Below are 114811 nucleotides of genomic sequence, written 5' to 3'. Positions count from 1 at the left end.
CATCGAGCGCCTGGGCCGCCGCCCCGGCGACCGCCACGCCATGGCCGTAGTCCGTGCGGGGCAACGGCTTTCGGGTCTCTGACCCCACACAGTGGACGGTCGAACCAGGGCAAAAAGCAAACCCCCCGAGTGATCTCGAGGGGTTTAGCCCGATGTAGCCCCGATGGGATTCGAACCCACGCTACCGCCTTGAGAGGGCGGCGTCCTAGGCCGCTAGACGACGGGGCCAGGACTTCCACGATGTCGCGATGACAACGGAGCGGAACTCTACCAGATCCAACTCCGACGCCGCCTCGGCATCGTTGCTGGGGTACCAGGACTCGAACCTAGACTAACTGAACCAGAATCAGTTGGGCTGCCAATTACCCCATACCCCAATGGCGCTTGAAGCGCCGAGTGAGAACTTTACCGGAGGGGTGGTCGGCTACCAAATCCGCCACCCCCCGGTTGGACATCACTCGATGGCTGTGACCGGGTTGACCAGGTCACCGATGCCCTCGATCCGCACCGAGACGGTCTCGCCGGCCAGAATCGGGCTGACCCCGGCGGGCGTGCCGGTCAGGATCACGTCGCCCGGGCCGAGCGTCATCACGTGCGAGACGTAGGACACGATCGTCGGGATGTCGAAGACCATGTCGCGGGTGTTGCCGAGCTGCCGCACCTCGAGCTCCTCCGGCGGGCGGCCGACCTCGCAGCGCACCTCGAGGTTGCTGACATCGAGGTCGGTGACGATCCACGGGCCGATCGGGCAGAAGGTGTCGAAGCCCTTGGCCCGGGTCCACTGCCCGTCGCTGCGCTGGAGATCCCGAGCGGTCACGTCGTTGGCGGCGGTGTAGCCGAAGATGGCCCGCTCGGCGCCGGCCCGGTCGACCCGACGGGCGCCCTGTAGGCCGATCACGACGGCCAACTCGGCCTCGTGCTCCACCTGCTTGGACTGGATCGGCAGCTCGATCGCGTCGCCCGGCCCGATCACCGACGACGGCGGCTTGAGGAACAGCAGCGGCTCCTTGGGCACCTCATTGCCCAGCTCGGACGCGTGCTCGACGTAGTTGCGGCCGACCGCGATGATTTTGCGGGGCAGCATCGGCGGCAGCAGCCGCACGTCGGCCAGCGCCCAGCGCCGGTTGGTGAACTTGATCTCGCCGAAGGGCAGGCCCTCGATTTCGGCGACGGTCAACGCGTCAGCCCCGGCGCCGGTCTCACCCTCGACGACGCCGAACGACTGCCCGTTGGAATGGGCGAACAAAGCGATACGCACGCCCCAAATCTAGCCGTCGCACAGCCTGTCCCCCGATCGGGCGGTCACGTTGACATGCTGAGTTGGAGGACGGAGGTCTGCGGTGACCGTCGACGAGGCGCCCAACGTGGCCCGCATGTGGGATTACCACCAGGGCGGCGACCGTGCCAGCCCGGCCGATCGGCGGCTGGCCGACGCGGTCACGACCGCGTGCCCCGAGCTTCCCGAGGCCGCCCGGGCCAACCGGGCCTTTCTCGGCCGGGTGCTGCAACACCTGGTGGCCCGCGGCATCCGGCAGTTCCTCGACCTGGGCGCCGGCCTGCCGACCGCCCGCAACACCCACCAGATGGTCTGCGGCAGCCGGGTGGTCTACGTCGACACCGACCCGATGGCCGTGCTGCACAACCGGATCGGCGTCATCGGCAACCCAGACGTGACCGTCGTGCAGGCCGACCTGCGCGACCCGGAGTTGGTGTTGCGCCACCGGGATGTGCGGCACTACATCGACTTCGCCCGGCCGGTCGCAGTGCTGGCGCTGGCGGTCTACCACTTCGTGCCCGACGCCGAAGAGCCGGCCAGTGGCACGGCATCGATCTACGACCACGTCGCCCCGGGCAGTTATCTGGCGATCAGCCACGGCAGCGCCGACGACTCACCCGACCGGGTGGGCCGGGTCGCCGACCTCTACGCCGCCGCCGGCATTCCGCTGCGCCCGCGCAGCCGGTCCGAGATCGCCGCGCTGTTCGACCGCTTCGCGCTGGTCGGCCCCGGGCTGGTGGCGGCGCGCCGATGGGAGCCATCGGCACCGCCGCCGGCGACGCCACGACCGGCCGGTTGGTACGCCGGATTGGGGCGGAAAACCGGGCCATAGACCTTGCTCGGTTTCCGCACCCACGGGCATCCGGCCGGGCCAGGATCTGGGCATGACAGACAAAACCATGCGCTACTCCGACCAGGAGCGCGACACCCTGCGCAACGCGGCGATGGGCGCGATGATGCTCGTCTCGAAGTCCGATCCGGGGATCATGGGCACGATCAAGGAGATGTTCGCGGGCTCGAAGGCCCTCAAGAGCGCGTCTCCCGACATGCAGGAGATCTTCAAGGGCAGTGGGGGCATGCCGAAGATGCCCAAGGGCAGCTCGGCCGACATGGAAAGCGGCGTCATGTCGATGCTCCAGCAGTCGCAGCAGATCCTGTCGAAGAACCCGCAGGACCTGCAGAACTTCCGCAACACCATCATGAGCGCCTGCGACCAGGTCGCGAAGGCTCAGGGTGGGGTCAGTGACAACGAGATGTCCATGATCAACAAGATCCGTTCCTCGCTGGGCGCCTGAGGCCCCGCCAGCGGTGGCGCCCGCACCTTCACGGAGGGCGTGGCGCCACCGCTGGCTACCCTCGTGGGGTGACGGTTCTCGCGCTCGATGCCTGGCGGGCCCGCCGGCTCGCGCACGAGCGGCGGGTCGACGGCTGGGTCGAGCCGCACCTGCGGCGGCGCCGGGCCGGCGAGCGCCACCCGGTCGAAGACTTCCTGTTCACCTACTACTCCCACCGGCCCGCCCAGCTACGCCGCTGGCACCCGGGCGCCGGGGTGGTCCTGGCCGGGGCCTCGGTGCAGGAGCTGGGGCGCGACTACCGCGCCGAGCCCGCCGGCGTCACCGTCGACGCCGAGGTCGTCCGCGGCCACCGGGCCACCTCGATCGACTGGATCCGCACCCTGCTGACCCGCACCGCCGGCCGCCCGGCCCAGCTCGGCTGCTTCGGCATGCACGAGTGGGCGATGGTCTACCGGCAGACCCAGGACGAGGTACGGCACGACGCCTGGCCGCTGCGGCTCTCCCCGGCCCAGACCGCGGCCGTGGTCGAGGAGCGCGGGGTGCGCTGCAGCCACTTCGACGCCTACCGGTTCTTCACCGCGCCGGCCCGCCCGCTCAACGTGCTCACCCCGACCCGGGAGCGGCAGCACGAGCTCGAGCAGCCCGGCTGCCTGCACGCCAACATGGATCTCTACAAGTGGGCCTACAAGCTCTCTCCGCTGGTGCCCAGCGAGCTCGTGGCCGACTGCTTCGCGCTGGCCCGCGACATCCGCACGCTCGACATGCGGGCCAGCCCCTACGACCTCGAGGCGCTCGGCTATCCACCGGTGCGGATCGAAACCGCGCCCGGGCGGGCCGAATACGCGGCGGCCCAGCGCGACTTCGCCGACCGGGCCGCACCTTTGCGCGAGCGCCTGCTGGCGTCGATCTAGGCCCGCTTCTTCTGGTAGTGGCGGCGGGCCCGGGCCCGGTTGCCACACATCCGGCTGTCGCACCACTGTCTACTGTGGTTGCGGCTCTCGTCGACGAACACCCAGCCGCAGGATTCGCCCGGGCACTGCTTGAGCGGTGGCACGTCGGGTGAGCCGAGCACCGCGACCGCGTCGGCGGCCGCCTCCCAGGCCGGCACGTCGAGCCCGGTCCAGCCGGGGCGGTAGCCGCGCCCGCTGCCCACGCCGACCCGCAGTTGCCGCATCCCGGCCCGGAAGGCGCGGTCGAGCACGGCCAGGTCGGCGCCGTCGGGCTCGCCGCCGGCCGCGACCGCGGAGAACAGCCGGAACAGCGCCTCGCGGAGGGCCAGCGTGCGGTCGAGGGCGCCCCGGGCCGCGGTCGGGTCGCCGGCGGCCTCGGCCTCCAGGGCGGCCAGCGCGGCGTCGTCGATGCCACCGGCGTCGCAGAGATAGCCGGCCAGCGACGGGTAGTCGGTGATCCGCTCGATCGGCTCGGCGGAGCGTCGCCACAGCACGCTGTTGACCAGGGCCAGCGACAGCCGGCCGCCGAGGGCATGCGCGACGGGACGGGCCGGCCGGAGTTCGACGCTCAACACTCTAATGAGTCTAAGGCCCTTGACGCGTTAAACGCGCGAGCCCTACCGTCTCTAACATGTATTCGACATCACGCTCGTTAGGAGGACCATGCGCCCGCTTCGCACCCTGTCCGCCACCGGGCTCATCGCGGCGGCTCTACTGACGGGATCGGCGGCGCTGGCAGCGCCGTTGGGTAGCCCTGCCGTGCCGGCCTCATCGGCCGGCACCGACCCGTTCGCCTACAAACGCGGGCCGGTCACCATCACCCAGCACAGCGTGGAAAATCGCGACGGCGTGCTGGTCCGCGACATCACCTATGCCGGCCGCGACGGCGACCCGGTGCGCGCCTACCTGGTCGAGCCGGCCCGCAAGGGCCACTACCCCGCGGTCCTCTACCTGCACTGGTTCGAGCCGCCCAACCCGACCAGCAGCCGCCTGGAGTTCCTCGACGAGGCGGTGGCCCGGGCCCGGCAGGGTGCCGTGGCACTGCTGCCCGACCTCACCTTCCCGTGGTCGATCGACGTGGTCGGCGATCAGCGCGACGTCGCCAACGTGGTGGCCCAGACGGTCCGGCTGCGCCGCGGGCTCGACCTGCTCACCGCCCGCGCCGGCGTTTCCCGGGCCGCGGTGGTCGGCCACGACTACGGCGGCATGTATGGCCTGCTGCTCGCCTCCGTTGACCAGAACCGGGTCAGCGCCGCGGTGGCGATGAACGTCGACGCCACCTTCAGCAACTGGTTCGCGACGTTCTTCCTCGGCCTCTCCGGCGACGCCACGATCGCCTACGAGAAGCTCTTCGAGCGGGTCGACCCGATCCACTTCGTCGCCGACCGGCGCGGGGTGCCGCTGCTCTTCCAGTTCGCGGAGCCCGACTTCTTCGTGCCCGACTCGACCCGCCGCGCGCTCGTCTCGCTCGCGTCGGAGCCCAAGGACTACCACCTCTACCCCGACGCCGGCCACGAACTCAACGCGGCCGCCCGCGCCGACCGCGAGGCCTGGCTCACCGCGCACCTGCGGTAGGTCCTAGCCGCCGCCGGCGATGATCCGGTCGGCCGCCTGGGAGGCCTGCTCGATCGGGATCGCGAAGCCGATCCCGATCGAGCCGCCGCCCTCCAGCGACGCGATCGCCGTGTTGACGCCGACCACCTCGCCGCGGGCGTTGACCAGCGGCCCACCGGAGTTGCCCGGGTTGATCGACGCGTCCGTCTGGATCGCGGTCTGGCGCCGGCCCTTCGGCAGTTGCACCTCACGGTCGAGCGCGCTGACGATGCCGGCGGTCACCGTGCCGGAGAGCCCGAGCGGGGTGCCGACGGCGAGCACCGGCTCGCCGACCCGGGTGGTGCCGGCCTTGGCGAGCGGCAGCGGACGCAGGCCGGTCGTCGACGGCACCTTGAGCACGGCGATGTCGCGGTCGGGGTCGCGACCGACCAATGTGGCCGGTATCCGCTGCCCCTTGGGCGTCTCCAGATACACCGCGCGCGGTTCGCCGCTGCCCAGCGTGTGGTCGTTGGTGATGACGTTCTGGTTGGTGTCGATCGCGAAACCGGAGCCGGTCGACGCGCTGCCGTCGGCGTTGCGCACCTCGACCGAGACCACGCCCTGAAGCGTGTTGCCGGCGGCCGCGATCAGATCGGCCGAGCTGCCCCCGCCGGCCGCAGCGCTCGCCGACGGGGACGGCTGCACGCCCGCCCGGGTCTGCTGCCGGGCCACGTAGCCACCGGCCAGACCACCGGAAATGGCGGCGACCACGACCACCGCGGCGGCGGCCAGCGCGGCCCGGCGCCAGCCGGCGGTGGAGAACGTGCGGCGCTTGCGGCCCGTCGGTGGCCGCCCGTCGGCGCCGATCAGGTCGAGGTCCGGGGAGACGTACTCGGGACCGCGCGGCTCGCCGAGACCCGGTGGCATCGTCGGTGTGGTCGTCATCGCCTCGTCCCCCTTCTCACGGGATCCTGGAGAACCAGAACATCGACGCGAGTGCGGCGGCCACCGCGATGAGCAGAGCCAGGCCGATGAAGCGCGCCGAGACATCCGCGCGTTCCTTGACGTAGCCGACGGAGCTGCCGATGTCGGCGTACACCGCTTGGAGTTCCTCTTTGGAGTCGGCCTCGTGGTAGCCGCCGTTGGTCTTCTCGGCGACCCCGCGCAGCGTCTCGCCGTCGACCGGCACCGACATCGCGACCCCGCCGCGCCGGGCGATCTCCCCGGCCGTGGTGCCGAACGAGATCGTGTCGACCGGAACGTTCATCGTGTTGGCCTCGCCGGCCGCCTCGTCGGGATCCCGGCCGGACGTGTTTGCGCCGTCGGAGAGCAGCACGATGCGGGCCGGCGGCGGGTCCTTGTCGGCCCGCGGGTCGACGCTGCGGATCGCGGCCAGCGAGGTGGTGATCGCCTCGCCGATCGCCGTGCCGCCCAGCCCCGCGGTCGTCTCCGAGAGCCGGTCGACGCCGGCCTTGAGCACGTCGCGGTCGGTGCCGGGCGGCACCACGACCGTGGCGTTGCCGGCGAACGCGACCAGGCCGACGTTGAAGTGGTCGGGCAACTGGTCGGCGAAGTCCCGGGCGGCCTCCTTCGCCGCCCGCAGGCGGTCCGGGCGCACGTCGGTGGCGAGCATTGAGGCCGAGACGTCGACCGCGATGATCACGGTCGCCCGTTCCTTCGGCACCCGCACCTCGTCGGTCGGCCGGGCGAAGCCGACCACCAGCAGGGCGAGCATCGCCAGGAACAGCGCGGCCGGCACGTGCCGGCGCCAGGCCGGCCGGTTCGGCGCGACCTTGTCGAGCAGGCGCAGGTTGGTGAACCGCACCGCGTAGCGGCTGCGTCGCCGCTGCATCAGCACGTAGGCGATCGCCACCAGCGCGACGCCGATCAGCAGCCAGAGCCGGCCCGGGTTGAGGAAGGCGACGTTCGGCGTCCCGTTCACCCCGCTCCTCCCATGGGTCGCCGCCGGGCCGGTGCCGCGGAGGCTCGCCGGCGCTGGTGCAGCACGTAGCGCACGATGTCGGCGACCCAGTCCCGATCCGTCCGCAGTGGAAGGTGGCTGGCGCCCGACCGGCGCAGGGCGTCGCCCACCGCTTCACGTTGTTGGCGGGCCGCGTCCGCGTACCGTTCCCGCAGCTTCCGGTTTCCGGTCGAGACCTCGCGCCGCCGGCCGGTCTCCGGGTCGACGAAGGTGATCAGGCCGACGTCCGGCAGTTCCAGCTCGCGCGGGTCGGTCACCTCGACAGCGAGCACCTGGTGCCGGGCCGCCAGCCGCTTGAGCGGCCGCTCCCAGCTCGGTTCCCGATCTTCGCCGGTGTCGTCGAGGAAGTCGGAGACGATCACGGCCAGTCCCCTATGGACGGCCGACCGCTGCAATCCCTCGATGGCGGTGGCGAGGTCGGCGCCCTCCTCGCTCTCCCCGTCGCGATCGGCGCCGAGCAGCTCGTGCAGCAGCGCCTGGAGGTGCACCCGGCCGGTGCGCGGTGGCACCCTGCGGATGCCGTCCTGGCGCAACACATGCGCGCCGAGCCGGTTGCCGGCGCCCGCGGTGAGGAAACCGACGGCGGCGACCGCGGCCACCGCCAGCTCGCGCTTCTCCACCTCGGCGGTGCCGAAGTCCATGCTCGCCGACCCGTCGACCAGCACCCAGGTGGTCAGCTCCCGGTCGGCGTCGACCTCGCGGACGTGCGGCACGTTGGTGCGGGCGGTGACCGCCCAGTCCATCCAGCGCACCTCGTCCTCGCCCGGCCGGTATTCGCGGGAGCCGGAGAACTCGGACCCGGGGCCGGGCAGCAGGCCGAGATACTGGCCCTGGAGCATGCCGTCGAGGCGCCGGGTGACCATCAGCTCCAGCCGGCGCAGGCGTTCCTCCGGCGCCAACTGCCGGACGGTCACCTCGGGCGCCCGCCGGCTCATGCCGCCGCCAGTCCCCGAAGCTCTTCGTCCGGCTCCGCCGCCAGGTGGGGCGGTGGGACCACGTCGACGAGCTTCTCGACGACGGACTCGGCGGACACCCCGTCGGCGACCGCGTCGAAGGAGAGCACCAGCCGGTGTGCGATCACCTCGGTGGCCAGTTCCCGGACGTCGTCGGGCACCACGTAGTCGCGGCCGCGCAGCACGGCCAGCCCGCGCGCGGCGGCGACCAGGCCGAGGGTGGCCCGCGGGCTGGCGCCGTAGGCGAGCTGCTTGGCCACCTCCACCAGTCCGAACCGGCCCGGCTCGCGGGTGGCCAGCACCAGGCGGACGACGTACTCGGCGATCGCGTGATGCACGAAGACCTTGCGGTTGAGCTCCTGCAACTCGCGCAATCGGGCCGGGTCCAGCACCTGCCTGGGCTTGGGCCGGTCGCCGCTCATCCGGTAGAGGATGCCCAGCTCCTCCTCGTCGGTCGGGTAGCCGACCACGACCCGCATCAGGAATCGGTCCCGCTGGGCCTCGGGGAGGTGGTAAACGCCCTCGGACTCGATCGGGTTCTGGGTGGCGAGCACGAGGAACGGCTCGGGCACCGGCCAGGACTTGCCGCCGATCGAGACCTGGCGCTCGGCCATCGCCTCCAGCAACGCCGACTGCACCTTGGCCGGCGCCCGGTTGATCTCGTCGGCGAGCACCAGGTTGGCCATCACCGGCCCGAGCTCGACATCGAACGACTCGGTCGACGAGCGGTAGATCCGGGTCCCGACGATGTCGGACGGCACGAGGTCGGGGGTGAACTGGATCCGGGCGAAGCTGCCGCCGACGGTCTCGGCGAGGGTCTGTGCGGCGAGCGTCTTGGCCACGCCGGGCACGCCCTCCAGCAGGCAGTGTCCGTTGGCGAGCAGGGCGACGACCAGCCGTTCGACCAGCTTGTCCTGCCCGACGATCACCCGTTTGACCTCGAAGAGCACTTCCTCGAGGGCCGCACCGGTGCGCCTCGCGGCGGCCGGATCCGAGCCCGCCGCGTAAGCCTCGTCGGGCGTTTCCTCCGCGAAGTCGAACTCGGACGGTGGCGGCAAACTGGGCGTCATGATGTCGAGCGTCCCGGTTGGTCACGGGATTGGGGGCTATTTAGCCCAATTTGTGGCGACTATTCTTATGATCATCTAGGTTCGCGCAGGTCAGCGACGAACAGCGGTAGATCACGAAGCCGGTCGGCGGCCGTCCGGTCGAGCTCGTCGAGCGGAAACGGCCCCGGATCGTCCTGGCCGAGGGTCGCCCGCATCCGCCAGACGAGGCGGCTGAGCATCAGGCCCGCGCGCCGGGCGTATCGGTCCGCCGGGGGCGGCAGCCGCCCGCCGTGGGCCACGTAGGCGGCCAGGGCCCGATCCGTGCCTGGACCATGACCACCACCGAAGGCGTACGCGGCATGCGCGGCGACCAGGCCGGCGCTGTCGGGGCCAGCACCGTCCCAGTCGACGATCACCGGCCCGGCGGGGGTGACCAGCACGTTCCACGGCTCCAGGTCACGGTGGGTGAGCACGTAGTCGGGCGTGCCGGCGAACGCCCCGGCCACCCAGGCGGTCGCCGCCGCCACGTCGGCCAACCGCTCCCCCAGCACTCCCGCCCACGGCCGCTCCTGGGTTGTTGCCTCCGCGTGCCACCGGGCCCAGTCCGCGGGCTCGAAGATGCCGTAGACGACCGGCTCGGCCGTCGCCAGCGGGCGCAGCGTGTGGAGCCGGGCGAGCGTGGCGCCGAGCCAGTCGGCCAGGTCGTCGCCGGCCCGGACCGGTCGGCCCTCGATCCACTCGGAGACCCGGACGAGGATGCCGCCGGGCAGCTCGGCGGCGCACCCGAACGCGGGATGCGACGGCCGGACCGGACGGGGCGCGGGGATGCCGGCGGCGATCGCGTCCTGTTCGAACGCCATCCCGGCCGCGAACTCGGTCTCGCGGCCATCCGGCACGTGCTTGACGATGAACCGGCCACCATCGGCGGTGGTCAGCCGCCAGGTCCGGCTGCTGGAGTGCACGTGCGGCGCCAGCGTCGCCCCGCGCTCCGGGAGGCCGAACGCCGCGCAGACGGCGCGGGCGTCGATGGACATCGGGCGACGATACGTCGGGTGGATCTCCGCCGGAAGCCCACCAATCCTTCACACGGCCTGGTTAGCGTTCTTCTCATGCGGACGGCGCGCCAACAGACCAGCGACGTCGCGCCCGACCAGCGGGGGCGGTCGGTCGCGGCGGCGGTGGCCTGTTGGCTCGCCGTCGCGCCGGGGGTGGCCTGGACGGCGATCCGGCTCGGCGGCTGGGAACGCGGCCCGCTGGTGCAACTGATCGCGTATACGCCCTACACGGCTGGCCTGACGGTGGTGCCGTTGATCGGCGCCCTGGCCCTGCGGCGCTGGCGCGCGGCGGCGGTCGCGGCGCTGTCGCTGGCGGCGCTGGCCGGCGTGGTGCTGCCGCGGGCGTTGCCGGCCGGGGCGGCCGACACGGGCGGGCCGCGGCTGCGGGTGCTGACCGCCAACGTCAAGCACGGCGAGGCCGACCCGGCCGCGCTGGTGCGGCTGGTCCGCGAGCACCACATCGACGTGCTCGCGGTGCAGGAGCTCAACACCGTCGTCATCGCGGGGCTCGACGCGGCCGGCATCGGCACGTTGCTGCCGCACCGGATCGTCAACGACCCGACGATCTACGTCAACGGTGGGCTCTACTCCCGGGTGCCGCTCACCGGCGCCGGGATCCACCAGGACAGGTCGGGATTCACCCAGGCGTACGCGACGGTCACGCTGCCCGGCGCCGCCCCGCTGGTGGTCGAGTCGGTGCACTCGTGCGCACCGCTGACCGTCGCCGACGTGCCGTGCTGGTTCGCCGGTTTGCGCGGCCAGTCACCGGCCACACCAGACGGTCCAATCAGGCTGTTGATGGGCGACTTCAACGCCACAGTGGACCACCAGCCGATGCGGGCCTTGCTGGACACGGGATATGACGACGCGGCAATCAAGACCGGGCACGGCCTGAAGGGCACCTGGCGCCCGATCGACCGTAGTTTCAAGCTGCCGCCGATCGCGATCGATCACATCCTGATCGATCCTCGGGTGGCGGTGCGCGAGTTCGCGGTGTGGCCGCTGCCGGGCAGCGACCACAGCGCCGTCTTCGCCGAAGTGTCGTTGCCGCCTAGCTGACGGCGGGCTCCCGGTCGAGGCCGTAGGTGAGCGCGTCGACGAGGGCGTGCCAGCTCGCCTCGACCACGTTCTCGTGCACACCCACGGTGGTGAAGTCGCGGCCGCGGCCGTCGTTGGTCTCGACCAGCACGCGGGTGACCGCGCCGGAGCCGTGTGAGCCCTCCAGGATGCGCACCTTGTAGTCGGCCAGCACGAAGGAGGTCAGCTCCGGGTAGTGCTTCGAGAGCGCCAGCCGCAGGGCCTCGTCGAGCGCGTTGATCGGGCCGTTTCCTTCGGCGGTCGCGATCACCCGCTCGCCGCGCACGCGGACCTTGGCGGTCGCCTCGGAGACCACCGCGCCGTCTTCGCGGTGCTCGACCAGCACCCGGTAGGACTCGAGGGCGAACGGGCGGGTGACCTCGCCGAGCTCGCCGCGGACCAGCAACTCGAAGCTCGCGTCGGCCGCCTCGAACGACCAGCCGCCGGCCTCGAGGTCCTTGACCCGCTGGGTGACCCGGGAAAGTTCGGCGGGATGGCCGGCCAGGTCGATACCGAGCTCGCGGCTCTTGAGCTCGATGCTGGCCCGGCCGGCCATCTCGGTGACCAGGATCCGCATGTCGTTGCCGACAACCGAGGGCTCGACGTGGTTGTAGAGCAGGGGATCCACTTTGATCGCGCTCGCGTGCAGACCCGCCTTGTGAGCGAATGCCGCAGCTCCCACGTACGCCTGATGGGTGTCGGGTGCGATGTTGGCGATCTCGGCGATCGAGTGCGAGACCCGCATCGCCTGTTCGAGGCAGCCGTCCGGTAGGACGGGCAGACCCAGCTTGAGCTGAAGATTGGCGACCACGGCGAAGAGGTCGGCGTTGCCGGGGCGCTCGCCGTAGCCGTTGGCGGTGCACTGGAAGTGCTCGACGCCGGCCTCGACCGCGGCGACCGTGTTGGCGACCGCGCACGAGGTGTCGTTCTGGCAGTGGATGCCGAGCCGGTTGGCGTCGATGCCGAGCCGGCCGGTCAGATCGGTGATCGCCGCGGTGATCCGCGACGGAAGCATGCCGCCGTTGGTGTCGCACATCACCACGACCTCGGCGCCGGCCTCCAACGCCGCCTGCACAACGGAAGCGGTGTAGGCCGGGTCGTGGCGGAAGCCGTCGAAGAAGTGCTCGCAGTCGAGGAAGACGCGGCGGTCGTTGGCGACGAAGTGGGCGACCGTGTCGCGCACCATCGCGAGGTTTTCCGCGCCGGTGGTGCGCAGGGCCCGCTCGACGTGGCGGATGTCAGACTTCGCGACCAGGCAGACGGCCGGCGTCTCGGCGTCGAGCAGCGCGCGCACCTGCGGGTCTTCGTTGACCGCGACGCCGGCCTTGCGGGTGGCGCCGAACGCGACGAGCTGCGCGTGCTTGAGGTCGAGCTCCTTGCGCGCGCGTTTGAAGAACTCGGTGTCCTTGGGCATCGCGCCGGGCCAGCCGCCCTCGATGAAACCCACGCCGAACTCGTCGAGCAGGCGGGCGACGCCCAGCTTGTCGACCACCGAATAGCTGATCCCCTCGCGCTGTGCCCCGTCGCGCAGCGTGGTGTCGTACACCTGGTAGGGCATGATCCTGTCGTCCTTTCGAGGGAGCGATGGGGCGTTGCGCCGCAACAAAAAGACCCCCCGCGAAATGCGGGAGGTCTGCGCGCTCGGCGGTGTCGGTTGCCGGCGCGCTAGCTGCCAATAATGAGGGTGGCGAGGTGCGTCACGCTCCGTACTTTGCCACGGCCTGGCCGTGACGCCAACTCCCTGACCACATGTCGGGATCACCCGTTGGGGGGTTTCGTACCCCTTGCGGCGGGTAGGAAGTTCACGACCGAGTACGACAGTCGATACGAGGAGTGAAGGTTCCTATGGACCGGCCCGACCCTCAGACGACACCGTTCGACCCGTGGTCGTTCCGCGACGAGGCCAGCGTGATCGGCTCGGAACTGGTCGGCTACAAGGTGGAGGCGACCGACGGCGGCATCGGCAAAATCGATGCGGCCAACTACGACGTCGACGCCAGCCACCTGGTGGTCGACACCGGGGCATGGATCTTCGGCAAGAAGGTCATGCTGCCCGCCGGCGTCGTCAACCAGGTCGACCACGACGGCAAGAAGGTGCATGTCGACCGGAGCAAGGACGAGATCAAACACGCTCCGGAGTACGACGCCGACGTGCACACCGATCCGGCCTACCGGGACAAGCTCGGCGGCTACTACGGCGAGATGTACGACCCCGCCCGGCCGCGCTTGTAGTTCGGTCAATCCCGGCGCCCGCCATTCACCTGGCGGGCGCCGGTCTGTGTCCACAGTAGATGGTCAGTCGTGCGATACCGTACCGTCCATGGAACGGTCTTACGCCCTGGACGGCACCTTCAACTTTCGCGACATCGGTGGCTATGCCGGACTCGACGGCCGCACGGTGCGCTGGCGCCGGGTGTTCCGGTCCGACTCGCCCCACCGGGTCTCGGCCGCCGAACTGCCCGCGCTGGGCGTGCGGACCGTGATCGACCTGCGCCGCCCGCGCGAGGTAGCCCGCGACGGCCGGGTGCTCGACTACCCCGGCTTGGACTACCGGCACATCCACCCGGAACACCCGGAGTGGGGCTTGGCGGCGCCGGGCGAGTCGCTGGAGCGATTCATCGCCGACCGCTACCGGGAGCTGGCGTCGCTGGGCACCGAGGGCATCGGCGCGGCGTTGAAGGTGATCGCCGACCCGTCTTCGGCGCCGGTGGTCGTGCACTGCGTGGCCGGCAAGGACCGCACGGGTGTGGTGTGCGCGCTGACCCTGTCGCTGGTGGGCGTCAGCGACGACGACGTGGCGGCCGACTATGCCCTGAGCACGGCGGCGTCGGAGCGTTTCTCGGCGTGGCTGCGGGCGTCGCTCCCGTCGGCCGAGGTGCCGCCGGCGCCGTTCATGTCCTCCCCCGCGGCGGCGATGCACCTGTTCCTCGAGGAGTTGCGCGCGGAGCACGGCTCGATCGAGGGCTACGCCAAGCACGCGGGCCTGACCGAGGCCGACCTGGCCGCGCTGCGGTCGCACCTGCTGACACCGGAGGCCGGGGCCGAGCGCTAGGCGCTCTCCCCGGTCGGCGTCACTACTTGATGGGTTCGAGGCAGAGCACGTCGCCGTTGTGGCCCTCACCGGACCAGACCCAGGCCTCGACGGTCGGGTGGTCGGAGCAACCGGTGTAGTTCTCGCCCGCGGCGTCGTCGCGGACGTTCTCCACCTCGTCGAGCACCGTCCACTCGGCGGAGGCGTCGTCGCAGTCGACGACCTTCATGTCGTCGGAACTCTGCCCGATCAGACAGTCGCCGGTGCCGGCGATGCTCGGGTCGCCGGTGGCGACGGACCAGATCGTCCCGATCACGATCAACACGATCAGCGCGACCGCCGCACCGAGAAGCCTGCGAAGCACCATCTTCTTGTTGCTGGGCTCGGCCGGCTCGACCATCACCGACCCACCCGCCGGAAACGCACCGGCCGGCGGCGCGGTGAAGGGCGGCGGGCTAAACGCGGGCGACGGCGCCCCAGCCGCCGGGGTGAACGCAGGAGACGGCGCTCCAGCCGGCAGATTGAACGCGGGGGGCGGAGTGGGCGCTCCAGCCGGCGGGGTGAACGCGGCCGACGGCGACGGCGACGGCGCCTCAGCCGGCGGGTTAAGCGCAGAAGACGGCGCAGGCGCCCCAGCCGGCGGGGTGAACGCGGCCGACGGCGACGGCGCCCCAGCCTGCGGGTTGAACGCAGGAGACGGCGCAGGCGCCCCAGCCGGCGGGGTGACCGCGACCGGTGGCGTGGGTGCGCCAGCCGGTGGCTGCGGCGCGGGCGGGTTCGTGGACTGGTCGGACACGTGGTTCCTCTCGGTGAAAACTCCGGTCGGAACCCTAGATCATCAATGCCTCGCCCGTTGCCCCTGTTCTTGGCCAGTCAGCGCCCATCCACCACCCGAACGCCGGGGGCGCACCTGCCGGCTGTCGCCGCGCGGTCCCTGACCTTGGCCGGCTCCGGCTGGCGGTCGCCCGACGCCTCTTCGCACGCTTTGCTCTGCACCCCTGTAGGAAGCACCTGAATCGTTAGGCGCTTCCTACAGGGGTGCAGAGCAAAGGCGCGTTGGCAGGGCGGCCATCGGTCGACGGCTCGCTACGTGACGATCGGCGACGACCTCCAGCGAAACCCTGGCCGACCGCTGCCCGCAAGCGGGACGCGGCAGTGCCGACCACTTCGGACGGTCCATAAAGGCAAACCCGACCGGCACTGCCCGGGTACTCCGGACCAAGCGGATCAGCCGTCGGCTACTGGGTGTTCTCCGGCGGCGGGCTGCTGTCCGCCGACTGGCTCCGCGAGCTGTCGGGCCGCAGCCGCTTCGCCGCCGTCGCGGTCGCGGCGATCAGCCCGCCGCCGCCGCTTACGGGCAGTAAGCAACCCCGGGGCGGTAAAGCGACGCCACCGCCGGAATCCAGAGAAGCCGGCGCAGAGTTGGGTTTGGTTGCGGCGCGACCAAACGCGGAGGCCGGATTCCGGCGGGAGCGACGGTCGCGCCCCCGACGGACCCGGGACATCTATTTGTTGATCTGTCCTTAGAGGACTTTGTGAACCCAGCCGTAGGGGTCGGCGGTGCGGCCGCGCTGGATGTCGACGAGTTGCTTGCGCAACCCCATCGTCACCTCGCCGAAGCCGCCGTCACCCAGTTTGAACGCGCCGCCCTCGAAGCGGACCTCGCCGATCGGGGTGATGACCGCCGCCGTGCCGCAGGCGAAGGTTTCGCGGATGCGGCCGCTTTCGGCGTCGCGCTGCCACTCGTCGAACGCCACCGGGCGCTCGATTACGGCCCGGCCGGCGTCGGTGGCCAAGCGCATCACGGCCTCGCGGGTGATGCCCGGCAGGATCGTGCCCAGCGGCGGCGTGACCAGTGTGCCGTCGTCGTAGACGAAGAAGATGTTCATGCCGCCGAGTTCGTCTATCCAGCGCTGCTCGACCGCGTCGAGGAAGACGACCTGGTCGCAGCCGTTGGCCGCGGCCTGCTGCTGCGGGAGCAACGAAGCCGCGTAGTTGCCGCCGCACTTCGCGGCGCCGGTGCCGCCGGGCGCGGCCCTCGTGTAGTCGGGGCTGACCCACACGTTGACCGGCTTGATCCCATTCTTGAAATAGGAGCCGACCGGCGACGCGATCACCACGTAGAGGTATTCCATCGCCGGGCGGACGCCCAGGAAGACCTCGTTGGCGAACATGAACGGGCGCAGGTAGAGGCTGTCTTCGCCGTTGGTGGGGATCCAGTCACGGTCGATGTCGATCAGGCGGCGCAGCGAGTCGACGAACGCGCCCTCGGGCAGGTGGGGCATCGCCAGCCGGGTGGCCGACGTGGAGAACCGCTCGGCGTTGGCCTCCGGGCGGAACATGGTCACCGTGCCGTCGGCGTTGCGGTAGGCCTTGAGGCCCTCGAAGATCTCCTGGGCGTAGTGCAGGACCGCGCTCGCCGGGTCCATCTGGATCGGGGCGCGGGCCTCGACCCGGGCCTCGTACCAGCCCTTTCCTTCGGCGTAACGGGCGGTCACCATGTGGTCCGTGAATACCCGCCCGAATCCGGGGTCGACCATGAGCGCGGCGCGCTCGGCGGCATCTACCGGCCGAGGATTCGGGCGAATCTCGAAGTCGAGCTTGTCACCACCGCTCATGGCGATTGGACCTCCAGGTAAGCCGGCGGACAGGGCCGGCAACGCTCAGTAAGGGCTGCGAAGAAACTTACCCCGAACGGTCGTTCAAGGGGGAGAGGGAGCCCCGGCTAAACCGCTCAGCCGATCGCGGCCGCGGCGAGCCGGTCGCCGATCTCGGCGGTGCGCAGCGGCGTGCCGGAGTTGCGCCCGGCCAGCTCAGCGGCGACCGCCTCGGCTACTCGGTGTGCGGCGTCGGCGTGCCCGAGGTGGTCGAGCAGCAGTGAGACCGAGAGCACGGCGGCGGCCGGGTCGGCCACGCCCTTGCCGGCGATGTCGGGTGCGGAGCCGTGCACCGGCTCGAACATCGACGGGTGTGCCCGCTCTGGGTTGATGCACCCGCTGGCGGCCATGCCGATGCCACCGGTCACGGCGGCGGCGATGTCGGTGAGGATGTCACCGAAGAGGTTGTCGGTGACGATGACGTCGTAGCGCTGCGGCTGGGTCACGAGGAACATCGCGGCGGCGTCGACGTGCTGGTATTCGGTCGCCACGTCGGGGTGCTCGGCGGCGACGGCCTCGAAGGTGCGGGCCCACAACGAGCCGGCGTGGGTGAGCACGTTGGTCTTGTGGACGAGGGTGACCTTGCGCCGGGGGCGCCGCGAGGCGCGCGCGAACGCGTCGCGGATCACCCGCTCGACGCCGTGCCGGGTGTTGAGGCTCTCCTCGGTGGCGATCTCGGCGGGGGTGCCCCGGTGGAGGCCGCCGCCGGCGCCGGCGTAGAGACCCTCGGTGCCCTCGCGCACGACGATCATGTCGATCTCGCCGGGCTTGACCCCGGCCAGCGGGCTGACCACGCCCGGGAAGAGCCGCGAGGGGCGCAGGTTGACGTATTGGTCGAAGGCGAAGCGGAGCTTGAGCAGCAGGCCGCGCTCGAGCACGCCCGGCGGCACGGTCGGGTCGCCGACGGCGCCGAGCAGGATCGCGTCGTGGCCGCGCAGCTCGTCGAGCACCGAGTCGGGCAGCACCTCACCGGTGCGGTGGTAGCGCGCCGCGCCAAGGTCGTATTCGGTCGCCTCGACACCCGGGAGCACCGCGTCGAGCACCTTGCGCGCCTGGTCGATCACCTCGGGACCGATGCCGTCGCCGGCCACCACCGCGATCCGCGCCACAGACACGTCAAAGCTCCTTCGCCAACGAAACGGTCTAACAAACGTTAAGGCATCGTCCCGACAACCGGTATGCCGCTCCCACTATGCGGAATCGGGCAGAATGCCCCAGGAAACTCTCAGCTGGCGCTCATGCCCCCGTCACCCGCAAATCCTAGGTTTATCGCAGTCACAGCCGGAAGGGGGCCCGATGCGCCCAGACCTACGCCTCGGCGGCGGCCCGGCCAGCACGCTCGCCCACCCCGCCGCCGCCAACGGTGGCCTGGTCGCACACCACACCGTGCAGACGTCCACGGCCGGTTTCACACTGACCCTGGTCAGCCCGGAGTGGATGAGCCGCCGCACGCTCGCCGCCACCATCGCCGACGCGGTCGCCGAGTTGCGGGCGGTCGACTTCGCCTACAGCCCGATCCGCGAGTCCAGCCTGGTCGCCCGCCTGCGCCGCGGCGAGGTCGCGCCCGATGCCTACGCACCGCTGGCCGACCTGGTCGCCCGCTGCGACGCCATGCGCGCCGCCACCGACGGCTGGTTCGACGCCTGGTCGGCACCGGGCGGCTTCGACCCCAGCGCGCTGGTGAAGGGCTGGGCGATGGAACGGGCGGCGGCTCGGGTGCGGGCCGCGGGCATCACCGACTACGCCGTCGCCAGTGGCGGCGACCTCACCGTGCGCGGCAACGCACCCCACGGCGGTCCCTGGCGGATCGCGGTCCATCACCCATACGAGGCGCGCCGCAAGCCGGTTTTGCTCGAGTTGACGGCCGGCGCCATCGGCACGTCGGGTGTCACCGGGCGCCGCGGGCACGTCGTCGACCCGCACCGCGCGTCGGCGGTCGAGGAGCTGCGCGCAGCGACGGTGATGGGCCCCGACCTGGCGGTGGCCGACGCCTACGCCACGGCGCTCTACGCGGCCGGTGAAGCCGGCCTGGCCTGGTTCCCCACTCCTGAGGGCTACACCGGCACCATCCTGCTCGGCGCGCTGGCCAGCCACCGCTGAACGCGGCCCCATCGTGCAATCAGCTCCCCGCCGCCTCGGCAATGGCGACGGGGAGCTGATCAACGATCGTGTGCGCTGGCTTGCGCACCACCGAGGGTGGTTACGAGTTCGACGACAGTCTGATCACCCGAAGATCAGCCGAAAACCTCACTGCGTAACCGCTCGACCACGCTATCGATTCGACGCAAGGGGACGCAAGGGTCAGTATGCGCCGCGTGTCGCGGATGGGGCAGTCGTCATCTCGCGTTAGCTGGATGGCAAGGTATGCCCGTGAGTTTCGATCTGGTGGTCTGGGCGATGGACCCGGACGCCTCGGCAGACGACGTGGGCGCAGCGTTCGAGCTGTGCCGGCAGGGCGAGCACGTGGATGGCGCCCCGCATCGGAAGATCGCCGAGTTTTACGCCGCGATGACGGCGGTGTACCCGGACCGGGACACGAACGGTTCGCCGTGGGCGGTCACGCCCCTGCATGTGGCGACCGACCACGTCGAGATGAAACTCGACGAGGAGTGCCCGGACGAGGTGCTGTTGACGGTCGAGGAGCTCGCCGGCAAGCACGGGCTGATGCTGTTCGACCCACAGGGCGGCACGGTCTACCCGCCGGGAGCTATGTCCTCCTGACCGAGCGACATAACGACATAGCGGAACGGGACGGGCGGCACAGTGGCCACCCGTCCCGTTTTCGTGCGTTGGTGTTACTCGGTGCGCAGGTCGACCGCGCTGGCGGCGCCCGCGCCGATCGCCGTCTGGGCCGAAGCCAGCAGTTCGGCGTCGACCGACGAGTCGACGGTCAGCGTCATCAGCGCCTCGCCGCCGGCCTCGCGGCGGGCGACCTGCATGGCGGCGATGTTGACACCGTGCTCGCCGAGGATCGAGCCGATCGCGCCGACCACGCCGGGACGGTCGGCGTAGCGGAAGAACAGCAGGATGCCGTCGGCGGCCAGCTCGAGCGCGAAACCGTCCACTTCGGTCAGCTTCGCGACCTCGCGAGTGCCCGAGATGGTGACCGTGCCGGAGACGCTGACCGAACGGCCGTCGGGCAGCGCGCCGCGAACGGTGACCAGCGTCGGCTGCTCCGCGGTGTCGGGCAGGGTGACCAGGTTGACCTCGACGCCGCGGTCGGCCGCGATGTGCGGCGCGTTGACGTAGGTGACCTGCTCCTCGACCACCGACGCGAACAGGCCCTTGGTGGCGGCCAGCTTGAGCACCGACACCTCGTTGGTCAGGATCTCGCCGCTGACCTCGACGGTCACGCTGGCGGCGACACCACCGGCGACCGCGGTGAACGCGCGGCCGAGCTTCTCGGCTAGCGGCAGCAGCGGACGGACGTCTTCGGCGACGATGCCGCCGGCCTGCACGTTGACCGCGTCGGGCACGAACTCGCCCTGGAGGGCCAGCTTGACCGAACGGGCGACGGCGAGGCCGGCCTTGTCCTGCGCTTCGGCGGTGGAGGCGCCCAGGTGCGGCGTGGCGACGACGTTGTCGAACGCGAAGAGCGGCGACGAGGTGCACGGCTCCTTGCTGTAGACGTCGATGCCGGCGCCGCCGACCCGGCCCTCGGCGATCGCGTCGGCGAGCGCCTGCTCGTCGATCAGCCCGCCGCGCGCGGCGTTGACGATGCGGACGCCGGGCTTGACCAGCGCCAGTTCCTTCTCACCGATCAGGCCGACGGTCTCCGGCGTCTTCGGCAGGTGGATGGAGATGAAGTCGCTCTCCCGCAGCAACTCCTCCAGACCCACCAGGCGTACGCCGAGCTGAGCGGCCCGGGCCGGCTGCACGTAGGGGTCGTAGGCGATCAGTCGCGTGCCGAACGCGGCGATCCGCTGCGCGAACAGCACGCCGATGCGGCCGAGTCCCACCACGCCGACGGTCTTCCCCTGGACCTCGACGCCGGTGTACTTGGACCGCTTCCACTCCCCCGCCTTGAGCGCGGAACTCGCGCTCGCCGTGTTGCGCGCGACCGCGAGCAGCAGGGCGACCGCCTGCTCCGCCGCGGAGACGATGTTCGACGTCGGCGCGTTGACCACCATGACGCCGCGCGCGGTGGCGGCCGGCACCTCGACGTTGTCGAGGCCGACGCCCGCGCGAGCGACCACCTTGAGCCGCGGCGCGGCCGCGATCGCTTCGGCGTCGATCTGGGTGGCACTGCGGACGATCACCGCGTCGGCCTCGGCGAGCGCGGGCAGCAACGCCTCGCGGTCGGAGCCGTCGACGTGACGGACATCGAAGTCGTGCGCGAGCACGTCGATCGCGGCGGGGGCCAGTTCTTCGGCGATAAGAACTACGGGAGTCATAGGTCCTCGTAAATTAGGGAAAGGGCGCCGGCAGCGGCTGCCTACCGTTGAAATGGTAGGCGCCGGGCCGGCGCCCCATGTTGTCCCTAGGGCGTGTTTGCCCTCACAACGGGAGCTATCACGCTGTTAGGGCGTGTCGGTCGTCACGCCGTTTCGGTGATCGGACGGTCCACCCAGCTCATCATTCCGCGCAGCTTGCGCCCGGTCTCCTCGATCGGGTGAGCCGCACCTTCCTGACGCCACTTGGTGAAGTTGGGGCGCCCGTTGTCGTCTTCGGCGATCCACTCACGAGCGAACTCGCCGGACTGGATCTCGCCGAGGATGCGGCGCATCTCGTCTTTCACGCGGGCGTCGATGACGCGCGGGCCGCGGGAGTAGTCACCGTATTCGGCGGTGTCCGAGACGCTGTAACGCATCCGGGCGATGCCGCCCTCGTACATCAGGTCGACGATGAGCTTGAGTTCGTGGAGGCACTCGAAGTAGGCGATCTCCGGGGCGTAGCCGGCCTCGGTGAGCACCTCGAAACCGGTCTGCACCAACGCCGACGCGCCTCCACAGAGGACAGCCTGCTCGCCGAAGAGGTCGGTCTCGGTCTCTTCCTTGAAGGTGGTCTTGATGCCGCCGGCACGAAGACCGCCGATCGCCTTCGCGTACGACAGAGCGAGCGCGAGCGCGGTGCCCGTGGCGTCCTGCTCGACCGCGACCAGCACCGGCACGCCCTTGCCGTCGACGTATTGCCGGCGCACCAGGTGGCCCGGGCCCTTCGGCGCGACCATGGCGACGTCCACGTTGGCCGGTGGGGTGATGAACCCGTAGCGGATGTTGAGGCCGTGGCCGAAGAACAGTGCCTTGCCCTCGGTGAGGTTGGGCTCGATGGCCTCGGCGTAGAGCTTGCGCTGGGCGGTGTCGGGGGCGAGCACCATGATGACGTCGGCCTCGGCGGACGCCACCTCCGGCGTCTCCACCCGCAGGCCCTGCTCCTGCGCCTTCTCCCGGCTCTTCGACTCGGCCGGCAGGCCGATCACGACGTCGACGCCGGAATCGCGCAGCGACAGCGCGTGCGCGTGCCCCTGGCTGCCGTAGCCCAGGACGGCGACCTTCTTGCCCTGGATGATCGACAGATCGGCGTTGTCGTCGTAGAAAACCTCAGCGGTCATGACTTCCCTCTCGCGTGTGGTGCTGTCGGTCAGGCGGCGCGGAGCGCCGGCCCGGTCGTGATGGAACGTGATCCGCGCCCGATCGCGACCATCCCGGACTGGACCATCTCCTTGATCCCGAACGGTTCGAGGTCGCGCAGGAGCGCGTCCAGCTTGTCTGCGGTGCCGGTCGCCTCGATGGTCAACGTGTCAGACGCCACGTCGATGACGCGGGCCCGGAACAGGTTGACGGTTTCGAGCACCTGGGAGCGGACCGCGCGGTCGGCGCGCACCTTCACCAGGACGAGTTCGCGCTGCACGGACTGCACCGGGTCGAGCTCGACGATCTTGAGGACGTTGACCAGCTTGTTGAGCTGCTTGGTGACCTGCTCCAGCGGCGACTCGTCGGCGTTGACGACGATCGTGATGCGGGAGATCTCGGCGTGCTCGGTCTCGCCGACCGCGAGCGAGTCGATGTTGAAGCCGCGCCGGGAGAACAGCCCCGACACCCGGGCCAGGACACCGGGCTTGTTTTCCACCAGCACTGACAGTGTGTGCTTGGACATCACAACTCATCCTCGTCGAAGGCCGGGCGGACGCCACGGGCGAACATGATCTCGTCGTTGCTGGTGCCGGCGGCCACCATCGGCCACACCATGGCGTCTTTGCCGACCACGAAGTCGATGATCACGGGGGCGTCGTTGATCGCCATCGCGGCCTCGATCGTCTTGTCGACGTCTTCCTTGGTCTCGCAGCGCAGCCCGATGCAGCCGAGCGCCTCGGCCAGCTTCACGAAGTCGGGGATGCGGTGCTTGTGTGTGCCCAGGTCGGTGTTGGAGTAGCGCTCGCCGTAGAACAGCGTCTGCCACTGGCGCACCATGCCGAGGTTGCCGTTGTTGATCACGGCGACCTTGATCGGGATGCGCTCCAGGGCGCAGGTGGCCAACTCCTGGTTGGTCATCTGGAAGCAGCCGTCACCGTCGATCGCCCAGACCGCCGTGTCGGGCATGCCGACCTTGGCGCCCATCGCGGCCGGGACCGCGTAGCCCATCGTGCCGGCGCCGCCGGAGTTGAGCCAGGTGTAGGGCTTCTCGTATTTGATGAACTGCGACGCCCACATCTGGTGCTGGCCGACGCCCGCGCAGTAGATCGCGTCGGATCCGACGAGCTTGCCGATCCGCTCGATCACGTATTGCGGTGCGAGCGTGCCGTCGGTCGGCTCCTCGTAACCCGGCCCGTAGCGCGTGCGCAGGTCGTCGAGTTGGGCCCACCACGCGGTGCGGTCACCGGTGCGGCCGGCGGCCTGCTCGGTGGCGATGGCACCGAGCAGCTCCTCGATCACATACTTGGCGTCGCCCACGATCGGGACGTCGGCGGCGCGGTTCTTGCCGATCTCGGCCGGGTCGATGTCGGCGTGCACGATCGCGGCGTCGGGCGCGAACGAGTCGAGCTTGCCGGTCACCCGGTCGTCGAACCGGGCGCCGAGCGCGATCAGCAGGTCAGACTTCTGCAGCGCGTAGACCGCGGCGACCGTGCCGTGCATCCCGGGCATGCCCAGGTGCTGCGGGTGTGAGTCGGGGAACGCGCCGCGCGCCATCAGCGTGGTGACCACCGGGATGCCGGTCTGCTCGGCCAGCTTGAGCAGCCCCTCGGTGGCGCCGGCCTTGAGCACGCCGCCGCCGACGTAGAGCACCGGGCGCTTGGCGCCGCTCATCAGGCGCGCCGCCTCGCGGATCTGCTTGCCGTGCGGGTGCAGCGTCGGCCGGTAGCCGGGCAGGTCGAGGGTCGGCGGCCAACTGAACGTGGTCATCGCCTGGAGCACGTCCTTGGGCACGTCGACCAGGACCGGGCCGGGCCGGCCGGTGCTCGCGAGGTGGAACGCCTCGGCCAGGATCTGCGGGATCTCCTCGGGGGTCTGCACGAGGTAGTTGTGCTTGGTGATCGGCAGCGTGATGCCCTGGATGTCGGCTTCCTGGAAGGCATCGGTGCCGATGGCCGGCCGGGCGACCTGGCCGGTGATCGCCACGATGGCGACCGAGTCCATGTAGGCGTCGGCGATCGGGGTGACCAGGTTGGTCGCGCCCGGGCCCGAGGTCGCGATGCAGACGCCGACCTTGCCGGTGGCCTGCGCATACCCGGTCGCGGCGTGTCCCGCGCCCTGCTCGTGGCGGACCAGGATGTGGCGGACCGACGAGTCGTAGATCGGGTCGTAGAGCGGGAGGATCGCTCCGCCCGGGATCCCGAATGCCACCTCGACACCGAGCGACTCGAGCGACTTCACGAGCGACTGCGCGCCGGTGACCTTGACCGGGGCGGGCTGCTGGGCCGGCACGGGACGCTCGGCCGGCGGCTGCGGGCGCTCGGCGTGGCTGCCGTGGCTGGCCTGCGCGGCGATCGTGGCCGGCGTGGCATGGATCCGGTGGGCGATGGTCTCGGGAGTGGGTCTCGTCATGGCGGATGCCTTCGCTCGGTTCTGCGCTCGTGTGGTGTTGACGATCTAGTTGCGGCGACCGCGGTGATCCGGGTCACGTGCGTCTGGGCACAAAAATGGCCCTCGTGCAAATGCACGGGGCCAGCGCACTCTCTGGGGTGAGAGTGCGCTCAGATAAGTACTCGAGACGACCAGCGTGGCGACATGGACCTAACTTTGGCGTATCTCGCGGGATGAGTCAACTGATCCCACATCCTGGGCCGGGGGTGTCGCGACGGCCCGCTGAGCTGGCGGAGCGAGCTCCCCGCATGCGGGGCGATCAGCCAACTTTTCGCCGACCGTACTCGAACGGGTGGTTCTGTCGCGTCGCGCACCGGGCGACGTCGCGGCGTCGAGCATGGCTTCGAGGTGTTCGGCCGGGACGCCCCAGCCGAAGAGCTGGCCCTGCCCGAAACGGCAGCCGGCGTCGAGCACGGCGGACAGCTCGTTTTGGTTGGTGACGCCCTCGGCGATCACCTCTAGCCCGAGCCGGTGGCCCAGCCGGACCACGATGTCGACCAGCGGGCCGCCCTTCGGGCGGGTCGGCTTCGTGTTGCCCAGCGGATCGAGGCCACCGGCGAGCGTGATCAGCGGCGGGAGGGCCCGGTCGCCGCCCGGCTCGGCCTCGGCGACCAGGCTGTGGTCGATCTTGAGGATGTCGATCGGCAGCCGGCGGAGCTGGCCGAGCGATGAGTAGCCGGTGCCGAAGTCGTCGAGCGCGATGCGGACGCCGATCGCGCGCAGCGCCCGCAGCCGCTTGATCAGCTCGTCGAGGTCGGTGGCGACGGCGTGCTCGGTGACCTCGAGCACCAGCCGCTGCGGCGGCACCCGGTGTGCGCGCAGCGCCTCGGCGACCTGGTCGACATATTCCGGCGCGTGCAGCTCGCGCGGCGAGACGTTGACGCTGACCCAGACATCGTGCCCGTCGGCCAACCAGCGGGAGAGCTGGTGGCAGGCCTGGTGAAGGACCCAGGCGCCGAGCTTGGCGATCATGCCGCACTCTTCGGCGATCGGGATGAACTCGTCGGGGCGGATCGCGCCCAGGTCGGGGTGGTGCCAGCGGAGCAGCGCCTCGGCGCCGACCGGCTGCACCGACGGCATGATCACCACGGGCTGGAACGCGAGGTGCAGCTCGCCCCGCTCGATCGCGCCGCGCATCTCGTGCTCGAGGGTGGTGCGGCGGCGCAGGAGCTGGTCGTAGGAGGCGTGGTAGCGCTCGACCCGGTTCTTGCCGCGCTGCTTGGCGTAGCGCAGCGCCAGGTCGGCGTGCTGGAGCAGGGTGGACTCGTCGGACGCCGTCTCGCCACCGGCGACACCGATGCTGACGCTCAGGAACACCCGGCCGGACTTCTGCTCGTAGGGCTTGTTGAGCACCCGGAGCAGTCGCTCGGCCGCGCCCTGGGCCTCGTGCGGTTTGGCCCACATCAGCACCGCGAACTCGTCGCCACCGAGCCGGGCCGCCACGTCGCCGGGGCGCAGGTTCATCCGCAGCCGCTGGCCGACCTCGACCAGCACGTCGTCGCCGACGTCGTGGCCGCGCATGTCGTTGACGTTCTTGAAGCCGTCGAGGTCGAGGCCGAGCAGCACGCACGGCTTGCCTGGCTCGACCTCTTCGGCGAGCGCGCGGAGCAGGCCGCGGCGGTTGGCCAGGCCGGTCAGCGGGTCGGTGTGTGCCAGCTCCTTGAAGTGCGCCTCGCCGTCTTGCAGCCGGATCGCGTAGTTGCGCACGTCGCGCAGCGCGACAAACTGGCGGGCCACCAGGGCGAACCCCTCGAGGCTGCCGAGCGCGATGCCCATCGCGGTGAACTGGCCGCCGATCATCACGTGCACCATCCCGGAGATGGCCATCGCGAGCATCGGGACGAACGCGTAGGAGGTGCCGCGGCGGATCACGTCGAGCTCGGCGATCGCCTCGGTGTCGACGCCGCGGCCGGCGAACGCGACGACCATCAGCGCGATCGGCATCACCACGCCGCTCAGCGTGGCCAGGCCGGGGCCGGCCTGGCAGAGCCCGGCGGTGAGCCCGACGCCGCAGGCGGCCACGGAGATCGCGCCGCAGCCCATAAGCAGCAGGCGCAGCCGGGAACCGGCGCCGCGCATCGTGACGATCACGACGATGCCGACCGCGAGGGCGGCGGCCGCGGCGGAGACGTAGAGGCCGACGCACGGGCGCGGTGTCGCCGGGCCGAAGATCTGCGTCGGCGGCGACACGAGGACCCAGCCGACGAACCAGAGCGCGAACGCGATCACCAACGCGTCGAGCAGGTGCCGGCCGGCGATCCGCCGGGTGCCGGCGGCCCAGGGCAGCCGGAGCAGGCCGGCGCACATCACCCCGGCACCGATCGCGGCGCCGATGCCGATGCCGATCGCGAAGTTGGTGCGGGCCTCCTGGTGGTGGCCCCACTGTTCGGCGAACGTGAGGACGCCGACCAGCGCGATCGCCGTGGTCAGTGCGGCGAGCGCGCTGCCGATCGCGAGCATGAGGTGGGCCTGGCGGGCGGCGCCGACGCGGGCCCGCGCGGAGGAAACCAACAGAACCGTGACGACCGCAGCCGCCAAGGTGCCTGCGGCGGCTGCAAGGGCCGCACCGGTCCCGAAGTGCACACATCAACTGTGCCGGATGCAAACGACGCATGGGGGACTCTATGTGCGACGCACACCCGACTCGCGTCTACGGCGCATTCCGGCATATGACGCAATTCACCCCGTCAACTGTCCCGTCTGGTGGACGTATGACGTACCTGACGCGCGCTTGCCGGGTTGCGCGGTGCGAGACTTGACAACATGCCTGAGCTGCGCTCCAGAACCTCGACACACGGACGGACGATGGCCGGCGCCCGGGCCCTCTGGCGGGCCACCGGGATGACCGACGATGACTTCGGCAAGCCGATCGTGGCCATTGCCAACAGCTTCACGCAGTTCGTACCCGGGCATGTGCACCTACGCAACATGGGCGCGCTGGTCGCCGACTCGATCGCCGAGGCCGGCGGCGTCGGCCGCGAGTTCAACACGATCGCGGTCGACGACGGCATCGCGATGGGCCACGGCGGCATGCTCTACTCGCTGCCCAGCCGCGAGCTGATCGCCGACGCCGTCGAATACATGGTCAACGCGCACTGCGCCGACGCGCTGGTCTGCATCTCCAACTGCGACAAGATCACGCCGGGCATGCTGATCGCCGCGCTGCGGCTCAACATCCCCACCGTGTTCGTCTCCGGCGGGCCGATGGAGGCCGGCAAGACCATCGCGGTCGACGGTGTCGTGGGCAACAAGCTCGACCTGATCGACGCGATGATCGCCGCGTCCAACGACGAGGTGAGCGACGCCGAGCTCGGTGAGATCGAGCGGTCGGCCTGCCCGACCTGCGGCTCGTGCTCCGGCATGTTCACCGCCAACTCGATGAACTGTCTGACCGAGGCGATCGGCCTGTCGCTGCCCGGCAACGGCTCGACGCTGGCCACCCACGCGGCCCGCCGCAAGCTGTTCACCGACGCCGGCCGCACGGTCGTCGACCTGGCCAAGCGCTACTACGACGGCGACGACACCTCGGTGCTGCCGCGCAACGTCGCCAGCCGGCCGGCCTTCGAGAACGCGGTCGCGCTCGACGTCGCGATGGGCGGCTCCACCAACACGGTGCTGCACCTGCTCGCCGCCGCGCGGGAGGCCGAGCTCGACTTCACGGTCACCGACATCGACGCGATCTCGCGCCGGGTGCCCTGCCTGTCGAAGGTGGCGCCCAACACGCCGAAATACCACATGGAAGACGTGCACCGCGCCGGCGGCATCCCGGCGATCCTGGGCGAGCTGGCCCGCGGCGGCGCGCTCAACACCGGGGTGCACTCGGTGCACTCCCCCGACCTGGCGTCGTGGCTGGCCGAGTGGGACATCCGCGGCGGCTCCCCGTCGGAGGCGGCGCTCGAGCTCTTCCACGCTGCGCCCGGCGGCGTGCGCACCACCGAGCCGTTCTCGACCGAGAACCGGTGGTCCACGTTGGACACCGACGCCGCCGACGGCTGCATCCGCGACGTCGCACACGCGTACACCGCGGATGGTGGTCTGGCGATCCTGCACGGCAACCTCGCGCCTGAAGGCTCGGTCGTCAAGACCGCCGGCGTCGACGAGGAACTGTGGCGCTTCAGCGGCCCCGCGAAGGTGTTCGAGTCGCAGGAGGCCGCGGTTGACGGCATCCTGGCCAAGGAGATCCAACCGGGCGACGTCGTCGTCATCCGCTACGAGGGACCGCGCGGCGGGCCGGGCATGCAGGAGATGCTCTACCCGACCTCGTTCCTCAAGGGCCGCGGGCTCGGCAAGCTGTGCGCGCTGATCACCGACGGCCGCTTCTCCGGCGGCACGTCCGGCCTGTCGATCGGGCACGTCTCCCCCGAGGCGGCCGGCGGCGGCTTGATCGCCCTGGTCGAAGACGGCGACGAGATCGTCATCGACATCCCGGCCCGGTCGTTGACCCTCAACGTGCCCGACGACGTGCTCGACGCGCGCCGGGTCGCGCAGGAGAAGCGCGACAAGCCCTACACGCCGGTCGACCGGCAGCGCACGGTGTCGGCGGCGCTACGGGCCTACGCCTCGATGGCCACCTCGGCCAGTGACGGCGCCTACCGCAAGGTTCCGGAGTAACACCTTGCCCGGCGGTCGCCCCACCGGCGGCCGCCGGCTCGGTTAGCATTTGCGGGTACTCGCGACTGGCGCAGCGAGGTGGAACTGACCACCGGGGAGCTCCCAACGACGCACCGCGCGCCTGGGTGTGGCGTTTTCGACGCCTCTGGAGACCACCGTGCACGTGCCACCGATTCCACACCTGACCGCGTCAGACCCCGATCTCGCCGCGCTGATCGAGGCCGAGGCCACCCGCCAGCACGACAAGCTGCGAATGATCGCTTCTGAGAACTACGTCTCCGAAGCGGTGCTCGAGGCCAGTTCCACGGTGCTGACCAACAAATACAGCGAGGGCTACGCGGGCAAGCGTTACTACGAGGGCCAGCAGCTCATCGACCCCATCGAGACGCTGGCCATCGACCGGGCCAAGAGCCTGTTCGGTGTCGACCACGCCAACGTCCAGCCCTACTCGGGCTCGCCCGCCAACCTCGCCGTCTACCTGGCGTTCCTTTCGCCGGGCGACACGGTGATGGGCATGTCGCTGCCGATGGGCGGCCACCTGACCCACGGCTGGTCGGTGTCGGCGACCGGCAAGTGGTTCAACCCGGTCCGCTACGACGTCGACCGCACGTCCGGCCGGATCGATCTCGACCAGGTCCGCGACCTGGCCCGCGCCGAACGTCCGAAGGTGATCTTCTGCGGCGGCACCGCCGTACCCCGGACCATTGATTTCCCGGGTTTCGCCACCATCGCCCGCGAGGTCGGCGCGATCCTGGTCGCCGACATCGCACACATCGCCGGCCTGATCGCGGGCGGCGCACACCCGTCGCCGGTCGGCCACGCCGACGTGATCACCACAACCACACACAAGACCCTCCGCGGCCCGCGCGGCGCCATGATCATGACGACCGCCGAGCACGCGACGGCGATCGACAAGGCCGTCTTCCCGGGTCTGCAGGGCGGCCCTCACAACCACACGACGGCGGCGATCGCGGTCGCGCTGAAGGAAGCTTCCACGGCCGATTTCCGTCGCTACGCGCACCAGGTGGTCGCCAACGCTTCGGCGCTCGCGACGGCCCTGACCGGGCACGGCTTCACGCTGATCTCCGGCGGCACCGACAACCACCTGATCCTGGCCGACCTGACCAGCAAGGGCATCGCGGGCAAGCCGGCGGCGCAGGCACTCGACCGGGCGGGCATCGAACTCAACTACAACACGGTGCCGTTCGACACCCGCAAGCCCTTCGACCCGTCCGGCATCCGGCTGGGCACGTCGGCGCTGACCACGCGCGGGCTCACCGAGGAGCACATGCCGCAGGTGGCCGCGTGGATGGACGAGACGGTCACGGCCGCCCTAAAGGACGACGAGGCGACCATCGACCGCATCGCCGGCGAGGTGCGTGGTCTGCTTTCCGCCTTCCCGATGCCGGGGTATCGGGCGGCCTGACGCGTGACGGGGCTGGGCGGCTTCGCTGTCGCCCAACCTCCTTTTTGGAGCGGATGGCTCGGGTTCGCGGTGGGCACGACCGTCGCTCCCGCCAGACAACGCTGCGCTTCGCTCCGCTGCCAGGCTCGTCGCCGCTCGCTCTCACCGCAACGGCCGGCGGATCAGCGACCCGCCGGAGTCCCGGACGGCGATGACAGCGGTTCGGCGGTTTCCGTTGGTGGCGCGGGGATGTCGGCCGGCGGCGTTGACGTGCCCGTTGGCGTCGGGGTCGGGGTCGGGGTCGGCAGGGTCGGTGTCGGCGTCGGGTTGACCGGCGGGCGGGCGATCACGGTGCGGTTGAGGGTCACCTGGGCCTGGCCGGTGCCGCCGAGCTGGATGTCGTCGTAGGCCTGCAAGGTCTTGGCGTCGTCGAAGTAGAGGACCGACATCTGCAGCGGCGTGGGCTGCTCGCCCTCCAGGCCGCGCAGCCCCGCGCCGCCGGTCGAGCCCTCGACCAAAACCCGGCTCGGGTTCTTGATGGTCGGGCCGGGTGGCAGCATCCGCACCTCGCGGTGATGGATGTGGCCGGCGAGGATCGTCGGGCAGACGCCGTTGAGCGCGGGCGCCGACTCCGGGTCGTGCACCAGGCAGACGTCGGCCGGCTTCCCGCTCGCCTTGACGGTGGCGGCGAGTTGGGCGCCGGCGTCGTACACCTGCTCGATGACCTGCTTCGAACGCCCGGAGCCGGCCGGTGACGTTTCCTTGTCGGGGGTGAAACGCGGATCGCCGATGCCAGCGATGCGCAGGCCCGCGACCTCGGTGACCCGGTTCTCGAGGACGACCGCGCCGCGCTGCCGGCCGACCGCGGCCGCCGTCTTCGCCGAGTCGTGGTTGCCGCGGATGTAGACGTAGGGGACGCCGAGCAGCGAGATCGAGCCGACGTAGGTCGCTTCCGGCTCGGAGCCCCAGTCGGTGATGTCGCCGGTGTCGATCACCGCGTCGATGTCGAACTGCTCGACCACGGTGCGGATGGTCGGCCAGGCCGACGGGTTGAGGTGCAGGTCGGAGACGTGCAGGATGCGGATGCCGCCGTCGGTCTGCCCGTAGATCGGCAGCCGGTTGACCGTCGTGTAGATCCGGCTGACGTTGGCGACGATCGTCTTCAACTGCTCGGCGTATTTGCCGTAGTCCTGCGCGATCCGCCGCGCGTCACCGACGATGGCGGGCGCGTTGACCAGCAGGCCCTCGTAGCGCGGCTGCTCGATCGAATCAGGTCGCAGGGTGCCGGCCGCGAGCCCGAAGGTGCCGGCCGTGACCACCAGCGCGACGCCGCCGCACCAGGCCGCCCGCCGGGTGTTGCGGAAGACCAGCAGACCGAGCACGACCGCACCGAGTACGGCGACCGAGACGGTGCGGAAGCCGAGCCGCAGGATGCCGTTTTCCAGGTCGTCGACCACGCTCTGGCTGGCCCGGGTGATGCCGTTGGGATCGGTGATCAGCGCCTGGGTGCGGTTTTGGTCGAGGGCGCCGAGCCGCACGGTGAACCGCAGCGGACCGTCGTGGCTGTCGATGTGCAGGGCGCCCAGCGGCGGCACGACGACCTCGGTCTCACCGCTGGTGGCCGGGCGCAGCGAGAGGTCGGCCTGGAACGGGCCGATGTCGGTCTGCGCGCGGGCGCCGAGGAGCACGCCGATAACCAGGCCGACCAGCGCGACCGCCAGGATCGAGAGCAGCACGCCGCCGCGCCGGGTCGGCCGGGACTTCGCGGCCCGCTTGAGCGCCGCCCAGACCCGGACCCGTCGCGCCGGCTTCCCGTCGCCCTCCTCAGTCACGTCTTCCATCATTCCCCGCTGCCGGCACGGTCAACTCTTTCCCGCGCCGCCGCCGGAGAACACGAGGCGCAGGATGCGGTCGTCGTCGGGCTTGGGGTCGCCCCGCCCGTCTTTGTTGGAGGTGCTGACCCAGAGCGACCCGTCCGGCGCGGCGACGGCGGCCCGGAGCCGGCCGTATTCGCCCTGCAACAGCGGGCGTGGTGCGCCGAGGATCGTGCCGGAGTCGGTCAGCTCCATCGCCCACAGCCGCTGGCCCTTGAGGCAGGCCGCGACCAGGATCCGCTCGATCACGGCCGCGCCGGAGCAGCTCGACTCGCTGGTCGGCCAGGTCACCAGCGGGTCGACGAACTTGCCCTTGTTGGCGCCCTCGGCCTTGCCCTCGACGGTCGGCCAGCCATAGTTTTTGCCCGGCTGGATCAGATTGATCTCGTCAAAGGTGCTCTGCCCGAACTCGGTGGCCCAGAGCCGCTTCCCCGAATCCCAGGCGATGCCCTGCACGTTGCGGTGCCCCATCGACCAGACCAGCGAGTTGGGGAACGGGTTACCCGGCGCCGGCTTGCCGTCGGCCGTCATCCGCAGGATCTTGCCGCCGAGGCTCGCCTTGTCCTGCGACCGCCCGCGATCGGAGGCGTCGCCGGTGGTCACGTAGAGGAAGCCGTCGGGCCCGAACGCGAGCCGCCCGCCGTTGTGGATGCCGGACAGCGGAATGCCGGTCACGATCGGCTTCGGCTGGCTGCCCAGGGTCATCTTGGCGACCCGGTTGTCGTCAGCCGTCGAGTAATAGATGAAGACGGTTTTGTCGGTCTCGTATTTCGGTGAGACCGCGATGCCGAGCAGCCCACTCTCACCCTGGGCGTCGACCCCGTCGAGCGTCTGCGCGGTGGTCACCTTGAGCCCGTTGGTGTCGGACTCGGGACCAACCTTGAGGATCCGCGCGGTGTCGCGCTCGGTGACCAGTGCGCCACCATCGGGCAGGAACGCGATGCCCCACGGCACCTCGAGCCCCTTGGCGACGACGGAGACGGCGACCGACTGGTCGAGGCCGTCGTCGTTGGACGCCGACGGATCGGCGGAGGGCGTCGGCAGGTTGGGCGGCTCCCCCGCGGCGTCGGGATCGGGCGGCCCGAAGGCGCACCCGGAAGCCGCGAGCAGCAGGGCGGCCACGGCGGCGACGGCGAAGCCACGGCGGCGGGACGAGGGATGGCCGGTCACCCGGCACAGCCTAGCGGGGCTCCCTGACAAGACGGTGTGCATGCATCAACGGAGCCCCACCACGACCGCGCGGTTCCGGGATCAGCTCTCGACGATCGGTTCGGACACGATCCAGAGATGGCCGTAGGGGTCGGCGAACCGACCGTCCTTCATGCCGTAGCCGTGGTCGGAGACCGGGAAGACGACACTCGCGCCGGCGTCGACCAGGGCCTTGGCGGCGAGGTCGGCGTCGGTGACGCCGAGATGCATGATGACCGGGGTGCCGCCCAGCGAGGTCGGCGCGCGGTCGCCGCCGTCTTCGTCTTTGAGGTGGATCCGCGAACTGCCGATGGTGAGCTCGGTGTGGACGATGCGGCCGTCGTCGTCGGTGTAGCGCTTGCCTTCGCTCGCGCCGAGGGCACGCTGGTAGAACGCGACGGCGGCGGCACCGTCGGCGACGACGAGGCGGGGAATCAACTCGGTGACAAACTCCATTGCCCTATCGTCGCCCCTGGTCGGACGGGTCAGATAGGAAAAATCAACCTTCCTTCTGTCTCGACGATCTGCTGATGCGGTCACTGCGTGAAGGCACGGCACTCTGGGCGCGACCAGACCTGGCCGGGCCCGCAACCGGAGTCCGGGGAGCGACCAAGGCCCGCAGACGACCCGGGCTCAAGTCGACGCGATGACCCGGCGGCGACACCCAGCGCCAGACCCAACCCATCTGGGGTGGCCGATCTGTCAAGAGAAAGATCGACTTAGCAGATTTCGCGCCCCAGATGGCATTGGGCCACGTCTTGCCGATCATCGCGGCCCCCGCCAGTGCCAGCCGCCGCATTGCGGCGTCGCACACACCCGGCATCTCAGTGGGCGACGAGCCGCCACGGCCCGGCGCGGCTCACGACGATCAACACGAAACGGCCTGGACCCAACCCGGCGCGACCCACCCCCGGACTGCGGGGCTGCCCCCCCGGGCGGACGGATCCTCCGTGGCCAACAGGACCGCGGCCTTGTCCGCCCAGACACCGCGGCCTTGTCCGTGCAGGGGCCGACCCCCTACGCGGCCAACCCCCAGACGCGGCGGCCCACCGCGCAGGGAGGCTGGCGGTCATCGCGCGGCGATGGTCGAGGAGCGGCGCATTGATCAAGATCGTGCGTGGGTGTGACGCGGGCGCTTCGTGGGTGGGAGCGGTTCGCGCCGGTCAGCGGGTGGACGGGCTTGCCTGAGCCATTGGCGAGGAGGACGGTCATGGGCGAGAGTATGCGCGCGACCACCGACAGAAAGGGCTCGAAGGGAAGGTGCGAGGATGGCCGACATGAACCGGGTACGTTTCCGTCCGCATCAGTCGATCTTGATTGCCGCGTTCATCGCCTTTGTCGGTGTGCTGCCGATCGCTTTCGGGCCGAGTTTGCCGTCCGACACCGTCTCGGCTGACGACGGTTCGCCGGTGCGGTGGCTGTTCGTACCCCTGTTGCTTATCCCGATTGCGGTTTTTGTCTGGGTTCTTCGGTCTGGCACCGACGCCGACGCCTCCGGGGTGCGCGTGCGCGGGCTGCTCGCCAGCAAGCGGATCCCCTGGTCAGAGATTCGCGAGCTGGCCACCGACAAGCGCGGTCGGGCGGTCGCGCTGCTGCGTGACGGCTACGCGGTCAACCTGGCCTCCGTGCGGCAAGACGACGTGAGCCGGCTGGTCGCGGCCAGCGGCAACCCCATCGTCTGGCACAAGAACACAGCCGAGGATCAGTAGCCGCCGACGACCTCGTTGACCAGCGGCTCGCCGGCCACGAAGCGCCGGAGTTGCTCGCCGATCAGCTGGTAGGCGCGCGGGTGCAGGCCCCGCACCGACCCGGCCACGTGCGGCGTGATCAACACGTTCGGCAGGTCCCAGAGCGGATGGTCGGCCGGGAGCGGCTCGGGTTCGGTCACGTCGACCGCCGCACCGATCCGGCCCGACGACGCCGCCTCGACCAGGGCCGCCGTGTCGGCGACTGGGCCGCGGGCCGCGTTGACCAGCAGCGCGCCGTCTTTCATCGATGCCAGGAACTCGGCCGAGATCAGGCCGCGGGTCTCGTCGGTCAGTGGCACGATCACCACGACCACGTCGGCCTCGGGCAGCAGGGCCGGGAGGTCGGCGACCGGGTGTACGCCAGCGCGGGCCGTGCGTGCCACCGACGTGACCGAGACCTCGAACGGGGCCAGCCGGGTCTTGATCGCCGCACCGATCGAACCGGCGCCGACGATCAGGACGTGCTTGCCGGCCAGCTCGTCGGTCGGTGCGAAACGCGAGTAGGACCAGTCGTGTTGGGCCTGGGCGCGCGCGAAGCCCGGGAACTCGCGCAGGTAGGACAGGATCGCGGTGAGCACCCACTCCGCGGTCGACGAGTCGTGCACCCCGCGGGCGTCGTGCAGCGTGACGCCGGGCGCCAGATGGCCGAACCACGCATCGGCGCCGGCGCTCAGCAACTGGACCACCCGCAGCGCCGGCATCTTGGCGGCCACCTGCACCGAGTCGGCCTGCGCCAGGAACGGCGGCACCCAGAACACCACGTCGGCCGGGTCGGACGGGAGGCGGTCGGGGCGTTCGGCGATCTCCAGCGTCACCGTCGCCGGCACCTCGCCGAGCAAAGCGCGGCCGTTCTCGTGGGGAATCCAGACCTTCACGGCGCTCACGCTACCGTCACTCGGGCAGTGGGAGATCGACGCGGGTGGCCGGCTGGATGAGGTCGTAGCCCGACACCACCGACGCCGTGTAGGCGAGCTGATGGGTGTCGAGATAGTCGCGCACCGCCGCGCTCTCCGCGGACCCGGTCGGCAGCGCGAACGTGCGGGTCGGCCCCGCCGCGACGGCATCGCGATAGGGCCGGTAGCGGTCGAAGCCCGGCGTCAGGTCGGCGGCGATCACCGCGCAGCGCACCCGTTCCGCCGAGATGTAGGCGACGTAGTCGCAAGTCCAGTATTCGGAGTAGACCAGGGTCACGCCGCGCCGGTCGAGTTCGGCGAGCAGTCCCACCTGCCGGTCGTCGACCGACTTGATATGCGGCAGTTCGTGCACCACGTAGCCGGTCGCCAGCAGTGCCGCCGCGCAGACGACCGCCAGCCCGGCCGCGCCGAACCAGCGGGATACCCGGCCCCGCAACAGGGTCCACAGTGGCCAGAGCACGGCCGGCGTCGAGATCAACAGGCAGTGCAGGTAACGGCCGCTCTCGATGGGGGTGTTGCCGGCGGCGTTGCTGCGCGCGTACACGATGAGGCTGATGAACGCGGCCACGACGAGCGCCAAGCGGCCCGCGGCCAGCGCCCGATCGGTGCGGATCAGCCGCCACGCGCCGTAGCCCGCGACAGCGAGCAGCACCAGCCACGCCGGGCCCCACCAGAGTTGCCACGGCTCGCAGCGCCCCGGCGCGCACATGCCCGTCGCCAGCGGGATGCCGGTCAGCACGCCGCCGTGCAGCCGCTCGCCCCACGACGCGTCGGGGCCGCCGCCGTTGAGGCCGAGGAACGTCGGCACCGCGCTGAGTCGCCACGGCGAGGTCAGATCATGGATCAAGAGCGGCGCGGCACCGAGGACGGCGCCGCCCGCCAGCGCGATCCAGGCGCGCCGGGCTGCTTTTTTCATCAGGAGTACGCACGCCGCGGCGGCCAGATAAGGCAGTACCAGCCAGTCGACCCACAGCATGAGTCCGGCGAGCAGCCCGAAGGCGGCGTAACCGACGGTCCGGGGTCGCGCCGGCAGGGCGACCGCGAGCAGCATCAGCGCGGCACCGGCGACGTTGATCTCCGGATAACCCCCGCCCGAGATGACCTGATTTTTCAGGACCCGGTCGGAGCCCAGGGCCAGGATCCCGACGACAAGGGTGGCGAACCACGGCGAGTAGAGCCGCCTGGTCAGCGCCCACATCGCGGCCAAGAAGCCGACGTAGAGCAGCAGGTTGGGCAGCCGCAGCGCCAGCACCGACCCGTGCGCGAAAGCGACCAGCGGCGCGGCCAGATAGGCCTCGAGCGTGCCCATGTAGTTCTGGCCGTAGAAATAGACCGGCAGCCCGCGACCCTGCGCGATGTGCAGCGCGGCCAGGCCCATCGTGCCCTCGTCGCTGTTGGTCGGCGGCGCGCCCGCGAGCAGCACGGCCAGCCGGTAGCCGAGACCACCCAGCCCGAGCAGGAGAGCGACGATCGCCGCGGCGCCGGGCCGGCGACGGCCAGCTGATGGCGACACTGCTGGCGTGGAGGTCTCCGCCCCGGTCAGGATCGCCACGCCGGGCAGTCTCTCACGATGCCGGCGGAGCCGTCGTTGCCCGGTGTCGCAAAAGATCTTGATCGACCCGTTCTGCCAGGCCGCGGCCGGCTCGCCCCGTCGCCCGGCTGCGGGCAGCTCGCCATTTGTGGTGCGGTGGCTGACGCTTGTTGGTCGGCGAAGCCGACAACACTGCCAGGAGATCTAGTTAAAAAGTGGTAGCCGGAGCTACCAGTTTTTACCTAGATCTCCGAGATTTCCTCTGGATCATGGACGGGGATCGGGCAGATCCGAGCTTTTCGCCTAGCCGTCACTAGCAGGAATGGCGGCCGCGCGGGCAGCGACCGGGCCGTCCTGGTCAGGCCGAAGACCGGCGCCATCTCGACCGGCGCGCAGCCGGCGGCGCAGCAGCGCGGTCACCGCGAGGCTGGCCAGCGCCGCCACCGTCATCGCGGTAGCCGCGCCGGTCGCCTCCGCGACCGAACCCGTCGCGCTGGCCCCGACCGCTTGGAAGGTCATCCGGCCGCTGCCATCCAGGCCGAGCGCCTGTCCCCGCAGCCGGCCCGGGGTGATCTCGACCAGCCGCTGCTGCAACCCGAGCGTCCCCGCGTAGCCGAACGAAGCGACGAACACCGCCACCGCACCCACCACGGGACCGGGATGCAGGAAGAAGAGGAGATAGGGCACGGCGAGCAGCGTCTGGAGCGGAGTGATGAACCGGTCCAGCAGCACGGGCGGCACGAACCGCCCGACGATCAGATCCCCGGTGAGCATCCCGGCCGCACCCGCGACGAACAACACGGCCGCCAGATCGCCGGCGTAGGGCACGTACATCGCCTCGGCACCGACGATCAGCCCGTTGGGTACCCAGGCGGCGAGCAGCACGGCCCGGATCGACGGGTCGGCGAACAGCGCACGGTTGCCCCGCCAGGTCGCGGCGACCCCGGCCCGGCCGGTGGCGCGCGGTTCCCGGGTACGCAGGCCGAAGAAGGTCACCGCCGCCGAGATCGCGATCAGCACGGCGGCGACCGCCAGCGCGCGGTGCGGCCCGAGCGTGGCGATCAGCGTGCCGCCGGTCGCGAACCCGAGGATCTGCATCGCGCCGACCGAGACGTTGAGTGTCGCCCGGCCGAGCACGTAGCCCCCGGGTACCACGTCGACGATGATCGCGCTGCGGACACCGCCGCTGAGCGCGTCGACCGCGCCGAACGACATGATCAGCAGCAGCATGCCCCAGACCGGCAGCACGCCGGTGGCGAGCAGCACCGCCGCGAGGGCCCGGGCGAGGTCCCAACCGGCGAGGAAACCACGCGGGCGCACCCGATCGGCGTACGCCAGCAAGGTCATCGCACCTAATGCCTGTGGCAGCAGCCCACCGAGGAACGCGAGCGCCGACAGCAGCGGTGAGCCGGTCGACGCGTAGACCAGTGCGGAGAGCGCGAGCATCTGGATGGTCTTGCCGGCGACCGTGGCGGCGTTGCCGGCGAACAGCGCCCGGAACTCACGGTTGGCGAAGATCTCGCGGTAGGTCGTCACGCTCCGCACCATCGACCGCCAACGGGCGGCGGCGATAGAGTTTCGTCCGGAGACGAAAATGACCGTTGTGAAAGTCGACCCGACCGACCTGGCCAACACCCGCTTCGCGCTGTCGCCGATGGTCGAGTTGGTCGGTGCGCTGATGGTGCTGGCCAACCCGGGCCCACCAGCGGCCTGGCAGGCGCCCTGGGTGACCCGGCACCGCCCGGTGTTCGACGCCGTCGCCGCGACCGAGCCGACGCTCGCCGCGCTGCTCGCCACGATGCGCGGTGCCCGCTGGACCCCCGACTTCCTCGTGCCACCACCGTCCGGAATGGACACCACGTTCGCGGCCGAGCTGGCCCGGGTCCGGGAAACCCCGATCGAGCGCGTGCACCGCGACCTCGAACTGACCGCGCTGGCCGGCCCGCACAACGCCGGCCGGCTCGGCCGCGCCCGCCGGCCACCGCCGGAAGCGTTCACCGCACCGGACACCCTCGACCGCCTCGCCGGCGCGCTCGAAACGCTCTGGTCCCGCGCGTTCGCAGCGGATTGGCCGGTGCGGCGCGCGTTGCTGGAACGCGACGTCGTGCAGCGGGCGGGCCGGTTGGCGACCTATGGCTGGGCCAGTGCGTTGTCCGGCCTGCGCCCCGGATTCCGCTGGCGAGACGACGGCGAGATCGAGATCAACGACTGGGACTCGCCACCGTACGTCGTCGGCGGCGCCGGTCTGGTCCTGGTACCTGGCGGTTTCGGCAAGGGCTGGATCAGCGCGGACCCGGACGCTGGCTACGCCCTGGTCTACCCGGCCCGTGGCATCGCCGCGCCCACCGACACTCCGGCCCCCGACGGCCTCGACCGCCTGGTCGGCCCGGCCAGAGCCCGTCTGCTGCGCGCGCTGGCCGAGCCGGCGAGCACCACCCACCTCGTCGGTGCGCTCGGCATGACCCTCGGCGCGGTCGGCGACCACCTGGCCGTGCTGCGCGCCGCCGGCCTGGTCACCCGCGCCCGCAGCGGCCGCTCGGTGCTCTACCGCCTGACCCCGCTCGGCGCGGCACTGGCCGCCGCTCCGGCGGAACCCTAGGCTCGCTGTCGTGGGGTTCACCGTCGAAGAGGCCAACGGGGTGCTGGCCGACAACTTCGCGCCCTGGGTACGCGACCTCGGCCTTCTGGTCGAGCAGGTCGAGCCCGGCGTGGCCACCCTGCGGCTGCCCTGGTCAGACCGGCTGGCCCGGGAGGGCGGCGCGATGAGCGGCCAGGCGCTGATGGCCGCCGCCGACACCGCGACGGTGATCGCGATCTCCGCGGCCCGCGGCGGCTTCGTGCCGATGACCACGGTGCAGCTCTCCACCACGTTCCAGCGCCCGATCGCCGGCGTCGACGTGCGGGTGCTGGCCCGAGTCACCAAGCTCGGCCGCACCCTGGCCTTCGCCGACATCGTGCTCACTCCCGACGGCGCCAGCGCGCCGGCGGCGCAGGCCCACACGGTCTACGCCCTGCTCGGCTGACCAAGACCGTGATATCTGTCGGCGTAACTTTGCGCGCGGGACGCTCGTTGTCGATGTGAGGCGAGGTATCTTCATCGCCGCGACTCCCCCGGCCCCTCCACCCAAGGGGATGACCGCAGTGTCATCTACGCCCCTACAGCTGCCCCGGTTCGTGCGGATCGTCGTTATCGCTGGGCCGCCCACAGCGGCCCTGGTCACGCTGGTCTGCGCGGGCGCGGGGCTGATCCCGGCGCTGCCCGCCATGGCGGCCGCGGCGGCGCTGACGGCCGCCGTCGGCACCACCCGGCTGGTCCGGCTCGCCCTGCGCATCCACGCCCGGGTTCACTCTTTCGGGCCGTGCCGCGGCGCCGGCTACCTCGGCCTGGGCGTGCTCGCCACCGGGCTGTCGGTCGTGCTGCTGCCGTTCGCGCCGCCCGATGCCCGCGAGCCGATCACCACCGTGGGCCTGGCCTTCGCCGCCGTGCTCTCCGTGATCGGCCTGCTGCTGCTGCCCGGCGCCGCGACCACCACGCACGCCCGGCTGCGCCGCGTCTTCGACGGCGCGAGCCTCGGCATCAGCATCGCGTTCGCGGTCTGGCTGCTGCCGCCCAACGGCGGCATGCCCCCGTCGGCCCTGGCCGCGGCCCTGATCGGCTCATTCGGGCTGGCCACCGCCACGGTGATCGTGCTGCGGGTGGTCAGCTACCGGCGGGCGGCCTGGCTGTGCGGCTCCGGCGTGGGCCTCGCGATCGGCGGGGTCGGCGCACTCGCGATCATCCTGGCCTACCAGGCGCCGGCCTGGGTGCTGCTGATCGCGGCCGCACCGGTCGTGGTCAGCCCGGCACTGGTGCTGGCCGGCGCCGCGCGCACCGAGTCCGGCGTGGAGCCGGCTCCGGTGGGCGAGCCCGAGTCGCACCTGTCCGCGTACCCCCTGCTGACCATCCCCGCCGCCGTCGCAACCCTGGCGGCCGCCTGGCACCTGATCACCGTCGGCGAGTTCGACCGGACCTCGATCGTGCTCGGCCTCTCGGTCATCCCGACCGTCGTGGCCCGCGAGGTGTTCGCCGTCTCCGACGTCCGCCGTTACGCCAAACGATTGTCCACACAGGAGGCACACTTCCGCTCGCTGGTGTCCGGCGCCGGCGACCTCACCATGGTCGTCGGCGAAGACCTGCGGGTGGCCTGGCAGTCACCGGCGGCCGCGCGGCTGTTCGGCCTGTCCGACGCCGACGTCGTCGGCCGCCCGTTCCCCGACCTGATGCACCCCGAAGATGCCGACGACGTGCTCTCCGTGCTCAACCAGGTGCTCGCCGACAAAGACGGCGGGGAGGGCGCCCGACCGGCGCTCGTCCCGGCCCGCCTCCGCGACGGCCACGGCACCTGGCGCGACACCGAGTCCACGGTCAGCGACCAGCGCGGCATCCCCGAGGTGGCCGCGCTCGTCGTGCACATCCGCGACGTCGGCGAGCGCCGCCACTTGGAGCGCACGCTGCACAAACTGGCCTTCACCGATCAGTTGACCGGTCTGGCCAACCGGCGCGAGCTGATGCGCACGATCGCCACCCAACGCTCGGTCGAAGGACACACCGGCGCGCTCCTGGTGATCGACCTGCACGGCCTGGCCGGCGTCAACGACAACCGCGGCCGCGAGGTCGGCGACGCGGTGCTGATCGAGGTAGGCCGCCGGCTACGGGCCACGGTCGGCAGCGACGACGTGGCGGCCCGGCTGGCCGGCGACGAGTTCGCGGTGGTCACCGTCGAGGGCCCGGTCGTCGCCTACGCACTCGGCACCCGCCTGCTGACCGCACTGACCGAGCCCTACCTACTGCCCGGCGCCACGGTGCACATCTACGTCAGCGTCGGCCTGGCCGAGTTGGCCGGCGGCGACGGCGTCGACGACGTACTCCGCCGCGCCGACCTCGCCCGCCGCCGCGCCGGCCAACTGGGCCGCAACCGCATCGAGTGGTACGACGCCTACCTGGAAGAACAACTAGTCCGCCGGATGGACCTGGAGCGGGAACTACCCGGCGCCGCCAGCCGCGGCGAACTCGACCTGGTCTACCAGCCGGTGCTGGGCCTGCACGACGGCCAACCGGTCGGCGCCGAGGCACTGCTGCGCTGGCGCAGCCCGGCCCTCGGCACGGTGCTACCCAGCGAGTTGCTCCCGGTCGCCGAAGACCTCGGCGTGATCGGCGAGATCGGCCAGTGGGTACTCCAGCAGTCGTGCCGCCAGCTCGCCTCCTGGGACCCCCGGCTGTGGCTGTCGGTCAACGTCTCGCCGATCGAGCTGGCCGCACCCGACTTCGTCAGCCAGGTCGCGGCGACGCTGGTCACCAACCGCCTCGCACCGGAACGCCTGGTGATCGAGATCGCCGAGGGCCGGGTCGGCGCCGACACCCCAACGGTGGTCACCCAACTGGCGGGGTTGCGCGCCCTCGGCGTACGCACCGCACTCGACGATTTCGGCGCCGCCCAGGCCAGCCTGGCCCACCTGCGCCGATTGCCGATCGACATCCTCAAGGTCGACCGCGCCCTGGTCGGCGAGCAGGGCACCCGCCAGAACGGCGGCATCGCCAAGCCCCTGATCGACGTCGTGGTCAGCGTGGGCCGCCGGCTCGGCATGGAGATCATCGCGGAGGGCCTGGAGTCGGGCGCCCAGATCGAGCAGGCACGCGCGGCCGGCTGCCAACTCGGGCAAGGCTTCGCCCTCGCCCACCCGGCCCCCGCCGAACGCTTCGAGGCCTTCCTGGCCGAACGCCTCACCCAACCCAACTAGAGGAAGATCAAAATCCGGAGTTCCCGGGTCCGCGGTGGGCGCGACCGGCGCTCCCGCCGGAGACCGCGCCGGGCCCAGGGGCCCGGCACTGCCAGCTCCGCCGCTGGTCACGGCAAGGCCGGATTACAAACGCCGCGCAACGGCCGCTCCCGCCGGAGTCAGGCGCCGGCGCTGCGGGCTGGAGCCGATTTCAGAGCGCGGGTGGAGTTTTGCGGTCAATCGCGGCGCGCGGTGGCAGCCACGGGATCCGAACGTCGACGGTCTTGATCATGCGCCAGACCTGCAAGATCCGAGGCTGCCACCATGATCATGTGTGCCGGACCTGCACGACACGCCGTGGGGATTGTCGATGAGATGCAAACGATCAAGCAGACCGGCCGCGCCGTTGTCGACCAGGTGCACACGATCACCGACTGCACACCCCACCAGTCCACTGCGGCTCGCGGACAAGCGCGATCGACCAACGATTGCCGCCGAGCCCGCCAGGACGACCCGTGACCGGAGCGCTGACCCGAGTCGCTGCCAGCTCCTCCGAGCTCGCCACTGCGGTCGCTCGGCCCGTCGCAGTCACCCGGGTTAGCGAACGACGGCCTTCAGGCGCTGGCGCAGAAACCGTCGGTATTCGGTGAACCTGCGACCGTCGGCGCGGTACCCATTCTCGTGAGACTAAGAAGCAAGGCATCCGCATCGGCGGCAGTGACCAGAGACAGCCATGAGCGAGCCCACCGCGCCCGGCCACCGAGGTGTCCCACCGCGAAGACCGGCCATTGGACCGTGGCCCACGCCCGGCGACCGCGGTCGCGGTCGCGGTCGGCGACTGGGTCAGGTCCGGGGAGGGGTCATGCGCTGGAGCGTTGAGCGTCCTATATGCGTTTAGCGGAAGCGCATGACCCCCTCCCCGGACCAAGACCGCACCCAGCAACGCGCCATAAACCGGAGAAACGAGCCGGGACCGATCGTGGGACGGCCCCAAGAAACCGCGACCGACGACGAAGGCCGACGCTCCGGCGGGAGCGACGGCGCGCCCCCCAGGCGGGCCCGGGCAGGAATGAAGTTGATCTGCTTTTGGGTTGATTCGTTTCGGGCGCGCTAAAGATTGGTTCGGTGGAGGGGCCGCTAAGGGGCGGCGCCCGTTGGACAAATAGACTCGCTCGGGTCGCGCGGAGCGTGCAACGCTTCCCGGTGACCGAATCCGAATCGCCCACACGACGCAAGGGGGCACTGATGGCTGCCATTTCCCGCGACGAGGTCGCGCATCTCGCGCGGCTGTCGCGGCTCGCCGTGACCGAGCAGGAGCTCGACACGTTCGCCGGCCAGCTCGACGTGATCCTCCAGGCCGTGGCACGCGTGGGCGAGGTCACGGCCGCGGACATCCCGCCGACCTCGCACTCCGTGCCGTTGACCAACGTGCTGCGGGAAGACGTCGTGATCAGTTGCCTGACCCGGGAAGAGGCCCTCGCGGGGGCGCCCGACGTGGCCGAAGACCGGTTCCGGGTGCCGCGCATCCTGGATGAGGAGGCGTGACAGCTGTGTCCGATCTGACCAGGATGACCGCCGTCGAGATCGCCGCGAAGGTGGCCGGTGGCGAGGTTTCCGCCGAGGAAGTGACCCGGGCGCATCTCGACCGGATCGCCGCCGTCGACGGCAAAGTGCACGCGTTCCTGCACGTCGACGCCGATGGCGCGGTCGAGGCCGCGCGGGCCGTCGACGCCAAGCGAGCCCGTGGCGAGTCGCTCGGGCCGCTGGCCGGCGTGCCGGTCGCCGTCAAAGACGTGATCACCACTCGGGGCGTGCCGACCACCGCCGGCTCGAAAATCCTCGAAGGGTGGCGGCCGCCCTATGACGCGACCGTCGTCGAGCGGCTGCGCGACGCCGGCACGGTGATTCTCGGCAAGACCAACATGGACGAGTTCGCGATGGGCTCGTCGACCGAATACTCGGCCTACGGCGCGACCAACAACCCGTGGGACCTCGGCCGGATCCCTGGCGGGTCCGGCGGCGGCAGCGCAGCGGCCATCGCGGCCTTCGAGGCGCCGCTCGCGATCGGCACCGACACCGGCGGCTCGATCCGCCAGCCCGGCGCGGTCACCGGCACGGTCGGCTCGAAGCCGACCTATGGCGGCACGTCCCGCTACGGCCTGATCGCGTTCTCGTCGAGCCTCGACACCCCGGGTCCGTGCGCGCGCACCGTGCTCGACGCGGCCCTCCTGCACGAGGTGATCGCGGGGCACGACTGGCGTGACTCGACCTCGATCCCGCAGCCGGTGCCGCCGGTGGTCGAGGCCGCCCGGCTCGGCCTGACCGGCGACCTGACCGGCATGCGGCTGGGTCTGGTCACCCAGTTCGACGGCGAGGGCGCGGAGCCCGGCGTGATGGCCGCCTTCCGCGACGCGCTCGCCGCGCTGACCAAGCTGGGCGCCGAGATCGTCGACGTGTCCTGCCCGCACTTCGAATACGCGCTGCCGGCCTACTACCTGATCGCGCCGAGCGAGGCCTCGTCCAACCTGGCCCGGTTCGACGGCGTCCGCTACGGCCTGCGGGTCGGCGACGACGGCAACCGCTCACTCGAAGAGGTCATGTCGCTCACCCGCGAGGCCGGCTTCGGTCCCGAGGTCAAGCGCCGGATCATGCTGGGCACCTACGCGCTGTCCAGTGGCTACTACGACGCCTACTACGGGCAGGCGCAGAAGGTCCGCACGCTGATCACGCAGGACTTCAACGCCGCGTTCGAGCAGGTCGACGTGCTGGTCGCGCCGACGACCCCGTTCGTCGCCTTCCCGTTCGGGTCACGCACCTCCGACCCCTACCAGATGTACCTCGCCGACCTCTTCACGATCCCGACCAACCTCTACGGCGGCCCCGGCATCTCGGTGCCCTGCGGGCTTTCCGAGGGGCTGCCGGTCGGCTTCCAGATCATGGCCCCGACGATGGCCGACGACCGCATGTACCGGGTCGCCGCCGCCCTCGAGTCCGCTGTCGGCACGCTGACCCCGCCGTCCCTGGAGGGCTGATGACCACCACGACGCTGCCCACCTACGAAGCGGCGGTCGCCGGCTTCGAGCCGGTGATCGGCCTGGAGACCCACGTCGAGCTCGGCACCAACACGAAGATGTTCTGCGGCTGCCCGACCGACTTCGGCGGCGAGCCCAACACCCGGGTCTGCCCGGTCTGCCTGGGCCTGCCCGGTTCGCTGCCGGTGGCCAACAAGGCCGCGATCGAGGCGACGATCCGGATCGGCCTGGCGCTCAACTGCTCGATCGCCACCTGGTGCCGGTTCGCCCGGAAGAACTACTTCTACCCGGACATGCCGAAAGACTTCCAGATCAGCCAGTACGACGAGCCGCTCTGCGTCGACGGCTACCTCGACGTCGAGGTCGACGGCAAGACCGTGCGGATCGGCATCGAGCGGGTCCACCTGGAGGAAGACACCGGCAAGACGCTGCACGTCGGCGGCGCGACCGGCCGCATCCACGGCGCGACCGAGTCGCTGGTCGACTACAACCGGGCCGGCATCCCGCTGGTCGAGATCGTCACCAAGCCGGTGCCCGGCATCGGTGCGCTCGCACCCGAGGTGGCCCGCGCCTACGTCACCGAGCTGCGCGACGTGCTCCGCGGCCTGGGCGTCTCCGACGTGCGGATGGAAGAGGGCTCGCTGCGCTGCGACGTCAACACGTCGCTCAACCGGCCCGGCGAGGAGTGGGGCACCCGCACCGAGACCAAGAACGTCAACTCGCTACGGTCCGTCGAGCGGGCGGTCCGGTCGGAGATCATCCGGCAGGCGTCCGTGCTCGAGGCCGGCGGCCGGATCATCCAGGAGACCCGGCACTTCTCCGAGGAGACCGGCGACACCCGGCCCGGGCGCTCGAAGGAGACGGCGACCGACTACCGCTACTTCCCTGAGCCCGACCTGGTGCCGCTCGCTCCCGACGCCGAGTGGGTCGCGACGCTGAAGGCCGCGCTGCCGGAGCCGCCGCGGGTGCACCGCAAGCGGCTGCAGGACGCGTGGGGCCTGTCCGACCTCGACATGCAGTCGGTGGTCAACGCGGGCGCAGTCGAGCTGATCGAGCAGACGGTCGCGGCGGGTGCCACCGCCGCGGCGGCCCGCAAGTGGTGGTTGGGCGAGCTTGCCCGGCGCGCCAACGAGGCCGGCATCGAGCTGTCCGCGGTCGGCGCCACGCCCGAGCAGGTCGCCGAGCTACAGACGCTGGTCGACAGCGGCAAGCTCAACGACAAGCTGGCCCGGGTGGTGCTCGAGGGCGTCGTCGACGGCGAGGGCTCGCCGACGGCGGTGATGGAGGCGCGCGGGCTCGCGGTCGTCTCCGACACCGGCGCGCTGACGGCGGCCGTCGACGAGGCGATCGCCGCCAACCCCGACATCGCCGCCAAGGTCCGCGAGGGCAAGGTTCAGGCGGCCGGCGCGCTGGTCGGCGCGGTTATGAAGACCACCAAGGGCCAGGCCGACGCCAAATCGGTCCGCGACCTGATCCTGCAGCGCCTCAGCGGAAGCTGACGATCCAGAGCGGTTCCCGGGTACGCGCCGGGAGCCGCTCTCTTCGGCCTAGATACTTTCCATAGCTACTATCTACTTGTACAGTAAATCTCGTGGACGACGACACTGCGACCGGCCGGCTGCTCTGGCAGGTCACGCTGCGCTGGCGGGCGGCGGTCGACCGGGCGGTCGCGCCGCTGGGTCTGACACACGCGCAATACAGCCTGATCGGCTCGCTCTACGGGCTGACCCGCCAGGGCCGCACGCCATCGCAGCGGGAGTTGGCCGACTTCGCCGGCCTGGAGCAGATCTACGTCTCGAAGTTGATCCGCGGCCTCGCCGACGCCGGCCTGGTGACCCGGTCGGAGCACCCGACCGATTCGCGGGCCCGCCAGCTCTCGCTGACCGCGAAGGGCGTCGAGGTGACCGAGGCGGCGGTCGGCATCGTCCACGCGCTTCAACACGACCTCACGGCGCCCATCGGCGGGCCTTCGGGTCCACGCAACCGGGCGCTGATCAGCACCCTCAGAACCCTGCTCGGCGGCACGCCGGGCGCATCCGAAGGGAGCACCGCCATGACCGCGACGCCTACCTTGACCGGACAGGACATCGGCGAGGCACAGGGCGCGTTGAGCGCCCTCCTGACCAACGTGCTGGCCGCATCCGACGTGTCAGCCAACGAATACGTGACGTTCCGGGTCATCACCGTCCGCGGCCCGTGGGAGTCGCTCGACGACCTGGCCGCTTACCTGGCTACTCAACCGCAGCTGAACCTCGACACCGCGGGCGCCGGCAAACTCTGCGCTGGCTTGGTCCAAAAGGGACTAGTGACCGCTGGCGGTCCGGTTGCCTTGACCCCTGCGGGTTCGCAGCTCTTCGAGTCTCTCAACGCCACGGTCCGGGAGACGACGCAGCGGATCTATGCGGGCCTCGACGCCAACGATCTGGCGACCGCCCACCGCGTGCTGGCAACACTCACCGACCGCGCCCACCGCGCCGTCAGCGGCTGACCGACGGTCAGGCACCCCGGCGCCTGACCGTCAGCCAGTGACCGATCGCGAGCGCCCCGGACGCCCGCGCGGGCCAGCGCTTCCTCGATCCGCGGTAGCGCGGGCGCCCCCAGGCCGTTCAGGCCGCAGCGACGCCGGGCGGAACGAGGGCGCTTGCCCCTCAGGGGCTGCCGCGTGGGCCGGCTACGCCGGCGCCAGGTGCAACGAGGGCGCTTGCCCCTCAGAGGCTGGCGCGTGGGTCCGCTACGCCGGCGCCAGGTGGAACGAGGGCGCTTGCCCCTCAGAGGCTGCCGCGTGGGTCCGCTACGCCGGCGCCAGGTGGAACGAGGGCGCTTGCCCCTCAGAGGCTGCCGCGTGGGTCCGCTACGCCGGCGCCAGGTGGAACGAGGGCGCTTGCCCCTCAGAGGCTGCCGCGTGGGTCCGCTACGCCGGCGCCAGGTAGGAACGAGGGCGCTTGCCCCTCAGGGGCTGGCGCGTGGGTCCGCTACGCCGGCGCGCTAAGCGCAGCGGGCCCGACCGCCACCACAGCGATAGTGGGTGGATCAGGGCGGCCCGGTCGCTACGGGCTGACGCGTGGGTTGGTTACTTCGGCGCCGAAGAAGGTGGCCAAGGGGTCGATCATTCGCGGGTGGGCGCGGTTGATGGCGTCGTGGCCGCTTCGTGGGATCTCCAGTGTGCGGGCGCGCGGGATGGTTCGGGCCAGTGCCTCGTTGGCGGGCGCGTAGTAGCGCGGGCCATTAGCACCGCACGCGAGCAGCACCTCAGCGGTGACCGCGGCCCACCGGGAGGCGGGGCTGTCGGCCGCGTGGATCAGTGCGGACTCGTCCAGGGTCATCGGCAGCAGGTCGCCCATCATCCGGCCGATCGGGGTGCGTAGGAAGAGGCGGCAGATGGCCGTCTGCACCGGCAGCGGCCACCTCGACGTGACCTGGTGGGTGTTGATGCCGCCGGCGGTCAGCGCCATCGCCCTGGCGATGTCGCCCGCGGCGGCGGCTGCTCTTGCGGCGCCGAGCCAGGCCGCCGGAAAGCTGCCGTCGATCGAGATCGCCGCGTCGTAGAGGGCCAGCCGGGCGATCGGCAGCCGCAGCGCCGCGGTCAGCGCGATGAAACCACCCGAACTGTGCCCGATGACGTTGCCGGCACCCGTGTGGTCGAGCACCGCGGCCAGGTCGTCGATGTCCTCGTCGAAGGTGTAGGGCGACGTCCGCGGCGGTGCGTCCGCCCGTCCCCGCCGGTTGTAGAGATGCACCGTGAACCGGTCGGCCAGCGCCGCCGCCAGCCGGTGGTAGATCGAGATGTCGACACCGCCGCCGTGCACCACGACGATGCCCGGGCCTGCTCCGGTGCTGTGCAGCACGATGGTCGCGCCGTCGCGTGCCGTGATCCGCTCCATGGCCCCTCCCCGGGTCAGCAAACTGCAAACGCCGTTCGCAGTTTACAGTTACACAGTGACCGACGCGCAACCCATCTGGACCCGTCCCGAACGCGGCAGTCGTGGCCCGACACCCGGGCACAGCCGGGACGAGATCGTGGCCGCCGCCATCGCGCTGGCCGATGCTGAGGGGCTCCCCGCGGTGTCGATGCGCGCCGTCGCCACCGCGCTGGGGACGACCGCAGGCTCGCTCTATCGCTACCTGTCGTCGCGCGACGACCTGCTCGACCTCATGACCGACCATGCCGTGGCCGAGTTGCAGCCCTACCCCGAACCGGCCGGCAGCTGGGTCGACCAGATGCTCCAACTAGCGGCCGGGCAGCTCGAACTGCACCGCCGACACCGTTGGCTCGCCGACGTCGTGCAACGGCCGTCGGCGGTGGGACCGGCCGCACTGGCCTGGTTTGACCACTGTCTGGGTGTCCTTGAACCGACCCTGGCACCCACCGCCGCCAAGTTCGAGGCGATCGCCGTCGTCACCGGCACCGTCGTTCTCTTCAGCCGTAACCCGCCCGCGAACGCCCGAAACCCGTTCGCGAACCTCGACCCGGCGACCTATCCGCACCTGACCACGGCACTGGCCACACCCGGCAACCCGCCGCGGAGCGATCTCTTCGAGCGCGCCCTGCGGTCACTCCTGACCGGCTTGCTCGATAACAAGAACTGAAAGTCAGGGCTTGGCGAAGGCCGCGAAGAACTTGTCGCGGAACGCGTCCATTCGCCAGACCGGCGCGTTCGCCGACGGGGCGAGGCCTGGTTCCCAGCCCCAGCTTTCGATCTTCGGGATCACCTTCGGGTCCTTGGCGATCACCGTGATCGGCACGTCGCGGTTGGGGTTGGGGCCGGTGATGACGGGCGACGGCTGGTGGTCGCCGAGCATCACCATCACCGTGTTGTCGTTACCGTATTTCTCCATATAGGACACCAGGCTGTCGACCGAATACTCGACCGTGCGGCGGTAGTTGTCCTGGACCTTGCTGACGTCTTCGTTGTTGATCGCGTCCGGGTTGCCGCCCTTGCCTTCATTGCCTGGGTAGGTGGAACCGTCGCCCAGCGCGTCCCAGTCCATCATCGGCGGCACCGGCTCCCACGGCGCGTGGCTGGACAGCAGGTCGATCTCGGCCATCACCGGCTTGCGGGCGTTCAGCGGCTGCGCGAGTTCCGACCGCTGGAACGACTGCATGGTGAACTGGTCGGGAATCGACGAGAACGCGTAACCCTGGCCCTTGTAGCCGAGGGTGCGGTCGTCGTATTCCTTGTCGAAACCGTAGACCTTGCCCTCGGGCCAGTCGCGCCGGTTGGCCGGCATCACCGCGACCGTGCGCCAGCCGGCCTTGTCGAACGCCGACGTCAGGGTGTAGCGCGAGCCTTCGGTGAATTTCCCGTACCGTCGCTGGCTGTTGATCCATAGTCCAGATTGGAATGTCGAGTGGGCGAGCCAGCTCCCGCCGCCGATGGTCGACGACGTGAGCCAGCCGCTGCGGGTCTGGAAGCCCGCCGCGGTCAACTGCTGTGACCGGGAAGCCAGCAGCGAAGCCGTCTGCGGGTAGTTGACCGCGTCGCGGCCGTAGCTCTCGACGAACGCGAAGATCACGTCTTTGCCGCGCAAGCCCTGCAAAAGCTGATCAGAGGGTACGTCGCGGTAGGCGTCGGTGGCCTCTTCCTTGGCGTACGCCGCCTGATCGCTGATGTCCTCACGCAGTTGGGCGGCGTGCCCATAGGCGGCCGACGCGGTTTCCCGCCCCGCGATCGGCACCCCCGGCACTACGTGCACGCCCAGCACGGCCAGCGCGACCCAGACCACCCCGAGCACCGCGACGACCCGCAGCGCCAGGGTCTTCCGCACGGCCACCACGCGGGACAGCCGCAGGATCGACAGCGTCGCCAGCACCGGGATCGCCAGCGCGAGCAGGATGGCACCGATGACGGCACCGATCGCGCCGGGCTTGCCGAACGACTCGGATAGCCACTCCTCCGCGGCGCGGAACAGCGACCAGTCGGAGAGGGGGTCGAACTGGCGCGACAGCGTGACGCCGAAGCCTAGGTCGAGCACCTTGAGGATGCTGACCGCGCCGAGGAGCACGCCGGCGACGATGCCGACGATGGTGCGGGCCCGGGCCGGCAGCAGCACCACGACGGCGACGCCGACCAGTGCCTCCAGCGGGATCACCACGATGCCCCACGGGCTCAGCGAGGCGTAGTCGTCGGGGAGGAGCAGCAGGACCAGCACGAAGAAGGCGGCCAGCCCGGTGAGGATGCGGCTTTTCACGAAGCGAGCCAATCGGGTTCGATGGTGCGCCGGGCGTGCCTCGCTTTCGCGGCTAGGTAGCCGGCATTGGCGGGGGACAGATGCAACCGGGTCGGCACCCGCTTGGTCACCTTCACACCCAACGAAGTGAGCTGTTCTTCCTTGTCGGGATTGTTGGTCAGCAACGCGATCCGGGACACGCCCAGGGCGCCCAGCATCTGCGCGGCGACCGTGTAGTCGCGTTCGTCCTCGGCATGCCCGAGCGCGAGGTTGGCCTCGTAGGTGTCCATGCCGGTGTCCTGCAACGCGTACGCGTCGAGCTTCGCGTAAAGCCCGATCCCCCGCCCCTCCTGCCGCAGGTAGAGCAGCAGCCCGCCGGCGTTGCTGATCCGCTCGACCGCCTCGCGCAACTGCGGGCCGCAGTCGCAGCGCTCGCTGCCGAACACGTCACCGGTCAGGCACTCGCTGTGCGGCCGCACCAACGGGGCCTCGTCGCGGTCCAACGTGCCGCGCCAGTCGCCGAGCCCGAGCGCGATGTGCTCGCGGTCGTCGGCCAGCCCGCGGAACGTGAACACTTCGGCGAGGGTGCTGTAGCCGTCCGGGAACCGAAGGGGGACCGATACCTGCGTGCGTATCGTCGCGTCGTCCATCAATCTCCTCATCAGACGGTGCCGAACCGGGACGAGAGCGCGTAGCGCAGCAGCACCACGTCGCCGACCTGGCGGACCTCGGCCAGTGTCGCCCGGCGCTCCTGGCTCCAGGGGAACTCCCCTTCGCCGACGAAGCGGGGTGCCTTGGCGTCGCCGACGAAGAACGGCGCCACCACGAGGTGCAGCTCGTCGGCGAGCTCTTCGGTCAGGAACTGGGTGTGGATGGTGCTGCCCCCCTCGACCATCAGCCGGCCGACACCGCGAGCGTAAAGGTCTTCGGTGACCCGGCGGAGGTTGACCGGCTGGCCGCCATCGACGATGGTGGCGTGCCGGCCCAGCCGCGCCTGCGCCTGATCCACTGTGGAGCTCGCGCAGTAGACCAGCTTCTCCGCCTCGCCCGACTGGAAGAACTCGGCTTCGGCGTCGAGCCCGCCGCCCTCGGTGACGGTCACCTTGCGCGGCGAGGGGTGCTCGCCGCGGGCCACCCGGGCGTCGCGGTGCTCCGGCGACTTCACCACCAGGCGGGGGTTGTCGCGGCGGAGCGTCTCGGCGCCGACCAGGATCGCGTCGCAGCCGGCCCGGACCTCGTCGACCCGCAGGAAGTCGGCCTCGTTGGAGAGCAGCAGGCGCTCGTCGCCGCAGTCGTTGACATAGCCGTCGATCGACATGGCGCAGCTCAGCAGGATGTAAGGCCGCTCAGCCATGGCTGTACTCCAATTGCCGCTGGACACCGGTGTCCCCGTCAGGCTCCAGCATTACCGGTTTCTCGGCCGCGCGCCTACCGTCCGCCCAACGCAGCACCAGCACCACGGCCCCCGGCAGGCTCGCGACCAGGGCCAACACGCCGAATACGACCGCCGTGGAGACCCCCTGGCCGGAGGTCAGCCCGGCCGCACCGAAGGCCCAGGCGGCGACGCCTTCGCGGGGTCCCCAGCCGGCGATGTTGCAGGGCAGCGCCATGGCCAGCAGCGCGAGCAGGGTCAGCGGGGCCAGCAGGCGCAGCGGCGCGGTCGCGCCGGCCGTCCGGGCCGCGACCAGGAAGGTGATCAGGTGGCCGGCGAGCACGACGGCCGTCGTGACCACCACGCCGATGCCGGTGCCCGGCGAGGCGAGCCCGGTGCGCAGCCGGAACCTGCCCTTGATCACGTAGGCCACCAGGGCCACGACGCCGATCGCGGCGACGGCCAGCGGCATGTGCTTGCGCACCGGCGACGGGAAGATGGCCAGCGTGACCACCGACAGGGCGATCGTCACCACGAAGCCGGCCATCCGTTCGACCACGACCGCGCGTACGCCCAGGGCGACGTCACCGATGTCCTTGCCGTGCCGGACCGCCCGGTGCACGTCACCGACCACGCCGCCGGGCAGCGTGGTGTTGAGGAACTGGGCCCGGTAGTAGGCGCCGACCGCCTCGCGCAGCGGCAGCGTCACGCCCAGCGCCCGGGCCACCAGCGCCCACCGGTAGGCGCACGCGACCGTGGTCACCACGCCGAGGCCGAAGGCGGTGCCGAGCGCGGTCGCGTTGACGCCGCGGATGCCGTCGAGGAACGGTCCGCTGCCCAGCCGCCAGACCAGCACGCCGAGCAGGGCGGCACCGCCGGCGAGCCGGACCCAGCCCCAGATCTGCGCCTTGGTCACGGTAGGGCCAGCAGGTCGACGTGGTGGACGCTCGCGGTGAGCCGCCCCTCGGCGATCTCCGCCGTGCGGCGCCGGGCATAGCCGGCAGCCGGTGCGGCCAGCGCGGGCACCTGGTCGACCGCCGCGGCCAGCCATTCCCGGAACCAGACCTCGAGCAGCGCCCGGTCGTCGGCGCCGAGTTGCCACGGGCTTGGCCGCAGCGTGGTCGCCACCCCGTGCCGGGCGAACGCCTCATCCAGCGCGGCGACCGCGTCCGGGCCGAGCAGCCGGCGCCCGCCGACGCTGCGCCGCTGGTGCGCATTGAACGCGGCGGCCACCTCCGCGTCGAACGGGTCCGCGGGCGTGAACTCCACGCGGCCAACGACCGAAAGCATGATCAGCGCGGGTACGCCGGCCCCGGCGCACGCCGAAGCGATCGCGTCCACCTCGTCGACGGTCAGGATGTCGATCAACGCGGAGGCGGTGACCAGCGCGGCACCGGCCAGGTCGGCGGCGTGCAGCGTGCCGATGTCGCGCACCCGGGTCGCCGCGGTGATCCCGTCCGGCTTCCCGGCCAGGGCGGCGGCGAGCAGGTCCGGGTCGCGGTCCCACATGATCCAGTGCTGCGCCGCGGGGAGTTTCGGCGCCAGCCAGCGGGCGGCCGATCCGGTGCCGCAGCCGAGGTCGTGGATCACCATGCGCGGCGCGTCGCCGACCCGTTCGCGCAGGTCGTCGACCAGGTCGGCGGCGCGCGACCGCGCGTCGGCGGGTTCGCGCAGGCTCAGCCAGTCGGGGCTGACCCCGGGCATCAGGGTGCTCGTCATCTGCTCGTGCTCTCCCGCATCGCGACCGTGGACAGGACATCGGAAGCCAGCTTCGCGGTGACCGGCCAGCCCGTCAGCGTCGTTCGACGCAGTTGGGCCGACGCGCGCAGCGCATCGCGGGCGGACGGTTCGGTGAGCCAGCGCCGCAGCGCGGCGGCGAGCGCGGCCGGGTCGTCGGGCGGTACCAGCAGCCCCGGGCGGCTGCCGTCCGGCGCCCGGCCCAGCGTGTCGGGCAGCCCCTGGGCGGTCGTGGTCAGCACCGGGATGCCGCGGGCCAGCGCCTCGGTCACCACCATGCCGTAGGAGTCGGCGCGGGACGGCAGCACCAGCAGGTCGGCGTCGGCGTAGGCGGCGTCGAGGTCGGCGCCGGTGCGCGGCCCGACGAAACGCATGCCGGCCGGCGCGCCGGCGCGCACGTCCGAGGCGAATTCGGGTGCCCGCGACAGCGAACCGACGCACACGCACGTCCAGCCGGCCTCCGGCAGCATCGCCAGCGCCTTGGCCAGCACGTCGTGCCCCTTGTGCGGCAGCACGGCGGCCACGCAGAGCAGCCGGGACCCGGTCGCGCCGGGCGGCGTGACCGGCTGCGGCTCGACCCCGGGTGCGGCCACGAAGGCCGGCAGGCCGTAGGTGTCGAGCACGTTGCGCCGGCTCCACTCGCTGGTGGTCAGCAGCGCGTCGGCGGCCGCCAGCACCTCGCGCTCACCAGGCCCGCCGAAGATCATGTGGACCAGCACCACGAGTCGCAGGCGGCCGACCCGGTCGACCGGGACCGAGGTGGCCAGCAGCCCGTCGACCAGGACGAGCGCGCCGTCGGGCAGCGTGTCGAGCACCGGGCCCAGGGCCGTGCCGACCGGGACCGGGTGTTCCCGGACCGCCCAGCCGAGCGCCGCCAGACCATCGAAGACCCGCCGGTCGTAGGCGTTGCCGCCACTCGGCGCGCTCGGGTCGTCGATCTCGTCAGGCACGATGACGTGTACGCCGCCCGGCGGCGAAAGGTTCACAACGATCGCTCGTAGCTCGCCCACGCGATGTGCGATTCGTGCAGGGTCACGGTGATCCCGGCCAGCTCACGGCCGCCCTCGCCGAGATCGCCGGCCGTCGCCCGCTCGGCCAGCCGGTCGGCGATGACCTTGGCGAGCACCTCGGTCGTCGTGTTGACCCCGGCCAGCGTCGGGTCGTCGTCGAGGTTGTGCAGGTTGAACTGCCCCACGATGGCCTTGAGCTCGTCGGACGCGCGCGCGATGTCGACCACGATGCCGTCGGCGTCGAGCTCGGCGCGGCGGAAGGTGGCGTCGACCAGGAAGGTCGCGCCGTGCAACTGCTGCGCCGGGCCGAAGACCTCGCCGCGGAAGCTGTGGGCGATCATCATGTGGTCGCGCACGGTAACGCTGAACATGTGTTTCTCTACTCTCCGTAGGTGATGACGTGGCACAACCCGGCAAGGCTGCCAGACGCGAGGGCTGACAGCACCTCGGGCAGTCGCTCGAAGGGGTGCTGCCCGCTGACCAGCGCGTCAAACGCCGGGTCGCGGAGCAACTCGAGGGCCAGGGCGAGGCGGTCGGCGTAGGAACGGCTCGACCGGCGGGCCGGCGCGACCATGCCGACCTGGCTGGCCCGGATGTTCAGGCGTCCCGAGTGGAACCCGGCACCGAGCGGCACGCTCACCTCGCGGTCGCCATACCAGCTCAGCTCGATCACCGTGCCCTCCGGCCGGAGCAACTCCAGCGAGCGGCGCAGCCCGGCCTCCGCCGCGCTGGCGTGGAAGACCAGGTCACGGTCGGTCGCGGCGTCCTCCGGATGGGCGAAATCGACCTCGAGGGCGGCGGCCGTGGCGGCCCGTGCCGGGTCGACGTCGACGAGTTCGACCGCGACGCCCGGGAAGCGGGCCAGCAGCCGCGCGACGCCGCAGCCGACCATCCCGCCGCCGACCACGGTGACCCGGTCGCCGACCAGCGGCGCGGCGTCCCAGAGGGCGTTGACGGCGGTCTCCACCGTGCCGGCCAGCACCGCGCGCGCGGGCGGGACGTCGTCGGGCACCGGGACGACCGCGGTGGCCGGCACGACGTACCCCGTCTGATGGGGGTAAAGGCAGAAGACGGTGCGCCCGCGCAACTCGGCCGGGCCCTCCGCGACGACGCCGACGTTGAGGTAGCCGTATTTCACCGGACCAGGGAAATCACCCTCCTGGAACGGCGCCCGCATGGCGGTGTGCTGGCTCTCCGGCACCGCGCCGCGGAACACCAGCGTCTCCGTGCCACGGCTCACGCCGGAGCGGATCGTGCGCACCCGGACCTCGTCGGGACCGGGCTCCGCGACATCGGCCGGTCGGACCTCGCCAGCACCGGGCGCGACCACCCAGAATGCCCGTTCCGAGCGGCTCATTCGTGGCTCTCCGTCATCTTCATGAACCGAACGATCCCATTTCCCGTGTCATCATGTGCCGCTTAAAGACACGGAGGAACGATGCGCATGGTTCGGTCCGGCCCGCTGGTCGGCATGTTTGCCCAGTTCACCGTGCTTGCGGCGGTGGCCGCGGCGGTTGGCCTCGGCCCCCTTGGCTGGGTGGCCGGCGCCGCGTTCGCGATCAGCACGATGATCCTGCTCCAACACGGACTGTCGTCATCTGGACTCAGCACGTACGGGCCCGCCGACTGGGTGACCGCCGGCCGGACGATCCTGATCGGTGCCGTCGCCGCCCTCGTGGTCGACGGCATCCAGCGCACCCCGCCGGTCGCGATGGTGGTCGGGCTGGTGGTCGTCGCGCTGCTGCTCGACGGCGTCGACGGGCAGGTCGCCCGACGCACCGGCACCACCTCGGCGTTCGGCGCGCGGTTCGACATGGAGGCCGACTCGTTCCTGGTGCTGGTGCTCAGTGCGTACGTGGCACACACGGCCGGCTGGTGGGTGCTCGCGATCGGCGCGATGCGCTACGCGTTCCTGGCCGGCATCTGGTCGACCCGCTGGATGCGCGGCACGCTGCCGCCCCGCTACTGGCGCAAGGTGGTCGCCGCGACGCAGGGCATCGCCCTGGTCACCGCGACCGCCGGCGTGTTGCCGTTCCGGCCCACCCTGGTGCTGCTGCTGATCGCCTTCGCGCTGCTGCTCGAGTCGTTCGGCCGTGATGTTGTCTGGCTGTGGCGGGACGGTCACCCGGTCACCCGTACCCGGGTGATCGGTAGGCTCCTGCCTCGTGAATGAGCAGCAACCTTGGCCCTGGCCGGCCGGCAGCGCGACGGGCGTCGGCTCGATGCCCGGCGACGACATCGCCGAGGCACAACGGGTGGTGTTCGGGGAGCTGCCGGACCTGCCGCACCTCGCCGAGTTGCCCGACCGCGGCCCCGGCGCCGACATCATCGGCCGCACCTCGGCGTTCCTGGTCGACCTGCCGGTCGAGCTCTACGTCGGCACCTGGCGGATCGCCGCGCGGCCGGGGCGCGACCTGCGCCGCGCCGCCGACTTCCTCGACCGCGACCTCGACCAGCTCACCGAGCAGGGTGACGGCTTCACGGGTGTGGTCAAGGTGCAGGCGGCCGGGCCCTACACGCTGGCGGCCAACGTCGACCTGCCGGTCGGCGGGCGGCTGCTGCGCGACCCGGGCGCGGTCCGCGACCTGATCACGTCGTTGACCGAAGGGCTGCGGACCCACGTCGACGACGTACGCCGCCGGCTGCCGGGTGCGACCGTGCTGCTCCAGGTCGACGAGCCGGCGTTGCCGACGGTGCTGGCCGGGCACGTGCCGACCGAGAGCGGGTTCAGCGCCTACCGGGCGGTGGAGACCAACACGGCCGCCGACGCGCTGCGGGCGCTGGTCAGCGGGGTCGGCGCCCCGGTCACGTTCCATTGCTGCGCGGCCGACGTACCCATTTCGCTGTTCGTCTCGGCTGGTGCTTCGGCCCTTTCCCTTGATCTTTCGTTGGTCGGCTCGCTCGATCCGCTGGGCGAGGCGATCGACGCCGGGGTTGGCCTGCTGGCTGGCGTGGCGCCGACCAGCGGTGCGCGGGCGCCCGGTCACAAAGATCTTGTTGATCGGGTACGCGGGGTCTGGAACCAGCTCGGCTTCAGCGCTGACCTGCTGCGCCGCCAGGTCGTGGTCACGCCGACCTGCGGGCTGGCCGGTGCCTCGGCGACCTACGCCAAGGACGTGCTGGCGGCCTGCCGCGACGCCGGTCGGCGTCTGGTCGAGGAATAGCCCGCGGCAACGTGGGGAAGGATGATCCGCATGATCGGCCGCCTCTACAACGTCGTGATCGACTGTCCGGATCCGCCCGCTCTGGCCGGGTTCTACAGCGAGTTGCTGGGCATGCCCGTGGTGCACAAGCGGGAGGGCTGGGTGGTGATCTCCGATGACCGCATCCGGATCGCCTTCCAGATGGCGCCCGGGCTGCGCCAACCGCACTGGCCCGACCCGGAGCGGCCGCAGCAGATGCACCTCGACGTGATGGTCGACGACATCGACCGGGCCTCGGCGCAGGCTCTCGCGCTGGGCGCGAAGCGGTTGCCTGGTGACGGTGCGGATTTCCGGGTTTTCGAGGATCCGGCCGGGCATCCCTTCTGTCTGGTCTTCGAGGTCTGAGACTTTGTCGTACGGGGCGGCTAGGTTGCTGTTGTTGGCCTTAGTCGTCCGGAGGTTTGAGCGGTGTCCGACGAAGAGCTCCCTGACCAGCGCGTGACTGCCGCGCAGGCGGCGGCCGCGGGTGCCGAGCCGCCGGACGAGGCCCGCACGCGGCATGCCGCCCTGGCCGAGGAGATCGACGGGCACACCTACCGCTACTACGTGCTCGACTCGCCGACCGTCTCCGACGACGAGTTCGACAAGCTGATGCGGGCGCTGATCGCGCTCGAAGACGAATATCCGGCGCTGCGCACTCCCGAGTCGCCGACGCAGCGGGTGGGCGGTTTCACCACCGAGTTCCGCGCGGTCGAGCACCTTGAGCGGCTGCTCAGCCTCGACAACGTGTTCAGCACCGAGGGGCTGGCGGCCTGGGCCGAGCGCACGGTCCGCGACGCTGGCGGCCCGGTGCGCTTCCTCTGCGAGCTCAAGGTCGACGGCCTGGCGATCAACCTGACCTACGAGAAGGGCCGGCTGGTCAGGGGCGCGACCCGCGGCGACGGGCGCACCGGCGAAGACGTCACCGGCAACGTGCGCACGATCCAGGGCATCCCGGAGCGGCTCACCGGCAAAAACGTGCCCGAGTTGCTCGAAGTGCGCGGCGAGGTCTACTTCCCGGTCTCCGCGTTCGCCGACCTCAACGCCGCCCTGGTCGAAGAGGGCAAGGCGCCGTTCGCCAACCCGCGCAACGCGGCCGCGGGCAGCCTGCGCCAGAAAGACCCGCGGGTCACCGCGTCCCGGCCGCTGCGGATGGTCGTGCACGGCATCGGCGCCCGCAAGGGCTTCGCGCCGAAGTCGCAGTCGCATTCCTACGAGTCGCTGCGCAAGTGGGGGCTGCCGACCAGCGAGCGGTGGAAGGTGGTCGACGACCTGGCCGGCGTCGACGACTACATCGCCTACTACGGCACGCACCGGCGCGCCGTCGAGCACGAGATCGACGGCGTGGTGGTCAAGGTCGACGAGCTCGCGCTACAGGGCCGGCTCGGCTCGACCAGCAAGGCGCCGCGCTGGGCGATCGCGTTCAAATACCCGCCGCAGGAGGTCAACACCAAGCTGCTCGACATCCAGGTCAACGTCGGCCGCACCGGGCGGGTGACCCCGTTCGCGGTGCTCGAGCCGGTCAAGGTGGCCGGGTCGACGGTCGCGCTGGCCACTCTCCACAATGCCCGCGAGGTCGAGCGCAAGGGCGTGCTGATCGGCGACACCATCGTGCTGCGCAAGGCCGGCGACGTGATCCCCGAGGTGCTCGGCCCAGTGGTGGCGCTGCGTCCCGACGACGCCCGGGCGTTCGTGATGCCGACCGAGTGCCCTAGTTGCGGCACCACGCTCGCCCCGGCCAAGGAGAGCGACGTCGACATCCGCTGTCCCAACGCCCGCTACTGCCAGGCCCAGATCCGCGAGCGGGTGTTCTATCTGGCCAGCCGCAACGTGCTCGACATCGAGGTGCTCGGCTACAAGGCCGCGGCCGCGCTGGTCGAGTGCGGCGTGATCACCGACGAGGGCGACCTGTTCGACATCGACGGCCTGGCCCTGCGCGACTGCCCGTTCTTCGTCAACAAAGACGGCACGCTCGGCAGCAACGCGATCAAGCTGCTCGACAACCTCGAAGAGGTCAAGCAGAGCCCGCTGTGGCGGGTGCTGGTCGCGCTCTCCATCCGCCACGTCGGCCCGACCGCGGCGCAGGCGCTGGCCCGCCATTTCGGCTCGATCGAGCGGATCGACGAGGCGCCGGTCGACGAACTGTCCGCCGTCGACGGGGTGGGCCCGACGATCGCCGACAGTCTCAAGGAGTGGTTCGCGGTCGACTGGCACCGCGAGGTGGTGCGCAAGTGGCGCGCGGCCGGCGTCCGCATGGCCGAGGAGCGCACCGACGAGGGGCCGCGCCCGCTCGAAGGCCTCACGGTCGTGGTGACCGGCACGCTCAACGAGTTCTCCCGCGACCAGGCCAGCGAAGAGATCGCCAGCCGGGGCGGCAAGGTGACCGGTTCAGTATCCAAGAAGACCGACTTTGTCGTCGTAGGCGACAATCCCGGCTCCAAGTACGACAAGGCGATGTCCCTCAAGGTGCCCGTCCTCGACGAGGCTGGCCTGCGGGTTCTTCTCTCCGACGGGCCCGACGCGGCCCGCGCGAGTGCGCTGAGTGACGAGGCCTGAGCCGACGGCTATTGGCCCATAGTTGCCCGCTTGCCGTGTATACCAACTTAATCACGACTCTGTCCGTTTCGCTCGGTTGGCAAACCACGCCCATAGGGTGGGATCTTTAGTGGACAGTCCGGCCGGACGCTGGGGGGCGTTGTGGGGCGAGCGGGGAGGTGGGATGGACGCTGCCGTGCGGCGTAACTCCGTTCCCGCCGAACGGGCGGCGCCGTTCTACACGTTCGTCGGAGCGGTCATCACGGTGGCCGTTGTCGTCTCCGCGGCCTCGATCAGCCGCCTCCCCGAGCAGCTTCCCGACCTGCCGACCGCGTTCTGGTTGATGGCTGCGCTGGCTGTCCTTTGTGACTACCGCCCGTTCGCGCCGCCCGGGCCCCGGCAGAGTTCGGCGGTCTTCCCGTCGATCTGCTTCACGTTCGCGATCCTGTTGGCCTGGGGCCTCGGCCCCGCGATCCTGGTGCAGGCAGCCGCCGTCGTTTCCTCGTCCATCCGGCTGCGCCATGCGACGTGGCGGGCGGTGTTCAACGTCGCGCAATACGCGCTGGCGTTGGGCGCGGCGGAGGCGGTGCTGCGCGGCTTCGGCGAGGCCGCGTTCGCCCAGGGCACCGGTCCAACCTGGATCGACGTGGTGGCGGCCTCGGTCGCGGCGGCGGCCTGGTTCGTCGTCAAATACGGCACCGTGACCATCGCCGTCCGCCTGCACGCGGGCGGCAACTGGTGGCGCACCTTCCGCCATGGCCTGGCGTTCGAGTCGGTCTCGATCGGCGCCCTGCTGCTGCTCGCACCCATCCTGGTCGGCGGCCCGGCGTCGCAGAGCGTCGCGCTGATCCCGCTGATGCTGGTGCCGCTGTTCGCGGTCTACCGCATGTCACGGCTGTCGGCGGAGCAGGAGCACCTGGCCCGGCTCGACCCGCTGACCGGGCTGGCCAACCGCAAGGCGCTGCTGGCCGAGGTGCACGAGCAGGCGACGCTGCACTGCGCCCGGGCCGCCGCCGGCGCGCCCGACCAGCACTTCGCGCTGCTGCTCCTCGACCTCGACCGCTTCAAGCACGTCAACGACGCCCTCGGCCACGCGGTCGGCGACCGGTTGCTGATCGACGTCAGCGACCGCCTGGTCCGGGCGGTCGGCCCGGCCGACGTGGTCGCCCGGCTCGGCGGCGACGAGTTCGCGATCCTCACCCCGCGGCTGACCGACGCCGACGGCGCCCGGGCCCTGGCCGACCGCATCGTGGTAGCGCTGGCCGAACCGGTCTCGCTCGACGGCTTGCCGCTCGACGTGGCCGGCTCGATCGGCATCGCCCTCTTCCCCGAACACGGCGACGACTTCGCGACCCTGATGCGGCACGCCGACGTGGCGATGTACGACGCGAAACACCGCCGCGACACGGTCGTCGTCTACACGCCGGAGTCAGACCACAACACACCCGAGCGCCTGAGCCTGCTCGGCGACCTCCGCCGCGCCCTCGACCCCGACCTGGTCTCACCCGCCGCGGGCGAGATCACCATGTACTACCAGCCGCAGATCGAAATCCAGACCGGCGCGGTGGTCGGCGTCGAGGCCCTGCTCCGCTGGCGCCACGCCAAGCGCGGCATGGTCGACCCGGAAGAACTGATCAAGGTGGCCGAGCAGAGCGCGGTGATGCGCCTGCTCACCCGCCGCGTGGTCGACGATGTGGTCGAGCAGTTGGCCAAGTGGCAGGCGGCGGGCGTCCACCTCCGGGCGGCGGTCAACGTCAGCATCCGCGACCTGCACACCCTGGAGATCGTCGACCAGATCAAGGAACGCCTGGCCCGCTTCGAGGTCGCACCCGAACAGCTCCAACTGGAGATCACCGAGGGCGCCCTGATGGCCGACCCGCGGCGGGTGCTGGCCACGATCTCCGAGCTGGCCAAGCTGGGTGTGGCGATCGCACTGGACGACTTCGGCACGGGCTACTCGTCGATGCAGCACCTACGCCGCCTCCCGCTGACCGAGGTCAAGGTCGACCGCTCGTTCGTGCTGGGCATGGCCACCGACGCCGACGACCACGCCATCGTCCGCACGGTCATCGACCTGGCCGGCGCGCTGGGCCTACGGGTGGTCGCCGAGGGCGTCGAGGACGAACGCACCTGGCGCCTCCTGCGCGGCGTCGGCTGCCACGTGGCGCAGGGCTGGTTCTACGCCCGCCCGATGCCGGCCGAGGAACTGGTCGACTGGCTGGGCCGCTACCGGCCGCTGAACCCGTCCTGACCTATGCGGAGGTGGCGGGCCCGGAGGCCCGCCACCTTGTGTTTAGTGCGCGCGGATCAGGCCGCTAGCTCGTGGCTCTGAGGTGCGTTCTTGACCACCAGCTCGTGTACCACCCGCTCGGTGGTCACCTCGTGGCCGACCAGGTCGGCGATCGCCAGCACGCCCAGCAGGGCCGCGTTGGCGAAGACCAGCCAGGTCTGGGTCGCGCCGGTGAAGGTCAGGGCGGCGACCAGGGTCCAGAGCCCGGCCAGGGCGACCAGCCCATGACCAACCTTGACGGCGGTCTGGGTGGTGCGGATGGCGGTGAACCCCGCGACGGCGGTCAGGGCCGCGGCCACGCCGAAGGCGAGCCAACCGGCGGTCGCCGACGTGAAGGTCATCGCGGCCACCAACAGGAAGACACCACCGACGAGGTAGAGCAGGTCCAAACTAAAGCGCGGCGTGAGTTTCATGACTGACCCCTCCTTGGCGCCACCCCCACGTGGCGCACATGGTGCTTGAGGCGGGTCGAGGCGGGAGTCCCCGGGACGGCTCGTCGGGTTCCGCGACCATCCGCGGTGCCCACTTCGGAAACCTCCGCGACCAGGGGTTTCATGCCCGCGGTTGCTGTCTCGCGCCTCACACGCGGCTTCGGCCCGCGGCACACGCAGCACGTCGCGAAGCCGGTCCCGCTGCTGAGGCCGACGCCGACGATGACGCGGCCGTCGGCGCGGCCGTCGCGGCGGCGGGCGCCGCAGCCGTCACGGCCGTCCGGCCGTCGCGGCCGTCACGGCCGTCGGGCCGTCGCGGCCGTCGCCGCCGCGGTCGTTCCCGTCCTGGGCGCGGCCGTCGCGGGGGCGGGCGCCGCAGCCGTCACGGCCGTCGGGCCGTCGCGGCCGTCGCCGCCGCGGTCGTTCCCGTCCTGGGAGCGGCCGTCGTGCCCGTCGCCGTCGCGGTCGTTGCCGCCGCGGTCGTTCTCGTCGCGGGCGTGGCCGTCGCGGTCGTTCCCGTCGCGGGCGCGGCCGTCGCGGTCGTCGCCGCCACGGTCGTTCCCGTCGCGGGCGCGGCCGCCGCGGGCGCGGCCGCCGCGGGCGCGGCCGCCGCGGGCGCGGCCGCCGCGGGCGTCGCCGTCCTGGCCGTGGCCGTTGTAGGCATGCCGTCGCGGTCGTGGCCTGCAGCGTCCTGGGTGTGGCCGTGGCGTCGCGGTCGTCGCCGTCGCGACCGTGGCCGCGCTGCCGGGCATTCGGCGCGCCGGCAACCCGCCTCTAGTCTGCGAGGACCGATGGCTCCGCGGCCGCCAGGGGCGGCAGGCCGATCGGAGTTTCCGCCGGCAGCGCCGCGCGGGCGCGCGCCGCCAGCGGGAGGAGCACCTCGCGGAGCCGGCCAGTGCGCTCCGAACCCAGCGCGACCCACGGCCCGGCGGCCAGCCGGTCGGTGGTCTCCTCGATCTGGTCGCGGGCCTCCAGCGCCGCCTTCGTCGCACCGTCGTCGTCGAGCCAACCCCGCGACCGCAACCGCGACGCGGCGGCGGTCCACTCCTCGTCGGTCCAACCCCGGGCGGGCTGGAGATAAGAGCGGCGCTGGTCGACCGAGGCCCGCCAGACCACCGTCTCCGCGCCGCTGAGTCCGGCCACCAGCAGGGCGGCCACGTGGCCGTCGCCGCGGTGTTCGCGCAGGATCGTGGCCGCGTGCCAGAGCACGCCCAGTGGGTCTTCCGGCCACGGCAGGGCGGCGTTCGCGGCCGCGAGGGCGCGGCCGGTCGACGACACCGACATCGCCGCTTCGCGCAGCAGGTCAGCGGCCTCGTCGACTGGGCCGGCGCCGTCGAGCAGCGGCGCCAGCGAGGCGCGGGCGCCGGACAGCCGGGCCGCCAGGGACTCGTCGGGGGTGGCCCGCGACCACACGTCGGGCAGTGCCCGGGTCACCATGCTCGGCGCGAAGCCGAAGAACAGCGCGGTCACCGGGGCCGGGCCGACCGCGCCCAGCGGCGCGGCCCGGCCGGCGAAGTAGCCCCGCCAGAAGCCGCGCAGGTTGACCGCCTCGAACGCCTCGCGGGCCTGCGGCGTGAAATAGGTGACCGCGTGGATCGGCTCGAACAGGGTCCACATGGTGCGCGGCAGCGAATCCATACGGGTCAACCTAGCGGACCAACCGCGTAGCGCAGGTGGGTCACGCCAGGGGCGTCCACCGCGCGGAGCTTGCGCAGGGGGACCGGTGCCGGGCCCAGGTGGTCGAACAGGCGGACGCCGGAGCCGAGCAGGACCGGCACCACGTGGAGTTGGATCTCGTCAAGCAGACCCAATCGCAGGCATTGCTGAGCCGCGGCCGCGCCCATCAGGCTCACGTAACCGTCGCCCGCGGCCGACCGTGCCTGGGCGATCGCGCTTTCGATGCCGTCCGTGACGAACGTGTAGCGACTCTCGCCCGCCGGCACCGTCGCCGGGGCCTCGTGGGTGAGCACGAATACCGGCAGGCCGGGCACCGGGCCGTTGCCGCCCCAGGCGTTGGCGATGTCATACGTCCGACGCCCGGTTACCACCGCGCCGCCCGTCTCCACGAGTTGGCTGAACACCTCGGCGCTAACTGCCGACAGCCGGAACGGCGGGACCGGCACGCCCCGCGCCGCCGCCTCCTCGTACGCCCGGATCGGTGTTTCGCCGTCGAAATACCACGCGAACAGGGCCTCGCCGCCGTCGCCCAGTGGGTTGGCGGGGCCGTCGCCGGCGCCGGCCACGAAGCCGTCTAGTGACACGGACAGGTCCACGATCACCTTTGCCATCACGAAACCTCCTCACCCGTTACGTCGGAGCCGTCGTCGCGATCCGGACTTGACTTTGGAGCTGGCTCCAAGGTTTACCGTGGCTGGTATGCGAGTTGCCGAGTTGGCGCAGGTCGCGGGGATTTCCGCGGATACGGTCCGATACTACGAACGGGTCGGGTTGCTGCGGCCGCCACCGCGAACGGCGAGCGGATACCGGGCGTACGACGCGAGCGCCGCCGATCGGGTGCGGTTCATCCAGGGCGGGCAGCGGCTCGGGCTGCGGCTACGCGACATCGGCGAGTTGCTGGCCGTGCGGGACACCGGGGTGTGCCCCTGCGAGCCCGCCGAGGAGCTGCTCAAACGGCGCCTCGACGAGCTCGACACGGAGCTGGCGCGGCTGACCGCGCTGCGGGCCGAGATGGTGCGGATGATCGAGGCGCTGCCGGCACAGGACTGCCCACCGCCCGTGCCAGGCACCTGGTGCCCGCCAGGAAGCGACGAAAACAAGGACCAGGGAGGTGATCGACGATGAGCGGATGCTGCGGATGCGGCTGCGAGTGCGGCTACTAGAGGCACCGAGCTGCCCGCCGAGCGCGCCGGCGGACAGCGATGATCACGATGAACGAAGCCGGGCGTACACGTCGCCGGATCTGCCCGTCGGCCGGATCTCGCCGAAGAGGGCGACCAACTCGGCCGCACTCATCCACGAGGAGCGGGCCCACCGCATGGTCTCGACCGGCGAGTAGTTGTATTCGTAGTCTCCGAGCGACTCGACCTGCCCCAGCACCGCCAGCCCGGCGTCGTGCGCCATCGGCAGGTATTCGAAGCTCAGCGCCCGCACCGGCCGGGACAGCCCGGCCAGCACCTCGGCCTCGAAGCCCTCGACGTCAATCTTGCAGAATGCCGGCTCGCCGTGCTCCTTGACCAGCTCGTCGAGGGTGGTCACGGGCACCTCCACCCGGCGGTCCCAGCGCACCTTGGCGAAGCTGCGGTCGGTCGACACCGTGTCGATCCACTCGGTCGACAGCGTGGAGACCGTCGGCGTCGCCGTCGACAGCGCCAGGTGGGCCGTGCCGGGCTTGGCTCCGATCGCCACCGGCAGGATCGTCACCTTCGCGTCGCGGCCGAAGAACGTGCGCAGCACCCGCAGGCAGTCGGGCTGCGGCTCGACGGCGACGACCCGGGCGCCGAGCGCCCGCCAGGCCCGCACCCGGCTGCCGACGTGGGCGCCGATGTCGAACGCGACGTCGTCAGGGCCGAGGAACTGGCCGTAGAAGCGGACCAGCCGGCGGTGCCGGCCGGGCTGACCGTGATAGATAACCAACGATCGGGCGATTCCCCACGCGCGGGTGAGCATCCTGCGACCCTAGCTGAACTACTCTCGCCGGAACCCCGTAGTCACATTGAGGAGCACCATCCGGGACAGGAGAGCGCTGATGACCGCTGCCGACGCGACCGCGGCGCCGACGGCCCGCGCGGGCCGGGCCACCTCGAGAGCAAAAGCTGCCCGCTACACGGTGTGGGGCGCGCTGGCCTTCAACGTGGTGATCGTCGAGATCCTGTTCTTCACCGGCGACCCGGCCAAAAACGACCTGATCGGCATCGCCAAGTTCATCGCGCTGCACGCCGCGCTGCTGATGATGCTCCAGCTCCTGCTGGTCGCCCGCCTGCCGTGGCTCGACACCTGGATCGGCGCCGACAAGCTCACCGCCTGGCACCGGTGGACCGGGTTCACCCTGTTCTGGGCGGTCGTGCTGCACGCGAGCTTCATTCTGACGGGGTACGCCCGACTCAGTGACATCTCCGTGCTCGCCCAGATCGACACGTTCCTGGGCGTCTTCCCGACGTTGCTGGGCATGCTCGCCGTCTCGCTGATCGTGATCGTGGTGGCACTGTCGGTGCGGTTCGCCCGCCGCCGCCTCTCCTACGAGGTCTGGCACGCCATCCACCTGCTGCTCTACGCGGCCGTCACGCTGGCGATCCTGCACCAGCTCTACGAGGGGACCACGTTCCGGGCCAACACGCTGACCACGGCCTACTGGTGGGCGCTCTGGGGCCTGACGATCGTGGCCCTGCTGCACGGCCGGGTGGTCACACCGCTGCTCCGCAACGCCCGGCACAAGCTGCGCGTCGCCGCCGTCGTGCCCGAGTCCGACACCGTCACCTCGGTCTACGTGACCGGGCACGACCTGGCCGGGCTGGAGGCGCGGGCCGGCCAGTTCTTCATCTGGCGCTTCCTCACCCCAGGGCGCTGGTGGCAGGCCAACCCGTTCTCGATCTCGTCGACGCCCGACGGCCAGTCGCTGCGGCTGACCGCACGGGCGGTCGGCAAGACCAGCGCCGGGCTGCGCCACCTGCCGGTCGGCGCGCGGGTCTTCGTCGAGGGCCCCTACGGCGCGTTCACCACGCTGCACCGCACCCGCGACGCGACCCTGCTGATCGCCGGCGGGGTCGGCATCACCCCGATCCGGTCGCTGCTCGGCGAGCTAGACGGCCCGGTCACGGTGCTCTACCGGGTGCCCGGCCCGGCCGACGCGGTGCTGCTCGGCGAGCTCGAGCACTTCGTGCACACCCGCGGCGTGACGTTGCACCTGCTGACCGGCCGCACCGGCGCGGGCCAGCCACCCAACATCCCGTTCGCACCGGAAAACCTGATGGCACTGGTCCCCGACATCAGAGAGCGCGACGTGTACGTCTGCGGCCCGCCAGCGATGACCTCGGCCGTGCTGCAGTCGCTCCGCGACGCCGGCGTCCCCAAGCGCCAGGTGCACGCAGAACGCTTCGCCCTCGCGGGCGATTAAGGCCAGCCGGGCGCGTCGCACAAGATGGTGGGGCGGCGCGGCACGCCAAGATGGCGGCGCGGCAGGCCAAGATCGACCGGGGTCGGCCCTACCGGATGGTGGCTGAGCCGAGCACGATGTCGCCGGCCGCGTCCGGACGGTAGGCGACGACCGCCTGGCCCGGCGCGATCCCGCGGGCCGGCGTGCGCAACTCGGCCGTGAGCGACCCGTCGGCCAGGCTGACCACGGCGGGCAGTGGCGTGCCGTGCGCCCGGAGCTGCACCTCGCACTCGATCGGGCCGTCGGGGCGGGCGCCGCCGGTCCACACCGGACGCTCGCCGGTCACCGTCGACACCTCGAGCGCCTCGGCCGGGCCGACCGTCACCGTGTTGGTCACCGGCGTGATCGACAGCACGTAGCGCGGCCGGCCGTCGGGTGCCGGGACGCCGATGTTGAGGCCACGCCGCTGGCCGACCGTGTAGGAGTAGGCGCCGGCGTGCGAGCCGACCACCGCACCGGTCAGCGCGTCGACGATGTCGCCCGGCTCCTCGCCCAGCCGCTCGGCCAGGAAGCCGCGGGTATCGCCGTCGGCGATGAAGCAGATGTCGTGCGAGTCGGGCTTGGCCGCGACCGACAGGCCGCGGGCGGCCGCCTCCTCGCGCACCTGGGCCTTGGTGATGTCGCCGAGCGGGAACATCGACTTGTCGAGCTGCTCGCGGGTCAGCACGGCCAGCACGTAGGACTGGTCCTTGGCCAGGTCGACGCTGCGCCGCAGCAGCCCGTCGGCGCCGAGGCGGGCGTGGTGGCCGGTGACCACCGCGTCGAAGCCGAGCGCGATCGCCCGGTCGAGCACCGCGGCGAACTTGATCTTCTCGTTGCAGCGCAGGCACGGGTTGGGGGTGCGGCCGGCGGCGTATTCGGCGACGAAGTCGTCGACGACGTCTTCGTGGAACCGGTCGGCCATGTCCCACACGTAGAACGGGATGCCGATCACGTCGGCGGCGCGCCGGGCGTCACGGGAGTCTTCGAGCGTGCAGCACCCGCGCGCCCCGGACCGGTAGGTCTGCGGGTTGCGCGACAGCGCCAGGTGCACACCGGTGACCTCGTGCCCGGCCTCCGCGGCCCGGGCGGCCGCGACGGCGGAGTCGACCCCGCCGGACATGGCTGCTAAAACCCTCACGGCAGCAAGGGTACGCGGTGGGCTATCAACGTGACTTGATCATCCCGGCCCGGCGGGCGCGCTCGACCGTGGCCGGCAGCGCCGCGATCAGCGCGTCGACGTCGGCCTGGGTGGAGGTGTGGCCGAGCGTGAAACGCAGCGACGAGCGGGCCCGGTCGTCGTCGGCACCCATCGCGATCAGCACGTGCGACGGCTGGGCCACCCCGGCCGAGCAGGCCGAACCGGTCGAACAGGCGACGCCCTGGGCGTCGAGGAGCAGCAGCAGCGCGTCGCCCTCGCAGCCGGGGAAGGAGAAGTGCGCGTTGCTCGGCAGCCGGTCGACCGGGTCGCCGTTGTAGATCACATCCGGCACCACCTGGCGGACGCCGGCGGCCAGTTGGTCGCGGAGGGCGCTGACGCGGGCGGCGTATTCGCGCTGGGTCTTGGCCGCGTGTTCGACGGCGACCGCGAACGCGACGATGCCGGGCGCGTCGAGGGTGCCGGACCGCACGTCGCGCTCCTGGCCGCCGCCGTGCAGCAGCGGTGTGCAGGCGACGTCGCGGCCGAGCAGCAGGGCGCCGACGCCGACCGGGCCGCCCAGCTTGTGGCCGGTGACGGTGAGCGCGGCCGCACCGCTGGCGGCGAAGTCGACCGGCACCTGGCCGACCGCCTGCACCGCGTCGGTGTGGAACGGGACCCGCCGGCCGGACGCGATCGCGGCCAGGTCGGTGATGGGTTGCAGCGTGCCGACCTCGTTGTTGGCCCACATCGCGGTGACCAGGGCGACGTCGTCGTCGAGGGCCTCGGCCAGCGTGGCCGGGTTAAGCCGGCCCGCCTCGTCGACCGGCAGCCAGGTGGCGGTCGCGCCCTCGTGGCGGACCAGCCACTCGACCGAGTCGAGGACGGCGTGGTGTTCGACCGAGCTGGCGATCACCCGGATGCGGCCGGGTTGCTCGGCCCGGCGTGCCCAGAAGATGCCCTTGACGGCCAGGTTGTCGGCTTCGGTGCCGCCGCCCGTGAAGATCACCTCAGACGGGCGGGCGCCGAGGGCGGCCGCGATCCGCTCCCGCGACTCTTCGACATGCCGGCGGGCGCAACGCCCGGCGGCGTGCAACGACGAAGGGTTACCGACCTCCCGAGCCGTGGCGGCGTAGGCCTCAATGGCCTCGTCGAGCATCGGCGTGGTGGCGGCGTGATCCAGGTATGCCATCACGGTTCAGCGTAGCCCCGCGCGGTCCTTACCACCCGCACCGCCCGGCCACGTTGGCGTGGCCGGGCGGTGGGCTGGCTACTTGCGCTTGCGGATCTCCTCGGCGGCCTGCGGAACCACCTTGAAGAGGTCGCCGACGATGCCGAAGTCGGCGAGCTCGAAGATCGGCGCCTCGGGGTCCTTGTTGACCGCGACGATGGTCTTGCTGGTCTGCATGCCGGCCCGGTGCTGGATCGCGCCGGAGATGCCCAGGGCCACGTAGAGCTGCGGTGACACGGTCTTGCCGGTCTGACCGACCTGGAACTGGTGCGGGTAGAAGCCGGAGTCGACCGCCGCCCGGGACGCGCCGACGGCACCGCCGAGCAGGTCGGCGAGCTCTTCGACGAGCTTGAAGTTGTCGCCGCTGCCGACGCCGCGGCCACCGGAGACGACGACCGACGCCTCGGTCAGCTCCGGCCGGGAGCCCTTCTGCTCGAGCACCCGGTCGACCACCTTGGCCAGCTTGTCGGCGTCGCCGACGGTGACCTCCAGCGCCTCGACCTGCGGCGTCGCCGCCGCCGGGGTCGGGGTCAGCGAGTTGGGGCGGATCGTAGCCAGCGGGATGCCCCGGGTGACCCGGGACTTGACGACGACCTGGCCGGCGAACGCGGGCTGCGTCGCGACACCGTCGGCGGTCAACTCGACCACGTCGGTGAGCAGGCCGTTGTCGAGCTTGACGGCCAGCCGGCCGGCGATCTCCTTGCCCTCCTGCGTGGAGGGCAGCAGCACCGCGGCGGGCTGGACCCGCTTGACCAGGTCGGCCAGCGCGGTCGCCTTCGGCGCCACCAGGTGGCCGTCGATGTCGTCGCCCTCACCGGCGTAGATCTTCTCCGCGCCGTATTCACCCAGCTTGTCGGCCATCGCGGCGGCCGCACCGGTGGCGCCGAACACCACGGCGGACGGCGAGCCGAGCGTGCGGGCCAGGCTCAGCAACTCGAGGGTGACCTTCTTGACGCCGTGCTCGCGGGTGGCCTCGACCAGGACCAATACCTCAGCCATGACTGCGCCTCCTCAGACGAACTTCTCGGACGACAGGAAATCGACCAGCGCCGTGCCACCGGCACCGTCGTCGGTGACCTTCTGGCCACCGGAGCGGGCCGGCCGCTTCGCGTGCTCGACGACCTCGGAGGTCGCGCCCGCGAAGCCCACCTCGCCTGCGTCGACGCCCAGGTCGGCCAGAGCCAGGGTCTGCACCGGCTTCTTCTTCGCCGCCATGATCCCCTTGAACGACGGGTAGCGAGGGTCGTTGATCGTGTCCCACACCGACACCACCGCGGGCGTCGAGGCCGTGACGACCTCGTACCCCTCCTCGGTCTGCCGTTCGATGGTCAACGTGCCGCCGTCGACGGTGAGCTTGCGCGCGCCGGTCAGCGCCGCGACACCGAGCCGCTCGGCGATCATGTGCGGGAGCACCTGCACGCGGCCGTCGGTCGACTCCGCGCCAGCGATGATCAGGTCGGGGTTCAACGTGCCGAGCGCCGCCGCCAGGACCTTCGACGTGGCCACCGCGCACGAACCGTGCAGCGCGTCGTCGATCACGTGGACCGCCTTGTCGGGGCCCATCGACAGCGCCTTGCGGATCGACTCCGCGGCCCGCTCCGGACCCATCGACAGGACCGTCACCTCACCGCCGTGCGCCTCCTGGATCCGCAACGCCTCCTCGATGGCGTATTCGTCCATCTCGTTGATGACGTTGTTGGCCGACCTGCGGTCGACCGTGTTGTCGCCAGCGAGGTTGCGCTCCGAGCCGGAGTCAGGCACCTGCTTGACGAGGACGACGATGTTCATCGCGTTTCGACGACCCTCCTGGTTGGTTAACGCACGCTAGGCCGCAGCCTGCCGGGCGCCGGAATGCCCGGTCAATCGCAGGGCGGTGTGGAGTTGCCCACCTGCCACCGAGAGCTAACTTACCCGCCAGTAGCTTCCGCTTCGCAGAGCATCAGCGTGACACGGCTCACGGGTGTCAGGCGAGCGCGGCACGCACCTTGGCCAGGACAGCGGCTTCGGAAGGGTTGACGCCATGGGCCGCCTCGGCCGCCCGCTGCGCCGCCGACAGCACCGCGTCGCGGTAGTTGTCGACCTCGTCGGGCGCCTTGACCCGCAGGATGGAGAGCGACTCGGTCAGGGCCGGCAGCACCTCGGCCTCGACCCGCACCGGATCCTTGCGGGGCAGCGTGGGCAGGGCTCCGCTGGTCAGCACGTCACGGGCCAGGCCGCGGGCGCCGGTGAAGGCGCCGGCCGCCGCCGCGCTCTCGCGCAGCATCGACAGGAAACCGGGGTCGGCACTGGAAACGAGGTAGACCACGCCGAAGGCGGCGCGTTTCAACGTCGCTCGTTCGTGATCAGTCAGCTCAGCCATGATCACGGATGGTAGACGTAGGGGGTCGTGGTGGTGACCGCCACAAATCCCAGCCGCTCGAGGATCGGCCGGCTGTCGTCGGAGGCGTCGACCTGGAGCAGCGTGTAGCCGTTGGCGTCGGCCAGCCGGGCCCGGTGTGCCACCAGCGCCCGGTAGATGCCTCGGCTGCGGTAGGCGGCCAGCGTGCTGCCGCCCCAGAGGGTCGCGAACGCGGTGCCCGGCACGAACCGGATCCAGCCGGCGCTGACCACTTCGTTGGTCTGCTCGTCTTCGGCCACGACGACGGTGATCACAGCCGGGTGCGCGGCGATCTCGTCGGCGAGCGTGTCAGCGAGCCAGCCGCGGTCGTCGCCCCAGACCTCGGTCTCCATCCGGGCGATCCGGTCGAGGTCGGCGCGCTCGCTGACCTCGCGCAGCCGGACCCCGGGCGGCGGCACCGGGAGGGCGGCCGCGAGCGGCGCGATCGCACCGATCACGATCGTTTCCCGTTCCTGCGGCGCGAAACCGTGCGCCTCGAGGCGGGTGCTGAGGTCGGCCGGCTCGTCGTGGGCATGCAGCTTCCACTCGACCTCTTCGCCGCGGGCAGCGAAGAAGTCGCGCTGGCGGGCGATCACCGCGTCGAGGTCGGCGCCGGCCAGGCCGCCGAGATCGCGGTAGACGACGAACCCGCCGCCGGGCGAGCCGTAGCCGCGGTGCACCGGACCGTCCATCTCGAACGTCACGCCCGGCACGTCGGGATCGATGGTGCGGAGCTGGGCGTCGTAGGCGGCGCGCAGCGCCGCGGCGTCGAGATCCGTCACCGCTACAGGTTATGGCACCCGTCGACCGATAATCGAAACGTGATCAAGCGGTGGTTCGACCCCCAGGACGTGGGCGAGACGCCGGACTACCGGTTCTCGCTGGCCAACGAGCGCACGTTCCTGGCCTGGATCCGCACCGCCCTCGCGCTGGTGGCCGGTGGGCTCGCCGCCGCCCAGTTCCTGCCCGTGCTGGGCATCGCACACCTGCGCGAGGTGATCGCGGTGGCGCTGCTCGTGCTCGGCGGCTTCGTCGCGCTGCGCGCGGTCGACCACTGGGCCCGGGCCGAGCGGGCGATGCGGGAAAAGCGCGACCTGCCCCCGTCGCAGTTCCCGGCACTGCTGTCGATCCTGGTGGCGATCGGCGCGCTGTTGCTGGTGGCCGCGGTGCTGGTGCAGGCCGCGCGTGGCTGAGGTCAACCCGGAGAGGGCCGACTTCCGGGTACGCGACACCGGCGTCGCGTGGATCCGCACCCGGCTGGCCTGGGGCCGCACGGTGCTGACCCTGTCGGTGACCGCGGTGCTCGCGGCCCGGTTCGGGGTGCGGCACGGCACGCCGGGCGGGGTGTTCGCGGCCGTCGCCATCGCCGGCTGGGGCGTGGCGGGACTGTGGACGATGCGCCGGGTGCGGCAGCTCGCCGGCAGGTCAACCCCGGTTACCCCGGTCACGCCGCGGATGCTGCTGGTGGCCGCGTTGGTCGTACCCGGCTATGCGATTCTCGGTTTGTTGATGGTCCTGATTCTCTGACAGCCGTTTTGGCAGGGCCACGGGGTGGCCGGGGTGGGTGCCGACGGTCCATCATGTCCGCATGGTGCGCCTCTACGGTCTCCTCTTCGTGGCCCAGCTCGTGCTGGCAGTCGCCGCGCTGATCAGTTGCCTCTCCGCCGAGGAGGGCGAGATCCGGGCGCTGCCGCGGATCGCATGGGTGCTCATCATCCTGTTCTTCCCCCTGGTCGGCGGCGTGGCGTGGTTTGTCGCGGGTCGACACAACTCACCACGGCCGGGCGGCCAGTGGCGGCCCGGCAACGGCTTCCCCGAGGCCGAGCGCCCGCGGCCGAAGGCGCCCGACGACGACCCCGAGTTTCTCCGCTCCATCGAACGCGAGCCCACCGGCGACCGCGAGATGTTCGAGCGCTGGGAAGCCGACCTACGCCGGCGCGAAGACGACCTGAAGCGCGAAAAAGAAGACCCGCCGCGCGGCTGATCCGGCGGCGGGGCAGAGGGAAGACGCGGCCCCCCGTTGGCCGCGTCACCCCCCTCGGCGGCCGGTTGCGCCCAGGGCGGTGCGGCCGGTGCCTACTGTGCAGGGCCGGTGTTGGTTCTGCGTTGGCTGAACCGGCAAGAGGTGGCGCGCGTGCGCTAACGTGAGTAGCCGTCTTTGCCATGGTAACAACTGGGAGATGCCCATGCGGTTCGAAGTGCTTGGCCCGCTGCGTGTGCTGCGGGCAGAGCCTGATGCGCGCACGCAGCACGCCGATCCAGAGGTGGTCGCGCTGGCCGCCCGCCAGGTCCGCGTGGTGCTCGCCAACCTACTCGTCGACGCCAACCGCACCGTGTCGGTGGCGGTGCTCGCCGAGGCGTTGTGGGAGAAGGGCGCCGGCGAGGAGACCCGGCGCGGCGCCATCCGGGTGCTCATCCATCACCTGCGCAAGGCGCTCGGCGACGACGCGCTACACCGGACACCGGCCGGCTACGAGCTCGTCGTGCCGCCGGGTGGGCTCGACTCCGACACGTTCCAGACGCTGCTGGCGCAGGCCGGGCGGCTGCGCGCCGACTCAGAGGGCGAAGACGCCCGCCGGGCGCTGCGCAAGGCCCTCGGCCTGTGGCGCGGCGCCGCGGCCTACGATGGTGACGACTACGGCGACCGGGTCCGCGCCGAGGCGGCCCGGCTGCACGAGCTGCGGCTCGCGGCCTATGAGGACTGCTTCGAGCTGGAGCTCGAGCTGGGCCGGCACCGCGAGATCGGCGCCGAGGTGCGGACGCTGGCCGAGCAACACCCCCTGCGCGAACGGCTCCAGGGCCAGTTGATGCGGGCGCTGGCCCGCTCCGACCGGCGCGCCGAGGCGTTGGCCGCCTACGAGCGCACCCGCCGCTTGCTGGCCGACGAGCTCGGCGTCGACCCCGGCGACAACCTGCGCGAGCTGCACCGGCGGATCCTGCGCGCGGCCGCCCAGGAGCGCACCGCGCCGGCCCAGCTCCCCCCGCCGACACGCACCTTCCTCGGCCGCGACCAGGCCCTGCGCCGGCTCGACACGGTGGTCGGCGGCGCCGGCGGCGCACCGGTCGCGGTGGTGATCTCCGGCATGGCCGGGGTCGGCAAGACCACCCTGGCCGTCCAGTGGGGACACCGGGTCCGCCGCCGCTTCCCCGACGGCCAGCTCGCCGTCGACCTGCGTGGCTGGGCCCAGTCGCGGTCGCTGCGCCCGGCCGAGGTGGTCGGCCGGTTCCTGGCCGCGTTCGGCGTGCCGGCGGCCAGCACCCCGGCCGACCTCGACGAGGCGGTCCAGGTCTATCGCACGATCACCGCCGACAAGCAGCTCCTGGTGCTCCTCGACAACGCCGAGCACGCCGACCAGGTGCGTCCGCTGCTCCCCGCCGGCGACGGCAGCGTGACGCTGGTGACCAGCCGCAACCGGCTCGCCGGCCTGGTCGCGGTCGACGGCGCCGTCGCGCTGCCACTCGACGTGCTGGCGCCGGCCACCTCCAGCGCGCTGCTCGGCCGCCTGCTCGGCGCCGACGTGGTGGCCCGCGAGCAGGCCGCCGCGGCCGACCTCGCCGCGCTGACCGGCCACCTGCCGCTCGCGCTGCGGATCGCGGCCGCGCAGGTCGACACCGGCCGGCCCAGGCCGATCACGACCTATAACCAACGGCTGCGGGCCGGCGACCGGCTGGCCGGTCTGGGCATCGAGCACGACGCGGCGGCCACTGTGTCGGCCGCGTTCGACCTGAGCTACGCGGCCCTCGCCGAGCCCGCCCGGCGGTTGTTCCGGCTGCTCGCGCTGGTGCCGGGCGCCGAGTTCGGAGCAGGGCTCGCGACCGCCCTGACCGGCCGACCCGAGATCGGCCCGGCGCTCGATCCGCTGGTGGCCGCCAGCCTGGTCAACGAGCGCGGCCCTGGCCGCTACGGCCTGCACGACCTGGTCGCCGAATACGCCCGCGGCCGGCTGGCGGCTGACGAGCCCGACCACGACGCGGCCCGGGGCCGGCTCTTCGGGTGGTATCTCGACCACGTCGACGCGGCCAGCCGGCTGGTCTACCCGGAGTTCTCCCGGCTGCCGGTGACCGCGCCGGCGACCCCGTCCGTCGCGTTCCCCAGCGCCGCCGACGCCGTCGACTGGATCACCGCCGAGCTGCCCAACCTGGTGCCGACGGTGGCGGTCGCGGCGCAGCACGGGCCGCGCCCGGTGGCGGTGCGGCTGGCCGACGCGCTGCGCCCGTTGCTGTGGTCGACCGGCAGCCCGACGGAGTGGCGGGCGATCGCCGAGGCGGCCCTGGTCGCGGCCGCCGCCGACAACGACCCGATGGGCACCGCGGCAGCCGAGATCAGCCTCGGCGACCTGCACGCGCAGCGGTCCGACCTGCCGGCGGCCGAGCCGCACTACCGCCGCGCACTCGAGTTGGCCCGGTCCAGCGGCTGGCAGGCCGGCGAGGGCGGGGTGATGGGCAACCTTGCGCTGCTCTACTGGCGCAACGGCCGGCTCCTCGACGCCATCGAGCTGTTCGAGGGCAGCATCGAGGTGGCGCAGCGCAACGAGAACCGCACCGCCGAGGCGACCGTGCTGGGCAACTTGTCCGGCCTCTACTGGGCGCTGGGCCGGCTCGACGAGTCGGCCAAGGTGCTCCAGCGCGGGCTGCGGTTGCACCGGGCGGCGGGCTGGCCGCAGTCGTCGGCGATCGCGTTCCTCGGCCTCGGCCTGATCCGCTCCGAGCAGGGCCGCTACAAGCAGGCCAGGCGGGCGCTCACCCGGGCCTTGCGGATGGCCACCCGCAACGGCAACCGGCGCACCGAGGGCGACGTGCTGTGCGCGATCGCCCAGGTGCACGCCGCGTGCGGCGAGGGCGAGGAGGCGATCCGCACGGCCCGCCGGGCGATCGAGATCGGCATCGAGACCGAGCGGTCGCGCCTGCTGGCCGACGCGCACAAGGCGCTCGGCATGGCCTACCACGGCAACGACGACCTCGACCAGGCCGCCGACGCGCTCGACGAGGCGATCCGGCTGGCGCGGCGGGCGGCCTACCCGCACACCGAGGTCGGCGCGCTGGCCGCGCTGGCCGACCTGCGCCGCGAGCAGGGCCGCCCGACCGACGGCCAGGACCTGGCGGAGACCGCGCTCGACCTGGCCCGGCAGTCCGGCTTCCGGATCCTCGAAGGGCAGGCGCTGCGGGTCCTGGCGAGCTGCGCGCACGACCTGGGCGTGGCGCCCGACGCGATCCGCAACGTGCGCAGCGCGCTGAAGATCCACCGGGAGTCCGGTCACCGCCCGGGCATCGCGGCCGCCCTGCTGCTGCTCGGCGACGTGCTGGTCGAGTGGGGTGACGTCGAGGCGGGCACCGAGATGTGGGTCAAGGCCCGCAACCTCTACACCGACCTCGCCTCGCCGCACGCCGCCGCCGCACAGGCCCGGCTCACCCGGGCCTAGCGGGGGTTCTGCTGCTCGACGGCGCGTTGGACGGCTCGGTAGATCTGACCGAAGCGCAGCGTGTTCGACGTACGCAGAAGCATCAGGTCTTCCCCCGCGTAGCGCACCCACAGCTCGCTGACCACGGTGCCCCGGTCATAGGAGCGGTCCAGCCAGCCGAGCGGGATCTCGGCGAACGGGGCCAGGACCAGGGCGCCGATCACCCCCACAGCGAGCACGACGATCGCCAGCCCCCAGGCCGACCGGTCAGTCGCGGAGTAGACGAGCGAGATGGCACAGACGATCGCCGCGAGCGGCAGGATCGAGATGACCAGGATGAGGACGCCCCGGCCGAAGCGCCGGGACATCGTGCGGGTCGTGGCGGGGCCACGGCGGTGCCAGACGAGCTGCAACGCCGCCACTGGGAACGTGGCCCCGTCGACCCGCACCGCATCGGACGTCACCTGGACGTGCTGATCGCGGAAGTAGACGGTCACCACTACAGCAAAACCGCCCCCGTCAATACCTCGGTGCGGCTTCGAGTGCGCGTTGCAGCGCCCGGTAGATCTGCCCGAACTTCAGCGCGTCGGCGGTCTGCACCAGCAGGGTCGGCCGGCCACCCACCTCGGCCCAGATCTCCAACGCCCGGGAACCCTTCGAGTAGGACAGGTCGAGGCGGCCGAGCAGGAAGTCGGCCAGCGGCGCGGCGGCCAGGCCGACCAGCACCGAGCCGCCGACGATCAGCACCGTGGTCGCCGTCGAGGTGTGCAGCCGCAGGGCGACCACGATGCCGATGGCGGCGGCGACGAGCGGGGAGATCAGCGCGACCCCGATCGCGCCCCGCCCGGCGACCGTGCGCAGCGACCGGTCGCCGCGCCGGTGCCAGACCCGGGACAGCGTGGCCAGCGGGTAGCTGCGCCCGGCGACCTGGATCGCCTGGGACGTGACCCGCACGGCACGGTCGTTGTAGTAAGTGATCATCCCTACCACCAGAAAGGACCCCTGCCTCCACGTTACCCAACCGCGGACCCCGTAATGTGTCTCGGACGCCAGAAGCACATGGAGGTGTGACGTGGGCGAGCTCGTCAGGCTGGAAAAGCACGACGGCATCGGCACGATCCGGCTCGACCGGCCGCCGATGAACGCGCTCAACACCCAGGTGCAGGAGGAGATCCGGGCCGCGGCCACCGAGGCGACCGCGGACGACAGCGTCCGCGCCGTCATCGTGTACGGAGGCGAGAAGGTCTTCGCCGCCGGCGCCGACATCAAGGAGATGGCCAACATGTCCTACGTGGACATGTCGAGCCGGGCGGCCGACCTGTCCGCGGCGCTCGGTGCGGTGGCCCGCATCCCCAAGCCGGTCGTCGCGGCGATCACCGGCTACGCCCTCGGCGGCGGCTGTGAGCTGGCGCTGGCCTGCGACTGGCGGGTCGTCGCCGACGACGCCAAGCTCGGCCAGCCGGAGATCAAGCTCGGCATCATCCCCGGCGCCGGCGGCACCCAGCGGCTGGCCCGGCTGGTCGGCCCGGCCAAGGCCAAAGACATCGTCCTGTCCGGCCGGATGGTCGACGCCGCCGAGGCGCTGCGGATCGGGCTCGCCGACCAGGTCGTCCCGGCGGCCGAGGTCTACGCGGCCGCGGTGGAGCTGGTCCGCCCCTACCTGACCGGTCCGGCCCAGGCCATCCGCGCGGCGAAGGTCGCGATCGACGGCGGCCTTGAGATGGATCTCACGTCGGCGCTCGCCTGGGAGAGCCAGCTCTTCGCCGCCCTGTTCGCGACCGACGACCGGCGCGAGGGCATGGCCGCTTTCGTCGAAAAACGCAAACCGGACTTCACCGGACGCTGATCAACTGGTCCGAGCGGCGGGCGTCGCACCGGTAGGCTCGGCGGCATGTCACCGGGGGCCGCGCTGGGGGTCGATTTCGGGACCTCGCACACGGTGGCCGTGGTGCGCTGGCCCGACGGTCGGGTGCGCCCGCTGCTGGTCGACGGCTCGCCCCTGCTGCCCTCGGCGGTCTACGCGCCGCCGGGCGACGCGCCGCTGGTGGTCGGCCGCGACGCGGTGCACAGCTCCCGGCTCGACCCGGCCCGCTTCGAGCCCAACCCCAAGCGCCACGTCGACGACGGCAGCGTGCTGCTCGGCGAGCGCGACATCCCGCTGGCCGACCTGATCGCCGCGGTGCTGTCCCGGCTCGCCGAAGAGTGGCGCCGCACGATCGGTGACCTGACCACCGGCGAGGTCACCGCCGACACCCCGCCGACGCTGACCCTGACCTGCCCCGCGACCTGGGGTGCGACCCGCCGCGAGCTGCTCTCCGGCGCCGCCGCCAAGGCCGGGCTGGGCAATGGCCGACTGGTCGCCGAGCCGGTCGCCGCGGCCACCTACTTCGCCGAGGTGCTCGGCCGCGACGTGCCGATCGGCTCCGCCGTGGTCGTGCACGACTTCGGCGCCGGCACGTTCGACGCGAGCGTGGTGGTGCGCCGGTCCGACGGCTTCGAGGTGCTCGCCGTCGACGGCCGCGCCGACCTGGGTGGCCTCGACGTCGACGCGGCCTTGGTCGAGCACCTGGCGGCCACCTACGCGCCGGCCCATCCGGAGGCCTGGGAGCGGCTGCGGGCACCGGCGACGGTCGAAGACCGGCGGGCCAAGCGGCAACTCTGGGACGACGTACGCGTGGCCAAAGAGCGGTTGTCCCGCAGCCCTTCGGCCGACCTGGTCATCCCTCTCTGCGACATCGAAGCGCACCTGACCCGCGCCGAATTGGAGCGGGTGGCGACGCCGATCCTGGCGCGCACGGTGCAGGTGACCAAGTCGGTGATCGAGGCCGCGGCGCTGCCGGCCGGCAACCGGGCCGGTGTCTTCCTGGTCGGCGGGTCCAGCCGCATCCCGCTGCTGGCGACGATGCTGCACCGCGAGCTCGGCGAGCCGCCGGTGGTGATCGAGCAGCCCGAGCTCGTGGTGGCCGAGGGCAGCGTGCTGGCGTCGACCGCGATGCTGGCCAGCGCGGCCGGCGCGGTGCCGGTGACCGGGACGTTCCCGAAGGTCGTCGAGCCGGCCGACGGCGCGATACCGCAGCCGGTCAAGATCGCACCCGTGTCGCCCGCCGGGCCGGTCGCACCTGGCGCGCCCTCGGGCGCGCAGTCCGGTGCGCCTTCGGGCGCGCAGCCCGGTGCGCCTTCGAGCGCGCAGCCCGGTGCGCCTTCGGGCGCCACGTCCGGTGCGCCTTCCGGTGCGTCGGCGGCGACGCCGGCCAGCGGACCGGCGGCGGCACCCTTCGTTGCCAAGGCCGCTGTCTCGTCGTCCCGCAACGGGCACCGCCCGCCGCCGACCGCACCGCTCCCGCCGCCCGCGGCCTACCCGCCGGGCCGGGCCGCGGTGCCGGTCAAGGCGGCCAAGGCCACCCGCCCGTCCCGGTTCGGCCGCGACACGCTGGCCGAGCCCGCCCTGGTCTCCGACCTGCGGTCGCTGTCCGGCTACGACGAGCCGCAGGTCTACCCCGACCCGGTGCCGGCCCGCCGCGACGAGCGCCCGCCGGTGTGGGAAGCCAAGCCGGCCCGCCCGGCCCCCCGTCGCCGGGGAGGCGGCTTCGGCCGCTTCCTGCGCGGGCTGTTGATGCTCGTTCTGCTGGTGGCGAGCCCGGCGGTCGCCGCGGTCGTGGCGTTCCACTACGCGACCGGCGACTCTTACACCGACATCGTCGACGGCATCCGGAGCTGGCTCGACGGGCTTAGGTGAGCCGCTTTCACATTTGCTCCCTACTGACCGGTAAGGTGCTCGCAGCGGACCGAGGACGGGAGTTCTGATGAGCGAGCGGATCGAGGGTCACGGCGGCGAACTCGCCCTCGCGGCACTACGCGCGGCCGGCGTCGACGAGATGTTCACCCTCTCCGGTGGCCACGTCTTCCCGCTCTACGACGCGGCGCACAAGACCGGCTTCCCGATCTACGACGTGCGCCACGAGCAGTCGGCCGTGTTCGCGGCCGAGGCGGTCGCCAAGCTGCGCCGCCGGCCCGGGCTCGCGGTGCTCACCGCCGGGCCGGGCGTCACCAACGGCATCTCGGGGCTGACCAGCGCCCACTTCAACGCCTCACCGGTGATGGTGATCGGCGGCCGGGCACCGGCCATGCGCTGGGGCTCCGGCAGTCTCCAGGAACTCGACCACGTGCCGCTGGTCGCCCCGGTCACCAAGCACGCCTCCACGGTCTTCGCCACCGACGAGATTCCCGGCGCGGTGCGCGCGGCTCTCGGCGCGGCACTGACCCCACACCGCGGCCCGGTCTTCCTCGACCTGCCGCTGGAGATCGTCTTCTCGCACGGCGAGGCCGACGCGCCGGGCGCACCCGACGTCGCGGTGATCGAGCCCGACCCCGACGAGGTCGCCCGCGCCGCCCGGCTGATCGCCGAGGCGGAGCGCCCGGTGATCATCGCCGGCTCCGACGTCTACGCGGGCGACGCCGTCGCCGCCCTGCGCGAGGCCGCCGAGACCCTGCGGGTGCCGGTGATCGCCAACGGGATGGGGCGCGGTTCGCTGCCGCCGACCCACCCGCTCGCGTTCGCCAAGGCGCGCCGGGCCGCGCTGCGCGGCGCCGACGTGATCGTGGTGATCGGCACCCCGCTCGACTTCCGGCTCAGCTTCGGCGACTTCGGCTCCGCCCAGGTCGTGCACATCGTCGACGCGCCGTCGCAGCGCGCGACCCACGTCAACCCGGTCGTCTCCCCCGCCGGTGACCTGCGGCTGATCCTGTCCGCGCTGGCCGACCACACCGGCGTCCGCGCCGACCACGAGAGCTGGATCGCCGACCTGCGCGCGGCCGAAGACCTCGGCAAGGCGCGCGACGCCGAGGAGATGGCCGCCGACACCGACCCGATCAAGCCGGCCCGGGTCTACGGCGAGCTGCGCCGGGTGCTCGCCCCCGACGCGGTGACCATCGGCGACGGCGGCGACTTCGTCTCGTACGCCGGACGCTATTTGGAGCCCTCCCTCCCCGGCACCTGGCTCGACCCGGGTCCCTACGGCTGCCTCGGCACCGGCATGGGTTACGCCATGGGCGCCCGGGTCACCTATCCCGACCGGCAGATCTGCGTGCTGATGGGCGACGGGGCCGCCGGCTTCTCCCTGATGGACGTCGAGTCGCTGGTCCGCCAGCAGTTGCCGGTGGTCATCGTGGTCGGCAACAACGGCATCTGGGGGCTGGAGAAACACCCCATGCAGGCGATGTACGGCTATGACGTGGCCGCCGACCTCCAGCCCGGGCTCCGCTACGACGACGTCGTCAAGGCACTGGGCGGCGCGGGCGAGACGGTCACCAAGGCGGCCGACCTCAGCAGTGCGCTCGACCGGGCGTTCGCGGCCGGCGTGCCCTACCTCGTCAACGTGCTCACCGACCCGGCCGACGCCTACCCGCGGTCATCCAACCTGGCCTGACCAGCACCGCTGGCACCCGCAAGGGACAATGGTCGGCATGGCTCTCCCCATTCCGACGCCGGCCGACGTGATCGGCCTGACCCGGTCCGCCGTCGCCGTGCCGGCCCGTGCCCTGCGCCTGCTCGACGACATCGAGGCGCTGGTCAAGCGGGTGAACGGGATCGCCGACCGGGCCGAAGCGTTTCTCGACCGGCTCGACGGGCTGACCGACCGGGCCGCCGCGCTGATCGACCTCGTCGGCGGCGCGGTCGCCGAGGCCGAAGCGGTGCTGGAAAGCACCCGGGTGGTCAGCGCCGCCGCGACCGCACAGGTCGAGCTGGTGGCCCGGGTGGTCGCCGATGCCCGCGCGGTGGTCGTCGAGGCCGAGACGGTCGCGGTCAAGGCCAACGGCGTGGTCGACAAGGCCGAGGCCACGGCCGGCACGGCCGACGAGCTGATCGGTGTCTACGCGCCGACGCTGCGCCGCGGCGCGCCGATGGCCCGCCACTTCGTCGAGCAGCTCTCCGACGAAGAGGTCGACGCCGCCATCAGGCTGATCGACGAGCTGCCCCGGTTCACCAAGCACATGGACGAAGACATCCTGCCGATCCTGGCCACCCTCGACCGGGTCGGTCCCGACATCCACGAGCTGCTCAACGTCACCCGCGAGCTGCGGCTGGCCGTCAAGGGCATCCCGGGCCTGCGGATGCTCACGAAGCGCGGCCAGGACCTCGACTGAGCTCGTCGATCTCCGCGCGGGTCGGCAGGGAGGTCGAGGCGCCCAGCTTGCGGGCGCAGGCAGCACCGGCCGCGCAGGCCCAGCCGACCGCCTCGACGATCTCCCGGCCCTCGGCCCAGGCGACCGCGAGCGCGCCGGTGAACGCGTCGCCGGCCGCGGTCGAGTCGACGGTCTCCACCCTGACGCCGGGCACCCGCACCGAGGTGCCGTCGCGGTCCGCATACCAGGCACCTTCCGGGCCGAGGGTCAACACGACCCGCGGCACCGAGGCGAGCAGCGGTTCGGGCCGGCGCTCGCCGCCGATCGCGGCCGCCTCGGTCTCGTTGACCACGAGCAGGTCGACCGCGTCGAGCAGCTCGGCCGGTAGCGCCCGGGCCGGTGCCGCGTTGAGCACGGTGCGGGTGCCGGCCGCCCGGGCGGCGACCGCGGCTTCGGTGACCGTCTCCACCGGGATCTCGAGCTGCGCGATCATGACGTCGGCCTCGGCCAGCGCCGCCCGCTCGGGCCCGGTGAGGTCGGTGAAGGTGGCGTTGGCGCCCGGGGTCACCACGATGGTGTTCTCCCCGTCGGCGTCGACGGTGATCAGCGCGACGCCGGACGCGCCGTAGCGCACCCGCAGCAGCCCGGTGTCGACACCGGCCGCGTCGATGCGGGCCTTGAGCGTCACCCCGAACGCGTCGGAGCCGATCGCGCCGAGCAACCGGGTCGCCCCGCCCGCGCGGGTCGCGGCGATGGCCTGGTTGGCGCCCTTGCCGCCGGGGATCGTGGCGAACTCGCCGCCGAGCACGGTCTCACCCGGCTTCGGCAGCGCCGGCGCTTTCGCGACCAGGTCCATATTGGTGCTGCCGACGACGACCACCCGGGCCCGATTCATAGTCGGCGAGTGTATGCGTTCTCTGGCAGGCTGCTCCCCATGGACAATCCGCCTCTCAGTGTCATGTTCCGCTGCGACAGCCCGCCGGAGAACCTCCCCGCCTACGCCCAGCTCGCCGAGCGGATCGGCTACGACGAGCTGTGGGTGGTCGAGGACTGCTTCTTCACCGGCGCGATCTCGGCCGCCGCGGTCGCGGCCGCGAGCACCGAGACGCTGAAGATCGGCATCGGCATCCTGCCGGCGGCGTTCCGCAACCCCGCGCTGGCCGCGATGGAGCTGGCCAACCTGAGCCGCTTGTTCCCCGGCCGGATCCTGCCCGGCTTCGGCCACGGCGTGCCGTCGTGGGTCCGCCAGGTCGGCGCGCACCACCCGTCGCCGCTGGCCGTGCTCGAGGAGACCATCGGCGCCGTCCGCGCGCTGCTGCACGGCGAGACCGTCACGATGCACGGCCGCCACGTCAACCTCGACGACGTCACGCTGGCGTTCCCGCCCGGCGAGCCGCCGCTGATCTCGGCCGGCGTGCGCAACGAGAAGTCGCTGCGGCTGGCCGGCCGGGTCGCCGACGGCACGATCCTGGCCGAGGGCGCGGCACCGGCCTACATCGCCTGGGCCCGCGAGCGGATCGACGAGGGCCGCGCCGAGGCCGGGCGCACCGATCCACACCGGGTCACGGTGTACGCCCACCTCGACTTCGACGAGGCCGCGCGCAGCGCCCGGTCCGAGCTGGCCGCGCAGTTCAACTCCCCCGCTCAACCGTCGGACCCGGCCGACGCGGAGACGCTGGCCCGGCTGGTCGCCGACGCGAAGGGCGATCTCGACGCGCTCGCGGCGGCGCTGCCGGACGAGATCGTCGACCGCTACGCGGTGACCGGCGATGCTTCGCAGTGCGGATCCGCTGTCCAGCGGTTGGCGGCCGCGGGAGCCGACGCGGTGGTCCTCGTGCCGCCCCGCGACGCCGACCTGTCCGTCGCACACCTGACCCTGGCCGCCGAGGCCCTGCTGGGCGGTTGACGTGTGCGCCGGGTCGCCGGGCCGCGGGGCGCACCCCGCAGCCGGTGGCCTGCGTGATTTGATGACCGCGTGCCGACCAACATGATCGACGACGCGGTGCTCTCCTTCGACGGGATCGGCGTCACGCGCAATCGCAACCCGCTGCTGCGTGACATCGACTGGACGGTCTACCCCGACGAGCGGTGGGTGATCCTCGGCCCCAACGGTGCCGGGAAGACCACCCTGCTGTCGATCGCGGCCGGGCAGCTCCACCCGACGACCGGCGGTGCCATCGTGCTCGGCGAGAAGGTGGGCCGCACCGACGTCTGGGAGCTGCGCACCCGGATCGGCATCACGACCGCCAAGATGGCCGAGCGGATCCCGGGCGAGGAGCGGGTGCTCGATGTCGTGGTCACCGCCGCCTGGTCGGTGGTGGGCCGTTGGCGCGAGCAATACGACCCGCTCGACGAGGCCCGTGCGCGCACCCTGATCGACCAGCTCGGTGTCGGCGCGCTCGTCGACCGGACGTACGGGACGCTCTCGGAAGGCGAGCGCAAGCGAGTGCAGATCGCCCGCGCGCTGATGACCGACCCGGAACTGCTGCTGCTCGACGAGCCGGCGGCCGGGCTCGACCTGGGCGGCCGCGAAGACCTGCTCAAGCGGCTCACCGCGCTCGCGTCCGACCCGGCCGCGCCGGCGTTGGTGCTGGTCACCCACCATGTCGAGGAGATTCCGCCGGGCTTCACGCACGCGCTGCTGCTGCGCGAGGGTGTCGTGGTGGCGCAGGGTCCGGTGGAGCAGACGATCACCGCCGAGCACCTGTCAGCCGCGTTCGGCCAGCCCCTCCTGGTGCAGAGTTCCGAGGGCCGCTTCACCGCTCGCGCCGCGTAAGTTCGCCGCCCTTTCGCCGCCTTTGGCGGGAGCTCTCAGGAAACGCTCAGAAATGCGAGCTAGGCCTGAGATATCCGTCACGCACGGGGGGCAGCGATGGTATTCGCAGGCGTGTTCGTTGTGGCTCTTGTTGCCAGTGTCTTCGGAAGCTCCGGCCGGCGCCAGGTGCCCGCGTCGGGGTCCGCGCGCGGTTCCGGGCAGGGCCCCCCGCCCGGGGCCGCGCCTCCGGAAGCGCCACCGGCCCCGCCGCCGGCCTTCACCCAATGGCCGATGCTCACCGTCGCCGATGCTCTGCCATCCACTGTCGACACGGCACAATGGACGCTCTGGGACGAGCCGGTCCGGGTGTCGGTGACCGACGCGAGCACGTTGCGGCGGGCCGAGGAACTGGTCCGCGGTGAGCTGGCCGCGATCGACGTGGCCGCGAGCCGGCTGCGCGCCGACTCAGAGCTCGCCTCGGCCGGCGACGGCAGTGAGGTCAGCCCGCTGCTGGCCGAACTCGTCGCGGTCGCGCTCTCGGCCGCCCGCGACACCGAGGGCGACGTCGACCCGACCGTCGGCGCGATTATGACCAGCCTCGGCCACGACCCGGACTTCGGCGCGCTGGTGACCGACGGCGCCACCCAGCACGTCCAGGTTGGACAGTTGGCGGTCTACCGCCCGCCGAGCTGGGAGGAGGTGCGCCTCGACGGCCAGCACCTGACCATCCCGGAGGGCGTGACGCTCGACCTGTCGGTCACGATGCGGGCGCGGGCGGTCGACCGTTGCTCCGCGCTGATCGCGGCCACGCTCGACGTCGGCTGCCTGGTCTCGATCGGCGGCGACGTCGCGACCGCCGGCCCGTCGCCGCGCAACGGCTGGCCGCTGCTGGTGCGAGACGGCCCGGTCGACCCGGCCGCACATGTCGGGCTACCGGGCGGGGCTGCGGTGTCGACGGCGAGCAGCCACCACCGGCGCTGGGACACGGCCGAGGAGTTGCTCCAGCACATCGTCGACCCGGAGACCGGCCGGCCCGTGCGACACGCCTGGCGGTCGGCGTCGGTCGCCGCGTTCTCGGCCCTACGCGCCACCACGGTCGCCAACGCCGCCCTGATCCGCGAGGAACTGGCGCCGTCGTGGCTACAGGCGCTCTCGGCACCGGCCCGCCTGGTCGGCCACGAACGCTCGGTCCGCGTCTTCGGCACCTGGCCACCGGCGGCCGAAACCTAGGTCGGCTCCCCCACCGGCGGCCGAACGTAGATCGACACCGCCACCGGCGGCCGAACGTAGGTCGGCACCGCCACCGGCGGCCGAACGTAGATCGACACCGCCACCGGCGGCCGAACGTAGGTCGACACCGCCACCGGAGACCGAAACGTAGGTCGGCATCGCCACCTGCGCCGCGCCTAGGGTGGGCTACGACCTCGGCGGCGGCACGTTCGACGCGGCGGTGGTGCGGCGCTCGCGCCGCGGCGCGCTCCGGTTCTTGCGGCGGTCGCGGTCCCCGCGGCCTGCGTCAAACCTCGCCGGAGCCGGCGAGCGCGGCGCGGCGCTGTTCCACGACGACGACGGCAGCACCTGGCTGCTCAACCTCAGCGCCGACTGGCGGCCCGGACGGGACCGGTTCGGCGGATGTCCGACCGCGCGGCCGGTCGATGGGGTTGCGTCCACGGACGTGGGCGCGGTCGGTTTCTGGACCAGGTCGTTGGGCTTGAGACCGCGACCGACGACGAAGGGTGAGCCTGGCGGGAGCGACGGTCGCGCCCACCGCGGACCCGAGTCCGCATCTTTGTCTTCAGCGCCTGGCCTCCGGGGTGGCGTCGCGGGGCGTCGACATGTGACGATCGGCGCCGTGTCTGTTTCCCGGCGTTCGGTCCTGACCGCGAGCCTGGCCGCCGCTGTCGGTGCGGTGGCGGGCTGTGCCCAACCCACGCGAGCGCAGTGGACGCCGGCCGGTGAAGCCGACCCGCTGCCGGCGGGCGCGAAGGCACCGGCGGCGCGCCCGATGCCGACCGCGACCGCGACGTCGGCGGGGAAAGCGCCGCAGACGCCGACGAGGTTGGCCGCCACGCTCAGCCGTTTCCTGAAGGCGACGCCGGAGAATCCGAAGCATCCGACGTTCGCCGGCGCGGTCGCGTTGGTCAGTGTCGGTGGCAAGGTCAAGACCAAGGCCGTCGTCGGCGACGCGTTGCGCTACTCGGCCGGGCCGGTGGAGTTGCCGCCGGCCAAGCGGGTGCCGATGCGCGAAGATTCGATCTTCGATCTGGCCTCGATCACCAAGGTGTTCACCACCATCCTGGCGCTCCAGCAGGTCGACAAGGGGCGGCTCGATCTCGCGGCGCCGGTTGCCGAATACCTGCCCGGCTTCACCGGTGCCGGCAAGAGCGCGGTCACCGTCGAGATGTTGTTGACCCACACCAGCGGGCTGCCGGTCGGCGCGTCGGTCACCGGGATGTCGTCGAACGCCGCGCGCCGGGCCGCGGTGCTGGCCTCGCCGCTGGTCAAGGGCGCGGTGCCGGGCAAGACGTTCCGCTATTCGAGCGTCGGGCTGATGGTCGCCGGCTACCTCGTCGAGTTGCTCGCCGGCCAGTCGCTCGACGCGGCGCTCAAGAGCGGCATCACCGGCCCGCTCGGCCTGCGTGACACCGGCTTCAAGCCGCTGACCTGGCTGAGCAAGGCCGACCAGGCCAAGCGACTGGTCGCCACCGACGCCCGCACCGGGCGCGGGCTGCTGCGTGGCACGGTGCACGACGACGTCGCCAACATCATGGGTGGCGTCGCCGGGTCCGCGGGCATCTTCAGCACCGCCGCCGACCTCACGGTCATCGGCGAGCTTCTGCTCAACGGGGGTACCCACGGTGGCAAGCGGATCCTGTCGGACGACACGGTCAAGCGGATGCTGACCAACGCCAACAAGGGCAAGCCGGCGATCGACGCCGAGCGGCCCCAGCGCACCGCCGACCATGGCCTCGGCGTCGAGCTCAACCAGCCCTGGTTCATGGGCAAGCTGTCGGGGCCGCGCACGTTCGGGCACACCGGGTTCACCGGCACCTCGCTGGTCGTCAACCCCGACCGCGGGCTGGTCCTCGTGCTGCTCACCAACCGGGCCCATCCCAACTGGAGCTGGGCCAACCCCGATCCGGCGCGAGTGGCGGCGGCCAACGTCATATGAGCCCGTGGGCCGGGCCCGCCGCGGTGTTCGCGGTGCTGGCGGCGGCCGTGCTGCACGCGAGCTGGAACGCGGTCGTCAAGGGCTCGGGCGACCAGGTCGCCGTCATGGCCCGCTCCAGCGTGGTCGGCGCCGGCGTGTGTGGTGTCGCGCTCTGGTTCGTGCCGTTTCCGGCCGGCGGGTCGTGGGGCTGGCTGATCGCGTCCGTCGTGATCCACGTGCTCTACAACCTCGGCCTGCTGGCCGCCTACCGGCTGGGCGACTTCAACCAGACGTACCCCCTGGCCCGCGGTCTCGGTCCGGTGGTGGTCGCGGTGGTCGCGGCGACCGCGCTCGACGAGCCGCTGGCGACATTGCCGGCCGTCGGCGTGCTGGTGATCGCTGCGGCGATCGGGGTGTTGGGCCTGACGCCGTGGCGCCGCGTGCGGGCCAACCGGCCGGCGGTGCTGGCTGCGGTCTTCACCGGCCTCACGATCGCCACTTACACCCTGACCGACGGCATCGGGGTACGCGCCAGCGGTAGCGCCGCCGGCTACGCGCTGTGGTTGGTCTGCCTCGAGTGCGCGGCGACCACGCTGGTGGCCGTCGTGCTGGGCAGGCGGCGGGCGGCCGGGAATCCGATGCTCGCCGGCGGCGGACGCGCCTGGTTGGCCGCGAGCGCGGTCACCTTGATGTCCACATTGGCCTACGGGCTGGTGTTGTGGGCACAGACCCGGGGCGCGCTGGCCGCCGTGGCGGCGTTGCGGGAGAGCAGCGTCGTGGTCGCCGCCGTCATCGGCGTGGTGGCCTTCAAGGAGCCGATGGGTCGCCTCCGGATCGCCGCGAGCGTCGCGGTCGCCGTCGGCGTGGCTCTGCTGGCGATTCCGTAGCGAGTCTCGTGGAACAGGGCGGGTCTCGTGGAACAGGGCGGGTCTCGTGGAACAGGGCGGCGCCCTAGTGGCGCAGCGTGCGGATCAGGGCGAGCACGTCGCGGGTCACCGGGCGGAGGACCCGCAGCCGGGACAGGCCGACCAGGCGGTCGATCAAGGGCACCACGCCGTTGATCAGCGTGCGGGTCTTCGCCTGGTCGGGTGACTTGTCGTAGACCCAGTAGAGGATCACGCCCATGTAGGCGAGCCAGAGCAGTTCCGGCAGTTCGTCGCGCAGTTCCGGGTCGACCTTGGCCGTCGAGCCGGCCAGCGCCTCGCGGAAGAGCGCGATCGACGCCTCGCGGGTCGGCGACGACTCGGCCGAGAACGGGCTCAGCGGTGAGGTCGGCTCGGCCGCGGTCTTGAAGAACGCCGCCGCGAACTCGTGCGACGGCGTCATCGTGTCGATGCCCGCGTGCAGCACGCCGCGCAGCCGCTCGGCGAACCCGCTCTCCCGGGCCAGGACCGCGGTCGCTCGGGTGCGGTGCTCGACGCTGGTCTCGGCGTAGAACTCCTGGATCAGATGCTCTTTGGAGCCGAAGTAGTAGTAGGCGTTGCCGACCGCGACGCCGGCTTCCTTGGCCACCGCCCGCATGGTCGTCTGCGCGTAGCCGCGCTCACGGAACAGCCGCAGTGCGGTGTCGAGGATCAACTGGCGGGTCTGTTCGCCGCGGGCGGTCGCCGGTTCGGCACCGGCGGCGCCACCGACCCCCGTTTGCTCGGTGGCACCGCCGGCACCGGCGGGTGGCGGAACGGAACGGTCGGTCATCGTCGCAACCGTACCGACTCCGCCCCGGGATGTCGAACACGTTCAACTTCCCGGCCAGGACTCATCGTACGCGAAATTTGAACACGTTCAATCAGTGCAGGCCGAGCACCACCGCCGCCGCCCGACCGTTGGCGTGGCTGGCGCCGTAGGTGGTCACGAACGCCTGCGCGCCCGCCGGCCGCCAGCTCGACGGCCAGCCCATCTCGACGACCGTGACCGGGTGCCGGGCGGCCAGCGCCTCGATCAGCTCGGTCGCGTTGGCCAGCCGATGCGCGTGCCGCGCGACGACCACGATCGGCCGGCCACCGGCCCGCGCGACCAACTCGTCGGCGCTCGTGGTCGCGGCCACCGCACGGATCGTCTCGGCGCCGTCGACGTGTTCGGCCAGCCCCCACGGCACCCGGCCTTCGGCGATGCTCGACGTGGCGGCGAGTTCGACCACGAACGGCACGCCGCCCACGACCGGGTCACCCTCCACCCGCACCGCACGCCGCGCGGCGTCGTAGCCGAGGCTCTCGGGTGCGGGCTCGGTCGGCGCGACCGGTGCCGCCCAGGCAGCGAGCGCGGCGGTCCGCTCGGCGGCCTCCTCGACCCGCGCGCCACTGAGCCGGCCCTGCTGGATGGCGGCCACGATCTCGGCAGCGGTCTCCTCGACCAGGTCGGCGTCGACGTCGGCGCCGACGCAGAGCAGGTCGGCGCCGGCCGCCAGGGCCAGCGGCGCGGCCTGTGCGGTGCCGCCGGCGACCACGGCCGCGCCTTTCATCTCCAGCGCGTCGGTGATCAGCGCGCCGGCGAAGCCCAGCTCACCGCGGAGCAGGTCGTGCAGCGCGGCCCGGCTGAACGTGGCCGGCAGATCGCCGGTCAGCTCGGGCACCCGGATGTGCGCGGTCATCACGGCCTGCGCACCGGCCCTCACCGCCGCGGCGAACGGGGGCAGGTCACGCTCGCGGAGCACCGCCAGCGGCGCGTCCACAGTGGGCAGCTCGAGGTGTGAGTCGGCGATCGTGGCGCCGTGCCCCGGGAAGTGCTTGGCGCAGGCGGCCACCCGGGTCTCCTGCAACCCCTCGACCGCTGCGGCGGTGTGTGCGGCGACCCGCGCCGGGTCGGCGCCGAACGAGCGGGTGCCGATGATCGGGTTGTCGTCGGCGGTGTTGACGTCGACGGTCGGCGCCAGGTCGACGTTGACGCCGACGGCGGCGAGCTCGCCGCCGATCGCGCGGTAGACCGCGCGAGTCACCTCGACGTCGTCGAGCGCGCCGAGCGCGGCGTTGCCCGGGTAGGGGCTGCCGGTGCGGTGCGCCAGCCGGGTGACGTCGCCACCCTCTTCGTCGATCGCCACGATCACCGACGGGTTGGCAGCCCGCAACGCGGCCGTGCTCGCGGCCACCTGCGCGCGGTCGACGATGTTGAACCCGAACAGCGTGTAGCCGGCCAGACCTTCGGCGGCGAGGTCGAGCGCCCAGGGCGGCGGGGTGCTGCCGGGGTAGGCCGCGAGCAGCGTACGCAGCGCGAGTCGGCGCAGAGTGGGATCAATCGCCATCGGTTCTCACCCTCTTGTAACTCGCTCCTGCCGGGTCGTGTGATCGTCGCACCATTGCCTTCCCAGTACGCTACGCCTACTCGTAAGGCGACTAATGTATTAGTAAAGATTCCTTATTGCTAGAGGATGTCGCATGGGGTCGACCCGCCTGCCTGGTACCCCGCGCTTGTTGCGGGCGCTCAACGACCGCGCCGCGCTGGAGCTGTTGCTCGCCCGCGGCCCGCTGACCCGGGCCCAGATCGGTGAGCTGACCGGGCTGTCGAAGGTCACCGCCTCCCAGCTCGTCGAGCGCCTCGAGGAACGCGGCCTGGTCACCCGGGTGGGCGAGCAGGCCGGCGGCCGAGGCCCCAACGCACAGCTCTACGCCGTGCGCCCCGGCAGCGCCTATGTGGTCGGTGTCGACGTCGCCGCCGACCGGGTGCTCGCCGCCTGCGCCGACATCACCGGCGCCGTGGTCGGCCAGGTCGAGATGTCCACCAAGGACACCGACGACCCGCTCGGCGTCGTGCACAACGCGGTGGTCGAGGCGGCCAGCACCGCGCACGCCCAGCTCGCCAGCGTGCGCCGGGTGGTGCTGGGCACGCCGGGCCTGGTCGACCCGGGCTCGGGCGACATCACCTTCGCGTTCAACCTGCCCCGCTGGCACCGCGGCCTGCTCGCCGCGCTGCGCGAAGACCTGGACACCCCGGTCGTCTTCGAGAACGACGTCAACCTGGCCGCCTTCGCCGAGGCACACACCGGCGCGGCCGCGGGAGTCGACGACTTCGTGCTGGTCTGGGCCGGCATCGGCGTCGGCCTCGCGATCGTGCTCGGCGGCCGGCTGCACCACGGCAGCAGCGGGGCCGCGGGCGAGATCGGCTACCTGCCGGTGCCCGGGATGCCGGTCAACCGCGACCAGTCGCGCCGCTCCCAGCCACCGTTCGGCCAGCTCGCCGGCGCCGCGGCGCTGCGCGCGGTGGCCCGCGAGCACGGTTTCCGCGGCGCCACGGCGGCCGACGCGATCCGCGCGGCGATCGCCGCCGGCACCGAGGGTGGGCCGGCGCTCGACGAGATCGCGCGGCGGCTCGCGCTGGGCGTGGCCAGCACCTGCGTGGTGCTCGACCCGCCGCTGGTGGTGCTGGCCGGCGAAGTCGGCCAGGCCGGTGGCAACGCGCTCGCCGAGCGGGTGCAGCACGAGGTCGCCGCGATCACGCTGGTCTCGCCCAAGGTCGCGGTCACCCAGGTCGAAGACGAGCCGGTGCTGCGCGGTGCGCTGCTGACCGCGCTGGACGCGGTCCGCGACGACCTGTTCGGGTCGACGACCGGCTGAGCTCCGGCGCGTCGTGGCCGTCCGGAGCCGTCAGGCCGTCCGGAGCCGTCGTCAGGGGCCTTCTGGTCCGAAGACGCCGTAGGCGACCCAGCCCAGGTCGGGGAAGCCGGCTGCCTCGGCCGCCTTCGCCGACGCGAAGTTGACCGGGTCGTGTAGGTAGGTCGGCACCGCGCCCTCGTCGAGCACCCGCCGGGCCGCCTGCGCGACCAGCCGGCGGGCCAGGCCCTGGCCGCGGGCGGCCGGCTCGGTGCCCACCGCGAGTTCGTTGCCGTAGGGGTCGTGCCGCTTGATGCCGACGCCGGCCAGGTAATCGCCGGCTTCGTCGCGGGCGATCAGCACCTCGTTGCCGAACGGGCGAAGCCAGCCCGGCACGGCCGGGTCGTTGACCGGCACCCACTCCCCCGCGTCGGGCAGCGGCGCCGGCTCGGTCGTGAAGCGGAAGACCGCACGCAGTGCTCGCCAGCCGTCGAAGCCGACCGCGCCGGGCAGCTTTTCGAGGAGGTCGGGCACCGGCAGGTCGGCGATGGCGCGAACGGCCTCGACCCGCTGCGGTGGCACCGAGAGCAACACACCGTCGGGCGAGCCGACGCCGACCGCCGGATGGATCGAGCCGTCCCAGGCCGGGCGCAGCCGTCTGTCGGAGCCGACGATCTGGAGCGCCTGACTGGTCGGCCATTGGCCCAACCACGTCACCAGGTGGTGGTAGAGGCGCGTGTCGAGCACCGGAACCTCCGCGATCAGTGGAAGCTGCGCAGCCGCAGGCTGTTGGACACGACGAACAACGATGAGAGTGCCATGGTCGCACCCGCGATCATCGGATTGAGCAACCCCGCCGCGGCAAGCGGAAGCGCGCCGACGTTGTAGGCCAGGGCCCAGAACAGGTTCCCCTTGATAACACGGAGGGTACGCCGGGAGAGACGGATCGCGTCGGCGGCGGCCATCAGGTCGTCGCGGACGAGTGTCAGGTCGGCGGCCTCGATCGCCACGTCGGTGCCGGCGCCCATCGCGATCCCCAGGTCGGCCTGGGCCAGCGCGGCGGCGTCGTTGACCCCGTCGCCGACCATCGCGACCACGCGGCCCTCGTCTTGCAGCCGCTTGACCGTGTCGACCTTGTCGGCCGGCAGCACCTCGGCGACCACGTCGTCGATGCCGACCGCTTTTGCGACTTTTTCCGCGGCGGCGGTGTTGTCTCCGGTCAGCAGCACCGGCCGCAGGCCGAGGCCACGGAGTGCGGCGATGGCGGCCGGGCTGCTCGGGCGGATCTCGTCGGCGAGGACAAGCTGCCCGCGTACGCGCTGATCGATCGCGACGGTGACCACCGTCTGGCCCGTCGCGGCCGGGCCGGTGTTCTCACCGGCGAACTCGGCGCGGCCGACCCGCACCTCGTGCCCCTCGACGATGCCGCTGACCCCCAGGCCAGGGGTCGAGCGAAACCCGGTCACCGCGGGCAGCGGGCGCTTCGCGGCGGCGGCGATCGCGCGCCCGATCGGGTGCTCCGAGGCGGCTTCGACCGCGGCGGCCAGGCGCAGCGCCTCGTCGTCGACGCTGCTCTCGATCATGGCGAGCTTGCCGGTCGTCACCGTGCCGGTCTTGTCGAGGACGATCGTGTCGACGGTGCGGGTCGACTCGAGCACCTCGGGACCCTTGATCAGAATGCCGCGCTGCGCGCCCCGCCCGGTGCCGACCAGCAGGGCGGTCGGCGTGGCCAGCCCGAGCGCGCACGGGCAGGCGATGATCAGCACGGCGATGCCGGCGGTGAACGCCGCGGCCAGGCCGCCGCCGGTGCCCCACCAGTAGCCGAACGTGCCGGCGGCGAGCACCAGAACGATTGGCACGAACACGCCGGAGATCCGGTCGGCGAGCCGTTGCACCTCGGCCTTGCCGCTCTGCGCCTGGCTGACCAGGCGGGCGATGTGTGCGAGTTGGGTCTCCGCGCCGACCTTGGTCGCGACGACCACCAGCCGCCCGTCGGCGTTGACGGTGCCGCCGGTGACCGGGTCGCCGGGCCCGACCTCGACCGGCACCGACTCGCCGGTGAGCAGGCTCTGATCGACCGCCGAGGCGCCCTCCTCGACCACACCGTCGGTGGCGATCTTCTCGCCGGGGCGTACGAGAAAACGGTCCTGCGGTTTGAGCTCGGTGATGGGCCGGACCACTTCGTGGCCGCCGCTTTCGAGCACGGTGACCTGCTTGGCGCCGAGGTCGGCGAGCGCGGCCAGGGCGGCACCGGCGCGGCGCTTGGCACGGGCCTCGAAATAGCGGCCGGCCAGCACGAACACGGTGACGCCGGCGGCCACTTCGAGGTAGATCGCGTCGGTGCCGGCGCCGCGTTCGAGGGTCAGCGAGAAGCCGTGCCGGACGCCCGGCTCGCCGGCCATGCCGAAGAACAGCGCCCAGATCGACCAGCCGAGCGCGGCGAGCGTGCCGATCGAGATCAGCGTGTCCATCGTCGCCGCGCCGTGGCGCAGGTTGACCCAGGCGGCGCGGTGGAAGGCGGCGCCGCCGTAGACCACGACCGGCGCGGCCAGGGTCAGCGAGAGCCACTGCCAGTAGGTGAACTGCCAGGCCGGGACCATGGCGAGCACGATCACCGGGATGGCCAGCGCGGCCGAAACGAGAAGTCTGTTCCGGAGGTCATGGGCCTCGTCGCGCGCTACGGGTGTCGCCTCTGCCTTTGCCTGCGCGGCCGTGTAGCCCGTTTTGCGCACCGTCTCGATCAACTGGTCGACGGTGACGCCGGCCGGTGCGGTCACGGTCGCGGTCTCGGTGGCGAGGTTGACGGAGGCGGTGACCCCGGTGAGCCGGTTGAGCTTCTTCTCGACGCGGGTCGCGCACGACGCGCAGGTCATCCCGCCGATAGCCAGCTCGATCCGGTGTTCCACGCTGTTCACCTTACCCCCGGGAGGTATCCCGATCGCCTGCCGGTTCATGCCGTTCCGCCCGTTTCGACCCCGTGGTGGCTCTCGTGGCCCTCGTGGCCCTGGTGATATTGATGGACGACGGCGTGCCCCCGCCCGCGGGAGATCATCCACCGGTTGACCGGCACGGTGACCACGGCGGCGACCAGCAACGACGCCGCGAGACTCACCCAGAACAGCCCGTCGGCCAGCCCGGCCGCCATCGCGCCCGGGATCACCAGCAGCATCCCGTTGTCGACCAGCTCCATCACGGCGATCGACACGGTGTCGGCGGCGAGCGCGACCCCGATGGCGGCCTTGACCGGCACGCCGGATCGCAGCACCGGCCGGATGGTCAGCGAGTAGCCGAAGAAGAACGCCAACACGATGGCCAACACGATCGTCACGGCGTTGGACAGGCCGAAGGCGGTGCCGATCACCATGCCCAGCACCTCACCGATGGCACACCCGGTCAGACAGTGCAAAGTCGCCGATACCGCCAACCGCGTCAGATTGTCCATGCGGCTCAGCATACCCCTGGGGGGTATCAAGTCAAGCCAATGGTGGTTGCGCCGAATCCTGAATAAGTTCAGAATTAACCCGTGGTGGAGACCCAGGAAGTGCAGTGGAGCGAGCTACAACGCGACCCGAGAAGCGTGGCGGCGCTTGCCGACTCGGGTGACGTGCGGCTGCGCCGCCGCGACGGCGTCCCCCTGCTGCTGATGCGCGAAGACCGCATGACCGCCGCCAGCGAGGGCGCCCTCGCTGCCGCGCGCACTCTCCGCAACGTCTTGACCCACCTGTCCGCGGAGCAAGCCGCCGAGGCGCTTTCCGACGAGTTCCCGTGGCTTGCCCTGTTGCCGACGCCTGACCTGCCGCTCTTCGTCCGTGACTTCGTCAAGGCCGCACAGATCTCGGCCGAACTCGGCCAGTGGGGCGTGCTGGCGCAGACGCTGCGCGAATGGAAGGCCACCGCGGCGGTCTACGCCGACCCCGCCCTCGCCCGCGACCTGACCCGTCCACTCACCGACGACCATGGCCCGGTTCCCGGGCCCGAGGTATGAGTCATGCCGGCCAAACGGGGAGACCGGGTCGCCCCGCCAGGGCAGCCCGGTGGCTGGGAGGCACGGTTCGCGACGTCGGAGGCGGCGAAGGGTTGGGAACAGCTCTGCCAAGCCGCCCGGGCCAACACCTGGGAAGCCTGGATCATCCTCACCGAGCGCCCGGACGCTCCGGAGAACCCGGCGCGTCAACACCGGCTGCGCGGCTCGCTGGCCACCCGCGCGATCGGCCGTGACGTGCTCGATCAATGGCAATACGAAGTCACCGCCGGTGGGCGGATCTGGTATTGCCCCGACCCGCGCCGGCGCATCGTGTGGGTCGTGGCGGCCTCGCCGGCACATCCCAAAGCCACGGAATAGCCGGCGCCCGCCGAGCTGGCGGGCGCCGGTCAGATCAGCTGGCCGACGAGGTGCGGACGAGCTGGCGGATCTGGCGTAGCAGCACCGACAGCGCGGCCAGGTCGGCGTTTGAGTCGCCGAACTCGCTGATCGCCTTCTTCGAGCGGCCCACAGCCGTGGCGTTCGAGCGTTCCCAGGCCGCCACCCGCTCCTCGACCGGTGCACCGTCCGGTGTGGACTGCAATACCCCCTGGGTCAGGGCTGCCAGCGCCGCGTAGAGGTCGTAGCGCAGCGCCATACGGGCCAGGGTCTGCCAGCGGTCTTCGCGGGGCAGCAGCGAGATCTTCGACAGCAGCTCGTCGACCCGCAGGTGGTCGCTCAGCACGAAATAGATCTGGGCCACGTCGCCCGGGCTGCGGGCCGTCACCCGGGCCGTCTCGACCACGTCGATCAGGCCGAAGCCGTACATCACCCGGGCCACGGCCGCGGCCAAGCTGGCCGGCATGCCGCGGGCCTCGACCTCTTCCATGTGTGCCAGCAACGCCTCGCGCTCGCTGCCCACGAACCGGGTGTCGAGCTGGCCGAGCAGGTCGGCCACCGCGGCGAAGCGGGCGATCTCGCCGGTCACGTCGAGTGGCGAGCGGCGGTTGGTGACCAGCCAGCGGACCGCGCGGTCGAGCAGGCGGCGCAGCTCCAGGTAGATCTTCGTCTGCGCGATCGTCGGCACCTGGTTGTCGAGCTTCTCGACCGCGGCCCACAGGTCGCGGAGGCCATAGACCTCGCGGGCGACCACGTAGGCGCGGATGACGTCGGCCGCCGACGCGCCGGTCTCTTCCATCGTGCGGAAGACGAACGACGTGCCGCCGCGGTTGACCACCTCGTTGACCAGCATCGTGGTGACGATCTCGGGGCGTAGGCGGTGGCCGGCCATCCGGTCGGCGTACGCCGCGCGCAGCGGGGTCGGGAAATAGCTGGCCAGCACGTCGAAGGTCCAGGCCTCGTCGACCACCGGGTCGGCCAGCACCTGGTTTTCCAGGTCGATCTTCACGTAGGCCAGCAGCACCGCGAACTCGGGCGCGGTCAGGCCGCCGGGGCGGGCGGCCAACTCCTCGTCGGTCGGCAGGCCCTCCAGCGCGCGGTCGAGCAGGCCGGACCGCTCCATCTCGATGATCATTCGGCGGTGCACCGGCAGCAGCGACTCCGCCTGGACCAGCGCGGTGCCCAGGGCGGTCGCCTGGCTGTAGTTGTCGCGCAGCACCAGCGCGGCGACCTCGTCGGTCATCTCGGCCAGCAGCTTGTCGCGGTCAGGCACGGTCAGCTCCCCGTCGGCGACCGCGCCGCCGAGCAGGATCTTGATGTTGACCTCGTGGTCGGAGCAGTCGACGCCGGCGGAGTTGTCGATGAAGTCGGTGTAGACGCGACCGCCGCGCAGCGCGTATTCGATCCGGCCGAGCTGGGTCAGGCCCAGGTTGCCGCCCTCGCCGACGACGCGCGCCCGCACCTGCTTGCCGTTGACCCGGATCGGGTCGTTGGCCTTGTCGCCGACCTCGGCGTGCGTCTCGGTCGAAGCCTTGACGTAGGTGCCGATGCCGCCGTTCCACAGTAGATCGGCGGGCGCTTGCAGGATCGCCTTCTGCAACTCCGGCGGGGACATCGCCGTAACCTCTTCGCCGAGCCCCAACGCCGCGCGGACCTGAGCGGAAATCGGGATCGACTTGAGGGTACGGGCGAACACCCCACCGCCCTCCGAGATCAGCGACTTGTCGTAGTCGGCCCACGACGAGCGCGGCAGATCGAACATCCGGCGACGTTCCACATAGGACGTCTCAGCGACCGGGGCCGGGTCGAGGAAGATGTGCCGGTGGTCGAACGCGGCCAGCAGCCGGATGTGTGGCGACAGCAGCATGCCGTTGCCGAACACGTCACCGGACATGTCGCCGACCGCGACCACGGTGAAGTCGGTCGTCTGGATGTCGGTGCCGAGGTCGCGGAAGTGCCGCTTGACCGACTCCCAGGCACCGCGCGCGGTGATGCCCATCTTCTTGTGGTCGTAGCCGGCCGAACCGCCGGACGCGAACGCGTCACCCAGCCAGAACCCGTGCGCCACCGAGATCGCGTTGGCGTAGTCGGAGAACGTCGCGGTGCCCTTGTCGGCGGCCACCACGAGGTAGGGGTCGTCGCCGTCGTGACGTACGACATCGGTCGGGTGTTTGATCTCGCCGCCCACGATGTTGTCGGTAACGTCGAGCAGCGCGGTGATGAACAGCTTGTAGCAGGTCACCGCCTCGTCACGGTCACCCGGCAACTGCTTGAGCACGAAGCCGCCCTTGGCGCCGACCGGCACGATGACGGCGTTCTTCACCATCTGTGCCTTGACCAGGCCGAGGACCTCGGTGCGGAAGTCTTCGCGCCGGTCAGACCAGCGCAGCCCGCCCCGGGCGACGGGGCCAAAGCGCAGGTGCACGCCCTCGAACCGGGGCGAGTAGACGAAGATCTCGAACTTCGGCCGCGGCGCGGGCAGGTCGGGCACCGCCTGCGGGTCGAGCTTGAAGGCCACATAGGACTTCGGCCGGCCGTCACTGCCGCGCTGGAAGAAGCTGGTGCGCAGGGTGGCCTGGATCAGCGTCAGGTAGGAGCGCAGGATCCGGTCCTGGTCGAGGCTGGTCACGTCGTCGAGGCGCTTGCCGATCTCGTCTACCAGTTGGGTCGCGCGGTCGCCACGCTCCTCATCGGACAGTGCGAGGCGGGGCGAGAACCGCACCTCGAAGAGCTCGACCAACCGGGCCGCGATCTCCGGGTAGGCGACGAACGTCGACTCCATGTAGTCCTGCGAGAAGACCGTGCCGGCCTGCCGCAGATATTTGGCGTAGGCCCGCAGGATCACCGCCTGCCGCCAGGTCAAGCCGGCCAGCAGCACGAGTTGGTTGAACCCGTCGACCTCGGCTTCCCGTCGCCAGGCCGCGGCAAAGGCGTTTTCCACATGCGGGCGTACGGCGGTCGGCAGCCCCTGCCCGGCCGGCAGCTCCAGGCCGAAGTCGTAGAGGTAGACGGTGCCGTCGGAGCGCTCGACCTCGTAGGGCCGCTCGTCGGCGACCCGCACCCCGAGCGAATGCAGCACCGGCAGCACGGCCGAGAGCACCATCGGCTCGCCGTAGCGGAAGACCTTGAACCGGACGTTGTCGTCGTCGCGGTTCTTCCGGAACAGGTGCATCTCGAGCTGGCCCGGCTCTTCGAGCAACTCCAGCTTGGCCAGGTCCTTGAACGCCTCGTAGGGGTTGTTCTCCTCCTTGTAGCCGTCCGGGAACGCGTCGGCGTACCTCGTGAAAAGCAGTTTGCCCTGCTCGTCGCCGAGTTTGCGGCTGAGCATCAGGGAGAAGTCGTCATCCCAGAGGCGGGTCGCCTCGGCCAGTTCCTCGGCCAGCGCGTCGATGTCGACCTCGCCGGGCGGGTTGGTCGGGTCGGTGCGCACCACGACGTGGACGCGGGCCAGCAGCGACTCGGTGACCCGGGTCGTGTAGTCGAGGCCGACACCGTTGAACCGGCGCAGCAGGATCTCCTGCATCCGGAGGCGGTTGTGCGTGGTGAACCGGTCGCGGGGCAGGTAGATCAGGCACGAGATGAACCGGCCGTAGCCGTCGCGGCGGACGAAGACCCGCAACTGGCGCCGGCCGGCCATCCGCAGCACGCCGATCACCGCGCGGTAGAGGTCATCGGTCTTGATCTGGAAAAGCTCATCACGGGGGTACGTCTCGAGAATCTGCAACAGATCCTTGCCCGAGTGGCTGCGGGGCGAGAGCCCGGAGCGGTCGAACACCTCGGAGACCTTGCGCCGGACCACCGGCAGGTTGCGCACGCTGGTGCGGTAGGCGGCGCTGGAGAACAGGCCGAGAAACCGCCGCTCGCCGATCACCTCACCGTTGGCGTCGAAAATCTTGAAGCCGATGTAGTCGAGGTAGGCGCTGCGCTGCACCGTCGCCCGCGAGTTGGCCTTGGTGATGATCAGGAGCCGCTTCTCCAGCACCTTGGCCCGCGCCTCGGGCGGCAGCGCCGTCAGGGCCAGCGGCGCCGGCTGGTCCTGGCGCAGGATGCCCAGCCCGGTGCCCATCTCGGCGGCCAGCACCTGCTGCCCGTCGTCGCCGGTCGCCAGCTTGTATTCGCGGTAGCCGAGGAACGTGAAGTGCTCGTGGGCCAGCCAGCGGAGCAGCTCGACCGAGTCGGTGATGTCCTTCTCCGGCACCGGCGGGCGGGCGTCGGTGTCGCGGATCTCCTCGAGCTCGTCGGCGATCGCCAAGGCCCGCTGCCGCATCCGGGGCCAGTCTTCGACCGCCTCGCGCACGTCGGTCAGCACCCGCACGAGCTCGCGCTCGAGCTGCTCGCGCTCGGTCGCGTCGCGGATCGCGTCGATCTCGACGCGCATCCAACTCTCGACGATGTCGCCGGCGATCGCGTCGTCGGGCTCGACCTCGGCGGCGACCTCGACCAGCTTGCCCATCGGCTCGCGGCGGACCACGACCAGCGGGTGCACCAGCAGGTGGATGTCGAGGTGCCGACCGATCAGCAGCGCGGTGACCGAGCCGACCAGGAACGGCATGTCGTCGGTGACGATTTCGATCACGGTGTGTGGCAGGTCGGCTACCGGCTCGGTGATCCGCAGCTTGAGCTGACCCGGCATCCGCTGCTCGGCCAGCTCGCGGTGGCTGCGCGCGGCGTCGACCATCTCCGCCGACGTGTAGCCGATCAGCTCCTCGTCGGGCGCGAACCGCCAGAACCGGGCGACCAGGGCGGCTTCGGGGCTGCCCGGGCCGGCGAGAGTGACCGCTTCGGCGGCCAGCCGCTCGGCGTTGGGCACGGGTTCGTCGAGCTCGCTGTCGGTGTCTAGCGCCGTGTCGTATTCATCAGAAATATCCTGCGACGTGCGCGTCTGACGCCGGTCCATCGGTGCCACTCCCCTCGAAACCCACCACGCTGTGGGCCACATCAAAGTTCAGCGTACGGCGGCGGCGACGGACCTTCGGCGCCGGATCAGGCTGTTCCTGAGTACGCATACTCTTACCCACTTTGCGCCGGGTACTAGGGTCCCTGGTGTCCCCGGGGGAAGGATCTGTTGGCATGCGTCGGTCATACCCGATGATGAAAAAACGCCCCAGCGCGGCGCTGGTGGGCCTCGCGCTCCTGGCCGCCGGACTCGCCGGTTGCTCCGGCGACTCCGGCCCCGACGAAGCCGTCGACGCCTTCCTCACCGGCTGGCAGCGTGGTGATCTCGCCCAGATCGCCTTCGTCGAACCCACCGGCGCGAAGATCGCCGCCACCGACGTGGCGAAGTCGCTCAAAGATCTCTCCGGCGAGCTGCCGTCGCCCGCGGTGCACCGCGACGGTTCCGTCGAAGAGGTCGAGAAGACCGCCACCGCGAAGATCAATCTCGACTGGACCCTGCCCGGCGGCACCCACTGGACCTATCCGTCGACGGTCCGGCTGACCCAGGGCAAAGACGACGTCTGGTCGGTGATCTGGGAGCCGGCGCTGGTCAACGCCAAGCTGAAGAGCGGCGACCAACTGGGCCTGCGCCGCCAGCGGCCCGACCGGGCCGGCGTCCTCGACGGCGCCGGCAAGCCCATCGTCGAGCCGCGCGACGTCGTGGTGGTCGGCGTGGAGCCGGCGGGCGTCGACGACCCGGCCGGGATCACTGCCGCTCTGGACAAGGCTTTCAAGTCGGTGCGCCCGGCGTTGCCGCCGATCGACCTCAAGGACCTGCCCAAGAAGATCACCTCGGCCGAGAACCCCGAGCAGTTCCTCGAGGTAGTCACCCTGCGCAAGGATGCCTACGATCAGATTCGGTCGAAGATCCAACCGCTGGAGGGCACCCGGTTCCGGGCGGAGAAGCGCGACCTGGCACCGACCCGCGCGTTCGCCCGCGCCCTGCTCGGCTCGGCCGACCCGGCCCTGAAGGAAGACATCGACAAAAACCCCGACGCGGTCGCGGAGGGCGACCTGGTCGGCCACGGCGGCATCCAGGGTGCGTTCGACAAGCAGTTGAGGGGTACGCCCGGCGTCTCCGTCGTAATCTCCCAGAAGGCACCGGACGGCGAAGTCAACGACGGCGAGGAGCTGTTCCGCGCCGAGCCGAAGCCCGGCACTCCGGTCAAGACGACGCTCGACGTGCGCACCCAGAACGCCGCCGACACGGCCCTGGCCGGAGTGAAACAGCGCTCGGCGCTGGTCGCGGTCCGGGTCAGCGACGGCGCGGTGCTGGCGGCGGCCAACGGCCCCGACGGCGGCTCGGGTGAAAACCTGGCATTCACCGCCCAGGTCCCACCGGGTTCGACGTTCAAGATGGTGAGCGCGCTGGGCCTGCTCGACGGCGGCAAGGTCACCTCGTCGACGGTGGTCAACTGCCCGCAGAACTTCACGGTCGACGGCCGCTCGTTCAAGAACTCGGAAAGCTTCGCGCTCGGCAAGGTCCCGTTCCAGGTCGACTTCGCGAAGTCCTGCAACACGGCCTTCGCTTCGCTGGCCCCGTCGCTGGGCCCCGACGGCCTGGCGGCAGCGGGACGTTCGCTGGGCCTGGAGGGCACCTGGGACCTGGGCGTCGACGCTTTCAGCGGCAAGGTCTCGACCGGCGGCTCCGACGCCGAACGCGCCGCGGCGGCCTTCGGCCAGGGCACCACACTGGTCTCCCCGCTGGCCATGGCCTCGGCGACGGCAGCGGTAGCGAAGGGCTCGGTAGTGCCGCCCTCGGTGATCGCCGACAAGCCGGCAAAGCCCGGCGCGGCGCTGAAGGCCGAGAGCCTAGACCCGCTGCGTTCGATGATGCGCCAGGTGGTCACGTCCGGGACGGCGACGGCCCTGAAGGACGTCCCCGGCGGCGCCGTGTCCGGCAAGACCGGCACGGCGGAGTTCGACGACAACCCAGCACACACGCACGCCTGGTTCGTCGGCTGGCAGGGCGACGTAGCGTTCGCAGTCTTCGTCGAAAACGGCGGCGGCAGCGGCGAAACAGCCGTCCCAGCCGCCGAACGCTTCCTCCGCGCCCTGCACTAACGATCACCCCTAGTCGGCCGCCGACCGGTCACCGGTCGGCGGCGCGCGACGCAGCCCGCCCGGTCGCACGTCCGCTGAAGCGGCGTCGCCGCCCCTAGGACGGCGTCCCTCACCTGGCCGGGGACCGGGCAGGTGTCTCTGCGGGCGTACATGTTCTTTTATGTAGCCACATGAAAGAACACGTACGCGGAAAGAGACCCACCCTCGGCTGCCCCGCGCAAACGGCGTTCAGGCCTCGTCGGCGGCTGGCTCGTCGTCAGGCGGTGTGCGGCGCAGCCCGCCTTGTCGCACGTCGGCGGTAGCCGCGTCGCCGTCATTGGCGCGGCGCAGCCGGCCGGGGCCGGGGCCGGTCGTGACAGCATCACCGTCCACCGCCCGGCGTAGCCCACCCGGTCGCACATCCGCTGAAGCGGCGTCGCCGACCGAAGGGCGGCGCAACCCGCCCGGGCGGTCGACCGCCGCCGCGTCGTCATCCGGCGCCTCGTCGGCGGCTGGCTCGTCGTCAGGCGGGGTGCGGCGCAGCCCGCCCGGTCGCACGTCGGCGGTAGCCGCGTCGCCGTCATTGGCCCGGCGCAGCCGGCCAGGGCCAGGGCCGGTCGTGACAGCATCACCGTCCACCGCCCGGCGTAGCCCACCCGGTCGCACATCCGCTGAAGCGGCGTCGCCGACCGAAGGGCGGCGCAACCCGCCCGGGCGGTCGACCGCCGCCGCGTCGTCATCCGGCGCCTCGTCGGCGGTGGCAGCGTCGACGGCGCTCGACCGGCGGAGATCGCCGGGGCGGTCTTCGGGCGCCTCATCGTCTTCCGCAGAACGCGGCAAATCATCTCGCCGGATATCGGCCAAAGCGGCCTCGGCGTCCGCCGAACGACGCAGACCGCCCGGACGGGCGTCGGTGGTCGCCGTGTCGCTCGCCGCGGAACGGCGGAGGCCGCCGGGACGCGGATCCGTCGCAGCGTCGCCAGCGGTGGCACGGCGCAAGCCGCCCGGGCGGGTGTCGCTCGTGCCCGCGTCACCGTCCGCGGAACGCCGCAACCCACCCGGACGCACGTCACTCGTCACCGCATCGCCATCCGGGGCGCGGCGTAGGCGGCCGGGGCCGGCCGCGTCAACGGCGGCGCCGAGCGGAGCGGCCAGGATGTCGGCCGCGGACCGCCGCTTGCGGGCGTTTCCGGCATCGCCGGAAAGCACGTCGAAGGCGGATCGCCGCTGCCGCCCGATTGCCGGCCTCTTGCCCCCGGCGGCGGACTCCTGATCGTCCTCGCCGGCCTCAGCCGCCGTCGACTCGGCGGCCGGCGTCGCAGGTGGCTCGACAGCCGGCGCCGCGGTTGGTTCCGGGTCGGATGTCGGGGACGCCTCGCTTTCCCAAGCGGCGGCGTCGGCGGGCGGCTCCCAGTCAGACGCGGCCTCCGCCACCGGCTCCCACGCGGGCACGGCCTCGGCCTCCGGAACCGGCTCCCAGGCCGCGGCGGGCAGGTCGGCCGGCACTGAGTCCCAGACCGACGTCGTCTCGGCCGGCGCGGCCGGCCTTGACGGGGGCTCCGGGATCGCCGGTGGGTGGAAGCGGTCGCCGTCGGGGGCGGGGCGGCGGCGCTGGGTGAAAGCCAACGCTGACCGGCCCCGGGCTGAGGCGGCCGCGCGGATCGGGGCCAGGCCCGCGACGACGGTGCTGACGATTTCGGCCGCGTAGGTGCCGTCGGGGTCGTAGTCCGGGTCGAAGACCGTGAGTTCGATGCCCAGGCAGTGTGGGGTGTCGACCAGGCCGGCGATCAACAGTTCCAATTCCGGGAAGGCGATCCCGCCCGGGTCGGGCGCGTCGACCGCGGGCAGGACCGCGGGGTCGAGCACGTCTACGTCTACGTGCACCCAGTAGCCGGCGCAGTCGGCGAGTTGGTCGCGGGCCCACTGCGCGGTGCGTGCCGCGCCCTCGGCGCGTAGGGCGGGCACCGCGCGCGTCACGATGCCGGCGGCCTGTAGGTCCAGCCGGTATTCGTCCTGGGCGCGGATGCCGAGCACTACCACGTCGATGTCGCGGAAGTAGGGTCTTCGGCCCTCGATCGCCGCCAGGTCGGCTTGGCCGCGACCCGTTGCCAGCGCCAGGTCCTCGCCGGCCGCGGCGCCCACATAGGACGCGTTGCCGGGGTGGCGGAAGTCGGAGTGGCCGTCGACGAAGACCAGGCCGATGCGGCCGCCGACCGCCTCACCCAGGCGGTGCATCGCCAGCGCGGAGCCGAGCAGGATCGAGCAGTCACCGCCGAGGACGACCGGGAACTCGTCTGCGTCGATGATCGCGCCGATGCGGCCGGCCAGGGCCACCGAGTAGGCCGCGATCGCGTCGGCGTGGCAGACGCCGTCGCCCGGGCGCCAGTCGCCCGGGTCGTAGCGGGGTGGGGTGAGGCAGCCTGCGTCGCGGGCCGCGAGCCGGCCCAGCAGGCCCTGGTCGCGGAGGGCGCCGGGCGCCTTGGCGCAGCCGGGAGTTGACGTCGGCGTGGGCGGTCGTAGGCCCAGGTTCGACGGCGCGTCCAGGAGTGCGATCCGGCGCACGGCGCTCACCGTCTCAGAACAGCGCGCTGGCCAGGGCCCGGCGGGCCGCGGAGACCGCCGGGTCGTCGGGACCGGCGATCGTGAACAGCGACACCAGGTGCTTGCGGACCCGCTCCTTGTCGTCGCCGGCGCTGCGTCTCACCAGGTCGATCAGGCGCTTGTAGGCCCGCTCGGCCTCGCCGCCGAGGATCTCGATGTCGGCCGCCAGCTCCTGGAGGTCGAGGTCATCAGGGGCCGCGGCCGCGTCCGACATGACCTTGGCCGCGTCGACGCCCTGCACCCGGCGGTAGAGACCGACCTGGGCCAGGCCGGCTTCGGCGGCCGCGTCGGCCGGTGCCTCGAAGAGGATCTTCTTGTAGGCGGCCTCGGCCGCGTCGAGGTCGCCGACCATCAGGGCGTCGTCGGCGCTCTCGAGGCGGGGGTCAGCCGGTGCCTCGACCTCGACGCCGCCGGCCTTGAGCACCGCGCCGATCCACTGGCGGAGCTGCGACTCGGGCACGACGCCGGAGAAGGCGTCGACCGGCTGGCCGCCGACCACCGCGAAGACCATCGGGATGCCCTGGACCCGGAACATCTGGGCGAGGCGCTGGTTGGCGTCAACGTCGATCTTGGCGAGCACCCACGCGCCGCCGCCTTCGATCGCCAGCTTCTCCAGCATCGGGGAGAGTTGCTTGCACGGCTCGCACCACTCGGCCCAGAAGTCGATGACCACGGGCGTGGTCAGCGAGCGTTCGAGGACCTCGGCCTGGAACGTCGCCTCGGTCACGTCGATCACGGCGACGCTGCCGCCGGGCGCGAAGCCACCCGGTGCCGGTTGCTCGGTGGGCGCTGATTGACCGCCCGCGCCGCCGCCAGCGGCGGCCGGGGACGGAGATGGTGAAGGGCGCAGCGCGCCGAGATCGACCGCGCCGCGAGTGAAGATCGACGGAGACGTCCGTGGTTCGCTCATGGTTCCCTAGTCTCGCACGCGGAGCGCTCGACGCAGACCGGCCGCCACGGTGGTGAACAGCAGGGCGACCGCGACCGCCGGAAGGACGATGGCGAGGGGCCGTGGCCAGGCCGGCGGGGCCAGGGCGAAGTCGTCATCAACGAAATATGGGACATACTTGCCGACCACCGCCCAGGCGATGACGGCCGCGACCAAACCGGCGAGCACGGCCGCGATGGCGACAGGCAGATAAGCCCAGAGAACCCAGCTTCCACCGGTACGCGCCGCGAGCCCCTGCCGCCGCAAAGCGATCAGGTCGTCGAGGTTGCGCCGGCGGTCGACGGCGGCCATCAGCCACATGCCGCACGCGGCGAGCAGCACCGCGACCCCGCCGGCCAGCAGGTGGAACCACACCGCGAGGGCCGGGCCGCGCTGGTCGAGCCGGTCGGCGGCGGCCGTGACCGAGTCGCGGCCGGTCACGATCAGGCCCTGATCGGTCAGCCGCTGCTCGATGTCGGCCGGGGCCGCCGGGCCGAGCCAGACCTCGGCCGTGGTGAGGTCGGTGCTGCCGGTGGCGATGCGTTCGGCGTACCCGATGTCCATCAGCAGTCCGGTGCCGATCCGGGGCAGTGCGCGGCCCTCGCCGACCGGCCGGATCGCGACCACGTTGCCGTCGACGCCCTCGGCCTCGCCCGACTTGGGCGGCGGCCCGCCACTGAGCACCGGCACTTCGGTGGGTGTGCCCGTCGGCACGATCACGGTCGGCCGCGGCTGCACGACCGCACCCGGCACGACGACGTGCACGCCGCCGTCCTGTGCGGTCAGCGTCGCGTCGTTGTTGGCGCGCCACTTGTCGGTGCCGAACGCCGGCACCACGTCGGTGAACGGCGCCGACTGGTCGGGCCGTTCGGCCAACGAAATGATCGAGATGTCCGCCGCCGTGCCGCCGGCCGCGGCGTAGACCGCCTCGATCCCGGCAAGCCGGCAGCCAACGACGCAGATCTGGCTGGCCATGGTCCAGGTATGCCGGCCGGTTGCGATTTTGGCGGTGCCGGCCCGCACCGGTGAACCACCCGCCAGCGGGCGAAGCAGCGCGGTCAGCCGCAGCTCGGTGCCGGTCGGCGTCCGCGACTCGTAGTTGACGGTCAGCGCCAGTTCGGTGCCCTTGACCACGACCGGCTCGTCGGCTGGCGGGCGCAGCGCGGCGGCGATCTCCGCCGCCGAGCGGTCGCCGTATTCGGGACGCCAGAGTGCCACGGCGGGCAATGCCGCGGTGTCGGCGAACACCACCGGCGGGCCCTCCGCGGAGGATCGCGTGCCGGCCGCCATGGCGAAGCGGCCGTCCGGGTCGACGGCCCGCACGGCCGACCGCAGCGCGCCGGCGTCGACCGTGCCGACGGTCAGCGTGCGGAGGGCGCCGGTCTCCACCGCGGCCCGATCGGCCCGGGCCCGACCGGCCACGTCGACGGCGGTGGTCGCGAAACCGAGCACCGCGACCGCGACGGCCAGCAGCACGAACAGCCGTTGGCTGCCGGGCCGGCGGGCGACCTGGAGCGCACCGAGCGCCAACCCGAGCCGGCCGCTGCGGATGGCCCGGCGGCCGAGCCGGGCGGCCAGCGGGACCAGCAGGCGACCGGCCAGCACCGCGATCGCCAGCCCGATCAGCGCCGGCACCAGCAGACCCAGGCCGAGCAGTTGGCCGTCGAATGCGCGCAGCTGCACGGCGGCCACGACGGCGAGCACGACCGCGCCCGCGTCGATCGCGACGGTGCGCCAGGCGGCGCCGCGCGGCGGCACCCGGCGGAGCAGGTCGACCACCGGGCTGGCCAGGTCGCTGCGCAGCGCGAGCAGGCCGACGGCCACCGCGCCGGCGACCGCGACCAAGGCGGCCAGCAGCACCCCCGGCGCCGGAGCGAGTTCGAAGATCGGGACCGGGCCGAAGCGCGCGTTGGCGGCCGCCCGGGTGGCCAGCGTCCCGACCAGGTAGCCGATCGGGGCGCCGACCGCGATCGCGATCACGCTCTCCCCGGCGGCCAGCCAGAACCGGCCGATCCGGGGCGCGCCGCGCAATGCGATCAGCGCCTGCTCGTGCCGGCGCGCGGCGGTCGCGCCGGCCACCGCGACAAAGATGACCAGCCAGCACAGGCCGATCAGCGGCAGGCCGGCCAGCGGCACCAGTTCGCGGGTCAGCGCGTCGGAGCGACGTACCCGGTCGAAGAGTTTGGGCAGTTCGTCGTTGAGGGTCGCGAAACCGGTCGACTCCTCGTCGTCGCCGAGCTTGTCGCGCAGGTTGTCGAGCGCGACACCGAGCGCGGGCAACTGGTCGGCGTCGAGCGCACCGGGACCGGGGATCGCCTCAACGGACCGGTTGTCGGACTCGTGCTCCAGCCCGTCGACGGTCGGCCGGCCGGTGAAGACCGGCTCCTGGTTGGCGTCGGGCGCGGTCGGCGAGAAATAGCCGCTGCGCCCCCAGTAGGGCTCGGCCGGGTCGCGCGGCCGGTAGACGCCGACGATCGTGATCGGCGCCGGCCGCCCGG

The 114811-nt window shown here is 71.6% G+C and carries 98 protein-coding genes, 2 tRNA genes, 1 pseudogene and 1 riboswitch (2 of these 102 running past the window's edge); of the genes and pseudogenes, 45 read left to right on the top strand and 56 right to left on the bottom strand.

All coding sequences use genetic code 11. From position 1 onward, the window contains the following. Positions 1-82 carry the 3' end of an IclR family transcriptional regulator gene (locus DFJ67_RS18625; RefSeq protein WP_089254997.1) on the top strand. Its footprint begins 605 nt before the window's first position, so only the last 82 of its 687 coding nucleotides appear in the window; the start codon falls outside the window, past its left edge; its stop codon occupies positions 80-82. Positions 83-155: 73 nt separating this feature from the next. On the opposite strand, the gene DFJ67_RS18620 is transcribed toward DFJ67_RS18625, so the two are convergent. From DFJ67_RS18620 to DFJ67_RS18610, 3 genes are all read right to left on the bottom strand, one after another. Then, positions 156-228: transfer RNA gene (locus tag DFJ67_RS18620), tRNA-Glu, on the bottom strand. A 77-nt stretch (positions 229-305) separates the two neighbouring features. Then, positions 306-377, bottom strand: a tRNA-Gln gene (locus DFJ67_RS18615). A gap of 77 nt (positions 378-454) precedes the next feature. Then, complete coding sequence (locus DFJ67_RS18610; protein ID WP_116069152.1) at positions 455-1258, bottom strand: fumarylacetoacetate hydrolase family protein; 804 nt, start codon at positions 1256-1258, stop codon at positions 455-457. 82 nt (positions 1259-1340) lie between these two features. Here DFJ67_RS18610 and DFJ67_RS18605 point away from each other — a divergent pair, with 82 nt between their 5' ends. The 3 genes from DFJ67_RS18605 to DFJ67_RS18595 all read left to right on the top strand — a co-directional run bounded on the left by DFJ67_RS18605 (position 1341) and on the right by DFJ67_RS18595 (position 3482). After that, on the top strand, positions 1341-2108 hold the full coding sequence (locus tag DFJ67_RS18605; protein ID WP_116069151.1) for an SAM-dependent methyltransferase: 768 nt from the start codon (positions 1341-1343) through the stop codon (positions 2106-2108). A 52-nt stretch (positions 2109-2160) separates the two neighbouring features. After that, positions 2161-2571 (top strand): hypothetical protein, encoded by a 411-nt coding sequence (locus tag DFJ67_RS18600; RefSeq protein WP_147315542.1) that lies wholly within the window; start codon positions 2161-2163, stop codon positions 2569-2571. Positions 2572-2639: 68 nt separating this feature from the next. After that, positions 2640-3482 carry a 3-methyladenine DNA glycosylase gene (locus tag DFJ67_RS18595; RefSeq protein WP_116069149.1) on the top strand — a complete coding sequence of 281 codons (843 nt, stop codon included), beginning with the start codon at positions 2640-2642 and terminating at the stop codon, positions 3480-3482. Here DFJ67_RS18595 and DFJ67_RS18590 read toward each other — a convergent pair. Beyond that, positions 3479-4096 (bottom strand): CGNR zinc finger domain-containing protein, encoded by a 618-nt coding sequence (locus DFJ67_RS18590; RefSeq protein ID WP_116069148.1) that lies wholly within the window; start codon positions 4094-4096, stop codon positions 3479-3481. The genes DFJ67_RS18595 and DFJ67_RS18590 overlap by 4 nt on opposite strands. Positions 4097-4184: 88 nt before the next feature. Between DFJ67_RS18590 and DFJ67_RS18585 the strand changes: the two genes are divergently transcribed. Continuing rightward, positions 4185-5096, top strand: coding sequence for an alpha/beta hydrolase family protein (locus tag DFJ67_RS18585; protein ID WP_116069147.1), 912 nt, complete (start codon positions 4185-4187; stop codon positions 5094-5096). A gap of 3 nt (positions 5097-5099) precedes the next feature. On the opposite strand, the gene DFJ67_RS18580 is transcribed toward DFJ67_RS18585, so the two are convergent. The 5 genes from DFJ67_RS18580 to DFJ67_RS18560 form a co-directional block, all read right to left on the bottom strand. After that, positions 5100-5999: a S1C family serine protease gene (locus tag DFJ67_RS18580; protein ID WP_239097401.1), complete on the bottom strand. Its 900-nt coding sequence runs from the start codon at positions 5997-5999 to the stop codon at positions 5100-5102. A gap of 16 nt (positions 6000-6015) precedes the next feature. Further along, positions 6016-6996 carry a VWA domain-containing protein gene (locus tag DFJ67_RS18575; protein ID WP_239097402.1) on the bottom strand — a complete coding sequence of 327 codons (981 nt, stop codon included), beginning with the start codon at positions 6994-6996 and terminating at the stop codon, positions 6016-6018. Next, positions 6993-7970, bottom strand: coding sequence for a DUF58 domain-containing protein (locus tag DFJ67_RS18570; RefSeq protein ID WP_116069146.1), 978 nt, complete (start codon positions 7968-7970; stop codon positions 6993-6995). Before DFJ67_RS18570 ends, DFJ67_RS18575 begins: the two co-directional genes overlap by 4 nt. After that, a complete protein-coding gene (locus DFJ67_RS18565) occupies positions 7967-9058 on the bottom strand; it encodes an AAA family ATPase (protein ID WP_116069145.1) in 1092 nt (363 codons plus the stop codon). Before DFJ67_RS18565 ends, DFJ67_RS18570 begins: the two co-directional genes overlap by 4 nt. Positions 9059-9129: 71 nt before the next feature. Continuing rightward, positions 9130-10071 (bottom strand): phosphotransferase enzyme family protein, encoded by a 942-nt coding sequence (locus tag DFJ67_RS18560; RefSeq protein ID WP_116069144.1) that lies wholly within the window; start codon positions 10069-10071, stop codon positions 9130-9132. A gap of 75 nt (positions 10072-10146) precedes the next feature. Between DFJ67_RS18560 and DFJ67_RS18555 the strand changes: the two genes are divergently transcribed. Further along, complete coding sequence (locus tag DFJ67_RS18555) at positions 10147-11151, top strand: endonuclease/exonuclease/phosphatase family protein (protein ID WP_116069143.1); 1005 nt, start codon at positions 10147-10149, stop codon at positions 11149-11151. Here the strand turns inward: DFJ67_RS18555 and cimA are convergent. After that, entirely contained in the window at positions 11144-12727 is a 1584-nt protein-coding gene (cimA, locus tag DFJ67_RS18550; protein ID WP_116069142.1) for a citramalate synthase, read from the bottom strand. The genes DFJ67_RS18555 and cimA overlap by 8 nt on opposite strands. 287 nt (positions 12728-13014) lie before the next feature. Here cimA and DFJ67_RS18545 point away from each other — a divergent pair, with 287 nt between their 5' ends. Continuing rightward, entirely contained in the window at positions 13015-13401 is a 387-nt protein-coding gene (locus DFJ67_RS18545) for a PRC-barrel domain containing protein (RefSeq protein WP_116069141.1), read from the top strand. Positions 13402-13489: 88 nt separating this feature from the next. Then, positions 13490-14221 (top strand): tyrosine-protein phosphatase, encoded by a 732-nt coding sequence (locus DFJ67_RS18540; RefSeq protein WP_116069140.1) that lies wholly within the window; start codon positions 13490-13492, stop codon positions 14219-14221. 22 nt (positions 14222-14243) lie between these two features. Here DFJ67_RS18540 and DFJ67_RS18535 read toward each other — a convergent pair whose 3' ends face one another. The 3 genes from DFJ67_RS18535 to DFJ67_RS18525 all read right to left on the bottom strand — a co-directional run bounded on the left by DFJ67_RS18535 (position 14244) and on the right by DFJ67_RS18525 (position 17966). After that, positions 14244-14600, bottom strand: a complete 357-nt coding sequence (locus DFJ67_RS18535) for an LppU/SCO3897 family protein (RefSeq protein ID WP_116069139.1) — start codon at positions 14598-14600, stop codon at positions 14244-14246. A 1123-nt stretch (positions 14601-15723) separates the two neighbouring features. Further along, positions 15724-16818: a branched-chain amino acid aminotransferase gene (locus DFJ67_RS18530; protein ID WP_116069138.1), complete on the bottom strand. Its 1095-nt coding sequence runs from the start codon at positions 16816-16818 to the stop codon at positions 15724-15726. A 116-nt stretch (positions 16819-16934) separates the two neighbouring features. After that, positions 16935-17966: a 3-isopropylmalate dehydrogenase gene (locus tag DFJ67_RS18525; RefSeq protein WP_116069137.1), complete on the bottom strand. Its 1032-nt coding sequence runs from the start codon at positions 17964-17966 to the stop codon at positions 16935-16937. A 187-nt stretch (positions 17967-18153) separates the two neighbouring features. Here DFJ67_RS18525 and DFJ67_RS18520 point away from each other — a divergent pair, with 187 nt between their 5' ends. Next, positions 18154-18957 (top strand): FAD:protein FMN transferase, encoded by an 804-nt coding sequence (locus DFJ67_RS18520; protein WP_116069136.1) that lies wholly within the window; start codon positions 18154-18156, stop codon positions 18955-18957. A gap of 270 nt (positions 18958-19227) precedes the next feature. Further along, positions 19228-19578: a hypothetical protein gene (locus DFJ67_RS18515; RefSeq protein ID WP_239097403.1), complete on the top strand. Its 351-nt coding sequence runs from the start codon at positions 19228-19230 to the stop codon at positions 19576-19578. A gap of 74 nt (positions 19579-19652) precedes the next feature. Here DFJ67_RS18515 and serA read toward each other — a convergent pair whose 3' ends face one another. The 5 genes from serA to DFJ67_RS18490 all read right to left on the bottom strand — a co-directional run bounded on the left by serA (position 19653) and on the right by DFJ67_RS18490 (position 27461). After that, positions 19653-21251, bottom strand: a complete 1599-nt coding sequence (gene serA, locus DFJ67_RS18510) for a phosphoglycerate dehydrogenase (RefSeq protein WP_116069134.1) — start codon at positions 21249-21251, stop codon at positions 19653-19655. A 143-nt stretch (positions 21252-21394) separates the two neighbouring features. After that, positions 21395-22408, bottom strand: coding sequence for a ketol-acid reductoisomerase (ilvC, locus tag DFJ67_RS18505; RefSeq protein WP_116069133.1), 1014 nt, complete (start codon positions 22406-22408; stop codon positions 21395-21397). Positions 22409-22437: 29 nt separating this feature from the next. After that, positions 22438-22953, bottom strand: a complete 516-nt coding sequence (gene ilvN / locus DFJ67_RS18500; RefSeq protein WP_116069132.1) for an acetolactate synthase small subunit — start codon at positions 22951-22953, stop codon at positions 22438-22440. Then, positions 22953-24839, bottom strand: coding sequence for an acetolactate synthase large subunit (locus tag DFJ67_RS18495; protein WP_116069131.1), 1887 nt, complete (start codon positions 24837-24839; stop codon positions 22953-22955). Before DFJ67_RS18495 ends, ilvN begins: the two co-directional genes overlap by 1 nt. Before the next feature lie 189 nt (positions 24840-25028). Then, positions 25029-27461 (bottom strand): putative bifunctional diguanylate cyclase/phosphodiesterase, encoded by a 2433-nt coding sequence (locus tag DFJ67_RS18490; protein ID WP_409362958.1) that lies wholly within the window; start codon positions 27459-27461, stop codon positions 25029-25031. A 180-nt stretch (positions 27462-27641) separates the two neighbouring features. On the opposite strand from DFJ67_RS18490, the gene ilvD reads away from it, so the two are divergent. After that, a complete protein-coding gene (ilvD, locus tag DFJ67_RS18485) occupies positions 27642-29489 on the top strand; it encodes a dihydroxy-acid dehydratase (RefSeq protein WP_116069130.1) in 1848 nt (615 codons plus the stop codon). 51 nt (positions 29490-29540) lie between these two features. Beyond that, a riboswitch (ZMP/ZTP riboswitch) is annotated at positions 29541-29623 on the top strand. Between the two features lie 23 nt (positions 29624-29646). Further along, positions 29647-30915, top strand: a complete 1269-nt coding sequence (locus DFJ67_RS18480) for a serine hydroxymethyltransferase (RefSeq protein ID WP_116076367.1) — start codon at positions 29647-29649, stop codon at positions 30913-30915. 161 nt (positions 30916-31076) lie between these two features. Here the strand turns inward: DFJ67_RS18480 and DFJ67_RS18475 are convergent, their stop codons facing one another. The 3 genes from DFJ67_RS18475 to DFJ67_RS18465 are packed head-to-tail and all read right to left on the bottom strand — an operon-like array spanning position 31077 to position 34412. Then, a complete protein-coding gene (locus tag DFJ67_RS18475; protein ID WP_409362959.1) occupies positions 31077-32735 on the bottom strand; it encodes a metallophosphoesterase family protein in 1659 nt (552 codons plus the stop codon). Positions 32736-32756: 21 nt separating this feature from the next. After that, on the bottom strand, positions 32757-33980 hold the full coding sequence (locus DFJ67_RS18470; RefSeq protein ID WP_116069128.1) for a PQQ-dependent sugar dehydrogenase: 1224 nt from the start codon (positions 33978-33980) through the stop codon (positions 32757-32759). A gap of 39 nt (positions 33981-34019) precedes the next feature. Further along, positions 34020-34412: a VOC family protein gene (locus tag DFJ67_RS18465; RefSeq protein WP_116069127.1), complete on the bottom strand. Its 393-nt coding sequence runs from the start codon at positions 34410-34412 to the stop codon at positions 34020-34022. 812 nt (positions 34413-35224) lie between these two features. Here DFJ67_RS18465 and DFJ67_RS18460 point away from each other — a divergent pair. Further along, the gene (locus DFJ67_RS18460; RefSeq protein ID WP_116069126.1) at positions 35225-35665 is read left to right on the top strand and encodes a PH domain-containing protein; all 441 of its coding nucleotides are present in this window, start codon (positions 35225-35227) and stop codon (positions 35663-35665) included. On the opposite strand, the gene DFJ67_RS18455 is transcribed toward DFJ67_RS18460, so the two are convergent. From DFJ67_RS18455 to DFJ67_RS18445, 3 genes are all read right to left on the bottom strand, one after another. Continuing rightward, positions 35659-36579, bottom strand: a complete 921-nt coding sequence (locus DFJ67_RS18455) for a 2-hydroxyacid dehydrogenase (RefSeq protein WP_116076365.1) — start codon at positions 36577-36579, stop codon at positions 35659-35661. The two genes, DFJ67_RS18460 and DFJ67_RS18455, sit on opposite strands and share 7 nt — an antisense overlap. A gap of 16 nt (positions 36580-36595) precedes the next feature. Continuing rightward, positions 36596-38170: a hypothetical protein gene (locus tag DFJ67_RS18450; RefSeq protein WP_239097405.1), complete on the bottom strand. Its 1575-nt coding sequence runs from the start codon at positions 38168-38170 to the stop codon at positions 36596-36598. A 282-nt stretch (positions 38171-38452) separates the two neighbouring features. Further along, positions 38453-39685, bottom strand: a complete 1233-nt coding sequence (locus tag DFJ67_RS18445) for an MFS transporter (protein ID WP_203783961.1) — start codon at positions 39683-39685, stop codon at positions 38453-38455. Between the two features lie 58 nt (positions 39686-39743). Between DFJ67_RS18445 and DFJ67_RS18440 the strand changes: the two genes are divergently transcribed. The 7 genes from DFJ67_RS18440 to DFJ67_RS18410 all read left to right on the top strand — a co-directional run bounded on the left by DFJ67_RS18440 (position 39744) and on the right by DFJ67_RS18410 (position 49426). After that, a complete protein-coding gene (locus DFJ67_RS18440) occupies positions 39744-40748 on the top strand; it encodes an ArsR/SmtB family transcription factor (protein WP_116069125.1) in 1005 nt (334 codons plus the stop codon). Between the two features lie 10 nt (positions 40749-40758). Continuing rightward, entirely contained in the window at positions 40759-41172 is a 414-nt protein-coding gene (locus DFJ67_RS18435; RefSeq protein WP_116069124.1) for a PaaI family thioesterase, read from the top strand. A gap of 151 nt (positions 41173-41323) precedes the next feature. Beyond that, positions 41324-43927 (top strand): putative bifunctional diguanylate cyclase/phosphodiesterase, encoded by a 2604-nt coding sequence (locus DFJ67_RS18430; protein ID WP_239097406.1) that lies wholly within the window; start codon positions 41324-41326, stop codon positions 43925-43927. A 1224-nt stretch (positions 43928-45151) separates the two neighbouring features. Beyond that, entirely contained in the window at positions 45152-45451 is a 300-nt protein-coding gene (gatC, locus tag DFJ67_RS18425) for an Asp-tRNA(Asn)/Glu-tRNA(Gln) amidotransferase subunit GatC (protein ID WP_116069123.1), read from the top strand. Positions 45452-45456: 5 nt separating this feature from the next. After that, positions 45457-46938 (top strand): Asp-tRNA(Asn)/Glu-tRNA(Gln) amidotransferase subunit GatA, encoded by a 1482-nt coding sequence (gene gatA / locus DFJ67_RS18420; RefSeq protein WP_116069122.1) that lies wholly within the window; start codon positions 45457-45459, stop codon positions 46936-46938. After that, positions 46938-48437 (top strand): Asp-tRNA(Asn)/Glu-tRNA(Gln) amidotransferase subunit GatB, encoded by a 1500-nt coding sequence (gatB, locus tag DFJ67_RS18415; RefSeq protein ID WP_116069121.1) that lies wholly within the window; start codon positions 46938-46940, stop codon positions 48435-48437. Before gatA ends, gatB begins: the two co-directional genes overlap by 1 nt. A 92-nt stretch (positions 48438-48529) precedes the next feature. Further along, on the top strand, positions 48530-49426 hold the full coding sequence (locus DFJ67_RS18410; protein WP_116069120.1) for a MarR family winged helix-turn-helix transcriptional regulator: 897 nt from the start codon (positions 48530-48532) through the stop codon (positions 49424-49426). 559 nt (positions 49427-49985) lie between these two features. Here DFJ67_RS18410 and DFJ67_RS18405 read toward each other — a convergent pair. Then, a complete protein-coding gene (locus tag DFJ67_RS18405) occupies positions 49986-50819 on the bottom strand; it encodes an alpha/beta fold hydrolase (RefSeq protein WP_116069119.1) in 834 nt (277 codons plus the stop codon). A gap of 55 nt (positions 50820-50874) precedes the next feature. Here DFJ67_RS18405 and DFJ67_RS18400 point away from each other — a divergent pair, with 55 nt between their 5' ends. Beyond that, entirely contained in the window at positions 50875-51525 is a 651-nt protein-coding gene (locus DFJ67_RS18400) for a TetR/AcrR family transcriptional regulator (protein ID WP_239097552.1), read from the top strand. A 3-nt stretch (positions 51526-51528) separates the two neighbouring features. Here DFJ67_RS18400 and DFJ67_RS42770 read toward each other — a convergent pair whose 3' ends face one another. The 8 genes from DFJ67_RS42770 to DFJ67_RS18360 are packed head-to-tail and all read right to left on the bottom strand — an operon-like array spanning position 51529 to position 58582. Continuing rightward, on the bottom strand, positions 51529-53127 hold the full coding sequence (locus DFJ67_RS42770) for an alkaline phosphatase family protein (RefSeq protein ID WP_170215905.1): 1599 nt from the start codon (positions 53125-53127) through the stop codon (positions 51529-51531). Continuing rightward, a complete protein-coding gene (locus tag DFJ67_RS18390) occupies positions 53124-53756 on the bottom strand; it encodes a GTP cyclohydrolase II (protein WP_116069117.1) in 633 nt (210 codons plus the stop codon). The genes DFJ67_RS42770 and DFJ67_RS18390 overlap by 4 nt, the downstream gene beginning before the upstream one ends. 11 nt (positions 53757-53767) lie before the next feature. Next, positions 53768-54460: a RibD family protein gene (locus tag DFJ67_RS18385; protein ID WP_116069116.1), complete on the bottom strand. Its 693-nt coding sequence runs from the start codon at positions 54458-54460 to the stop codon at positions 53768-53770. Beyond that, a complete protein-coding gene (locus tag DFJ67_RS18380) occupies positions 54453-55394 on the bottom strand; it encodes a lysylphosphatidylglycerol synthase transmembrane domain-containing protein (protein WP_116069115.1) in 942 nt (313 codons plus the stop codon). The genes DFJ67_RS18385 and DFJ67_RS18380 overlap by 8 nt, the downstream gene beginning before the upstream one ends. Next, a complete protein-coding gene (locus DFJ67_RS18375; protein WP_116069114.1) occupies positions 55391-56197 on the bottom strand; it encodes a class I SAM-dependent methyltransferase in 807 nt (268 codons plus the stop codon). The genes DFJ67_RS18380 and DFJ67_RS18375 overlap by 4 nt, the downstream gene beginning before the upstream one ends. After that, a complete protein-coding gene (locus tag DFJ67_RS18370) occupies positions 56194-57201 on the bottom strand; it encodes a glycosyltransferase family 4 protein (protein ID WP_116069113.1) in 1008 nt (335 codons plus the stop codon). Before DFJ67_RS18370 ends, DFJ67_RS18375 begins: the two co-directional genes overlap by 4 nt. Then, entirely contained in the window at positions 57198-57596 is a 399-nt protein-coding gene (locus DFJ67_RS18365) for a 6-pyruvoyl trahydropterin synthase family protein (protein WP_116069112.1), read from the bottom strand. The genes DFJ67_RS18370 and DFJ67_RS18365 overlap by 4 nt, the downstream gene beginning before the upstream one ends. Before the next feature lie 8 nt (positions 57597-57604). Continuing rightward, the gene (locus DFJ67_RS18360; protein ID WP_116069111.1) at positions 57605-58582 is read right to left on the bottom strand and encodes a zinc-dependent alcohol dehydrogenase; all 978 of its coding nucleotides are present in this window, start codon (positions 58580-58582) and stop codon (positions 57605-57607) included. An 81-nt stretch (positions 58583-58663) separates the two neighbouring features. On the opposite strand from DFJ67_RS18360, the gene DFJ67_RS18355 reads away from it, so the two are divergent. From DFJ67_RS18355 to DFJ67_RS18335, 5 genes are all read left to right on the top strand, one after another. Beyond that, positions 58664-59398, top strand: a complete 735-nt coding sequence (locus DFJ67_RS18355) for a CDP-alcohol phosphatidyltransferase family protein (protein WP_116069110.1) — start codon at positions 58664-58666, stop codon at positions 59396-59398. Positions 59399-59447: 49 nt separating this feature from the next. Further along, a complete protein-coding gene (locus tag DFJ67_RS18350; protein WP_116076360.1) occupies positions 59448-60389 on the top strand; it encodes a uroporphyrinogen decarboxylase/cobalamine-independent methonine synthase family protein in 942 nt (313 codons plus the stop codon). A 21-nt stretch (positions 60390-60410) separates the two neighbouring features. Beyond that, on the top strand, positions 60411-60773 hold the full coding sequence (locus tag DFJ67_RS18345) for a VOC family protein (protein ID WP_116069109.1): 363 nt from the start codon (positions 60411-60413) through the stop codon (positions 60771-60773). 63 nt (positions 60774-60836) lie between these two features. Continuing rightward, a complete protein-coding gene (gene ligA / locus DFJ67_RS18340) occupies positions 60837-62963 on the top strand; it encodes an NAD-dependent DNA ligase LigA (protein WP_239097551.1) in 2127 nt (708 codons plus the stop codon). Positions 62964-63126: 163 nt separating this feature from the next. Further along, positions 63127-65193 carry a putative bifunctional diguanylate cyclase/phosphodiesterase gene (locus tag DFJ67_RS18335; RefSeq protein WP_116069108.1) on the top strand — a complete coding sequence of 689 codons (2067 nt, stop codon included), beginning with the start codon at positions 63127-63129 and terminating at the stop codon, positions 65191-65193. Between the two features lie 56 nt (positions 65194-65249). Here DFJ67_RS18335 and DFJ67_RS18330 read toward each other — a convergent pair whose 3' ends face one another. The 4 genes from DFJ67_RS18330 to DFJ67_RS18315 all read right to left on the bottom strand — a co-directional run bounded on the left by DFJ67_RS18330 (position 65250) and on the right by DFJ67_RS18315 (position 67951). Beyond that, entirely contained in the window at positions 65250-65645 is a 396-nt protein-coding gene (locus tag DFJ67_RS18330) for a hypothetical protein (RefSeq protein ID WP_147315540.1), read from the bottom strand. A 314-nt stretch (positions 65646-65959) separates the two neighbouring features. After that, complete coding sequence (locus DFJ67_RS18325) at positions 65960-66415, bottom strand: hypothetical protein (protein WP_116069106.1); 456 nt, start codon at positions 66413-66415, stop codon at positions 65960-65962. 22 nt (positions 66416-66437) lie between these two features. Continuing rightward, on the bottom strand, positions 66438-67301 hold the full coding sequence (locus tag DFJ67_RS18320) for an SCO6745 family protein (RefSeq protein WP_116069105.1): 864 nt from the start codon (positions 67299-67301) through the stop codon (positions 66438-66440). A gap of 5 nt (positions 67302-67306) precedes the next feature. Beyond that, complete coding sequence (locus tag DFJ67_RS18315) at positions 67307-67951, bottom strand: dihydrofolate reductase family protein (RefSeq protein WP_116069104.1); 645 nt, start codon at positions 67949-67951, stop codon at positions 67307-67309. A gap of 88 nt (positions 67952-68039) precedes the next feature. Here DFJ67_RS18315 and DFJ67_RS18310 point away from each other — a divergent pair, with 88 nt between their 5' ends. After that, complete coding sequence (locus DFJ67_RS18310) at positions 68040-68465, top strand: MerR family transcriptional regulator (protein WP_116069103.1); 426 nt, start codon at positions 68040-68042, stop codon at positions 68463-68465. An 81-nt stretch (positions 68466-68546) separates the two neighbouring features. Here DFJ67_RS18310 and DFJ67_RS18305 read toward each other — a convergent pair whose 3' ends face one another. Further along, positions 68547-69290, bottom strand: a complete 744-nt coding sequence (locus tag DFJ67_RS18305) for an FkbM family methyltransferase (RefSeq protein WP_116069102.1) — start codon at positions 69288-69290, stop codon at positions 68547-68549. A gap of 79 nt (positions 69291-69369) precedes the next feature. On the opposite strand from DFJ67_RS18305, the gene DFJ67_RS18300 reads away from it, so the two are divergent. Beyond that, entirely contained in the window at positions 69370-70734 is a 1365-nt protein-coding gene (locus DFJ67_RS18300; RefSeq protein ID WP_116069101.1) for a ferredoxin reductase family protein, read from the top strand. Between the two features lie 88 nt (positions 70735-70822). On the opposite strand, the gene mnmA is transcribed toward DFJ67_RS18300, so the two are convergent. The 6 genes from mnmA to DFJ67_RS18270 all read right to left on the bottom strand — a co-directional run bounded on the left by mnmA (position 70823) and on the right by DFJ67_RS18270 (position 76280). After that, a complete protein-coding gene (gene mnmA, locus DFJ67_RS18295; protein WP_116069100.1) occupies positions 70823-71893 on the bottom strand; it encodes a tRNA 2-thiouridine(34) synthase MnmA in 1071 nt (356 codons plus the stop codon). A 25-nt stretch (positions 71894-71918) separates the two neighbouring features. Then, positions 71919-73082, bottom strand: a complete 1164-nt coding sequence (locus DFJ67_RS18290) for a cysteine desulfurase family protein (RefSeq protein WP_116069099.1) — start codon at positions 73080-73082, stop codon at positions 71919-71921. Between the two features lie 78 nt (positions 73083-73160). Then, the gene (locus DFJ67_RS18285; RefSeq protein ID WP_116069098.1) at positions 73161-74120 is read right to left on the bottom strand and encodes an electron transfer flavoprotein subunit alpha/FixB family protein; all 960 of its coding nucleotides are present in this window, start codon (positions 74118-74120) and stop codon (positions 73161-73163) included. A gap of 12 nt (positions 74121-74132) precedes the next feature. Continuing rightward, positions 74133-74909 (bottom strand): electron transfer flavoprotein subunit beta/FixA family protein, encoded by a 777-nt coding sequence (locus tag DFJ67_RS18280; RefSeq protein WP_116069097.1) that lies wholly within the window; start codon positions 74907-74909, stop codon positions 74133-74135. 175 nt (positions 74910-75084) lie between these two features. Further along, entirely contained in the window at positions 75085-75480 is a 396-nt protein-coding gene (locus tag DFJ67_RS18275) for a hypothetical protein (protein ID WP_116069096.1), read from the bottom strand. A gap of 2 nt (positions 75481-75482) precedes the next feature. Continuing rightward, positions 75483-76280 (bottom strand): GNAT family N-acetyltransferase, encoded by a 798-nt coding sequence (locus DFJ67_RS18270; RefSeq protein ID WP_116069095.1) that lies wholly within the window; start codon positions 76278-76280, stop codon positions 75483-75485. A gap of 39 nt (positions 76281-76319) precedes the next feature. On the opposite strand from DFJ67_RS18270, the gene DFJ67_RS18265 reads away from it, so the two are divergent. The 4 genes from DFJ67_RS18265 to DFJ67_RS18250 all read left to right on the top strand — a co-directional run bounded on the left by DFJ67_RS18265 (position 76320) and on the right by DFJ67_RS18250 (position 80918). After that, positions 76320-76691 carry a YidH family protein gene (locus DFJ67_RS18265; protein ID WP_116069094.1) on the top strand — a complete coding sequence of 124 codons (372 nt, stop codon included), beginning with the start codon at positions 76320-76322 and terminating at the stop codon, positions 76689-76691. Further along, a complete protein-coding gene (locus DFJ67_RS18260) occupies positions 76684-77025 on the top strand; it encodes a DUF202 domain-containing protein (RefSeq protein ID WP_116069093.1) in 342 nt (113 codons plus the stop codon). The genes DFJ67_RS18265 and DFJ67_RS18260 overlap by 8 nt, the downstream gene beginning before the upstream one ends. 61 nt (positions 77026-77086) lie before the next feature. After that, positions 77087-77482 carry a PLD nuclease N-terminal domain-containing protein gene (locus DFJ67_RS18255; protein WP_116069092.1) on the top strand — a complete coding sequence of 132 codons (396 nt, stop codon included), beginning with the start codon at positions 77087-77089 and terminating at the stop codon, positions 77480-77482. A gap of 202 nt (positions 77483-77684) precedes the next feature. Further along, complete coding sequence (locus DFJ67_RS18250; RefSeq protein ID WP_170215904.1) at positions 77685-80918, top strand: AfsR/SARP family transcriptional regulator; 3234 nt, start codon at positions 77685-77687, stop codon at positions 80916-80918. Here the strand turns inward: DFJ67_RS18250 and DFJ67_RS18245 are convergent. Further along, positions 80915-81394, bottom strand: coding sequence for a DUF6232 family protein (locus tag DFJ67_RS18245; protein ID WP_116076356.1), 480 nt, complete (start codon positions 81392-81394; stop codon positions 80915-80917). The two genes, DFJ67_RS18250 and DFJ67_RS18245, sit on opposite strands and share 4 nt — an antisense overlap. A 22-nt stretch (positions 81395-81416) precedes the next feature. Further along, positions 81417-81878: a DUF6232 family protein gene (locus DFJ67_RS18240; protein ID WP_116069090.1), complete on the bottom strand. Its 462-nt coding sequence runs from the start codon at positions 81876-81878 to the stop codon at positions 81417-81419. A gap of 91 nt (positions 81879-81969) precedes the next feature. Here DFJ67_RS18240 and DFJ67_RS18235 point away from each other — a divergent pair, with 91 nt between their 5' ends. The 4 genes from DFJ67_RS18235 to DFJ67_RS18220 all read left to right on the top strand — a co-directional run bounded on the left by DFJ67_RS18235 (position 81970) and on the right by DFJ67_RS18220 (position 87041). After that, a complete protein-coding gene (locus DFJ67_RS18235) occupies positions 81970-82743 on the top strand; it encodes an enoyl-CoA hydratase/isomerase family protein (protein ID WP_116069089.1) in 774 nt (257 codons plus the stop codon). 45 nt (positions 82744-82788) lie between these two features. Further along, positions 82789-84633, top strand: a complete 1845-nt coding sequence (locus DFJ67_RS18230) for an Hsp70 family protein (protein WP_116069088.1) — start codon at positions 82789-82791, stop codon at positions 84631-84633. Positions 84634-84700: 67 nt separating this feature from the next. Then, the gene (locus tag DFJ67_RS18225; protein ID WP_116069087.1) at positions 84701-86323 is read left to right on the top strand and encodes an acetolactate synthase; all 1623 of its coding nucleotides are present in this window, start codon (positions 84701-84703) and stop codon (positions 86321-86323) included. A 37-nt stretch (positions 86324-86360) separates the two neighbouring features. Continuing rightward, entirely contained in the window at positions 86361-87041 is a 681-nt protein-coding gene (locus DFJ67_RS18220) for a hypothetical protein (protein WP_116076355.1), read from the top strand. On the opposite strand, the gene DFJ67_RS18215 is transcribed toward DFJ67_RS18220, so the two are convergent. After that, positions 87013-87915 (bottom strand): ribokinase, encoded by a 903-nt coding sequence (locus tag DFJ67_RS18215; RefSeq protein WP_116069086.1) that lies wholly within the window; start codon positions 87913-87915, stop codon positions 87013-87015. The two genes, DFJ67_RS18220 and DFJ67_RS18215, sit on opposite strands and share 29 nt — an antisense overlap. A gap of 39 nt (positions 87916-87954) precedes the next feature. On the opposite strand from DFJ67_RS18215, the gene DFJ67_RS18210 reads away from it, so the two are divergent. From DFJ67_RS18210 to DFJ67_RS18190, 5 genes are all read left to right on the top strand, one after another. Next, the gene (locus tag DFJ67_RS18210; RefSeq protein WP_116069085.1) at positions 87955-88926 is read left to right on the top strand and encodes an LLM class flavin-dependent oxidoreductase; all 972 of its coding nucleotides are present in this window, start codon (positions 87955-87957) and stop codon (positions 88924-88926) included. Positions 88927-89007: 81 nt separating this feature from the next. Further along, a complete protein-coding gene (locus tag DFJ67_RS18205; protein ID WP_116076353.1) occupies positions 89008-89796 on the top strand; it encodes an ABC transporter ATP-binding protein in 789 nt (262 codons plus the stop codon). A 270-nt stretch (positions 89797-90066) separates the two neighbouring features. Next, positions 90067-91005 (top strand): FAD:protein FMN transferase, encoded by a 939-nt coding sequence (locus DFJ67_RS18200; protein WP_170215903.1) that lies wholly within the window; start codon positions 90067-90069, stop codon positions 91003-91005. 622 nt (positions 91006-91627) lie between these two features. Then, positions 91628-92947, top strand: a complete 1320-nt coding sequence (locus DFJ67_RS18195; RefSeq protein ID WP_116076351.1) for a serine hydrolase domain-containing protein — start codon at positions 91628-91630, stop codon at positions 92945-92947. Next, a complete protein-coding gene (locus tag DFJ67_RS18190) occupies positions 92944-93813 on the top strand; it encodes an EamA family transporter (protein WP_116069083.1) in 870 nt (289 codons plus the stop codon). The genes DFJ67_RS18195 and DFJ67_RS18190 overlap by 4 nt, the downstream gene beginning before the upstream one ends. A 64-nt stretch (positions 93814-93877) precedes the next feature. Here DFJ67_RS18190 and DFJ67_RS18185 read toward each other — a convergent pair whose 3' ends face one another. Together DFJ67_RS18185 and DFJ67_RS18180 are read right to left on the bottom strand one after the other, a co-directional pair. Further along, entirely contained in the window at positions 93878-94621 is a 744-nt protein-coding gene (locus DFJ67_RS18185) for a TetR family transcriptional regulator (protein WP_116069082.1), read from the bottom strand. Positions 94622-94712: 91 nt separating this feature from the next. Further along, positions 94713-96161, bottom strand: coding sequence for a glycoside hydrolase family 3 N-terminal domain-containing protein (locus tag DFJ67_RS18180; RefSeq protein ID WP_116069081.1), 1449 nt, complete (start codon positions 96159-96161; stop codon positions 94713-94715). A gap of 133 nt (positions 96162-96294) precedes the next feature. On the opposite strand from DFJ67_RS18180, the gene DFJ67_RS18175 reads away from it, so the two are divergent. After that, positions 96295-97470, top strand: a complete 1176-nt coding sequence (locus tag DFJ67_RS18175; protein WP_116069080.1) for an ROK family transcriptional regulator — start codon at positions 96295-96297, stop codon at positions 97468-97470. A 51-nt stretch (positions 97471-97521) separates the two neighbouring features. On the opposite strand, the gene DFJ67_RS18170 is transcribed toward DFJ67_RS18175, so the two are convergent. The 3 genes from DFJ67_RS18170 to DFJ67_RS18160 are packed head-to-tail and all read right to left on the bottom strand — an operon-like array spanning position 97522 to position 100888. Further along, positions 97522-98193: a GNAT family N-acetyltransferase gene (locus tag DFJ67_RS18170; protein WP_116069079.1), complete on the bottom strand. Its 672-nt coding sequence runs from the start codon at positions 98191-98193 to the stop codon at positions 97522-97524. Positions 98194-98207: 14 nt separating this feature from the next. Beyond that, positions 98208-100400 carry a heavy metal translocating P-type ATPase gene (locus DFJ67_RS18165; RefSeq protein ID WP_116069078.1) on the bottom strand — a complete coding sequence of 731 codons (2193 nt, stop codon included), beginning with the start codon at positions 100398-100400 and terminating at the stop codon, positions 98208-98210. Next, positions 100397-100888 (bottom strand): DUF4396 domain-containing protein, encoded by a 492-nt coding sequence (locus tag DFJ67_RS18160; RefSeq protein WP_239097207.1) that lies wholly within the window; start codon positions 100886-100888, stop codon positions 100397-100399. Before DFJ67_RS18160 ends, DFJ67_RS18165 begins: the two co-directional genes overlap by 4 nt. 81 nt (positions 100889-100969) lie before the next feature. Here DFJ67_RS18160 and DFJ67_RS18155 point away from each other — a divergent pair, with 81 nt between their 5' ends. Both DFJ67_RS18155 and DFJ67_RS18150 read left to right on the top strand, forming a co-directional pair. Next, complete coding sequence (locus DFJ67_RS18155) at positions 100970-101431, top strand: hypothetical protein (protein ID WP_147315538.1); 462 nt, start codon at positions 100970-100972, stop codon at positions 101429-101431. A 3-nt stretch (positions 101432-101434) separates the two neighbouring features. Next, entirely contained in the window at positions 101435-101788 is a 354-nt protein-coding gene (locus tag DFJ67_RS18150) for a hypothetical protein (protein ID WP_116069075.1), read from the top strand. 34 nt (positions 101789-101822) lie between these two features. Here DFJ67_RS18150 and DFJ67_RS18145 read toward each other — a convergent pair whose 3' ends face one another. Then, positions 101823-106703, bottom strand: a complete 4881-nt coding sequence (locus DFJ67_RS18145; protein WP_239097206.1) for an NAD-glutamate dehydrogenase — start codon at positions 106701-106703, stop codon at positions 101823-101825. A gap of 173 nt (positions 106704-106876) precedes the next feature. Between DFJ67_RS18145 and DFJ67_RS18140 the strand changes: the two genes are divergently transcribed. Next, positions 106877-108805 (top strand): penicillin-binding transpeptidase domain-containing protein, encoded by a 1929-nt coding sequence (locus DFJ67_RS18140; protein WP_116069073.1) that lies wholly within the window; start codon positions 106877-106879, stop codon positions 108803-108805. Between the two features lie 1640 nt (positions 108806-110445). Here the strand turns inward: DFJ67_RS18140 and DFJ67_RS18135 are convergent. The 3 genes and pseudogenes from DFJ67_RS18135 to DFJ67_RS18125 all read right to left on the bottom strand — a co-directional run. Beyond that, positions 110446-111346: pseudogene (locus DFJ67_RS18135) on the bottom strand (arginase family protein); the annotation flags it as partial. Between the two features lie 13 nt (positions 111347-111359). Further along, complete coding sequence (locus DFJ67_RS18130; RefSeq protein WP_116069072.1) at positions 111360-112295, bottom strand: tetratricopeptide repeat protein; 936 nt, start codon at positions 112293-112295, stop codon at positions 111360-111362. 6 nt (positions 112296-112301) lie between these two features. Continuing rightward, on the bottom strand, positions 112302-114811 hold the 3' portion of the coding sequence (locus tag DFJ67_RS18125; RefSeq protein WP_116069071.1) for an FtsX-like permease family protein. 502 nt of this gene lie beyond the right edge of the window; only the last 2510 of its 3012 coding nucleotides appear in the window; the start codon falls outside the window, past its right edge; it ends in the stop codon at positions 112302-112304.

The organism is Asanoa ferruginea (assembly GCF_003387075.1).
GTDB classification, from domain to species: domain Bacteria; phylum Actinomycetota; class Actinomycetes; order Mycobacteriales; family Micromonosporaceae; genus Asanoa; species Asanoa ferruginea.
This window is presented reverse-complemented; position numbering and strand designations above follow the sequence as displayed.

Bases quoted from the DNA above. Each gene is read 5' to 3' on its own strand.
- DFJ67_RS18600 (WP_147315542.1), top strand. From the start codon at position 2,161: ATGACAGACAAAACCATGCGCTACTCCGACCAGGAGCGCGACACCCTG.
- DFJ67_RS18585 (WP_116069147.1), top strand. From the start codon at position 4,185: ATGCGCCCGCTTCGCACCCTGTCCGCCACCGGGCTCATCGCGGCGGCT.
- DFJ67_RS18580 (WP_239097401.1), bottom strand. From the start codon at position 5,999: ATGACGACCACACCGACGATGCCACCGGGTCTCGGCGAGCCGCGCGGT.
- DFJ67_RS18570 (WP_116069146.1), bottom strand. From the start codon at position 7,970: ATGAGCCGGCGGGCGCCCGAGGTGACCGTCCGGCAGTTGGCGCCGGAG.
- DFJ67_RS18565 (WP_116069145.1), bottom strand. From the start codon at position 9,058: ATGACGCCCAGTTTGCCGCCACCGTCCGAGTTCGACTTCGCGGAGGAA.
- DFJ67_RS18560 (WP_116069144.1), bottom strand. From the start codon at position 10,071: ATGTCCATCGACGCCCGCGCCGTCTGCGCGGCGTTCGGCCTCCCGGAG.
- DFJ67_RS18555 (WP_116069143.1), top strand. From the start codon at position 10,147: ATGCGGACGGCGCGCCAACAGACCAGCGACGTCGCGCCCGACCAGCGG.
- cimA (WP_116069142.1), bottom strand. From the start codon at position 12,727: ATGCCCTACCAGGTGTACGACACCACGCTGCGCGACGGGGCACAGCGC.
- DFJ67_RS18545 (WP_116069141.1), top strand. From the start codon at position 13,015: ATGGACCGGCCCGACCCTCAGACGACACCGTTCGACCCGTGGTCGTTC.
- DFJ67_RS18540 (WP_116069140.1), top strand. From the start codon at position 13,490: ATGGAACGGTCTTACGCCCTGGACGGCACCTTCAACTTTCGCGACATC.
- DFJ67_RS18535 (WP_116069139.1), bottom strand. From the start codon at position 14,600: ATGGTCGAGCCGGCCGAGCCCAGCAACAAGAAGATGGTGCTTCGCAGG.
- DFJ67_RS18530 (WP_116069138.1), bottom strand. From the start codon at position 16,818: ATGAGCGGTGGTGACAAGCTCGACTTCGAGATTCGCCCGAATCCTCGG.
- DFJ67_RS18520 (WP_116069136.1), top strand. From the start codon at position 18,154: ATGCGCCCAGACCTACGCCTCGGCGGCGGCCCGGCCAGCACGCTCGCC.
- serA (WP_116069134.1), bottom strand. From the start codon at position 21,251: ATGACTCCCGTAGTTCTTATCGCCGAAGAACTGGCCCCCGCCGCGATC.
- ilvC (WP_116069133.1), bottom strand. From the start codon at position 22,408: ATGACCGCTGAGGTTTTCTACGACGACAACGCCGATCTGTCGATCATC.
- ilvN (WP_116069132.1), bottom strand. From the start codon at position 22,953: ATGTCCAAGCACACACTGTCAGTGCTGGTGGAAAACAAGCCCGGTGTC.
- DFJ67_RS18495 (WP_116069131.1), bottom strand. From the start codon at position 24,839: ATGACGAGACCCACTCCCGAGACCATCGCCCACCGGATCCATGCCACG.
- ilvD (WP_116069130.1), top strand. From the start codon at position 27,642: ATGCCTGAGCTGCGCTCCAGAACCTCGACACACGGACGGACGATGGCC.
- DFJ67_RS18475 (WP_409362959.1), bottom strand. From the start codon at position 32,735: ATGGAAGACGTGACTGAGGAGGGCGACGGGAAGCCGGCGCGACGGGTC.
- DFJ67_RS18470 (WP_116069128.1), bottom strand. From the start codon at position 33,980: ATGCACACCGTCTTGTCAGGGAGCCCCGCTAGGCTGTGCCGGGTGACC.
- DFJ67_RS18465 (WP_116069127.1), bottom strand. From the start codon at position 34,412: ATGGAGTTTGTCACCGAGTTGATTCCCCGCCTCGTCGTCGCCGACGGT.
- DFJ67_RS18460 (WP_116069126.1), top strand. From the start codon at position 35,225: ATGGCCGACATGAACCGGGTACGTTTCCGTCCGCATCAGTCGATCTTG.
- DFJ67_RS18440 (WP_116069125.1), top strand. From the start codon at position 39,744: ATGACCGTTGTGAAAGTCGACCCGACCGACCTGGCCAACACCCGCTTC.
- gatC (WP_116069123.1), top strand. From the start codon at position 45,152: ATGGCTGCCATTTCCCGCGACGAGGTCGCGCATCTCGCGCGGCTGTCG.
- gatB (WP_116069121.1), top strand. From the start codon at position 46,938: ATGACCACCACGACGCTGCCCACCTACGAAGCGGCGGTCGCCGGCTTC.
- DFJ67_RS18405 (WP_116069119.1), bottom strand. From the start codon at position 50,819: ATGGAGCGGATCACGGCACGCGACGGCGCGACCATCGTGCTGCACAGC.
- DFJ67_RS18390 (WP_116069117.1), bottom strand. From the start codon at position 53,756: ATGGACGACGCGACGATACGCACGCAGGTATCGGTCCCCCTTCGGTTC.
- DFJ67_RS18385 (WP_116069116.1), bottom strand. From the start codon at position 54,460: ATGGCTGAGCGGCCTTACATCCTGCTGAGCTGCGCCATGTCGATCGAC.
- DFJ67_RS18375 (WP_116069114.1), bottom strand. From the start codon at position 56,197: ATGACGAGCACCCTGATGCCCGGGGTCAGCCCCGACTGGCTGAGCCTG.
- DFJ67_RS18365 (WP_116069112.1), bottom strand. From the start codon at position 57,596: ATGTTCAGCGTTACCGTGCGCGACCACATGATGATCGCCCACAGCTTC.
- DFJ67_RS18360 (WP_116069111.1), bottom strand. From the start codon at position 58,582: ATGAGCCGCTCGGAACGGGCATTCTGGGTGGTCGCGCCCGGTGCTGGC.
- DFJ67_RS18355 (WP_116069110.1), top strand. From the start codon at position 58,664: ATGCGCATGGTTCGGTCCGGCCCGCTGGTCGGCATGTTTGCCCAGTTC.
- DFJ67_RS18350 (WP_116076360.1), top strand. From the start codon at position 59,448: ATGCCCGGCGACGACATCGCCGAGGCACAACGGGTGGTGTTCGGGGAG.
- DFJ67_RS18345 (WP_116069109.1), top strand. From the start codon at position 60,411: ATGATCCGCATGATCGGCCGCCTCTACAACGTCGTGATCGACTGTCCG.
- DFJ67_RS18335 (WP_116069108.1), top strand. From the start codon at position 63,127: ATGGACGCTGCCGTGCGGCGTAACTCCGTTCCCGCCGAACGGGCGGCG.
- DFJ67_RS18330 (WP_147315540.1), bottom strand. From the start codon at position 65,645: ATGAAACTCACGCCGCGCTTTAGTTTGGACCTGCTCTACCTCGTCGGT.
- DFJ67_RS18325 (WP_116069106.1), bottom strand. From the start codon at position 66,415: ATGCCCGGCAGCGCGGCCACGGTCGCGACGGCGACGACCGCGACGCCA.
- DFJ67_RS18320 (WP_116069105.1), bottom strand. From the start codon at position 67,301: ATGGATTCGCTGCCGCGCACCATGTGGACCCTGTTCGAGCCGATCCAC.
- DFJ67_RS18315 (WP_116069104.1), bottom strand. From the start codon at position 67,951: ATGGCAAAGGTGATCGTGGACCTGTCCGTGTCACTAGACGGCTTCGTG.
- DFJ67_RS18310 (WP_116069103.1), top strand. From the start codon at position 68,040: ATGCGAGTTGCCGAGTTGGCGCAGGTCGCGGGGATTTCCGCGGATACG.
- DFJ67_RS18305 (WP_116069102.1), bottom strand. From the start codon at position 69,290: ATGCTCACCCGCGCGTGGGGAATCGCCCGATCGTTGGTTATCTATCAC.
- DFJ67_RS18300 (WP_116069101.1), top strand. From the start codon at position 69,370: ATGACCGCTGCCGACGCGACCGCGGCGCCGACGGCCCGCGCGGGCCGG.
- DFJ67_RS18290 (WP_116069099.1), bottom strand. From the start codon at position 73,082: ATGGCATACCTGGATCACGCCGCCACCACGCCGATGCTCGACGAGGCC.
- DFJ67_RS18285 (WP_116069098.1), bottom strand. From the start codon at position 74,120: ATGGCTGAGGTATTGGTCCTGGTCGAGGCCACCCGCGAGCACGGCGTC.
- DFJ67_RS18280 (WP_116069097.1), bottom strand. From the start codon at position 74,909: ATGAACATCGTCGTCCTCGTCAAGCAGGTGCCTGACTCCGGCTCGGAG.
- DFJ67_RS18275 (WP_116069096.1), bottom strand. From the start codon at position 75,480: ATGGCTGAGCTGACTGATCACGAACGAGCGACGTTGAAACGCGCCGCC.
- DFJ67_RS18255 (WP_116069092.1), top strand. From the start codon at position 77,087: ATGGTGCGCCTCTACGGTCTCCTCTTCGTGGCCCAGCTCGTGCTGGCA.
- DFJ67_RS18250 (WP_170215904.1), top strand. From the start codon at position 77,685: ATGCGGTTCGAAGTGCTTGGCCCGCTGCGTGTGCTGCGGGCAGAGCCT.
- DFJ67_RS18240 (WP_116069090.1), bottom strand. From the start codon at position 81,878: ATGATCACTTACTACAACGACCGTGCCGTGCGGGTCACGTCCCAGGCG.
- DFJ67_RS18230 (WP_116069088.1), top strand. From the start codon at position 82,789: ATGTCACCGGGGGCCGCGCTGGGGGTCGATTTCGGGACCTCGCACACG.
- DFJ67_RS18225 (WP_116069087.1), top strand. From the start codon at position 84,701: ATGAGCGAGCGGATCGAGGGTCACGGCGGCGAACTCGCCCTCGCGGCA.
- DFJ67_RS18220 (WP_116076355.1), top strand. From the start codon at position 86,361: ATGGCTCTCCCCATTCCGACGCCGGCCGACGTGATCGGCCTGACCCGG.
- DFJ67_RS18215 (WP_116069086.1), bottom strand. From the start codon at position 87,915: ATGAATCGGGCCCGGGTGGTCGTCGTCGGCAGCACCAATATGGACCTG.
- DFJ67_RS18210 (WP_116069085.1), top strand. From the start codon at position 87,955: ATGGACAATCCGCCTCTCAGTGTCATGTTCCGCTGCGACAGCCCGCCG.
- DFJ67_RS18205 (WP_116076353.1), top strand. From the start codon at position 89,008: ATGATCGACGACGCGGTGCTCTCCTTCGACGGGATCGGCGTCACGCGC.
- DFJ67_RS18200 (WP_170215903.1), top strand. From the start codon at position 90,067: ATGCTCACCGTCGCCGATGCTCTGCCATCCACTGTCGACACGGCACAA.
- DFJ67_RS18190 (WP_116069083.1), top strand. From the start codon at position 92,944: ATGAGCCCGTGGGCCGGGCCCGCCGCGGTGTTCGCGGTGCTGGCGGCG.
- DFJ67_RS18185 (WP_116069082.1), bottom strand. From the start codon at position 94,621: ATGACCGACCGTTCCGTTCCGCCACCCGCCGGTGCCGGCGGTGCCACC.
- DFJ67_RS18180 (WP_116069081.1), bottom strand. From the start codon at position 96,161: ATGGCGATTGATCCCACTCTGCGCCGACTCGCGCTGCGTACGCTGCTC.
- DFJ67_RS18175 (WP_116069080.1), top strand. From the start codon at position 96,295: ATGGGGTCGACCCGCCTGCCTGGTACCCCGCGCTTGTTGCGGGCGCTC.
- DFJ67_RS18165 (WP_116069078.1), bottom strand. From the start codon at position 100,400: ATGAACCGGCAGGCGATCGGGATACCTCCCGGGGGTAAGGTGAACAGC.
- DFJ67_RS18160 (WP_239097207.1), bottom strand. From the start codon at position 100,888: ATGGACAATCTGACGCGGTTGGCGGTATCGGCGACTTTGCACTGTCTG.
- DFJ67_RS18150 (WP_116069075.1), top strand. From the start codon at position 101,435: ATGCCGGCCAAACGGGGAGACCGGGTCGCCCCGCCAGGGCAGCCCGGT.
- DFJ67_RS18145 (WP_239097206.1), bottom strand. From the start codon at position 106,703: ATGGACCGGCGTCAGACGCGCACGTCGCAGGATATTTCTGATGAATAC.
- DFJ67_RS18140 (WP_116069073.1), top strand. From the start codon at position 106,877: ATGCGTCGGTCATACCCGATGATGAAAAAACGCCCCAGCGCGGCGCTG.
- DFJ67_RS18130 (WP_116069072.1), bottom strand. From the start codon at position 112,295: ATGAGCGAACCACGGACGTCTCCGTCGATCTTCACTCGCGGCGCGGTC.